The following is a 115,343-nucleotide window of genomic DNA, read 5'->3' as shown; positions in this document are numbered from 1 at the left end:
GATACCGTATTTATCAACCACGTTAGGGTCAATCTCGCAATAGTTATCGTAACGGGCAATAGCAGTACCGCGGCCGGCCATGCCAAACTGTGTACCATAAAAACGGCGGTAATCGTCTTTTAACGATGCACCGTAGCCACCGGCATCTTTCATTTTACCGTCGCGGCCTGGTACTGCGCCGTTCATATTCTGGATACCGCCGCCAAAGCCGTACGAAGGCATATGCATACCGCCACCGTATTCGATGTGATACCCACGCGGAAAATCAAGTTTTTTATTATCAAGCCACCATGGCGAGTAGATGTGCACGCTACCCACACCATCTTCATTGTAGCGCTTACGATCCATCAGTTCGGGAAGGAAACCGCCGGCGCTTGAGCCTGTTGAATCATGCAGGTAATGGCCAACAACACCACTGCTGTTTGCCAACCCACCCGGATGTTGGGCCGATTTGGAATTAAGCAGGATACGGGCCGATTCGCCCGCGCTTGCACCAAGGATAACAGTTTTGGCGTTTACCTGGTATTCCTGTAAATCTTCGCGGTTTACGTAGGATACGCCTGTAGCTAATCCTTCGCTATTAGTTATCACCTCGCGCACCATGGCGTTGGTTATCACTTTTAGGTTGCCCGTTTTTACAGCCGGGATAACCAAACATGACGATGCCGAAAAATCGCCATAAACTTTACAACTCCGGCCGCACTGACCGCAGAAAAAACATGCACCACGATCTTTATTACCAGGCAAAGCTTCCGTTAACACCGAGCCACGGCCAGGGATAATAGTAACACCTGCCTTTTTAGCACCTTTTACAATGTACAGCTCATTAAGCCTTGGTTTTGGTGGGGGCAGGTAAATACCATCCGGTTCGTTTTCCAGGCCTTCTTTGGTGCCATAAATACCTATCATGCGGTCAACCTTATCATAGTAAGGTTTTACATCGTCGTAGGTTATTGGCCAGTCATCCGTAAGGCCGTCTTTAGCCTGGAAATCTTTCGGGCCCATACGTAACGATATACGGCCCCAGTGATTGGTACGACCACCCAGCATACGCGAGCGGAACCAGAAAAATTCAGTTTTGTCTTTAGTAGTGTAAGGTTCGCCATCAATTTCCCAGCCGCCATAAGCGGCATCAAAATCGCCAAAAGGGCGTGTTGTTCCGGCGCCACGGCGCGGCGACTCCCAGGGCCATTTTAACTGGGCCGAGTCTTTTTGCGGATCGAAGTAAGCACCGGCTTCCAGCATCAGCACTTTAATGCCGGCATTGGCCAATACGTAACCGGCCATACCGCCACCTGCACCCGAACCAACAATTACTACATCATAAGTTTCAGATGATTTTTTAATTTGTAGATCGCTCATATTATCTCAAAAATATCCTTTGTTTTAAAACAGGAAAAATGCACGCTTAAGGCATGCATTAGTTTAAATTGGATTATCGGTATAAATATATTGAACGCCGTGCGTAAAATATACTTTGTAAATAAATTATAGTTGCTTAATTGATATTTTACGGAACGATACCACGTGCCCATGATCCTGCAACGCGATGTGGCCTTTTGGATATGCGGCAAAATCGGCCCAGGTTTTAAATTTGCTGTTGGCAAGCAATGTTTTCCATTCTTCACTTCCCATTTGTACATCAACTATTTTGGTACCATTGAGCCAAAAGGTAAGGTGGCCGTCTTTTTTACGCAATTTTACTTTGTTCCACTCACCGGCAGGTTTTGCAACATCGGCAGATGGCGCTTTCATATCATATAACGAACCTGCAAGGTGGTTGGCTTTTTTATTGTCTTCGGCATCTTTATTATCCAAAACCTGCATTTCGATACCGGTTTGATAGGTAGCGCCAAATTTAGGGTCTTCATGTACACCAAAAATAATTCCGCTGTTACCGCCTTTTTCAATATTCCATTCCAGTGTTAACTCGTAATTTTCGTACTCATCGTTGGTAACCAGGTCGCCCTGGTCTTCGGCTTTGGGGTCAAGCTGTAGGGCGCCGTCAACAACTTTCCACGCTTTGGTGTCGGTTTTTAAATAGGTGTGCCAGCCGGCTGTTGTTTTACCGTCAAATAACGATTTGGTTTGCGCCGTTGAGGCAAAATGCAGGGCAGAAACAGCCATCAGGCTTAGTAAGATCTTTTTCATCGATAGTATTTTATAATTTAACCGGAGATATAGTACCGTTTGGATGGCTAAATATATCTGCTTTTTGTTAATGCTAAAACGATTATCGTAAAAATAAATTACAAACAGCTGTGGAAGCTGTGTAAAAATGTGGATAGGTAAAGCGAAGGGCTTAAAGCATAAAGCCAAAAGCTGGAAAGGCTATCGGCTTTATGCTCAAAATTTATTTAACGTGTTATTTAAAGCGAAGGCCTTAAACAAAAAACCTTACATGCTTTCGGCCTTAAGCTTTTTGCTTTCAGCCTTACTCAGCGTGTTTGTGAAAGCCAAATGATAAGTTGGCGGCAATACCAATCATTCCGTAACCATAGCTATCCTGAAAACTTTGGTTGTAGTCGTCCTGGCCGCGGTAGCCGGCGCCAACCATAAAGGCTGTTCCCTGCATAAACGGAAACGAGTAGTAATATTTAAGGCTCACATTAAGGCGTTTTTTCACGTCAAAAGTCGAGTAGTTATTGTACTTATCGGCTATGTAGGTAAAATCAAACTGAATGCGCTGCCAGTTTTCGTAGGTTTTACGGCCTTGCTCCAACGGATCGTCGTAAGCCTTTACAAAGTTGTACATACGGCTGCCATTAATACGTACAAAGCCATAGTGATCTTTTAAACCCTGCGAAAGGCCCAGGTTGAATAATCCGGCGTGCACCTCCAATGCTATATTATCGTAACGGTTAATAGTAAGCCCCGGCTTATCAACCCGCTTGCCGGTATAATAGGTAAGGGTATAAAAGTTTGTGGTAAACTTGCCACTATCAACATTAAAGGTACCGTCCTTATTTAATGATGGCCCCCTAACGCCGTTGGAATGGTGCGAGTAGCCAAACGATAAAAATTTCGGCCTGTAAGTATCTTCATTTAGCCGGTAAAAAACGTTGCCATTGGGCATATAACTGGGCGACTTTACAGGTGCATCGCGGGTATTCAGCAACCGGATTTTCACCCTTGAGGTAAACTCAAAAAAGAAACGAGACTTTGGCGTACTGAACAGGATAAAGTTTGGCGAAAGATCGGCGACCAACTGTGTTTTATCCGGTTGAAAATATTCATTACCGGCCAGCGAAAGCCGCATATTTTCTTCAAATATATTATCAAATGCGTGGTTAATAATATGGTGCGATAAACGCACCGAATCGGCCCGGCTGGTATCGCCGTTTAATGTAACAGCGTTGACGGTTAAGCTTTGAAAAAGAACCAATACAAAGCCGAAAATGATTTTTGAAAAGGCCCGTTTTGATTTATGCTGAAAGGCCGAAGCAGCTTTGCTGGCTGATGCCTTAATAAATGTAAAATTGTTCAATGGAGTAGTGCTTTTTTACAGATCGATATAAAGTTTAAATAAATTAAAGGCCTAACTAATGTGATGCATCCTATAGTTAAATACCATGCCGCAATATTAATTATTAATCATTTTTGAGTAAACGGGCCTGTGTCAGGACAGGGTAAAGCTTGGCCAAAATGCCCTTTTGAGCGTAAATACGGCATATTACTACTCCCGGTTTTTACAGTAGCATTACAGTTGAGGGTTGCTTTGGGGTAATGACATTGGTAAAAAAGTCGTTTAAACATCTATATTTCGTTGCAATAGCTTATTTTATTTCCTCAGTTAGGTATATCTCATCGTAAATCATCACCCCTTTTAAATGGGATACCGATTTAACTACAACCTGTTCAACCTATCTGTAACCCCTTAAATTGTTGATAGATATAATTTAAAATCCATTTGCTTTTAATCGGGAATTGTTATATTTGGTTATAAGCCAATCCCTAATTTTAACCTGAGTATCATGATAAAAGTTTCGAACATACTGGCCCGTAAGGGTGGCGGTGCTATCAGCATTGATGCAGGTACATCTGTTTTGGAAGCATTGGAACTGATGGCCGCTAAAAACATCGGCTCGGTAGTGATAACCGAAGATGGCGAATACCTCGGTCTGCTCACCGAGCGCGATTACGCACGCAAAGTGATCCTGAAAGGCAAGTCATCCCACGAAACCCTGGTGCGCGAAATCATGAGCACCGGCCTGCCCCGTATTGTGCCCGAAAATTCCATAGAAACCTGTATGCACATCATGAGCGAAAGCAACATCCGCTACCTGCCTGTTTTTATGGCAGATAAGCTTTGCGGTATCATTTCTATTAACGATTTGGTAAAAGAAACCATTTTAAGTCAGCAGGAAACTATTGAGCAGCTGAGGGGATATATACATTCCTGATATCTGAATTGAGATTTTTGATTTTGGATATTTATTCAAATATGGCCACCATTGGTATTCTGTCCATTACAATTGTAGGGCAGGCGCTTGTCTTGTGTTAATCGATTTTCTGTAACCCTCTATATCCCATTAAATTTTCATACCTTGCATAATTTACTTATAAGATATAGTGACTTTTCAGGATTTTAATTTCAACGAGCAATTATTTGAAGGCATAGAGAGTATGGGTTTTACCACCCCTACCCCGATACAGGAAATGGCCATCCCGGCAATTATGCAGGGAAAAGACCTTATTGCCTGCGCCCAAACCGGCACCGGTAAAACCGGCGCCTACTTATTGCCAACCCTCAATCATATTACCGGTACGGCCAAACACCAAACCAGCGTGCTTATTTTGGCGCCAACCCGCGAGCTTGCCCAACAGATAGACCAGCAGGTAGAAGGCCTGGCCTATTTTACCGGTGTTAGCTCCATAGCTATATTTGGCGGCGGTGATGGTATGGCTTACGAGCAACAACGCCGCGGCATCCAGAATAATGTAAACATTATTATTGCCACACCGGGCCGGCTTATTGCGCACCTTACGTCGGGCGTATTAAAGCTTAACCACTTAACCCACCTGATATTGGATGAGGCCGACCGCATGCTCGACATGGGCTTCAGCGACGATATCATGAAGATCATCAGCTACCTGCCTAAAGAGCGGCAAACGCTGCTGTTTTCGGCCACCATGCCGGGGCGTATCCGTTCATTGGCCAAAGCTATTTTAAAAGATCCCGAGCAGATTAATATTGCCATTTCGCAGCCTGCCGTAGGTATCGATCAGCAGGTCTACCGGATGCATGATCAGCAAAAAACACCCTTACTGCAACTGATCCTGCGCGATGCAGCTTATACAAGCACCATCATCTTCGCATCCCGTAAGGAAATCGTAAAATCGTTATACAAAGAATTAAAAGCAGCCAAAATCAACGCCATGGCTTTCCACTCCGACCTGGAGCAAAAAGAACGTGAAGAGATCCTGCTGAAATTTAAAAACAGGCAGTTGCCGGTTATTATTGGTACCGACGCCCTTTCGCGTGGTATTGATGTAGAGGGTATCGACCTGGTGGTTAACTATGATGTCCCCGGCGATCCTGAGGATTATATTCACCGCATAGGTCGTACCGCACGGGCCGCTACAACCGGCACCGCCATCACATTTGTAAACCATCGCGACGAGCGTAAACTAAAAAACATTGAGCAACTGATGGACCGCGCCATTCGCGTAGTTGGCCTGCCCGATGAACTGGCTGCCATACAACCGGCGCCGCAATCGGCCCAGTCTGACGATAAACGAAATCCCAAAAGGCCCAACAGGCGTTTTAACAAAAACAAACCGAAGCCTAAGAATAACAATTAAGTCGAAAGTCTGAAGTCCCAAGTCAGTGTCTAACTTTCGACTTTGGACTTCGGACTTCAGACTTAGCCTTATGGATCCAGCGGTTCAAGCGGGTTTATTTGTAACGATGTGATAGTGGGGTAAAACTCCTGCTCGGTATTTGATAACCGCCTGCCAAGGGAATAGGGCATATAGCCAAGGTCTGCCATGCAGCGCTTATCCATGTACGAAATATAATAGCTTTGTATTTTATTGGTCGACGTTATAAAGGGTTTATTAAAAGGCATCCCGTACCTGAATATCAGGCGTGCGCAATTGCGCAGGTTGGTGGTGGTATGGCGTGCCTGGGGTTCAATAAAAATGGCGTTTTCGGGAATTTTCAGCTGGTTAACCAGGAATTTTTTCATTTCCTCCGCCTCGGCAAACCTGGTTTTAAAAGGGTGTACCCTGCCACCCGATACCATAATGAACGGCGTTAGGCCCTGCGCAAATTTTAAGGCTGCTATTTTACAGCGCTCAATACTACCCTTACTTATAGATACACCGGGCTTATCGGGCCCCTCGCCGGGCACCAGTATCAAGGTATATTGATATTTTTTCCAGTTGATGGTTTTTAGCCTATTGTAAGCTGCTTTGTTGGCCTTTTGCTCCAGGGGTTCGTCGTTGGCGGCATCGTTGCGACCGTTTATATCCAAACTATGCAAGGCATAATTTAATGATGGTAAGTAAAACAGCTTTGTTCCGCCACATTTCTTTATAATGGCTGTGGCTCCATCGGCAATTAATTTGGGGTAAGTATTGCGGTATACATTAAAGTTGATGGAATCCACATCCGGAAAGTTGGGCTTTTTACCTTCGGCATAAACTTCAATGGTATGGTTTATGGCCAGGGCATCCTGTTCCCAAGCCTTTACCAACAGCGCGGCCGGCGATAGCGAATCGTATTTAATATAACAGCCCGAAGGGATTAGATGATTTTTAACCAACAGCCCCAAGGCGTTATTAGGTTTGTATAATGCAGTAAGCCTGTCGCCTGCTGCTTTTATTTCCTGCTCCGATAATTTAAATGGCTGTATAATACTGCGAAAGCTCTTGTTCGCCTTTAATGAATCTTGTATGTTTTTAATCTTAGCCTGCACCATGCGCACCAAAACAGCATCGCTGCCAATAAGCTTAGTGGCCGGGGCGTAGTTTTGGAAAAGGTTTAACAGGTAATAATTTTTAATCTCGGTATGGTTTTTCCCAATCAGCCGGTATTGCTGACTGGCGGTTTGAGCGTCGGCAAATAGTGCAATAAGGCTGATAAAAAGTGCCAGAAAAAAGTTCTTCATAAATGGTTCAAAGAAACAATGTTTCGGATTAAATTTAAGTAAACAAAGTGTTAATCAATAAAATAGCCCCTTTGTTTTAATACAAATAAAAAATGCCTGCAATTTAGTTATCGCAGGCATTTGTGTTGGCTTAACCCTCTGCTATTTTATATTCAGTGTAAGCGTGGTATAATAAAAGCCGCCAATAGCCGGACCGCCTAAAAATGAGTAGTAATATTGGTTGGTGAGGTTACTGGCCCCAATTTTTACATTAAGGCCCGTTTTTACAAAATCATAGTTAACCTGGGCATCAATAGTGCCGTATGAGGCTACATTACCACTAACCAAAAACGATTGCCAGTAAAAGCCGCTTTGCCATTTATAGGTGGCGTTAAACCCAAAATTGCCAACAACATGATTACCGCCAAAAGAGTAATTAGTGATCCATTGCGGCGTATTAAAACCATCTTCCAACGCATCCTCATTGGCGGTGCGCTGCAATTTGGCGTATGATACATTGCCGGTAACAATATATTTTTGCCATAGGCGATAGGACAAGCCCAGGCTGCCGCCAATGTTGTAAACAACACTTTGCGAGTTTGTCCACACCCGGTAGCGGGCTTGTTTGGTTTTGTCGTTCAGGTAGTAAGGGATAGAATCGGGTTTGGTGGTTCCGGGTACGTTTAGTTCAATTTGCCCTATAAAATTATTGTAGCGGTTATAGTAAAAATCAGCATCAACACTCAAATCACCATTAAAAAACAACGACTTATAACCAGCCTCAAACGATTTGATATGCTCGGGCTGCAGATAGGTGTAGGTGTTCTTTTTAAGCAGGCCTTTTTCTTTTTCGATGGCGGCGCTGGTTGACATGCCCGCGTTAAAATCATTTTTAACCGCCGCCTGGAAAGCATCTATCGACGTACGCACGTAGGAGTTTTCAAAAACACCGCTCGATACTACCCTTAAGCCGCCAACCCGTTTTACGCCGCCGCTGTTCACATTACTAAATGCTTCAAAAATGCTGGGGAAACGATAACCGCTCTGGAACGACACCCTGAAATTCTGCTCGGGCATTGGCGAAAATACCGCCGTAAAACGAGGGTTCAGCTTCAGGCTAAAGTAGTCGTTTTTATCGGCACGTAATGTAGCCGACAGCTTTAACTCGTCATCAAAAAGTGATTTGGCAACCTGCACAAAGCCGCCGGTTTTACTGTAATCAAGGTTACTGTACTCTTGCCCCTTTACATAATTAATAAAATAGTTACCATCAGGGTGGATGATGTAGGTGCGATGATCAAAGCCTGCCATCAGTTCAAGGCCTGTTTGTTTTTTAAACGTTGATGAAATAGCGTTCGAGATATCTACCTGCCCTTCAGCATGCCACATATCATCCTTAACACGCAACGCCGAACCGATATCCCAATTATTTATATCGGCCAGTTTATCAAGCGTAGCTTTAAATGCAGCAGTGCCGGGCTGGTAGCGGCCGGCATCGGCCAACTGGCGTGCCTGTTGCAAAGCCTGTGGTACGGTAGCGCCTGCAGATGTGGCTGTATTAAAACCTTTGGTAAAATCGGCATACCAGGTATTATCGTCTTTGTAATTACGGTCGATATTTTCGCCGGCCGAGCGCAGGTTGTATGATTTGCCGGTATTTTCGCTGGTCCAGTAGGCTCGTACCTGGTAAATATTATTCTTCAGTTCAAGTGCGTGTTGCTGCAAAACATAGCCCGACAGCCTGAAACGATTGGCCCGCTGGTAAATATTATCCAGATCGGCAAAACGGTAGGAGTAGGTTAAGCGGGTATTATCGTTAATTTTATAAGCAAGGCCAACATCAACCTTTACGTTGTGCAGGTTGTAGCTGGTTACATCCTTTTCGGCATAACCGGTACGGGCAATGGAATATTGTTTACCGCCAAGCGTTACGGTTTTCCTGTCGGATGATTCGTTGCCGTATCCATTCACCGGATCGTAGCCGGGGTTATCGGGGCCGCCTGCTATACCTAATTTTGCGTTAGCGGCGGCATTTAAATCGGTGCGGTTATCGGCAATCCAATCGTAACCCGTAGTATAAGTTCCGTTTATTTTAAAGGCAAACCTTTTAGAGATAGCCCTGGCCAGCCTGAAACTGGTTTCAGAAAACAGCTTTGCAGATGTCTCCGAATCGCCAATATGATTAATACCTGTTTTTTGCTGAATGCTGATACCCTGGCTGGTAAAAGGATCTTTGGTGATAAAATTGGCCAGCCCGTTGATGGCATTCAGGCCATATAAGGCTGATGCCGTACCGGGGATAATCTCCACACTTTCAATATCCAGATCGCCCGGGCCCATGGCATCGCCAATTGGCGCGCCTATATGCGGCGCCTGGTTATCAATCCCGTCAACCAATTGCGTAAAGCGAACATTGGTGGTATTGGCAAAGCCACGGGTATTAATGATCCTGAAGCCAAGGCTGGGGGTTATCAGCTGTACCCCTTTCACATTTTCCAGTGCATCAAAAAATGACGGCGCGGCAGATCTCCTGAAATCGACGGCGGTTATTTTCTCGATGCTTACCGGCGACCGTAAAATATTTTCGCTGATGCGCGATGCGGATACCACTACCTCGCCAAGTTCCTGCTTTTTGATTTGTGTGGTATCATTTTTTGGGGCGATAGTATCTTTTGCCTTTTTTTTGCTTTGGGCAAATAGTGTACCTCCTGCAAGTAACATCATTGATAATAAGGCGTAGTATTTATTCATATTGTTTGGTTAAAATTTCGATATGCTTTTATTTATATAACGATAGTCAAAAATAAACCGGCTATCCAAAAACCGGCCTGATACGCTGTAATCTATACCTCTATAAGAGAACTATTTTCCTTCAAAAAATCCTTGAACTTAGCCTGGAACTGTTTAAACTGCTCAATGGCTTTAACCCCTTTTTCGGTAAGCTGCGCACTGCCGCCACCTTTACCGCCCCGGTGCGAAATGACAACAGGCGAACCAAAATGTTCGTTCATGTAATTAACAATGTCCCATGCCTGCCTGTATGACATTTTCATTTGCAAAGCCGCCTGCCTTAATGATCCCGACTGCTGGATGCGCTCCAGTAACTCAACCCGGCCATGGCCAAGCAGCTTTCCATCCGGGCTTTCAAACCAGATGCGCCCGTTTAAGTTCAATTTCACATTCATTTAACCAAAACACCAACGTATTTAATCATCAACACAAAAACAAAGAAACGATATTATCCTGCCTGTTTGTTAATATAATAAAAAAAAATGCGTTCTCCTTTTCCAGGGAACGCATCAGGATATTTTACTAACCGTACAAGGCACAAGCCTATGCAATTGAACAAACTTTATGTTCTCGGTCTTTTTGGATTAAAGGCCACCAGGTAATTCAAATCTTCAACCGGCGGGTTACGCTCGTCAATTTTTTGCGGCTCTTTGTTGAAAGTTTGATTAAGACGCGTTTTTACGGTATGAAATACCTGTAGCAAAATTTCGGGGCCAACTTTGGCGGCGATGGTTGGGTAATAATCTTTTTGAATCCTTACCCTGTCGGTATTGGTTACCATGCTCAGTTCCCAACTGTCTTCGGCCTTAAAGCCAAATTCTTTAGCGGTGTTCAGCAGGTCGTACATGTACATACGGGTTTCGGTTTCAATGGATCTTTCAGCAGCAACTGTCATATGATTGTTTTTTACGGTATTGCAGCCTCTTAGGGGCTGGTATTATGTTAAAGCTTAACTATTACCGTATCTGGATATGGCAATGCCCAAGGTAGTAGTATTTGAAGGAAGGAATTGTTGTAAGATAACTATAATTTACTAAAAATCAGCATTTATTAAATATTAATTAAAAAAAACAATTAAATCAAAGCCTTCTTGCGGGCAACAAAACGCATCTCCACCGCCAGGATTATACTTTCCTCTATTCCTAAATGACAAAAATGGATGCCGCGAAAACGCCGCCGGTGGTAAAAATAACTTTTGTGACTATCATGAAAAACGACAAAATACTGTTAGTACCTGTTAGAAAACACCCACCGCTTTTGCCCTGCTTTAAATATATTTGCCCAAACATACGCGCGGTGCAAACCGTTGTTATTTCAAACATACATCTGCCATGGCAAATAATTTTAAAGAAGCAAGCGTCGACGAAATAAACCAGGTAATGCAACAAGCACAAACAGCTTTTGAAGCTTACCAACAAACCAGCATCGAGCAAAAAAGCCTGTTTTTAGAGGCTATTGCTGCCGAAATTGAAGCATTAGGCGATGCCTTGCTGCAAAAAGCGTCCGAAGAAACCAACCTGCCTATCCCCCGCTTAACCGGCGAGCGCGCCCGTACCACAGGTCAGCTGCGCATGTTTGCCACCATGCTGCGCGAAGGCAGCTGGGTTGAGGCCAGTATTGATACAGCTAATCCCGACAGGGCACCATTGCCTAAACCCGATGTTCGTAAAATGCTTACCCCGCTTGGTCCGGTAGTTGTTTTTGGGGCAAGTAATTTCCCTTTCGCTTACTCAACCGCAGGCGGCGATACTGCGAGCGCTTTGGCAGCAGGCTGCCCCGTAGTAGTAAAAGCACACCCCGCCCATGCCGAAACATCGGAGATGGTGTACAGCGCTATCAAAAAAGCCATTGTACGTAGCAATATGCCCGAACATATTTTTCAGCATGTACATGGTACCTCGTTTGAAAGTGGCAAAGCATTGGTGCAGGCTGATGAAACAGCAGCAGTTGGCTTTACCGGATCAACCGTTGGCGGTTTGGCATTGCTGCAATATTCATCGCAACGCAAAAAGCCTATCCCAGTATTTTCTGAAATGGGCAGTATAAACCCTGTTGTATTTTTGCCCGATACTTTAAACAAAAACGCTGCCGACCTGGCCGCACAATATGCCGGCTCCATAACTTTGGGCATGGGCCAGTTTTGTACCAACCCCGGCCTGATGTTGGCTATTGAGGGAGACGGACTTTACAGTTTCCTGGATAGCCTTGGCAAAGGCATTGAAGCTATAAAGCCCGCCAAAATGCTGCATGCGGGTATCCATACTGCATATGAAAAAAAGAGTCATGAAGCGATAGCGCAGGATGGTGTTAAGGTGATCCAAAAATCGGCTACCGAAGCACACGATATTGAGGCGTTGCCAACAGTTGCCCTGGTAAGCGGCGAAACATTTTTAGCCAACCCACTGTTGCACGAAGAGGTTTTTGGACCATACTCACTGATGGTAAACTGTAAAGACGAGCAGGAACTGCTTAAAGTATTAAAATCGGTATCGGGACAGTTAACCACCACGGTAATGGGTACCGACGAGGATTTTGCAGGGCATAAAGCTTTACTACAATTACTGCCATCCATAGCCGGCCGCGTATTGTTTAACGGCGTACCAACCGGGGTTGAAGTTTGCCATAGCATGGTACATGGTGGCCCTTTCCCGGCCACTACGGATAGCCGCTTTACCGCAGTAGGCACCAACGCCGTAAAACGCTGGGTGCGCCCGGTATGTTACCAAAACTGCCCTGATGGTTTATTGCCTTTGGCGTTGCAAAATGCGAATCCTTTGGGGATTTGGAGGCTGGTAGATAATGAGTGGAAGAAATAGTTCAATTAAGCCATAGCGATTAGTTCGAAACAGATGGCTATGGCTTAATATCATTTAGGGTCATCGTATATGCTTCTTTTCAACTCCGTAACCGATGTTATCAATTATTGGAAAAGCAATTTTGCGCGCATATACTAAGGCGTTGTTACCACCGTATGCGAACCATCAGGATTTACCACGATAGTTGTGTTGCCGGCTGCTTTAACCGCAACTGAGTGCGTGCCATCAGGATTTACAATAACCAAAGTTTGCCCGTTATCTATCATGGTAGTGTGTGTACCATCGGGGTTAACGATTGTTGAGGATGATCCATTTTTTATTATTGTAGAATGTGTACCGTTTGGATTAACAACAGTGATGGTTGGACCATTATCTATCCACAACGAATGTGTACCATCTGAATTGGTAGCAGTAGTTGTTTGCCCGGTTTGCGATACTACCGTATTTGTACCATCGGGATTTACTATGGTAGCTGTTTTCCCGTTTTTAATTACGGCACCCCGCTTACCATCCGGGTAAACAAAAGTGAAGTTATACATGCTGTCTCTACTTGATTTTACAGCATTATAAACTGCAAGGTCGTTGGTGTTAAATATTGCTGCTTGCTGGGCAAATATATTACAGCTAAAAGCTATTGATAGCAGGAGGAGGGTAAGTTTTTTCATGATGCAGCAGGTTTTCGAATTTGACTATAACATCCGGAAAAGGTTTAATAACCATTTTCAAAAACTCAAGTTACTGCTTCAATATTGTTGGCCAATCGGCTACTTACTTCCCAAACCGTTTTACCACATCGGGCGCAGCACCTGCAAGTTTAATTTTATAGCGGTAGCCGCCGTTAAAAAAGTCCTCTTCCCGTAAAAACTCATGGCTGTTTTTACTTATCCAAAAGGTTTGGGTATAATGCTGGCCTTTATAATTGGCTTCGGTAAAAAGTTTCCAGCAATCAACTTTTTCGTTATCCAACGTGGCCAGCTCTTCGCTGCCGGTTACTTTGTACACCGCGTATTCGGGGGTGTTGCTCACCGCGTCGTAAAAATTAATGGCGAACGTTTTGCCAGCTGCAAGGGGCAGCATCTCAAAAGTTTCTATATCCAGGTTCCAGTTAAAATAGGGCTCTTTAACATTTAGCAAAAAATCCTTCGCCAGGTTATTTTTCACAGTATCGGATCCGGCAATTTTAGTAGCGCTCCAATTAAAGGCTTTGGTTTTTGTGCCTATGGTTTCTGAATGATAAACCGGCGTAAAATCGGAGGCCCTGTTTACCGAGCATGTTGACCGATACGATGCGCTGTCGGCAGCATACCAATGCTGGGTTACGGTAAAAAGCTCCTCGCCGTTACGATTGCCGGTCTCTACGTCGCGCAGCCAGATAGACATGCGCAACCTTCTATCATCTTTGAGATTTTGTAAATATACCAGGTATTGCCGCAGCCCTGGCTTTAGGTTAGCCGTAATAAGGCGCTTATCTTTTAAGCGGATAGTATCTGTTTGCGCCATTACCCTGGGGCAATGCGCAGCCAGCAATAGTAATGTAACGGTAATAACTATTATTTTTTCAACTATAAGTTCGGTTTTCATGGTAATTATTGTGCTGGTAAGGATGTTTTGTTCTATTTATTAATCAAAGCTGCTTTTTCGGCTCCGGCAAAAAAAATCATTTCAACCATTGCAGGTTTATTTTTAACGCGTCTGCTTTTTTGTTCAATATACTACCAAGCCTAATGTGTCATCGGGCAAACGCAGTGCTGCCCTATCAGCCATTTTCAAATCCTCAAACGGCGCAGCCCTCAAAGGAGTTAATTTTCAAATCCTCAAATCAATCCCATCCAACCAAAAACCTTACCTTTACACCCGATGTATCTGCAGCAGCTATCCGTTATCAATTTTAAAAATTACGAAGAGGCCGAACTTGTTTTCAGCAAGGGAGTGAATGCCTTTACGGGTAACAATGGCGCAGGCAAAACCAATTTGCTTGATGCTATACATTACCTGTCGCTTTGCAAAAGTTACTTTAACCCAATAGATAGTCAGCAGATAAAACAAGGCACCGATTTTTTTATTATAACCGGCGTTTTTAATAAAAACCAGCAAACCGAGGCCGTAGCATGCTCGGTAAAACGGAACCAAAAAAAACAGTTTAAGCGAAATAAAAAAGACTACCAGCGCCTGGCCGACCATATTGGCCTGCTGCCATTGGTGATGATATCGCCCTATGATACCAGCATTATAACCGAAGGCAGCGAGGAGCGCCGCAAGTTTATTGATAATGTAATATCGCAAACAGATAACCATTACCTTGATGAGCTGATAACCTACAACAAAGTATTAGCCAACCGCAACGCGCTGCTGAAACTGATAGCTGATACGGGCCGGTATGACCCAAGCTTATTAGAGGTGATGGATGAGCAGTTGGTGCAATCGGGCAATCGCATATTTGAGCGCCGCAAGGCTTTTATGGAAGGCTTTACCGAAATTTTCAACAAACACTACAGTTTTTTAAGCGACGATGCCGAACTGGTTGAACTGGCTTACGAGTCGCAGTTATTACAGGATGATTTTGCCGGCTTGCTGAAAAGAACGGTAGAGCGGGACAGGGCCCTTGAACGCACTACCGCCGGTATCCACAAAGACGATCTTCAATTTGGCATACACGGCATGGCCATGAAAAAATTCGGGTCGCAGGGGCAGCAAAAATCATTTTTGATAGCACTTAAACTGGCGCAGTATACTTTTTTATACCAGCAAAAAGGATTTAAGCCCTTGTTACTACTGGATGATATTTTTGATAAGCTGGATGACGAACGCGTTACCAAACTAATGAAAATGGTGAGCAACAATAATTTTGGACAAGTATTTATTACTGATACCAGCGTGAAGCGGGTGAGTGAAATATTTGAAAAAATTGCTGTGGAGGTTAAATTATTTAATGTGAGCAAAGGAGCTATCGATGCGTAAAACAAACGACAAATCATTAAAAGAGGCCATTGAGCAGATGCTTAATGTATACAAAATTAAGCGCCGCTATGATGAAACCGGGGTGGTTGCGGCATGGCCCGAGCTGGTTGGTAAATCGGTAGCAAATCGTACTAAAGAATTATTTATCCGCGACAAAAAATTGTTCCTGCGGATTGAGTCATCTGTGATAAAACACGAATTGATGCTAATGCGCAGCCAGATAATAGATAAAATTAATGCTGAGGCAAAAGGAATTTTGGTTGAGGAGATTGTATTTTTATAATGCTTACCTGCAAAAAAATACCCTGATTGGGGAAACCGGGTAACAAATGCATCAAACGTAAATGGTAAATTTATTGCTATCTTTCTCTTGATATGCGAAGCTGACGAGAGCGGATATGTTGCTTGATACCAAGATCATCGGTGATCATAGAATATACAAGAATAAACAGGCCAGGGATAACAAAAGCCAATTGAACCTCGGGATGGCTCTTATATAGCAAAATTGTTGATGTAGATAGGCATACAACAAGCAGTGTATATATGATAATCTTCAAAAACAATTTCATATCAAAATGAATTATATGGGTTTCTCCCGTTTTATAACAACTTAGATTTACAAAAATCTAACCGGTTTTGTAAATCTACAAATTTTATATTTAATAAGCCACACGACGCAGCAAAATTATTTAGGGATGTAACGTTTGTATTACATCCCTAAGTACCAGGTTCTTAAAATTTCTCAAATGCCGAGAAAAAGAAACTGCCTTCGATAGCGGCATTTTCGTCCGAATCGGATCCGTGAACGGCATTTGCATCAATTGATTTTGCAAAAAGATTACGGATGGTACCTTCATCGGCTTTAGCAGGATCGGTAGCGCCAATCAGTTTACGAAAATCCTCAATGGCATTATCTTTCTCCAAAATAGCAGCCACTATTGGTCCAGACGACATAAATGTTACCAGGGCATTATAAAACGGGCGCTCTTTATGCACTTCATAAAACTGGCCTGCCTTTTCGGCGCTTAAAGCAGTGTATTTAAGTGCAATTATTTTAAAGCCGCTTTTGGTTATCTTGTCAATTATAGCACCAATATGTCCGTTTGCAACGGCATCAGGCTTAATCATGGTAAAAGTTCTGTTTGTGGTCATTATACTTAATTGTTTTTTTGGGTTTCAATGTGAAATGCAATCAGGATCTGCCTGCTATTAGCTTGGCGGTCACCGGTTGCTTATTATTTAAATTTTGCCGCAAAAGTAGCTTTTTACATCTGTAAGATAAAGCTTTTTGTATTAAAATAGATGGTTTGTATTTAATTTATTTATTTAGCTTTGCAACTCTTTTTTAAAATTGATGTTAGATTTAGCCGCGCTTACAGAACTTTTAGCAAGCCCCAAAAAAATAGTGATCACTACCCATCATAAACCTGATGGTGATGCTATGGGTTCGTCATTGGGTTTGTACAATTATTTGATACAGCAAGGTCACCATGCCTCGGTTATTGCGCCTACAGATTATCCCGCATTTTTAAGCTGGCTGCCCCGCAATGGCGATGTTATCATCTACACTGAACAGGCCGAAAAGTCGGCAGCGTTAATTGCCGATGCCGATCTAATATTTTGCCTTGATTTTAACGCCTTAAGCCGCATTAATGAAATGGGTGTTTTGGTAGGCGAAAGCAAGGCCTATAAAATCATGATAGATCATCACTTGGAACCCCAGGATTTCGATGATTATCGTCACTGGAACATTAATGCCTGCGCAACGGCCCAGCTCATTTACGATTTTATTGTTAACGAACTGCACCATCGGGAACTTATTAACGCCGATGTAGCAACCTGCTTATACACCGGCATCATGACCGATTCGGCATCGTTCCGCCTGCCCAATACCACATCAACCGTACACCGAATAGTGGCCGATTTGATTGATATGGGGGCAGTTAACTGGCGCATTCATGAACTGGTGTACAATAGCGCAACCGAAAACCGGTTAAGGTTTTTAGGGCATTGCCTGGCAAATTGCCTGGAAGTACTGCCCGAATACCATACCGCCATTATTGCCGTTAATAATACCGACCTGCATAAATACGATGTTGATACCGGCGATACCGAAGGCATTGTAAACTATGCGCTATCAATGGCCGACATCAAGCTGGCTGCATTTATAGTTGAACGCAACGACAGGGTGAAACTTTCATTACGGTCAAAAGGCGAGTTTCCGGCAAACGAAATTTGTAAAAAGTACTTTGATGGCGGCGGTCACCGCAATGCAGCCGGCGGTCATTCAAGCAATACCCTTGAACAGGTTATACAACAATTTAAAACCATATTACCCGAATATAAAAAACTATTAAATCAATAAAATGAAACAAAAATTAATGTTCCTGGCCATTGCTGCAATTGGATTTACAAGTTGCAACGGAGGCTTTAAAAAAGGAGATGCCGGATTACTTTATAACATCCACACATCTAAAGGCGGTACGCATATTAAAGATGGCGATTTCGTAAGTGTAAATATGATTGTAAAAACCGATGGCGATTCGGTATTAAGCAATACTTATGATATGGGCCACCCTATCATTATTATGCCAATGCCTAAGCCACAGGCAAAAGGTGATATTTATGCCGGCCTTGAAATGCTTGGCGAAGGCGATAGCGCAACCTTTAAAGTACCTACCGACTCGATATTTAAAGGTGGCCAGCAGCGCCCGCCAAACCTGAAAGGCAAGTTCTTAATATTCCAGGTTAATATTAACAAAGTATTGGCAAAAGGCGCGCTTACCGAACAGGTTTTCCGTGGCAGGGTACAGGATTACTTAAAAACCCTTACCGAAGGCATGAAAGCGCAGGAGCCGGGCAAAATCAAAAAATACATTGCCGATCATAACCTTAAAGTTACAACTACATCATCTGGCTTAAATTATGTTATAACCACGCCGGGTACAGGCCCAACCCCTGCAGTTGGCGATACCGCCGTTGTTAACTACACCGGCAGGCTTCCAAATGGTAAAATATTTGAAACCAGTGTTAAAGAAGTAGCGATAAAAGAAAAACAACCAATTGAACCAGGCCGCCCGTATGCACCTATCCGCATTCCTGTTGGACAGGGTAAAGTTATACCAGGCTGGGACGAAGGCTTGCAATTGATGAACAAAGGATCAAAAATTACTTTGGTTATCCCTTCGGCTATTGCTTATAAAGATCAGGGCGTTGGCCCAATCGGCCCATACACACCAATTATTTTCGAAATGGAAATGGTTGAAATTGTGAAACCTAATCCAAATGCGCCAAAACCGGTTGAGCCGCAGATGCAAATGCAACAGGCGCCAAGCCAGTCACAACCTACTCAAAAATAAGTTATAACTCTTTTACAGCCTTCCCGACACATGTCAGGAAGGCTTTTTTTATTTTTATGAAAAACATATTTTATTTATTAACGGCCCTGTTTGGCGTAGCTACGTTAACCGCCCGTGCACAAAACGGTATGCAAACCACGCCGGCCGGCGCCCAATACCAGATTTTCACACATAACACCGGCGAAAAAATTAAACTGAACGATATTGTTTATTTTAATTATATCCAGATGACTGATAAAGATTCGGTTTTATATAGCTCATTTAAAACAGGCAAGCCTCAGCCTGCACAAATCCGCCCATCGCAAAACGTAGCCGATTTGATGGATATTTTCCCGCTGCTTACCCTGAACGATAGCGCAATGGTGAAAGTACCTACCGACTCTATTTTTAAAGGGCACGAAGAAGCGCGTCCGCCGTTTTTCCCTAAAGGCAGCAAACTGGTGTTTATCCTTAAAATTATCAAGGTTCAATCTTTACAGGAAGCTATGGCCGAACGTACAGCGGCTATCGAGAAGATGAAATCACAGGAAGCCACTGAAACCAACACCTACATAACAGCAAACAAACTAAGCCCGGTTACAACAGCATCCGGCTTAAAGTATATTGTAACCAAGGCATCGGCCTTACGCAAACCATTAAATGGCGATACAGTAATGGTTAATTATACCGGCTATTTATTAAACGGGCAGGTATTTGACACCAGTATACAGTCCAATGCCAAGGCAGCAGGTGTTGAGCAGCCTGGCCGCCCGTATGAACCTATACCTGTAGTATTGGGCTCTCACGGTGTAATACCTGGTTGGGAAGAAGGCCTGGCTTTGTTGAACGAAGGGGCAAAAGCAAAATTCATCATCCCGTCAAAATTGGGCTATGGCGAACAAGGTATGGGTAATGGCGCTATTCCGCCCTACGCAACCCTGGTGTTCGACCTTGAAGTTGTAAAGGTAAAACCCGGTAAACATGCACCTGTTGCCGCCAAGCCCGGTATTAAACACACGTTAAAGAAAAAAACAACTGTATCTAAAAAGAAAAATTAAGCTTAAAAGCCTTCCTGATAAACCGGGGAGGCTTTTTACTTTTGTACCATGGTATTAACAGACACACATACCCACTTATACTATGAAACCATTGCCGGTAAACGCGCCGCCCTTGTGCAGCGTTGTATCGACAATGATATCAACCGCCTGTTTTTGCCTAATGTAGATGCAGCATCAGTGCCACTGGTTTATGACCTGGTACAGGCTTATCCCGGTTTATGTTACCCTATGCTGGGCCTGCACCCATGCTCGGTAAAGGCAGATTGGAAGCAGGAACTGGCAACCATTAAAGCGGCGCAAGGGCAACATCCAATTTACGCTATCGGTGAAATTGGTATCGACCTGTATTGGGACAAAACTTTTTTAACCGACCAGGTTGAAGCCTTCAAACAGCAGATTAACTGGGCAAAAAGCCTCGATCTGCCTATCGTAATTCATTGCCGTGATGCTTATAACGAGGTTTATGAAGTGTTACAGCAGGAAAACGACGACAAACTGCGCGGTATATTCCATTGCTTTGGCGGCACGGCGGAGCAGGCTCAACAGGTTATTGACCTGGGTTTTTACTTAGGAATAGGCGGGGTGGTTACCTATAAAAATTCGGGGCTCGACAAAGTTGTGGCCGAAATTGATTTAAAGCATATAGTTTTAGAAACAGATTCTCCGTACCTTACACCCGTTCCGTTCCGGGGTAAACCTAATGAAAGCTCGTACTTGATTTACATTGCCCAAAAAGTGGCGGATCTGCACCAAACCAGTGTGGAGGAGGTTGCACGTGTTACAACCGAAAATTCCAGGCTGGTGTTTGGTGTTTAATAATTGAAATGATTTATACAGCATAAAACCTATTTAATGAGCCAGATACTGATCATTTACACCGGCGGTACCATAGGGATGATGAGCGATCCTGTGACTAAGGTGCTCAAGCCTATCAACTTTGAGCAAATAATGGATAACGTGCCGGAGTTGGAGAAACTGAACTGCCGGATTAAAGTACACTCTTTTGATGAGATCATCGATTCATCAAACATGAACCCTGCTATCTGGAGCGACCTGGCCGGCCTTATCGAGTCAAACTATCACGATAATGACGGCTTTGTAATCCTTCACGGCTCAGATACCATGGCCTATACCGCCTCGGCATTAAGCTTTATGCTCGAAAACCTGGGCAAGCCCATTATTTTTACAGGCTCGCAATTGCCCATCAGCGCCATCCGCACCGATGCGAAGGAAAATTTGATGACCGCCATCGAAATTGCCAAAGCCAAAAAGAATGACCGCGCCCGCGTACCCGAAGTTTGTATCTATTTTGATTACAAACTCTTCCGTGGTAACCGTGCCTTTAAATATAATTCGTCCAAATTCGAGGCCTTCCGGTCGCCAAATTATCCTATCCTGGCCGAGAGTGGCGTACACCTTAAGTTTAACGCCAATGATATCAGGCACCCGCAGGATGGGGACGAGCTTATCATCCACAACAACCTTATAAGCGATGTAGGTGTGTTAAAACTTTACCCTGGCATAGGCACAAAAGTGGTTGAGGCCATTTTAAATGCCGATGTACGGGGCGTGGTAATGGAAACATTTGGTGCCGGCAATACCACAACCGACACATGGTTTCTTAACCTGCTGGAAAAAGCTATTAAAGATGGTAAAGTGATTGTAGATATCTCGCAATGTAAAGTGGGCACCGTTGAGCTTGGCCGCTACGAAACCAGCAAACAACTTAAAGACATGGGCGTAGCCAACGGTTACGATATGACTTTTGAATCGGCAGTAACCAAAATGATGTACCTGCTGGGCAAGTTTGACGACCCGGCCCTGGTAAAACATTACATGGAAACGGATTTAAGGGGCGAGATAACGGTATCATAGACACAACGTATGCACAATTTCTTGTGCGGGTATCGGCAAATTTTGTCATTTCGATGAGCGAGGAGGGCCTGTGAGGTGGCGCGAAGAGAAATCTTATACGCCCTGCATTTTGGTATGTTCATCGTAAGCACAGTCGTAAAAGATTTCTCCTCGTTCCTCGTTCGAAATGACAAAAGTTTTATTTAGGCGTATGTTTTTGGTTCAACATCAGTTCTTATCTGCTCAAAACAGTTATTCCTCCCAGCCTTACCCTAAATACCGTTTCATCATCAAATCTGTCTGCAAATCATCGCCCAGCCAAAAGTCGTGCGAGCCAAACACTTCAAAACCATTCTTTTTATAAAAAGCCAGCGCCTTGGCATTATGCTCCCAAACGCCAAGCCATATATAGGTTTTCTTCATCTGTACGGCAATCTCAAATGCCTTATCAAAAAGTAACTGGCCCACCTTTTTGCCGTGAAAAGCTTTCAGCACGTAAATTCTTTCAACTTCTAAAGCATTATCATCCTTTACATCGGTTTGTGCCGGCCCGTGGTTGATTTTTACGTAACCAACTATATTGCCATCAACCTGCGCCATGTAAAATTCCGAGCATGGGTTGTTAACTTCGGCGGCCAGTTTTTCATCGGCAAAAGCAGTTGCCAGGTAGTCCTCCATATTTTCGGGCGTGTTCAAATGCGCGAAGGCTTCGTTAAAGGTTTCGATGCCAATTGCTTTTAAAACCCGGATGTTTTGCATATCCACTTTAATAAACCGGATGCCGGCGCTGTTTATGGTCATTGTATCGGTCATGATGATATTATTGAGATTCGAGTTTTAATACGTTGTTAAATAAATTCTCCTGTTCTGCCGGCACGTTATCAGCATGCCTGTTGGCCAGGTGCCGGAAACGTAAGTAAAGCAGTACCGATGCCATTAACAGGCCGCTGAAAAGCCCCAGCCATACACCTGTTAAGCCCATGGGGGTATGCAGGCCCAGTAAAAAAGCTACCGGCAAGGCAACGCCCCAGTAAGCGGCCAGGTTAATTAACACCGGGTATTTTAAATCGCCAAGGCCCCGTAATATACTCAGGCTTACCACCTGCAGGCCATCGAAAACCTCTAACCCGGCAGCTATAACAAACAGGTTGCCAACCATACTCACCACCAGCGGATCAACCGAGATAACTTTAGGCAAAATACCTTTTAAAACCAACAACAGCACCCCGGTAACCAGGTGAAATACAATAGTAAGGTGATAGCTCGCCAACGCCGATGCACGCAGTAAATAAAACTTTACCTGCCCCAAAAAATAGCCGGTTTGAATGGCCGCCGCCGTGCCTATACCGTTAACCGCGTAATAAATAAACGACAGATAGTTCATCGCTATCTGGTACGCTGCCAGTTGCCTGGCCCCTATTATCCCTACTATAAAAACCGCAGCGCTAAAGGCGCTTATCTCAAAAATGTTTTGCAATACAATGGGAACACTGGTAGCCAGAATTTTTCTGAACCGCACGGCATCAAACTGAAAAGGGCGGCAACCTTGCAGGAATTTATTAAACCGCTGCGTTTTAAGTACAAATGCAGCCATAACTACGGCCATCAGCCCCCTATCGATAATAGCGCTGTAGCCTATGCTTTTGGCACCCAGGGCCGGAATACCCAATAAACCTTTTACCAATATAATACCAACTACAATATTGATTACATTACCCCAAATGCTCACCTGCATAGCCAGCCTGGTAAAACCCAAACCTTCGGCAAACTGCTTAAACGATAAAAACAGCATCAAAGGGATAATAGACAATCCTAACAACACCAACAGCGGTTTGGCCTGTGCCACCACAGCCGCATCCAAACCAATATGCGCTATTAAGTATTGCCCGCCAAGCCAGGTAACTATTAAGAGCATTAAGCCCGTCAGGACATTCACCACTATACTGTGCGACAACAAACGACCGCATTCCTTGTAGTTACCTGCCCCGTTTTCGCGTGCAACCAGCGGGGTTATGCCGTAGGATATGCCGATGGCAATAATAAGCATAAGGTTAAAAAAACCGTTGGCAATAGCCAGCGCAGCAAGCGGTACCGTGCCGGCAAAGTGCCCCAATATAATGGATGCCGAAAACCCCACTAACGGATGCCCCACCTGCGATATCATTACCGGGTAAGCCAAACGCATAGTAGCGCTGTAATGGGTTTTATATTTTTTAAAAAAGGCCAAGCGGATTTTTATTTGCTGTAAAAGTAGCCCATCTATAAATGCTAAAAAATGCTTATTTTAGATTAATTAATGATTTTTATGCATTAACAATTATGGATTTACAGCAGATAAAAAACTTTTTGGCCCTTGCAGACGAGCTTCATTTTTGGAACACATCGGCCAAACAAAACATTACCCAGTCGGCATTAAGCAGGCAAATCAAATCGTTGGAGGATGAGTTGGATGTGCAGCTGTTTGAACGCACCAAGCGCAATGTTAAGCTAACCCCCGCCGGTGAATTCCTGAAAGCCAAATGGGCCGATATTGTAGATGAATTTAATTTTATCCACCAGTTTGCCAAAAAAATCGAACTCGGCGAAACCGGCTCCATCAGGATAGCGCATCCGGATTCGATTTCTTTTTCTACCCTGCCGCAGCTGATACTTGATATCTCCATCCGCTATCCCGAACTGAAGATTGAAATGATACAGCTGGCTTATGAAGATGAGCAGGAATTTTTAACCAAGTACAAGATCGACCTGAAATTCAGCCGCGATATAAACCGGCTGGATAATATCAGCACGATGAAAGTACAAACAGATCACCTTGCCTTGGTATTGCCCCAGGATCATGCGTTCAGGGAACTGGCCGACATTACTGCCGAATCATTACAAACGCAAAAGTTTATTATGCCCCGTTCCAACAGCAGCAGCAGCTATAGCCAGCTTACCCAACAGGTATTTGAACACTACGGCATATCGCCCGAATTTTCTTATACTTCGGATTTTGGCTCAACCATCATTTCGCTCATCATCAGGCAATTCGGCATCAGCATAATGCCTTATTCGTACGCCAACCAGGGTTACCAGGGCATCCGTTTTATTGAACTGCCCTTTGAAAGCAACCTGTTTGTACACTGGCGGACTGACGACCAAAGCCCCATCCTCAAAAACGTTTTGAAGATGATTGAAGCGATGGCATAGGAAGGAGAATGAGGTTCAAAATGAGAAGATTTTACAATTATCCATGACGTGTTGGACGCTACAGGAACATTCAGGTTGAACACTGGCCACGACTCACCCGGCCAAAGCTCCGCTGGTTCACCCTCTCTCCGGCTTACGCCGCAAAGAGGGTGAGCCCTTTTTTGCTCCTCTATGCGACGCAGTTGGAGAGAGGCAGACGAGCGTAGCCTCGTCGGGGTGAGTCGACTGGCAGCCATGCGATACACTTCATTCGCCTTCAGCGCTCCCGCATTTTATAACTGAATGTCGTGATTAAATCTGATAGTGAAAATATCTTGTAAGTAAATAAACATTTACTTATTATTGCATCAGATTTCATTTCAAAGGAAATTGAACACAACATGCGTCCAAAAAACTTAGATAAAGAGCAAGCCATCCGTACCATAGCCTTGCAAATAATTGCCGACGAAGGGCTGGAAAACCTCACCATGCAAAAGCTGGCTAAGGCAGCCAATATCTCGCCGCGCACCATCTATATCAAATACGAAAACAAAGAAGATCTGCTGGTGAAGCTTTTTATTGAAGAAGTTTTGGGCGCTTACGAAAAAGCACTTTTAGCCGGGTTCGACCCTGCAATGCCCTTTGCCGATGGGTTAAAAAAGATTTGGCTAAACGCGTTTGAATACCTTACCGGCAACAGGCATGCCTTCGCGCTTATCCGGCATGGCAAAAGCTCGCCTTTGTTGAACAGGGCTTACCAGCAGGCAAATATACAGGAAGGTTATTTTTTTGCCCCTATTCGCCAATTTTTTCAGCTAAATGTATCGGCGGGCATTATTAAAAGCTTGCCGCATGATGTGCTCCGGGCATTGCTGTTTTCGGCCATTTTTGATTTGGTTACCGAATACTTTGATTACCAGGAGCGTCCAACTCAAATTATTACCCAACAAACCCTTTTAGATTGCTGCGATGTGCTGATAAAAGGGATAATGATTAATCCATAATAAAACAATGAATACCATTAAAAGTAAAAAAATAGCCATTATAGGTGCTGGTCCGGGCGGGCTTACACTGGCAAGGTTACTGCAAATGAATGGCACCAACGTAAAAGTTTATGAACGTGATGCCCATGCCAATGCACGCCTCAAAGGTGCAACGCTTGACCTTCATGACGATTCCGGACTTAAGGCTATTCGCGAGGCCGGGCTTATAGATGCCTTTATGGCCAATTACCGTCCCGATGCCGGCAGGATGCGCGTAGCAGATAAAAATGCAAATATCGTACTGGAAGATAACGAAGAAAAAGAGGGCGCGCATTTCCGTCCGGAAATTGATCGTGGCCCATTGCAAAAAATCCTGCTGGAATCATTACAACCCGAAACGGTGATATGGGACAGCCAGTTTTCGGCACTACATCCCCAGGGCGCTGGCTGGCAAATTGACTTTAAAAATGGCAATTCCAATTATGCCGATGTGGTAATTGCTGCGGATGGCGCCAACTCCAAAATCCGCCCTTATATTACGCCCATTAAGCCTTTTTACTCGGGCGTTACGGTGGTAGAGGGGGCTGTTTATAATTCGGCCATAGCCAGCCCGCGCATTCATAAGCTTTTAAATGGCGGCAAGATATTTGCCATGGGCAATGAAAAATCCATCATTGTAAGCTCAAAAGGCGATGGCAGCCTGGTGTTTTATACCGGCTGTAACAAGCCCGAACATTGGGGCCGCGAAAGCGGGATTGATTTTACCAACAAAGCGCAGGTTATTGCCTGGTTTAAACGTGAATTTACAGGCTGGGACAACATTTGGCTGGAACTGTTTGAAAGTGCCGATGCTGCCTTTGTATTGCGCCCTCAATATTGTATGCCGCTTGATCAAACCTGGGATGCACTGCCCAACTTAACTATACTTGGCGATGCAGCCCACCTGATGCCCCCTTATGCAGGCGAAGGCGTAAACATGGCCATGCTGGATGCGCTTGTACTAAGCCAATGCCTTACCGGCGATAATTTTACAGATCTGCCATCAGCAATTGCAGCTTACGAAAACCAAATGCGCGTGCGGGCATCCCAGGTTGCTGCCACCACCATGGAATCAACAGCGGCGCTGCATTCAAAGGATGCTTTAGCTTATTTAATAGACGTGATTAGTTAAACCAATGCTACAATTAAGCAAATTCAGCGCCGAAGGTTATTACACCACAACCGGATCAATCTTCAATGCTTTGCCTTCGCGCAGCAACTCCTGGGTAATCGCGCGGGTATAGGTCTTGATTTCTTCCTGAAAATCGGCAACGGATGCACCGGTACGGATCTCTTCCAGGCGTTTTTCCCAGTTACCTGTCAGTTCGGCCTGGGCTATTTGCTGGTTTTTTACCACCTGGTATACTGCCAGCCCGGTTGGGGTAGGCACCAGGTTCTTTTTTTCACGCAGGATGTAATTACGTTTCAGCAATGTTTCGATAATGGATGCACGGGTAGCCGGGGTGCCCAACCCACTATCCTTCATGGCATAACGCAATTCCTCGTCGTCAATTTCTTTTCCGGCCGTTTCTAAAGCTTTAAGCAGGCTGGCTTCGTTATAAAGAGGCTTGGGCTTGGTTTGTTTCTCTAACAAAGCCTTATCTGTAATAGGCAGCATTTCGCCCTGTTGTACTTTGGGCAGGGTTGGATTTTCCTCGTCCTTTTTTTCCTCGTCGGTATCGTTAAATACGGCGCGCCAGCCGGGTGTTTGTATAACCGTACCGCTGGCCATAAACAACGAGCCCGATTCGATGGTAATCTTGGTAATCTCTTTGATACAATCCTGGTGAAATGCTTCCAGCATGCGGCCGGCAACCATATCGTAAACAGCCTGTTTATCGGGCGTTAGCTGGTAAGGAGGCTCGCCCGTGGTTAGTATGGCATGGTGATCGGTTACCTTTTTGGCGTTTACGCTGCGCTTGCTCAGCTTGGCGCCCGATAACAATGTAGCCTGTTTGCCAAAGTCGGGGTGTTCCTTTAACTTTTCAATCAAATCAGGTACGCCGGCAAATACATCATCACCAATATAACGACTGCCTGTACGCGGATAGGTTACCAGCTTACCCTCGTACAGGTTTTGGAGGATGTTAAGGGTTTGATCGGCCGTGAAGCCTTTGCGCTTGTTGGCTTCCTGCTGCAGGCTGCTCAGGTCGTGCAGTAAGGGTGGTGGTTCTTTTCGGGGTTTGGCCTCTACATTAATAATATGGGCACCCTGCGGAAAGCCCGATGCCACATCCTGTACCTTATCAAAAATAACCTGCGCTTCTTCTTTAGTTTTAAAGTTGCTTACCGAGATGGCTTTAAATGTCTGCCCGTCCTTATCGGGCTGGATGCTTACCTGGTAATACAGCTGGGGCACAAAATTCTTATTATCCAGGTAGCGCGAACAGATCATGGCCAGTGTAGGCGTTTGCACCCTACCTAACGACAGTACGCCTCTATTGCCCGACGACAGGCTTAAGGCCTGCGTGGCATTCATGCCCACCAACCAATCCGACTGCGAGCGGCAATGTGCAGAATTGAACAGCGTATCATAATCGCTGCCCGGTTTCAGGTTGCGGAAACCTTCTTTAATAGCCTCATCCGTTTGTGATGAGATCCAGAGCCTTTTAAAAGGCTTTTTGCATTTAAGATAATAATAAATATAGCGAAATATGAGTTCGCCCTCGCGCCCCGCATCCGTTGCTACAATAATTTCGGTAGCTTCGTCAAACAGGCTTTTGATAATATCCAGCTGTTTTTTCACCGATGGATCATCAATCATCCCATCCTTTGATTTTACCTTACGGATAGAGAGTTTGAATTTGGGCGGCAGCATAGGCAGGTTTTGAACGCTCCAGCCGTAATAGCCGTATTCTTGCGGGGCTGCCAGTTGTAGCAAATGACCAAATGCCCAGGTAAAAGTATAGCCCTTCCCCTCCATATAGCCGTCTTTTTTGGTGGTAGCACCAAATACTTTGGCAATTTCGCGGGCAACGGATGGCTTTTCGGCTATAATAACTTTCATTTTAGTTCATTGGTTCTCTTGTTCATTAGTTTATTGGTGAATAGTTTGATACTCATCGCTTCGATATTCGCGCTACTTACTTTGTTTGCAAACAGCACGATAAAGAGGGCGGCCAACAAATTAATTTAGAACCGGGGAACAAATATATAAACTAAAGGCGCCACAGAAGCAAACTAATTACCAACGGACCGGCGGACCAATCTACGACACAACAAATCGGGCCTCCGCCAGATCAGGCTAATAAACTAACCGCGGGAAAAGACCAATGAACTAATGAACCAGTGAACTATTTAAGCGCCTCGTATATCTCTGCAGCAAGTAAGCCGCTTCCGCCGCCGTAGTGCTGTACTATGCCGATATCGGGGTTACAATCACGAAAGTATTGGCTAAGCCGGGTTTCAGATTCGGGCGGGATGCCGCCGCCAAGGAGCACCAGCGTAAAATCCTTTGCATCAAATGCCCGGATAGCCTCATCGTCGGTTTGGCAGCCGGTGGCATTCCAGGCCGGGTTGTTGTTTACCAGACGCACTACGGTTGCCAATATTTCGGGGTGGCGGCCGATGACTAAAATTTGTATTGTTTCCATTTTGGGGTTCGTGTTGCGGGGTTCGGGTGTGTCTATCTTGGTTCATGTTTCGTCGTCCGGGTGTTGGGATGCAAGCTCAGATTAAAATTTATTTTTCACCCGAACCACGTCCCTCGCAACCCGATCCTCAGAACATCAAAAGCTCATCGGCACTTCCATCAGTAAAAATTCCGCGTTGGTACTTGCGGTGATAGTAAAACCTTCGGCATCCCAAATACCCAATGCATCACGGGTACCAACCGCTTGCCCATCAATCTGCACTTCGCCGCTTAATACAAATGCGTATACGCCGTTGCCGGGTTTGTGGATAGTATACTCGGTACTTACGCCTGCATCAAATTTACCCAGGTTAAACCATGCGTCCTGGTGAATCCATACACCGGCATCTTCCGGATTGGGCGATAGTACTTGTTGTAGTTTATTATGACGGTCATCAAGGTTCAGAGTAAGCTGGTCGTACCGGGGCTCAACGTTGCGTTGGTTGGGATAAATCCAGATTTGCAGGAATTTTACCCGTTTGTTTGGATCCTGGTTATACTCGCTATGGTAAATTCCGGTACCGGCGCTCATAGCCTGGATGTCGCCATTTTTAATAACGGCCACATTATTCATGCTGTCTTCATGCTCCAGGTTGCCTTCCAATGGTATGCTAATGATCTCCATGTTATCATGCGGATGTTTGCCAAAGCCCATCCCGGCGTCCACAGTATCGTCGTTTAAAACGCGCAGTGCGCCAAAGTTCATTCTTTCGGGATTGTAATAACTGCCAAAGCTGAAAGAATGGTAGCTGTTCAGCCAGCCGTGGTTGGCGCGCCCACGTGTTTCGGCTTTATGTAAAATGGTTTGTGCCATGATGTTGTTTCCTCTGTTTGTCGATATAAAGGTACAGCGGATTTGGCAAGGGGGAGTTGATGTAGATTAAGTTTTTCAGGTTCGGGTTGCGTGGTTCGAGGTGCGGGTGGCAGAGCCTGAGAAAAAACGGTTGAAACTGTATCCGCCTTGCCACCAGTACCCCGAACCTCGCAACCGGCAACTACCTTCTGCTCCTCATCCTGCTAAAAAACTCTGGCGTAACGCCAATGTATGATGCTATTTGCTTTTGGGGCAGGGTGTAGATCAGCGTGGGGTAGCGTTTGCAAAAGTTGTTGTAGCGGTCTTCGGCCGTAAGGCTGAGGCCGTCAATAAGGCGTTGCTGACTTGCAACCAGCGAATTCTCTACCAATACCCGGAAAAAGTGCTCAAACTTGGGTATCTGTTTATATAATGCCTCCTGGTTAGTTTTACTCAGCAATAACACCTCGGTATCTTCCAGCGCCTCTACGTTCAGCATGCCGGGTTTCTGGCTTATCAGGCTGTACATATCGGCCATCCACCAATCTACCGGGGCAAAGCTTAGCACATGTTCAATGCCATTTTTATCAACCGTAAACCCGCGCAGGCAGCCCGAAGTAACAAAGGCCGAGTGTTTGCATATATCGCCATCGCTCAACCAAAATTGTTTGCGCTTTATGGTTTGCGGCCGCAGCATACCGGTAAAAATACTCTGTTCATCGGCGGTTAAATGAATGTGTTTGGCAATGTTGTTTAGTATGAGGGTAAATGACATATACAAAGGTAATGAAGCCCCACCTAAATCCTCCCCTAAAGGGGAAGACTTTAAAAGAATGACATGCCAATTAAAAGTCTCCCCCTTCAGGGAGAGATTTAGAGCAGGGCTTCGGCTTCCCCATGCTAATATCCTTGAAGTTTATGCTAATAAAGCGGGTTGTAATAAAAAAAATTATCTTTATGATTGTGACCGGCTTTGGGCTCATTGTGCATAAAGCAAGCGTTACAGCAAATAAATAAGGTATTGCATTTTACCAATTGATGCATTATTGATTTTTTACTAACAGATAACCTATGTTTTTAAGATGAAAAATTATGTTTTATTATTGCTGAGCTGGATGTTTGTTTTACTGGCAATACCGGCCGCGTTTGCCCAAAAAAAGTTTAATGGTTTGGATGTCGGCCTGGGTAACCTGTACCGTACCAGCGATGCCAAAACCCGGTCGATAAGTCCCGAAAATTTTAATGGAGAAAAGGGTAAGGGCGGCATGGCCACTGCCGGTACGGGGGGTAACGCATCGCGCGATTTGGGCCAAACCTGGAAGGTGAGCCCAAGTGTCGTTATTAAAAAGCACACCACCTTTACCATTGCCGAAATTAACGAAAGCGGTGCCATTCAGCACATCTGGATGACACCTACAGGTAACTGGCGCTATAGTATACTTCGTTTTTATTGGGACGATGAAACTACCCCCGCTGTTGAAGTTCCCGTTGGCGACTTTTTTTGCATGGGCTGGGGCAAATATTCGCCGCTGGCCAGTTTAGCGGTAGCAGTAAACCCGGGCAGCGCCTTTAACTGCTACTGGCCAATGCCGTTCCGTAAAAAATGCCGTATCACCATGGAAAACATTGATGATAACGATATGGTGCTCTATTACCAGGTTGATTATACGCTAACGGATATCCCGGATGATGCGGGTTACTTTCATGCGCAGTTTCGCCGTACCAATCCCCTGCCGTATAAAAAAGATTATGTTTTGGTAGATAGTATTGTAGGCAAGGGACAGTATGTGGGCACTTATTTAGCTTATGGCAGTCACAAAAATGGCTGGTGGGGCGAGGGGGAGATTAAGTTTTTTATGGATGGCGATACCAAATTCCCTACCATAAACGGCACCGGTACCGAGGATTATTTCTGCGGGTCATATGACTTTGATACCCGCCATAAGGATGCCAACGGCAAAGAGAAGAACGAAACCGAATACACCGAATTTAACACGCCGTACAGCGGCCTTGCCCAGGTAATTGGCGGCGATGGCCATTATACCGTGGCCCAGCGCTTTGGCCTGTACCGCTGGCACATTGTTGACCCCATCAGGTTTGAAAAAAGCCTGAAAGTAACCATCCAGGCACTGGGCTGGCGACACGATGGGCGGTATATGCCTTTGCAGGATGATATTGCATCTACCGTATTTTGGTACCAAACCGGCCCAACTAACCCATTCCCCAAATTACCCTCGCGCGACGAACTGGAAGTAAACTGATGAAGCTATACAAAATTGCCAAAGGCATCCTCCTGGAGCATGAAGGTGCCGCTTACATTATTGATGACAGCTGGGATAAACTGGTAAACCGCGATAACCTGGCCGCCTACCTGCAATCCGTTATTGACGACACTACACCGTTGACCGCCGGTGTACACCAGGAATTTACCAACAGCCAGGCGCTGCCGCCCATTGGCACGCAGGAGGTTTGGGCGGCCGGTGTAACCTATTTAAAAAGCCGCGACGCCCGGATGGAAGAATCGGAAAGCTCGGGCGGGGCCAGTTTGTACGATAAGGTTTATGATGCCCCCCGGCCCGAACTGTTTTTTAAAGCCACGCACTACCGGGTAAGTGGCCATGGCGGCGAGGTGTACATCCGCAAAGATTCTGAATGGAACGTGCCGGAACCCGAACTGACGCTGTACATCAACAGCAAAGGCAATATCCAGGGCTATACCATTGGCAACGATATGAGTTCGCGCAGTATTGAGGGCGAAAATGCCCTGTACCTGCCGCAAGCCAAAATCTACGAAAAAAGTGCCGCGCTCGGCCCTTGCTTATATGTAAGTGCGGAGCCATTGCCTGCTGATTCGGCCATCAAACTGCTCATCAAAAGGGATGGCGCTGCGGTGTACCAGGATGAAACTACCATATCGCGCATTAAACGCTCCTTTACCGAACTGGCGGGCTATTTATATGCCGAGTGCGATTTTCCGCAGGGCTGTTACCTCATGACGGGTACCTGCCTCGTGCCACCGCCAACATTTACTTTGCAGGTGGGCGACGAGGTTTATATTACTATAGACCACGTCGGTACCATGATCAATACTATTGGTATTAATCCAAAACATAAACAATGATATCATGAAGGGAGGTAAAGTTTTAGTGTTTGTTTTAACAATAGTAGCGCTTACATCGTGCAAGGAGATGATGCCCAAGGCACCCAAAGGCAGCTTTATATTTGACCTTAATTTTTTATTGCATCATGATAGTATCGTTATTTTAAAAACCAACAATGGTTTGGGTATGGTAGCAGTATCTCCCAAATACCAAGCTAAAGTATTTACCTCCACCGCTGATGGTTTTGACGGCAAAAGCTTCGGCTGGATAAAATACGAAACCTTTGATCTTAAACAGCCCGACCCGCACATGAACGCTTTTGGCGGCGAAGACAGGCTTTGGCTCGGCCCCGAGGGCGGCAGGTTCTCGCTGTTCTTTAAACCAGGTACCAAAATGGAATTTGCCAACTGGCACACCCCGGCCGCAGTTGATAACGAAAGCTGGGAATTGGTTTCCTCATCGGATAAAAAGGTATCCATGAGTAAAAGTACCCGGCTGCAAAACTACGCGGGAACTCAGCTGGATATCAAACTCGACAGGGATATCGAGATCATGGAACCCGAAGTGATTAACCGGTTGCTGGGCATCAGCCCTGATTCTGCTATAAAACTGGTTGGCTTCAGCACCATAAACACCATTACCAACACAGGCAGCACAGCCTGGGACGAAACCACCGGCGCGCCCTGCCTATGGAACCTTGATATGTTTACCCCATCGCCCAAAACAGTTATAGTGGTGCCTTACGTAGATAACGCCACCGGTAAGGTTGCCACCACCAATTACTTTGGCGAGATTGCTAACGACCGCATCACCTACAACAAAGGCATCCTGTTGTTTAAAGCCGATGGCAAATCGCGCGGCAAGCTGGGCATCCCGCCAAACCGGGCCAAAAACATGGCCGGAAGCTATGATGGCAGTAACCGGGTGTTAACCATCACGGTTTTTGATATTGACAGCAGCGCCAAATACCTTAACCAGGAGTGGAAAACCGATGTCGCCCCCTTCAGCGGCGATGCCGTAAACGCCTATAACGATGGCCCGCTGGCAGATGGCAAACAGATGGGCCCTTTTTACGAAATTGAAAGTGTATCGCCCGCCGCGTTTTTAAAACCAGGTCAAAAATTAACACACAGGCACAGCGTGTTCCACTTTACCGGGGACGAAAAAGCGCTTAACACCATCGCCCTGAAAACGCTGGGTGTTTCAATAAAAGATATTACATCAGCATTAAAATAAAAGCAACCCAATAAACCAATTATAACAAAAAACAACTATGTCGAAAAATAAAAATACGCTTGCTGTGGTCTTAATAACATCCCTGTTCTTTATCTGGGGCTTTGCGTTAAATCTTAACCCGATACTGATACCGCACTTAAAAAAAGCCTGCCAGCTAAGTGATCTGCAATCATCACTGGTAGATTCCGCGGCGTATTTTGCTTACTTTTTGTTGCCGATACCAGCTGCCCAGTTTATGAAACGTTATGGTTATAAAGGGGGCATCCTGTTTGGTTTAATCCTTTTTTCGGTTGGTGCATTCCTGTTTTTCCCGGCATCAATTGTGCGTAACTACGCGTTTTTCCTGGGGGCGTTGTTCATCATATTTTCGGGTGCTGCCTTTTTAGAAACCGCGGCCAATCCATACATCAGCGTATTAGGAGATCCGGAGAGTGCTACGCAACGTATAAACTTTGCACAAACGTTTAACGGCCTTGCAGCGGTATTGGCATCTTATTTAGGAGGCAAGGCTATACTATCGGGCAAAGTGCTTACGCCCGACCAGGAGAAGGCCATGTCATCACTTCAACTGAATAACTATTTAAATAAAGAGGCTGCATCCGTACAATTGCCCTTCCTGATCATCGCAGTTACAGTGCTTATAGTGGCTATCTTGTTATGGCGTACGCATTTGCCCGAAATTGTTGAAGAAGGCGAAGGCCTGCCACAGCACGAAGACCGCACTTTTTTGGAGCGTATTGCCGACTTATTGAACGAAAAAGGTTTAAGGTTTGGGGTAGTAGCGCAATTTTTTTATGTAGGCGGGCAGGCCTGTGTAGGAAGTTTTCTAATCCGTTTTTCTGAAAGAGTAGCGGGCGTAGATGAGGCAGCGGCCAATAATTACCTTACTATGGCCCTTTTTGCATTTCTGGCAGGCCGGTTTATTGGCACTTTCCTGATGACATTTATCAACCCGGTAAAACTGCTGGCTATTTATGGTATCACCAATGTGGCACTTATTGTGCTTTCGGTGTTTTTACACGGTAAGTTCCCGGTTTACGCGTTAATTGGGGTAGAGTTTTTTATGTCCATCATGTTCCCTACTATATTCTCGTTAAGTATCCGCGGATTGGGGGCCAAAACCAAAGAGGGTTCATCACTGGTGATCATGGCTATAGTAGGCGGTGCTATTTTCCCGCCGATAATGGGCAAATTATCTGATATGACCAATATCCAGATTGCGTACCTGGTACCGGCGGCCTGCTTTTTGTTTGTTTTTTACTTTGCCATGCGCAATTTAAAAGTGAAAGAGGTGAAACTTACCGTATCCCACTAACAATAAAAATTTTACAACGAATACCCATATACCATGAATTTACAACTCACAGATAAAGTAATTATAGTAACAGGCGGCGCAAAAGGCATAGGCGAGGGCATTGTGAAAGTTTTGGCTGCCGAGGGCGCCATCCCGGTTATTATAGGCCGCAGCGAGGCGGATAACCTTAAAGTGGTTCGTGAAATTGAAGCCGCCGGTGGCAGGGCATTCCAGGTTGCCGCCGAACTTACCGATCCTAAGGCTAACCAAAATGCCATTGATGCAACCATAGATAAATATGGTCGTATAGATGGCCTGGTAAATAACGCCGGCGTAAATGATGGTGTAGGCCTGGAAGATGGCAACTACGAAGCCTTCATAGCATCGCTGCATAAAAATGTGGTACACTATTACCTGATGGCCCATTATGCCCTACCCGAACTCATCAAATCCAAAGGTGCTATCGTCAATATCACCTCCAAAACTGCCGACACCGGACAGGGTCATACCTCGGGATACGCCGCGGCAAACGGCGGGCGTAACGCTTTAACCCGCGAATGGGCTGTGGAGCTGTTGAAATATGGCATCCGTGTAAACGCCGTTGTGGTGGCCGAGTGCTGGACCCCACTGTACGAAACCTGGCTAAACAAAATGGCCGACCCGGAAGCCAAACTACAAGAAATTCAATCAAAAATCCCCCTGGGTAACCGTATGACCACCGCCGAAGAACTGGCCAACACCACTGCCTTCCTGCTCTCGCCCGTATCCAGCCACACCACCGGCCAACTGGTATACGTCGACGGCGGGTACACGCATTTGGATAGAGCGCTGGCTAACGCTTAGTGGGGAAGAATCAAGAGTTAAGAATCAAGACTTTTGAACGCCGGCTAATACTCACCCGGCGAGGCTGCGCCCGCCACCCTCTCTTCGGCTTCGCCGGAAAGAGGGGTATAAATGCTCAATATCAATACATTACAGAAAAAAAATAAAAAATAAAATTTCAAGCCCCTCTTTCCACGGAAGTTGAAGAGAGGGTGCCCCAGCGAAGCGTTGGGCGGGTGAGTCTTCGCCGCCGTTCCACTACTCTCCACTCACCACCTCCGCAAACAACCTGTACGATTTCAGCTTCGCTTCATGATCATAAATATGCGATGTTGCCATAATCTCATCCACCCCGTTTTCTGCCACAAAATCGGTTAGCATGGCGGTAATTTTTTGCTTGCTGCCTATGAACGAGTAGGCCAGCATCTGCATCACGGCTTCTTCTTCAAACACGTTCCAGATGTGGGCCATACTTTCAACCGGGGGTTGCAGCAGGCGGCGTTTGCCGGTAACAATGCCCATAAACATTTGCTTTACGCTGGTGGCCAGGTATTCGGCTTCCTCGTCGGTATCGGCGGCTACTACGTTTACGCAGGCCATTACGTAGGGCTGCTGCAATACTGCCGATGGTTTAAAATTATCGCGGTATATTTTAATGGCCTCCTTAAAGTAAGCAGGCGCAAAGTGACTGGCGAAGGCATAGGGCAAACCCTTGGCCGCGGCAAGCCTGGCGCTATCCGTGCTCGAACCTAATATCCATATTGGTATATCCAGCCCCTCGCCTGGGATAGCGCGGACTTTGGCGTCGGCATTATCGGCCGAAAAATATTTTTGCAGCACCTCCACATCCCGGGGGAAGTAAAACGACGCGTTCATATTCTCGCCCCTGATGGCCATAGCGGTTACCTGGTCGGTGCCGGGAGCGCGGCCAAGGCCAAGGTCAATCCGGTTGGGGTAAAGGGTAGCCAGGGTGCCAAACTGCTCGGCCACCACCAGCGGCGAATGATTCGGCAGCATAATGCCGCCCGAACCCACGCGGATGGCCTGCGTATTGCCCGCCACATAACCAATCAATAACGACGTGGCCGAACTGGCCACACTAATCATATTATGATGCTCGGCAAACCAGTAACGGGTATAGCCCAGCTGCTCGGCCTGCCGCGCGTTTTGCAGGCTGTTATGGTAAGTATCGGCAATGGGGTGCCCCTCAACTACAGTAGCCAAATCCAGTACCGAATAAGCCAGCTTATCCAATGTTTTTAAACTCATATCACAAATTTAAACCTAAACCAGGCAGGTATGCGAAACGGCGCGACAGATATGACTTTAGCTAAACAATAGCCTCCTCATGACCACCATGGAAGGGAGACATCCGGGAGCCCCGAAATTGAGATGGGCCTTGCATGATAAATTTTTGCGAAATTCTGGCTGGGCGGGGACGTATACCGCATGGCTACGATTCGACGCACCACGCCCACGGATATTATTGCGCTTAGTTATTATCCTGTACCAGCGTCAGCGCCACTTCGTAAGCTGTTTTTTTCTCCCGCCGTGCTATCAGCCAGGCTATAAAGCTTAAGGTGAAAATGTCGTTATTTTCCGGCTTATCAAGCAGGTTTAAAACCTGGTCGCGATAGGTGGTTTCAAAAACCACATCGGGTTTTTGAAGGTATTTTTCAACCAGCTTCAAAAATAACAGCACCCGCTCCTCCGACGTTTTCAGCAGGTACTTCTTATACCGCCGCCTAAAACTGGTTAGCCGCGACATGGCAACATCGATGTTGGAGAACTGCGCATGCACCAGAATTTCCATCAGGTTTTTGCGGATGGTCCATAACATGCCCATCTTTTTTTCGTACCAGGCATCGGTTCGGGTAAGTAACATGAGTTGCTTTAAGCTTTGCTGGTTGTTGCACAGCGCCAAAAACATGGCCAGGCATATGCGCACATCTTCTATGTCTTCCGGTTTGCTCCTGGCGTTGGTTTTGGCAAGCGATTCCTGCAATATCCCTATGGCATCGTGGGCAAAACCCGTAAAAAACAGGGTAAGGGCACGCAATAACTGGTAACGTAAATAAAACACCGCATAGTAACGGCTATCCGTTTCCATCAGATCCATCATTTCTTTTAACCAGGATACGCTCCTGGCAAAATCCTTTTGCCGCAGGTGAAAGTTGGCCAAAAAGTACAGGATAGAGATATGATAAAACAGGTACGACTGCTTTTTACCCGCCTGGCCCTGCATAAACTGATCCGTGCGTTTAACATAGCGCTCTATCAGCCCATAATTTTGCTGTATCGCCGCGTACTCATTGGCGATGAAAAGGATCTGGTAGATGGATTTATAGGTCATCAGGTCCTGGGCCGAGATTTTGTATTTCCTGATGGTGGTGATCACCAGGCTGGTTAAATTCACTATCTTCCCTTGCAGGTTTATCGCCTGTAGTTCCTGCCGCAAAAAGGCATAGGCCATGTTCAACTTAGCCTCGCGCTGCATGTGCAACTGGTTCTGCATAAAGCGCGCGGTGAGGGCATCCAGGTCTTCGGCCCCCTCCAAATGGGCATATTGCAGTTTCAACAATAAAAGCTCATTTAATAAATTAAACTGCTCCAAATGGCTGGCCAGCTTTTCGGCCTTGTCCAAACATTTAAAGGCTACCTTATGCACATCATTCTCTAACAAAAAACGCCCTACCACCACCAGGCGCAAGGCGTCGTAAGTTTCGGCGTGGCTGCTTTCGAAGGTTTTTTGCGATAAAAACAGCAGCAAATTATCCTGCAGCCTTTTGCGTAAAGCATGGTAAGCATCTTTATTTTTTTCGGGCTTGTATAGTTTATTTATGCCAGCTATATCGTCAGTTTCTATTAAATCAAGTAAGGCCAGGTTTTTTACGTCGTCCCTTTTGTTTTTGCGCTGCAAAAACTGCCGAAATAGTGTTTTATCGGTATTATTGAGCAGATTAACCAGTTCCGATAGTGAGTCCATATCAATGTGTTAATGCTGGTAAATGTACATTAATTAGCAAATTATATCGTCAGTAATTTACATAATATGATTTTTGCAGGCCGGTTTTACATCGCACATTTGCTTCCATATTAACAACCAAAACAACACAAACATGGAACCGCTACAAAACAAAACAGACGAAAATTCAGCCTTTGGAAAATATGGCGACAAGATTAAAAGAAACCCATTAAAACCCACCGCCGCCTTTATAGGGGCCTCGTGGTTTGCCTTATTGGTGGGCGTAATAGGTTACTGCGTAGGCTTATGGAACGCCACTATACAGCTGAACGAAAAAGGCTATTATTTCACCATCCTATTATTTGGTTTATTCGCCGTTATCTCGGTACAAAAAAGCGTAAGGGACAGGTCCGAAGGGTTGGCCGTTACCGACCTGTACTACGGCCTCAGCTGGTTTGCCACCATCGCAGCCATGGTTTTATTAACCATCGGCCTGTGGAATACCGACCTGGCCCGAAGCGAGAAAGGCTTCTACGCCATGGCCTTTTGCCTCAGCATGTTCTCGGCCATTGCCGTACAAAAAAACACCCGCGACGCCAAACTGATAGACGATAAAGAACTGTAACGTAGCGGTTACCACCCCGCAGCGCCCTTGTTTAACAAGGCCTGCGGGGCTTTTAAATGAATTCAATATCGAACGCCGAATATCCAATTTCGAATAACGAACCGAAAATCTCGGTGTTGGACATTCGATATTCAGTGTTCGATATTGTTTTTCACTTTTCCCCCCTTCAAAATCTTGCTACTTGATACTAAAAAGTGCTGAAGGAAAATATTTACGTATTAAAAATCCTGATTCCTGATTCTTGTCTCTTGATTCTTTTCCCGGGCAATACCTGCGGTCCGGGCTATGCGTTCATACGCCTGCAGGCATTACGCGCGGGGCCGGTACCCACTTCTATCCCTATTGCGGAAGAGGGGTTACTAAATCACAAGCGGTCCTTCCGCGTGCAGTCGCACAACACTGCGTCAAAGGGCGAATGGGTTTAATTGCGGGTGTGTGTACCGGTACACCCTGAAACACCCTGGTACGGGGTGGTACACTTTAATGTGTGTGAAATAAATTAATATAAAATATATCAAGAAAAAAGGCAAATTGCTTTGCGGCTTCGCACGAGATAAATTTTATCCCTTTTCCTCAAATTGATTGACACTACCGGTTGAATATACCATCTAACAGGAATTTCTTAAAAAGATTTAAACGCGATTGCCTGCCGGTCAATTATTTTTGCTCGCCAAAAATACGCCGGGTTAATTTTTTCAGGATACGGATGCTTGGCGTATGATACACCCTTGAATTTGGCGGCAGGCTTTTGGTTAGCCACACATTGCCTCCAACAATACTGTTGCTGCCTATCACGGTTTCGCCGCCTAATATAGTAGCGCCGGAGTATATAACCACATTGTCTTCTACCGTGGGGTGGCGTTTGGTAAAAGCCATACTTTTATCAACACTTAAAGCTCCAAGGGTAACCCCCTGGTATAATTTAACGTGAGCGCCGATGGTGCAGCTTTCGCCAATTACAATGCCGGTGCCATGATCAATGTAAAAATAATCGCCTATAACAGCTGCCGGGTGGATATCGATACCGGTTTTAGAATGGGCATATTCGGTGAGGATCCTCGGAATCAAGGGAACATCGCGGGTATATAAGGCATGAGCCAATCTGTAAAGCGAGATGGCAAAAAAACCGGGATAGGTACGTATCACCTCAAATTCGCTGCGCGCAGCTGGGTCGCCGTTAAATATAGCCTGTATATCGGTATTTAAAACCTGGTAAAGCAGGGGCAGGGATTCAAAAAAACCGGCAGCACGTTTTTTGTTGTCACAATCGGCGCATGCACTTGTGGCCTCCATAATATGGTAAAGCTCGGCTTCCAGCAGCACAAATTCAGACTTCAGCTCTTCAACCGTCGAAAAGGTTTTTGCTGTTTGTTCCGGGTATAGCAAATGAATAACGCGCAGCGCCCACCTGGTAATTTCCCTGTTAGACGGCACGTACTCAAGCTTTTGCTGCTTGATGAAAATTTGCCCGTAAAATTCTTCACTCATGTTTTATAATACGTTGTTGAGGGGCAACAATCGTTTTGTACTGCAAGTTTAGGGAAAAGAATGTTGTTTATATGTAAAAATGGCTACTTAATTGATGGATGTAATAATTTTTGTATTTAAAAAAAAGCTAATGGTGCAGCCTGAAAAACACGCCGATGAATAAGTAGCCCGAATTATATTTTAAAGGAGCATAATATTTTGACCGTAACCGGTTGATGCCTGCTCCGTAATTTGAACTATCATAACCCAGCTCCAGCCCAACACTGCCAAATTCGCCGGGGATGGAGAAAGTTATCATGGGCGAATAAGCAAACATATAGCCGGCGTTTGTTGATTTACCCTCCAGCTTTTCGGTATAATCATCACGTGGTTCGCTGTAACGATATACATCGCCGTAGCCAACATTGTAACCCCCTTTTATTGACAGCGCGACAGCAACCTGAAGGTCACTTTCGGGATTGATACAATAGTGTGGTGTTATAGCGATACCTGTATACAGGGTTTTGCCTTCAAAGCGCTTATAATCATCGTCAAAATAAAAATTATAATTCATTACATCGGCAAAACCGGTTACATCAAACCCGGAGTGGCCACCGGCGAAAACTTTTCCGTAACCGATATTAACCCGGAACGAGCCTTTGCTTAAATTACTGTCGGGCAAATTGGCTGTTGGCTGCATAGTGCCAATCCTTAATAGCAAACCACTTGATTGTGCTTGCGCCGTTAGGGTGTAGCATAACAAAAACACCAAAATCAAACCTGCAGGTAGTTTCATATTTTTATTGTGATAGGTAAAAGCAAATGGAGTAAGGTTGTTTGTAATATGACGGCCTTTTAATAGTTTGGTTTAATTAAACTATTCAAATAAAAACAAGTCTTTGCTTTTAGTATTGTTTATACAGTATATTTACATCACCAATCATAAACATCACCAATCTTCACTAATTATAAAATATAATTATGACTACCAGACGTTCATTTATCAAGACATCGGCTGTGCTTACCGCCGGACTTTTGGCGGCACCCCGTTTGTTTGCTTACAACAAAAAACAGATAGGCCTGCAATTATATACCATTCGCGACGCCATGGCAAAAGACCCGGCTACCGCATTAGCTAAAGTAGCTAAGCTGGGGTATACCACCGTTGAAGGCGCTACCTACACCGGCACCGAATTATTTTATGGCATGAATGCCAAAGGTTTTGCCAGTTTATTGGCGCAGCAAGGCCTTGCCATGCCAAGCGCGCATTACCGCCTTGGCCAGGAGCAGGTTAACGGCGCATCACAAATGGGAACTATACTTAATGACTGGAAAAAGGCCGTTGATGATGCAGCGGCGGTAGGTGCAAAATATATGGTTTGCGCTTACTTATCGCAAACTGAAAGAGGCGACCTGGAACAGTACAAAAAAATTGCAGGCTTGCTTGATATTGCAGGGCAAACCTGTAAAAATGCCGGAATCCAGTTATGCTACCACAACCATGATTTTGAATTTATACAGGATAACGGACAATATCCTTACGAAATACTGCTAACATCTACCGACCATGACAACGTAAAAATGGAAATGGATTTGTACTGGATGACCAAAGCCGGACAAGACCCGATAGCTTTCTTTAACAAATACCCGGGCCGTTTTCCGCTGTTACATATGAAAGATATGGATAACACACCTGAAAAGAAATTTACCGAAGTTGGTAACGGTGTTATCGACTTTAAAAAGATCCTGGCCCAATCAAAAAAGGCAGGCGTAAAATATTTCTTTGTTGAACAGGATATATGCCCCGGCGATCCGTTTGATAGCATTGGCAAGAGCATCAGCTATATCAAAAAGAACTTGGTATAAAATCTTTGTTACAAGCATAAAATACAGGCCGTCACCAACAAAGTGATGGCCTTTTTATTTTACGGTAATTAAATCGCTTGTGCTCAAAAATTTCGTAGGTTATGGAAATAAACACCACCATGCTAAAATATTTGCTTATTATATTAGGGGCTTCCTTCCTGTTTACCTGCGCGGCACAGGCCCAAACCGGTAAAGAATTATTAACCGGCGACGCCATGCCCTCATTTTCGCTGCTCGACCAAAATGGCAAAGAATTTAAAACTGCCGACTACGTGGGCAAAAAGGTTTTGGTTATTTATTTTTATCCGAAAGATGAAAGCATGGTTTGTACCAAAGAGGCCTGCGCCTTTAGGGATAGTTTTGACCAGTTTACCAAAGCCGGAGCCATGGTGATAGGGATAAACGGCGGCACGGTTGCCAGCCACAAAGGCTTTGCCGACCACTACAAACTGCCGTTTACTTTACTAAGCGACCCCGACAACAAGGTTTATAATAAGTTTGGCATCCACAAAAAGTTTTTTATGACCGGCCGCGAAACTTTTATTGTTGATTTGAAGGGCAAAATAGTTTACACCCACGAAGCCATGATGCAGGGTAAAGAACACTCGGACGATGCACTTGCATTTATCAAGGCCGCAAAAAACAAATAAGCACAGGCCATTATCAATGCCTTAAAAATTCTGTTTAGCATTGTTTTGGTGTGGATGTGTTATGTGGTAATAACAACCAGCCTGAACAGCAACCTGTTTACTACCTGGGTTCCATCCCCTGGATGCGGGCTACACTATGGGATTTTTACGCCAATGTTTTGGTTATATTTGTTTGGGTATGCTATAAAGAGAAGTACCTGCTTGTTAAAATCACCTGGCTCATTTTATCATTTGCGCTGGGCAGTATTGCCAGCTGCGCTTTTGTGCTCATCCAGCTTTTCCGGCTTAAACCGGGCGAGGGGGTAAAAGAATTATTCGGGAAGAAAAATGGATAACAGCTCGCTTTTGTGTTTGGTAATTTACAGCCTTTTGGCCTGTTGCGGCATTATGGTGCTGGTATGGCTTTGGGCACATAAAATTAAAAATGCTGGCGTGGTTGATATTTTTTGGTCGTACAACTTCCCGGTTATTGCCATTATCCTGTTTTTTTTAGCCCCCGGTTATCACGACCGCAAAGTATTGATATGTGCTATGGTAATAATAGCCGGTGTACGCTTAGGCACCCACTTGGCTACCCGCATAACCAGGCATTTGGATGAGGAGGAAGGGCGTTACCAGTAGTTACGCAAAGAGTGGGCACCCAATGCCGAAAAGAAGTTTTTCTTTTTCTTCCAGTTCCAGGCTATATCAAATGTGCTTTTGGCCATTCCCTTTTTTGTTTCCTGACTTAACACCAAAACTGTATTATCGCCGCTGGAGTATGCCGGTTTTATCCTTTGGTTTATCAGCGTAACCGGCGAAACCATTGCCGACAGGCAGTTGGCCACCTTTAAAAGCGATCCGGCCAATAAAGGTAAGATTTGCCAAATAGGCCTTTGGAACTACTCGCGCCACCCCAATTATTTTTTTGAGTGGCTCATGTGGGTTTCCTATTTTGTATTTGCTTTAGGATCGCCCTGGGGCATTTTGGCTATTATCAGCCCGGCGGTAATTCTATACTTATTGTTAAAAGTAACCGGCATCCCCGCCACAGAAGAACAGTCCCTCCGGTCTAAAGGCGAGGCCTTTAAAGAATACCAGGCGAGTACCAGCGTGTTTGTGCCCTGGTTTAAAAAGAAGTAGGGTTATAGTGAAAGGCCAATCAAAGATGAAAATTGCTTATAGTGACGTGACTGTAAATCAATGATTTTAATGCGTATTTAAATTTAAAGACAGTTCTCGTTGCGGGATGTGGAATGATTATTGGAAAATGGCTGTCATGGGTAGTGATAAGATTTGGCCAAATTCTGAAGGGGGGATGACATATATCGCATGGCGGCGAGTCGACTCACCCCGACGAGGCTCCGCCCGTCACCCCTCTCTCCGACTGCGGTGAGTGTTGCACAACTAACGCTCAAAAAAAAGTGCATGTTTTATGGCATTTTGACGCCCTGAGATTTGAATATCGACTAACTTGCTTTTGGCATTAGCTGGATATTAAAATCTCAGGAGGTTGATCGACAAGATTTGAACCTCCGTGCCTTATACGCTTAGTTGCGCAACACTCACCTGCGTCGCATAGAGGGGTTAATAAAATAGAAAAATGAGCGACCACCCTCTTTGCGGCGCAAGCCGGAGGGGCGGCCAGCGTAGCGTAGCCGGGGTGAGTCGTAGCCAGCGTTCAAAGCCAATGTTCATGTAAAACCAAACATGTCATGCTAAGTAGTAAAATTTCGCGAAGTTCTGAAGGGGGAATGACATCGTAAAAAGGGCTGTCATGGTGAGCTTGTCGAACCATAGTGGGCAAAAGGCCTCTCCGCGCGACCCTTCGACAGGCTGCCATTGACACATTAGGCAGCATTTTGATTTTCAATCAGTTGTAAATTGTGTTTTTTAGCTAATCTTTTCAATGATGCCATTTCTCTGCCATTGACACATTAGGCAGCATTTTGATTTTCAATCAGTTGTAAATTGTGTTTTTTAGCTAATCTTTTCAATGATGCCATTTCTCTCTTCTTTAGTTGCTCTTCATAACGCCTAGTTCCCTCTTCTACGTACGCGGTTCCTTTGGTTAATGTATTGTAGTAGGCTATAGCCAGCTTTCTGGCACCTGCTTTTATGGCTATTCCCGAGTCTTTCCGGCCGCGAAGCTTTCTCATAAAACTTCCGATGGCACTATCTTTACTTTTCAATAGTGATTGAGCACACTGTTTAAAGATTTGTCCGGCAACATTGCAAGGCATACCTCTCACGTTTTTTTTCATTTTTCCGCTCCGGTGACTTTTTGGCGATAGGCTCGCCCAGTTTACAAAGTTTTTAGCGGTAGCAAAACGACTCATATCCGTTCCTGTTTCGCCAATTAAACGCAATGCTGTGTAGTCATTTATTCCCGGAATACTGGTAAGATCTACGCCGTATAAACGGGCCATGGTAGCATGAAGCCCTTTTATTTTGGGTGCATGGTGACGTATTGGTTTAGCTTTGCCTGCTGCCACTTCTTCTTTGTCTTCACTTAGTTCATCCAGCAAGTGAGCTATTTCCTTATCGATCATTTTTATTTGTTGCTGATGAATTTCCCAAAGCTTTAGGTTCTGCTCAAGCATAAACAAGTAAGTATCATTATATCGCCCCTCCAAAGCTTTTATTACTTTTTCGCCTTTATACTTTTGGATACGGTCATCACAAAGACTAAGCAAATAAGCAGCATCACGGCTACCCGATAATATGGCCTTGATCATATTGATCCCGCTGGTGCCATGGATCTGGCTAAGGACTTCCGGAAGCTTGATGTTCATCAGTTCCAGGCATTTTTGCATTTTATTAACATAGGTACTGCCCATGCTTATGATATCCAGCCGCTCACGGACTAAGTGACGAAGTTCCATGAATTTGCCTTGTGGAATGAAACTATGACGCAGGATGCCGGCTGCAAATAGCTTTTGGATCCACTGACAGTCCCTTACGTCTGTTTTTCTCCCTTTTGCTTGTTTTGTTTCTTTAGGGTTGACCAGGCATACCAGCATGCCAAGTTCTTCTAATAGAAAGTACAAAGCGATCCAGTATACCCCTGTCGCTTCCATCGCAACCTTTTTTATCCCCTTTTCCCGCAGATATATTGCACAGGCATAATAGCTCGATGTAAAGGTTTCAAAGGTGACCACTTCTTGTCCGTCCGGGGATACAAAAATTTGTTCCGCGCCGATATCAATACCCGCAACGTTTTCATGAACTGTTTCAAAAGTTGTTTCTTTTGCCATAACTTTGCTTTTAAGATCTAATAATTAAGCAACTTATGGCTCAGGAGAGCGATAGATAAAAAAGGCACGCTGCCATACGGGAATGCTGCTGCTAACAGTATCACCAAAATGCTTACGCTATTTCCTGAAGCAAAACTCAGGGGCGGGTAAAAAACACCAGGAGCTAAACTGCTACACTGCCATAAGTTGCTTTTTTACAAAATTCGGGAATAGCTTGTCATCTGCAATGACATTATTTGTGCGCAAATAAAACTTACTCAGGGTGACAGGCCCACGCACCTCGAAAAGAAAACATGTCATGGGTAGTAATGAATATATAAATTCCGGATGTTTGTTTCATCCGGAATTTGCATATTTTTAAACGGAATCTCAATTTGCAAAGAGAAAGAATTGAGGTTGACGAGAAACATAGTTGATTGTCCTAAAGGCACGGCGCATACTTAGCATGCGGGCCACAAGTGAGGACACTTGCGGCAGCGGAGGGGGAGTGTAGGTGGTTAGTCTTCAATAAGAGGATTACAAGGAGAAATCAACTTGTCATTCTCATAGGAAACCTGCCCTTTAGCGATTCTCAATATTTTAAACATATTAAAATCAAATTCATTTTCGTCATCCCGCAAATATATTATCCCGTAACTCGCCTTTGCCAATTTGCAAATATCATTTATTAAATCATTTACCATTTCTACATAACCCAAATTATGGTTGTGATTTAAAGCTATCTGCACTACATAATTACCATTTATAGATAAAATTCTAAAATATTGATTAAACGAATTATGCGATTCTATAATTTCATTTATGATTAAAATAACTTCTTCTGTCAATTTATCTTCTCCGTCTGTGGAACTTTCAAGTGAAATCCAACCGTTAATTTCTATCATCTCAATATTTTATTGTACTTCAACGCCAATTTTGGGGGAATAACTTTGCAAGTTATCAATAACTTTTTGATCGGACTTTGCATCAAAACGATAATATACGCATAGTTAGCATGCGGGCCGCAAGTGAGGACACTTAGGGCAACGCGATCTGATCTTTTAGCGTCTTAGCTCGACAAATACCGATAAACATTTGCACCCGCAGCTAACTTGTTAACAAAAGCCTCTGGTTTTAATTGCCTGAACAGCAGGATGAATAACTGCTTAAAAATTAGTGCAAAACTATTTGTTAATAACATAATAAGCTGTATCTTTGCAGTCCCGAAAATGCGGGGTATAATAAACGTTTAAACAATTTAATTTAAAGCAAGTGAATACGTTAAGTTACAAAACTGTCTCAGCCAACAAAAAAACCGTTAACAAACAATGGGTTGTTGTTGACGCACAAGGCGAGATTTTGGGGCGCTTGTCCACTAAGATCGCAATGATCATCCGTGGTAAAACCAAGCCAGATTTCACCCCGAACGTAGACTGCGGTGATAATGTAATAGTTATCAATGCAGACAAGGTAAAGTTGACCGGAAACAAATTCAGCGCAAAGCAGTATGTTTCTTACACTGGTTATCCAGGTGGTCAGCGTTTCATTTCTCCTAAGGAGTTAATGGCAAAACATCCTGAACGCGTAATTGAAAAAGCCGTTCGTGGTATGTTACCTAAAAGTCGTTTGGGTAAAGCATTATTTGGTAACCTGTATGTATATGCAGGTGGCGAGCATCCACATGCAGCACAAAACCCAACAACCATTTAACTTTTTAATTTCAAAGGAGAAAAAAAATGCCAACAACTAACACTTCAGGCAGAAGAAAAACAGCCGTTGCCCGCATCTACCTTTCAGAAGGAAATGGTGCGATCATCGTTAACGGTAAAGATTACAAAGAGTACTTCCCAACATTGCCATTACAGTACATCGTAACTCAGAGCACTGAGGTTTCTGGTAGCACCGGAAAATTTGATGTTAAAGTAAATGTTGCAGGTGGTGGTGTAAAAGGACAGGCAGAAGCCGTTCGTTTAGCTATCGCTAAAGCCATTGTTGAACTGGATCCTGAAAAGAAACCAGCATTACGCGCTAAAGGTATTATGACCCGCGATGACCGTATGGTTGAGCGTAAGAAACCAGGTCGTAAGAAAGCACGTAAGAGATTCCAATTCAGTAAACGTTAATCACAGGAGGACAACACAATGGCAAGAACAACATATCAGGATTTACTGGATGCAGGTGTACACTTTGGTCACCTTACCCGCAAATGGGATCCGAAAATGTCACAGTACATTTTCATGGAGCGTAACGGTATCCACATTATCGATTTAAATAAAACCTTAACTAAGGTTGAAGAAGCTGCTGCAGCTATCAAACAAATAGTAAAATCAGGCCGTAAGGTATTATTCGTAGCTACAAAGAAACAAGCGAAAGATATTGTTGCTGATTATGCAAAAAGTGTAAACATGCCCTACATCACCGAGCGTTGGTTGGGTGGTATGTTAACTAACTTTGCTACCGTACGTAAGTCGATCAAAAAGATGTCAAACATCGATAAATTGACTAAAGATGGTACTTACAGCAACCTTTCTAAAAAAGAAAGACTGATGATACAACGTGAGCGTATCAAATTAGAAACCCTTTTAGGTGGTATTGCTGATTTGAACCGTTTACCTGCAGCATTATTCCTTATCGACGTTAAGAAAGAGCATATTGCAGTATCTGAGGCTTTGAAGTTGAATATCCCTACATTTGCTATGGTTGATACCAACTCCGATCCTTCAAACATCGATTTCCCTATCCCTGCGAATGACGATGCTACCAAATCAATTTCATTGATTACCAGCATTATCATCAAAGCGATTGAAGAAGGTTTGGAAGAACGCAAACGCGATAAAGAAGACGAAGCAGAAAAAGAAGCAGTTGCTGCTAAAGCAAAAGCTGATGCTCCTGAAGTTAAAGATCGTAGCGAAGACGGTAAAAGAGCAAGAAAAACTGCCGAAGTTGCAGACGTTGTAGCCGACGCTGACACCGAAGCACCTGCCGAAACAGAAGAGTAATTATATTTTAGTCGTAAGTACTAAGTACTAAGTCTGGAATTATACTCTGAGGCTTTGAGCTTAATACTTACGACTTTTTCATATAGGTTGTAGAATTAAGGTAGATATACCGATACTTTACAACCTGTATTTTTTAATACTAAATACAGTTGCAGGTTACAGGGGCATATTAAATTTGCCGGTAGCCTATAACTCATAACATACCACTTAAAACAAAAAAAGATGTCTACAGTACAAATATCTGCAGCCGACGTAAATAAACTGCGCCAACAAACAGGCGCCGGTATGATGGATTGCAAAAAAGCATTAACTGAAACTAACGGTGATTTTGAAGCAGCTATCGATTTTTTAAGAAAAAAAGGTGCTAAAGTTGCAGCAAGCCGTCAGGACAGGGAATCAAACGAAGGTGTTGTTATATCGCGCACCAGCGCCGATGGCAAAACAGGTGTTATCATCGAACTTAACTGCGAAACTGATTTCGTAGCTAAAAATGCTGAGTTCATCGCTTTCGCTAACGAAATTGCTAACAAAGCAGTTGAAAACCAGCCAAAAAGCATCGAAGAACTTTACGCGCTTTCTATCGATACAGAAAACACCACTACTACTATTGGTGAAGCTGTTATTGACAAGACCGGTAAAATCGGCGAAAAAATTGGTGTTTCTAAATTAGAGATCATCACCGGCGAAAAAGTTATCGCTTATGTACACGGTAACTTCCGTTTAGGTGTATTGGTAGCTTTAAACTCAAACCCTGAAGGTGCCGACGAAGCTGGCAAAGACGTTGCTATGCAAATTGCAGCTATGAACCCAATTGCGGTTGATAAAGATGGCGTTGATGCCACTGTTATTGAGCGTGAACTGGAAATTGCTAAAGACGTGATCCGTGCTGAAGGTAAACCAGAAGAAATGGTTGAAAAAATCAGCTTAGGTAAACTGAACAAGTTTTACAAAGACTCAACCCTGTTAAACCAGGAGTTTGTAAAAGATTCATCTAAAAACGTTGCCCAGTTCCTGGCCACCGTTGAAAAAGGCCTCACAGTAACCGCATTTAAGCGGGTAGCTTTAGGAGCTTAATTATATTATCCCCCTCGTTTTAAAACGAGGGGGATTTTTTTTGCAATATTGTTTGGTGAGTCGGCGATGACTCACCCGGTCGAGGCTACGCCCGACCACCCTCTCTCCGCTTCGCGCAAAGAGGGTTTAGTAAGAAAAAACTTTTCCGCCCCTCTATGCGGCACAGCCGGAGAGAGGGGCAGACGAGCGAAGCGATGTCGGGGTGAGTCGTCTCCGTAGTTCATCGCAATGACATGTAGGTAAAACTTCAGGTATCATGATAACAGCACTCCACAATCTCCAACTAATCTCCAATGGGCAAATAACCCATGGCAAAGCCGTTTTAATTTCAGGCAACACCATTATCGATGTTATTGATGATACCGCCATTCCCGTTGATGCCGATAAGCATGATTTAAAAGGCTCATACCTTGCTCCCGGCTTTATTGATTTACAGATTTATGGCAGCGGCGGCTTATTATTCGCCGGCACGCCAACGGTAGCTGCTTTGGAGCGGCTGGAAAGCGATTTGCTTAACCAGGGCACCACCGGCGTTTTTGCTACTATAGGTACCAATACCAATGAAATTGTTGAAGCGGGAATTGATGCAGCTAAAGCCTATCGCAAACAAGCGAAGGGTGCTTTCTGGGGTCTGCATTTGGAAGGGCCGTATTTAAACCCGGCCAAAAAAGGCGCGCATCCCGAAAAATATATAAAAAAAGCTACCCTTGCCGAGGTAAAAGGATGGGTGGAACGCGCCGAAGGCGAAATAAAAATGATTACCATAGCGCCCGAACTGCAGGACCAGGAGGTGATTGATTACCTGCACACTGCGGGTGTTATCATATCATCGGGGCATAGCAATGCTACTTACGCCGAGGGGAAAGCATTTTTAAATAAGCCCATCCCTGCGGTAACCCACCTTTTTAACGCCATGCCGCAAATGCACCACCGCGAACCAGGCTACATTCCCGCTATTTTTGAAGAACGGCCGTATACCAGCATTGTAGCCGATGGTAACCATGTTGATTGGGCCATGATACGCCTGGCCAAGCGTGAGCTGGGTGATAAACTGTTTTTGATTACGGATGCCGTTACCTCAACTAACGAGGGCGCTTACCAGCACCGGCTGGCTGGCAATAAATATGTAATGCCCGACGGCACGCTGTCTGGCTCGTCGCTTACCATGCTAAAAGCGGTAGAAAACTGTGTGAAACAAGTAGGCATTGAGTTGGCCGAAGCTGTTAACATGGCTTCATTATACCCGGCCGAATTGGCAAAACAGGGTAAAAAAGGCAAAATTGAGAAAAACTTTATTGCCGATATGGTTGTTTTTAATGCTGATTTTGAGGTAGAAGCAACTTACCTTAACGGTCATTTATTAACAAAGACAACATAAAATTTTAACACTAATTTTTATTCGCTATTTTTGCGGAACGACACCTCATATGAACAACGCTTTATCAATTCATGATATCTACAAAAGCAAGTTCCCACTATTTCTGTTAATAACAAATCACACCAAATGAAGTACAAAAGAATTTTACTGAAGCTTTCGGGCGAATCGCTTATGGGTACCCGGCAATATGGCATTGATAATGCGCAGGTTTTGCAATATGCCCAGGATATTAAAAGTGTTTACGACACTGGAATGGAAATTGCGATAGTTGTTGGCGGCGGTAATATTTTTAGGGGCCTGAGTGCCGAAAAATCGGGCATGGAACGTGCACAGGCCGATTATATGGGCATGCTTGCCACCGTTATTAACTGTATGGCACTGCAAAATGCTTTAGAAAGTATTGGTGTGGAAACCCGCCTGCAATCGGCTATTAAAATGGAGCAAATTTGCGAACCATACATTCGCCGCCGCGCTATGCACCATTTAGAGGTTGGTAAAATAGTGATCTTCGGTGCCGGTACCGGTAACCCATACTTCACTACCGACACTGCTGCATCATTGCGCGCTATTGAAATTAAAGCCGATGTTGTATTAAAAGGCACCCGCGTTGATGGTATTTACACCGCCGACCCGGAGAAAGACCCAACAGCAACCCGTTACGACGAGATCAGCTTCCAGGAAGTATATGATAAAGGCTTAAACGTGATGGACATGACAGCTATTACCCTTTGCCAGGAAAACAAGCTGCCTATCATTGTATTTGATATGAACAAAGAAGGCAACTTCATGAAAATAGCCAAAGGCGAAGCCATTGGTACATTGGTGAAATAAGAGCCTTTCTTTTTCCCTGTCATCCTAAGGAACGAAGGATCTATCAGCGGTGCATGACCGATCGAAAAGTTCGTGAACAGATGCTTCGTTCCTCAGCATGACAGTCTTTTATTGTTGAATGCCATTTCCCCTTTAGGGCCTCGCGACATTATACCACTCAGCATGATAGTAGTATAAAAGAGCTCCAGAACCTCCAGCTGTACCCTAATAAAACCTTAAAGCCCCATTATTCTGAAATTGGAATAAACGGGGCTTTACTTTTGAACGGACACGAATAACATTATCTTAAAAAAAGACTTCCGAAGTTTTAAAAACTTCGGAAGTCTGCTTATCATTCGTGAAATTCGATCCAATTCGCGAATATTCGTGTGTATTAAATCCGTGGTATTATTTATCGCTCAGCATTATCGGGTTTCCCTTGCCGCCACCCATGATGATCACTTTGGCATTTGGCGAAGTGGCTATAGCAATCTGGGCTTTGATGGCCTCATATTGTAGTTGCTTATCCGACAAACCGGTTGAAAGGATTTTTTGATAGTCGGCAATCCCCTGGGCCTCTACACGTTTACGTTCGGCTTCCTGCTTTTCTTTTTGCAATACAAATTGCATTTTTTGGGCGTCCTGCTCTGCGTTTATTTTTGACTCTATACTGGCCCTTACCGAAGCCGGCAAGGTGATATTACGCACAAGGATCTGTTGCAGTTCCAGGCCCCGTTTGGCAAAGTTGGCCGTAATAAACCTGTTTATCCTATCCTGGAATTCCTGCCGTTTGGTTGAATAAAGGTCAACCGCCGCATAATTCACGGCGTTATCACGGATGGCAGTCCTGGAGACCGGACGCACTACTTTTTCCAGGTAGTCTTCGCCTATATTTTGCATAATAAAGGGCGCTTTATCGGCATTTACTTTGTACTGGACAGAAAGATCAATAGCCACCTCAAGACCATCTGACGACAGTACACGGATTGCATCGTCACCTTCCTTTGAGCCTTCGTCATGAACGGCGCTCATCGTGTATGTTTGCAGCCGCACATCAAAGGTCGTGATCTCGACAACGGGGTTTACTATATGCAGGCCGCTTTCTAATATATGGTCCTGCACTTTGCCAAAAAGTACTTGTACACCAACTTTTCCCGGCTCAATAACCTTGAAGCTGGATAACAGGAGGCCAATTACCACCATTGCCCCGCCAACTATACTTATGGTACTACTAAAATGGCTGGCCGGTTCGGGCGAGCGTTTGAGTACGATGCCCACCACGAGCACGATAACTCCTAATATTGCTATAAACATGCAATGAAGTTACACCTTTTTTTGCGAGTTCCTTACGTCTTTTAACAGTCTTATTTTCAGGAAAGCTACCACCAGCCCCACAGCTATCGCAGCAGCCATAACCGGGTAGCTTTTGGCCATAAAATACTGGTAAGCCACAAACGCGCACAATACCAAACCAATGGTATATAGCACGTTAAGTATTAATTTAAAAGCCATGATTAATAAACGCTTAAGTCAGGATCAATCTCGGCCGCCCATGCTAAAATTCCGCCCCGCAGGTTATACAGGTTGGTAAAACCCCTTTGTTCCAGTTGCATAATAGCTGCCGCGCTGCGTTTGCCGCTGCGGCACATTACCACTACCGGTTTATCTTTAGATACTTTTTCGCTCTCAATTAAAATGCCGCCAAGGGGGATAGATAATCCACCAAGGTTTGATGTTTCATATTCAAAATCTTCCCTAACGTCAATCAGTTGAAAATCTTCGCCTTTTTCTTTTTTTTCTTTTAATTCCTGTACGGTTATCTCGTTCATGATCAATAAAATTATAATCCAAAGGTAGCTTTTTTTCCAATGCAAATAATTACACGCAATTTTTGTAACAATCAATGCCTAAGAGCGTTTATTATATGATTTGCTGCACAATATGCTTTTTTAACCATCTTTGCCCGGCAAATAGCGGATAGCCTGATTGATAATTTGACATAAATATTAACCGGCATCTATTTTAAAAAACTACATACATGAAAAAAATTACCCGCTTTTTCTGGTTTTGTTCAGGAGCGCATATAGATACACTAAAAAAATACCCCATCGAGCATAATAAGTATGTGGGCATCGGGGCTACCATATTTTTCACGGCGCTGTTTGCCTCGCTATCAGGTGGATATGCTATGTACTTTGTTTTTAACGGCGATGCTTTTGCCGTTGGCTTTGCAATACTGTTTGGTTTGCTATGGGGAACGGCCATTTTTAATATGGACCGTTATATCGTATCCAGCATTAATAAAGAAGGAACAACCAACCAGCAGATACTGCAGGCATCACCCCGGATATTATTGGCGATAATGATTGGTATAGTAATATCCCGCCCGCTGGAACTGAAGATATTTGATAAAGAGATCCGCCAGAAATTAAAACTCTCCTACCTAAAAGGCCAGCACCGCAAAATTGACACCCTCGAAAAAACGTACAATCAAAAGTATGCCATGGAGATGGGGAAAACCAGCGATCTGAAAAAGGAAAAAGATTCACTCGAAAAAGATATTAACCGGAGCCGTTTCCTGCTTAACCAGGAGGTTTTTGGCGATAAAACCAACCAAACATCGGGCATAACCGGCTACGGCACCTACGCCAAGCAAAAGCAAGCCGTACTGGAAGAAAAAGAAGCCCGCCTGAAAACTGTAACTGACAACCTGGGTCAGCTTGACGAATACCTGGGCCACCGCAAAGATTATGAGGGGCTAAACAGCACCCGGCTGTTTACCGATCATCAGCTGGATAGCCTGGCCAATGTGGCCGGTTTTTCTGACCGGAACTGGGCGTTGGGCCAGCTATCATACAATGAAAATGGCACGCGCGATCTGGACACCTATATGGCCATCTCATTTATTGGCTACCTGTTCATCTTATTTGAATGTTTACCGGTATTTGTTAAACTAATGTCGCCCAAGGGACCATATGATGTGGCCGTAGCCAAAATAGCCGAGGCTAATATGTATATGGCCGACAGGGACAAGGATTTGAATATTACCGTTACTGATAACACGTACGATCATAGCCTGGAAACCGATGTAGAGCGGCGAAAGCGGGTGATCTCTTCAGAGTCTAAATACGAGTTTTAGCAATTGAGCCGGCATTTCACCGGATTGACAGCTTATACCGGACTTTTATATCCAAGGAAATTATTTCGGGTGATAGATGGCCTGTGAAAAAATACTTCTAAAAAAAGCGGGCTTGTAACACATTTATAGCTAAACTATAAGTTAAAGAACGCTTATGTTCCCGGCAGTTCATCCACCCACATTATACCGTTATAATCATGGTTTTTAAGCGAAAAGTTTTCAAGCAAACGATTAAAGCAGGTATATAAAGCAATAATATTTTTAACAAAAACTAAAAAGCGAATTAAACTATCGGTTTATATGGGTTGGATTTACAGCTTTTTTCATAGTGTCAAAAACCTCATTTCGCCCTCTATTTGAGTGCGTTAGATAAATTTTTTAAAACAAAAAATCCAAAGATCTATTAATATCGTTAGATAATAATAGATTAATAGAGATGAAAGAGACGCTGAATAATAAAGTTAAAGCGATTGCGGCAAATATCAGGCGAACAAGGGAACAGTTAAATTATACCCAGGAATACCTGGCTGCGAAGCTAAAAATATCGCAAAATGCATATAGTAAAATCGAACTTGGTTATACCAAAATAACGGTTGAAAGACTTTTCCAGATAGCCACCATATTGGAGGTTGATGTACATGAGCTAATAGCTACCGAAAAAACGGCCGCCGCGTAATATGCATTAATTAGCCTCCTTTTTCGCCGGGTAATGTATATTTGCAGCCGGATGGAAACAGGACAGCTCATTGATAATACCGTACAATTTGCACGTGAAACATTAAAAAATGCCGAAGGTGGCCATGACTGGTGGCACATACACCGCGTTTGGACCAACGCCAAACTGATAGCCCAAACCGAAAAAGCCGATCCTCTCATTGTTGAACTTGCCGCGTTGCTTCATGATATTGCCGATAGTAAATTTCATAACGGCGATGAAGAAATAGGGCCGCGTACTGCCGGCAACTACTTGCTGAGCCAGGATGTTGATGTAGCTGTCATTGAACATGTGCAGCAAATTATACGGCATATGTCGTTCAAATCAAGCTTTGATAAACCAACCTTCCACTCGCCCGAGCTGGCTATTGTACAGGATGCCGACAGGCTTGATGCCATTGGCGCCATAGGCATAGCGCGGGCCTTTAACTATGGCGGTTTTAAAGGACGTGAGATTTACAATCCCGAAATTGAGCCTAATTTAAACATGAGTAAAGACGAGTATAAAAATTCGCCAGCCCCTTCAATCAATCACTTTTACGAAAAATTATTATTACTGAAAGATAAGATGAACACCCCAACCGGCCGCCAACTGGCCGAACAACGTCATCAGTTTATGGTAGCTTACTTACATCAATTTTACCTGGAGTGCAAACCATAAGCCCCGATAATCGTTTCAGGATCAACTTTTACGCATGAAAAAATCTTTACTTTTTATAACGCCCCTGTTGGGCGTCACACTTATTGCCAGCGCTCAGGATACGCTTAAGCAGCAACGGTTTAACTTCCATTTCCAGCAAACGGTTATTACCCAGTATAAACCATCGTTCGGGGCCAATTATACCGGCGATAATAGTTTGCTTACCAAATCAGAAACGCAAACTTCCATCACCACCACGTTATTTGGCGGGGCCAGGCTTTGGAAAGGCGCGTCGGCTTTTTTTAACCCCGAACTATCCGGCGGATCGGGCTTAAGTAAAACACTGGGTGTTGCAGGTTTCCCCAATGGCGAAACTTTTCGCGTTGGCGGCTCGGAGCCTAAAATTTATATCGCACGCCTATACTTTACCCAAAACTTTGAATGGGGAAAAGAGAAAGATACCCTGCAGGACGATAATAACCAGCTTGCCGGCTTAAAAAGCAAACGCTATTTTTCGGTAACTGCAGGCAAATTTGGCATGGCCGATTTTTATGACGGTAACGAATTTAGCCACGACCCACGATCCCAGTTCATGAACTGGTCGCTGATGGATAACGGTGCCTGGGATTACCCCGCCAACACCCGGGGCTATGCCATGGGTATCCATACCGAGTTAGGCATGCCCAACTGGACGCTGAGATTTGCCTTCACCATGTCGACAACTACGGCCAACGGAGCCATCTGGGATGCCAAAGTTGGCAAGGCCAATACCCAGACAATGGAGTATGAAAGGCGCTATACTATTAACGGCAATAAAGGAACCCTGCGCATTTTAGGGTTCCGTAATAACGGCAAAATGGGCAAATACCGCGATGCCCTTGCCATAAGCGCTGTTAACCCCGTAGTTGATACCAATTTGGTTTATGGCAAACACAAATACGGCTTCGGCATTAGCGCCGACCAATACCTGAGCAAAGATTTTGGCGTATTTGCCAAACTGAGCTATAATGACGGGCACACTGAAACCTGGTATTTTACCGAGATAGACCGCTCGTTAAGCTTCGGCGGCGTATTAAAAGGCAACTCCTGGAAACGCAGCGACGACGAACTTGGGCTGGCATTTGTGGCAAACGGCCTATCAGGCCCGCACCGCGATTACCTGGCCGCAGGCGGTTACGGTTTTATTATAGGCGATGGCAAATTAAATTACAGCAACGAACTGATTGCCGAATTATATTACAAGATTAACGCCTATCAAAAAAAGTTCTGGCTTTCGCCCGATTACCAGTTTATTGTAAACCCGGCGTATAATAAAGACCGGGGGCCGGTGAATGTATTTTCGTTAAGGGTGCATGTGGAGTTTTAGAAGAGGATGACCTCTATCTACATTTATTGAATTCACATCAGCAGTTCAAAAACTTTTCACTAGCGTGGTGCTTACGAAAAGGAGAGTTGAGAAATATATAGCAAGAAACTACTATTTTGTTAAAAACGCATATATAAAACCTGCGATTATACTAGCTATTATACTTCCGAGATATGACATTATAAATGCTGATGTTTGTTTTCTTTGCTTTAATAAAACATCTTCTCTGTTCTTTTTTGATTCTCGTGTCAATACAATAAATGAATAATTTTTGAAATCTATCATTTCAAGAATCGTGACACCAAAGATGATGGAGAATAGTATAATTAAAAAGCAGCAAAAGAGAAATTGAGCAGAAGCGAAATCTGTATGGTCTGTAGTGCTAAAATTTATTAGGTAATTGACTTTATCACTGATGCTATTGTTCTTAATAAAAGGGGCAACAATTTTTTGGGCCTGCTTTAAATAAGCCTCGTTGCGTAAATTTAAACTATAAATGCTTGCAAATGATATTATGGCAGCGATTAATGTAACAATTGAAAATCTGTGGTTTGCAATAAATAACTTAAAACTATCATCTTTCAATAGTATAGAATTAATTTGGTTGGTTAAGAGGGTTTCGATATCGTTTCCCCAACTCCGCGCGGTATGTCTGATGTTTATTTCAAAATGGCCTATTTCATCCACTTTTAAAACCGATTCTGTTAATATCAGATTCACCTTTATTAGATCAGCTATACCTCGATCGCGTTTAGTTGAAATAGTCAATTCTATTTCTTGTTTTTCTGGAATGGTTTTATCTGCAAATTGTATTAAATAGCCCCAAGTCATAATTACTTTTTCAGAAATTATAGGTTTTACTTCGTTGTATGTAAGTAACTCATTTAAAGAACTTAATAAGACAGAAGAACTATCTGAGAAGAATATTTGTGTTTTTAATTGTATTAATGCCCCATTATTCTGTTGCGTAATTCTCTGATCTATCAAATCATTAAAGTTTTGTAAATCTTTTAAATGAATTTCAAATTGCCCGGGGATAATTTTGTTAATCGTTTGAGGTTGTCCTAGTAGTGAAGATACAAATTCTTTAAACTGCCCCTTTTCAAAAGGCAAGGTTAAATATCCTGCTTGGAAATCCTGCACTACAATCTTTGGTTTATTGTCGCTCATATTTATTAAGTTTATACCGATAAAAATAAGTATTTATTTATAGCTACATTAAAGGCTAAATGAATATAAATAACAGACATGAATATTTGTAGAAGCCAAGCACATTGGGAAAAGCTAATTTATGGATTGATATATCCCGGGTTTGTCGGGTCTATGATTTACGAATTAATTCCACAAAGCGCCGACCAAGTAAAATCTTTAGCTCTTTATTTTACATTACCGATGGTCATAAAAATTCTAATTACTCTTTTTTATACAGTAGATTACCTTCATTTGTACGGTGATTTAGAAGATTTAAGCAAGGATAAGGTGGCTAGGGATTGGATTTATGTTCTATGTGATTTCCTTTCGGCGCTATTTTTCTTTTTGGCATTTGTTATGGTAAAACTTCAACACTTCGGCTTTGCATGTTTGCTAATTGGAATGATTCCTTTGATCTTTGTTTCGTATAAACGGCGGAATTGTAACGACTTAAAATTTCAAATCCCATATGCAATATTTAGCATTGGCTATGTTATATGCTACCTGATAAAGTTTGGTGGTTGGTGGTTTGGTGGTTCTGATTGGTCATTGTTTTGGATAGTATCATTTTCGTTGATAATTGATGTCATATATGTAATCTTTTACTATGATCGATTTTCAAAAGATGAGGATAATAAAATTTATATGGAAAAAAAAGAATAAATCTCAGAACCTCGCGGTCACTTAACTGCATCCATTTTTGAGGTTAGTCGAGATAATTGTTCCCCCTCTCCGCTTACGTTAAAGAACGGATACTGGCTCACAACTAAGGCTGTGCACTATGAATAGCTTGGCTCCAATAAAATTGAGACCGCCAGTATTATTGGCCAACTTCGCCGACAACACGCTAATCATACCTATACTTAAAATAATAATCCCTTATCGTAATACTCATTTGTTCGGTATCGCCGGCAATTAAAATACCTGGTATCGAAATTCCGCTGGCCATATACCCATAGTAAATCCTGACTATGGGATTTTTTATTTGGGGCCAATTGCGCCAGGTTGTTCTAAGCGACATTCTTAGCCCCTGTACCTTATCTATACTTTCAATATCCCGCCAGGCAATCGTATAACCATTTTTCTCGATAAAAATAAATTCGCGGGTAATTATAATAGCCGGGGTGCCCCGTAGCACATAATAAATGTGCCGGGTAAAAAACAACAGGAAATAATCGATAACCAGCACCAATATGATAGCGCTGGAATAATCTTTATAAATCAAAAGCTTATTAAAAATCGAATACACTGGTTGGCCCAGTAAAAGCACGGATAGTATCATGGGCAAAATAAAGTACGGATTGTATTTATAAATTCGCATGCCATCCATATTTCAACCTTTTAACTCATCAGTGCCAGGGTGCCAAAGTAAACCAGCATACAGCCCGAACTTAAAAAGTTCATGCGCATGGCATTTTTAAAATCGGCGTTAGCTGTCGATTTGCCTACTTTGTAAAACCAGTAATTAAAAAATAAAAATATGGGCAGCGCGCATACCAGGAAAAAATAGAAGTTGACCATTTTGCCCTCCAAATGCCAATAGTAAAAAGAGCATGCTATCCCCAGCGCAAACATAGCGCCCGAAAAAATGAAAGATCCCTTGTAGCCCAATAATAAGCTAATCGTTCTGTCGCCACGACGGCTGTCTTCATCGTGCTGGTAAACCTGGGTGAGCGGGTACGAAGCACCAATAAGACACGAGCAAATTGCCCCGGCAACAATAAACCCAGTATCCCAATGCCTGAACAGGCTGAGCCCGCTTAACGCCGAATAGGTGACATAATAAATAAAGAAGCCCTGGAAAATAAATACCGTTAAAAAACTGATGATGGCGTACTTTTTTAACCGTGTAGCCGGATGGCTATACAATTTAGACATAACCCCATAAACAAGCACTGCCACAGCAAACTCCCAGCTAATTAAAAAACCCAGGCCAAAGGCCAGCGCTTCCAGCAGGATAGAAAAATAGTACAGGCTGATATCAACCTCGGGCGGTTTTTCCAGCAGACCGATGCTATCCTCGTCTTTATCAAAATAACTGTTATACCCGTTGCTGGCCGGGAACGCCAAAAAATGCCAAATAAAAAATATAAGTACAGCCTGCCCCGGCTGCACAAATGTAGCCTGGCTAAAAGCAAACAGGTAAACAGGCAACAAAAAAACAGAGAAAACAAAACGCATGTGGGCCCAGGCCGATGGTGTGGGGATTAATTGTTTCAATTTCATGCGGGCAGATTTATATCCATAGGTAAAAGCAACCAATACTATTTGTTGAAACGTATTAAACCTGCAGCAGGTTGCTTAATCTTACTAATGTAAAAATTAGTTACAGATAAATTATTATGTTTGAAAATCACCTTAGCAAGAGTATGACCAGGAAACTATTTAGCATTGCAATTATATTTTTTTTAGCAGCAAACACGTTTGCGCAAAGTAAAGTAACCCGATCGGCAGTTACATTTAAAATTAAAAATCTTGGGTTTAACGTCGAGGGCTCTTTTGGCAGCCTCAACGCCGATATTAATTTTAAGCCCGCCAGTCTCGCAACAAGTTCAATCGAGGCTTCTGTGGCCTCAAATACGGTTAATACCGATAATGAAAGCCGCGATAACCACCTGAAGAGCGAAGACTACTTTGATGTGGCAAAATACCCAAAGATCATTTTAAAATCAGTTTCATTTAAACATAAAAGCGGAAACAACTATACGGGCAGTTTTAACGTAACTATAAGAGACAAAACAAAACTGATAGAAATACCTTTTACGTATGTTGAAGCGGGTAGCAATGCGACGTTTAAAGGTGATTTCCAGGTTTTAAGGACAGATTTTGGCATCGGTGGTAAAAACGTGATTTTATCCAATGAGGCCAATGTTTCGATAGAAACGGAGATCACTAAATAAAGTCGCTAAGTCTTTAGTCTGAAGCCGAAAGAGACTTACGACTTCAGACTAAAGACTATCGACTTAAATAAAGCTAATATTAATGGAGAGTTGCATCAGTGCCATCGGGATAGCAAATCCCCATAACCGGATAGCCCAGCAGGATATTTACCATTTTATGGTGAATGCTTTTGGGTTGGATGCAACTAACGCCGCACGGTTAAAAAGCATTTACGATAACTCAGGCATTGATTATCGTTACTCGGTGATCCCGGATTTTGGCGAAAGCGACCCTTCCAATTATACTTTTTTTGATCCATCCGGAAGTTTTAATCCTTTTCCGGATACCCGCAAACGCTTAAAACTTTACCAGGACGAGGCTATAGCTATTGCCATAAATGCGGTTAAAAATTGCCTTGCCGGTTTCGGGGCCGATGCTTTAAAACAAATTACCCATTTGGTTACCATCAGCTGCACGGGCATGCACGCCCCCGGCATTGATATTGAACTGGTAGAGAAACTGGAGCTTAACCGCGATACCGAACGTACCTGTATTAATTTTATGGGTTGCTATGGCGCCATTAACGGCCTTAAAGTGGCCGATTATATTTGCCGTGCCAATCCAGAGGCCAAAGTTTTGGTAGTAAGTGTGGAGTTGTGCACGCTCCATTTTCAAAAAGATAATACATTAGACAACTGGGTGGCCAACTCCCTGTTTTCAGACGGGGCCGCTGCAGTGTTGGTCGAGAACTCTTTGCAACGCATGAGGGCTGGCACCAACCTCATCTTAAAAAACTTTTACTCGGAATTTGTGACCGAAGCCCGCGACGATATGGGCTGGTATGTAGGCAATACCGGGTTCGAGATGAAGTTAACCTCGCGGGTATCCAAACAAATCAAAAAAAACATTAAGGCTTTAACAGGCCGCTTTTTGCAAAAGGTAAAACTTAATGCAGATGAAATAACCGCTTATGCTGTACACCCCGGTGGCCGTAAGATACTGGAAGCGGTAGAGGAAGCGCTGGAGCTACCCGAGGAAAGCAACGCTTTTGCCTATGAAACCCTGCAGCAGTATGGCAATATGTCATCAGCCACCATCCTGTTTGTACTGCAAAAAATGCTTAAGGCCGAAAGTTTGATCGATCAAAAGGTCATGAGTTTTGCTTTTGGGCCCGGGCTAACGGTTGAGGGTATGATATTGAAAATGTCTTGCTAAAGCATATGAACGATGTAATTATAGTTGGCGGTGGCCTTGCGGGATTATTTAACGCGATACTATTAAACCGCGCCGGCTTAAACGTTACCCTCGTCGAAAAAAAAACATACCCCATGCACCGTGTATGTGGCGAGTATATCTCCAACGAAGTAATCCCGTTTTTAAATACTTTAGATATCAACCTCGATCAGCTGAATGTTGCCCGCATTAACCGGGTGGAAGTTACCGCCGCCTCGGGCGTTAAATTTACCCAAAAGCTCGATCTGGGCGGCTTTGGTTTAAGCAGGTACACCTTTGACAATTTTTTATACCACAAAGCGGCAACAGAAGGCGTAAATTTCTTGATAGGTACAAGGGTTGAAGATGTGCGCTTCACCGGCAATCAGTTTGAGGTGGTTACGCCCGGCGAAGTGTTAACGGCGCCGCTGGTAATCGGCTCATTCGGCAAGCGGTCAAACCTCGATCAAAAATTGAAGCGGCCCTTTTTCTATAAACGCAGCCCCTACCTGGCTGTAAAATTTCATATAAAAATGGATTTGCCGCAGGATCTTATCCAGCTCAATAACTATAAAGATGGCTATTGCGGCGTGAGCAAAACCGACGGCGACAGGTATTGCATGTGCTACATGGCGCACCGCGATGACCTGCGCAAATACGGCAGTTTGCAGGGATTGGAAGAAAACGTTATCCGCAAAAACCCATATCTCGACAATATTTTTACCAATGCCGAATTTTTACTGGATAAGCCCGAGGTAATTAACGAGATATCGTTTGAAAAAAAAGCACCGGTTGATAACCATATTTTAATGAGCGGCGATACGGCCGGGATGATAGCGCCGCTATGCGGTAACGGCATGACCATGGCTATTCACTCGGCCAAAATCCTGTCAGAAAAAATTATCAGTCATTATAAAACCGGCAAATTTTATGAAGATAACCGTGTAGCTTTAGAGGCCGATTATACCGATGCCTGGAACCGGCAATTTGCGCAGCGACTTTGGGTAGGCCGGCAATTGCAGCGCCTGTTTGGCAATAACAACACAACCGCACTTACGCTTCGCCTGTTAAACGGCTTACCGCCATTATCCAGGTACCTGATCAGTAAAACTCACGGAAAACCATTTTCATAAGGTTATTGTATTGATACCATGCCCAATTTAAAACACCGCGCTTTTGATGCCGAGATAATGGACGATTTAACCTTGCCCGATACCGAGATTGCACCGGTATTGGAGGGGCTTGGCAAAATAAATTCATGGTTTGGCGGGCATAAGGAAGCCATAGGAGCCTTAAAAAACTTCCCGGTAAAGCAAGGATACTCTATAAGCGATTGGGGCTGTGGTGGTGGCGATACACTGATTGCCATTACCAAATGGGCAACGCAACAACAGATAACCCTAAAACTTACCGGCATTGATGCAGCCCCGGCAGCAATAAATTATGCGCGCAATGCATCAAAAACGTTTGCCGGCATTGGCTATGTGCAGGCCGATGTGATAAACGATACCCACCTTTTAGGCATGCACGATATCATTATCAGCAATTTGTTTACGCACCACTTTGACGACGAACAATGGATCAAGATGATTAAAAACATGTATGCATCGGCCCAAAAAGGAATAATCATTACCGATTTGCACCGCCATTGGGCGCTGTATTATGCCGTTATTTTTATTACAAATGTTTTCACCCGTAATAAAATGGTACGCTACGATGGGCCACTATCGGTAAAGCGGGGTTTTAAAAAGCGGGAATTATTAACATTGCTAAAAAAAGCACAAATTGATAACTTTAAATTAACATGGAAGTGGCCATTCCGCTGGGCTTTAGTAATCTATAAATCGTAGCTTTACGCTATGAATTTGCGTGTACTGGTTTTAATTACAGCTACCGGGGTTGCCATTACCCTATCGGCGGTTAACTTTTATTTTCAGCATAAATGGTATGATGTAATGGTTACTTTCACCATTACCATAGCGGTAAGTTACTTTGTATTTTACTACCTGATAGAAAAGTACATTTACTCGCGCATTAAACTAATTTATAAACTCATTCACAATTTAAAGCTTGGCCGCGATTTGCGCGATGCCCTGGGCGAACATGTAACCGCCAACCCTATTGATGATGTGGAGCAGGAAGTAAAAGAATGGGCAAAACAAAAAAAATCAGAGATTGACGACCTGCGCAAGCAGGAAAAATTCCGCCGCGATTTTTTATCCAATATCTCGCATGAGTTTAAAACCCCGCTTTTTGCCATACAGGGATACATTGAAGCTTTGCAGGATGATGATATGGAAGACCGCGAGATGGCGCGTCAATTCCTGGAAAAAGCCTCTAAGAATGTGGATAGGCTAAGCTACCTGATTAAGGACCTGGACGAGATTTCGAAGCTGGAATCGGGCGAGATACCAATTAATTACAGCAAGTTTAAAATTAACGACCTGATTAAAGAAGTTTTTGAATCGCTCGAGATAAAAGGCAAGCAGTACAAAATTAAGTTGATTTTTAAGCAGAAATATGATGAAGGTATCATTGTATATGCCGACAGGGAAAAAATAAGGCAGGTATTGGTTAACCTGATTGATAACTCATTTAAGTACGGTAAAGAAGAAGGAAGCACATCATTAAGCCTTTTTGTACTTGACGACCAGGTTTTGGTAGAGGTTACCGATGATGGCATCGGCATCGAAGAAAAGTTTTTGCCACGCCTGTTTGAACGCTTTTACCGCACGGATACCAGCCGGTCGCGCCAAATTGGGGGCTCTGGATTGGGGCTGGCCATTGTAAAACACATTATTGAGGCACACCAGCAAACCATTAATGTGCGCAGTACCGAGGGTTTGGGATCAACTTTTGGCTTTACTTTGCAAAGAGCAAAACAAACTTTACCTTTCCCCAATATACCAGTGTTAAAAAGTTAACATTAATTTAACATAGCAACCGTACCTTTACACCAATTTTAAGCATCATGTCATTAAACAGCATTTTCCAATACTTTGTACCTAAGGACAAAAAGATATTTTTTCCTTTATTTGAGCAGGCAGCAAACAATGTAGTAGCCATGGCTACTATTTTGGTCGAGGCCGTTAACTCCAATAACGCTACCACCCGCGAAGAGCTGTTTAAACAAATTGACAAGCTTGAAAATAAAGGCGATGAATTTACCCACCAGATATACCTGGAACTGGGCAAAAACTTTATTACTCCTTTTGATAGGGAGGACATCCATGCGTTAGCTACAGCTATTGATGATGTTGCCGATTACATCCAGGGCGCTGCCAACCGCATGAGCCTTTACCGGATAGATGACTTTAACGAACACATCCGCAAACTATCTGACCTGATACTCCAGGCAAGCATCGACCTGGAAAAAGCAGTACGCGAGTTGAAAGACCTACGCAACGTACGTAACATTGCCGATTCATGCATCAGGATAAATAGCGTAGAAAACCAGGCCGATTATGTTTTTGACCGCGCCGTGGCCGATTTGTTTCTTTATGAAAAAGACGCTATCCGCCTGATAAAATATAAAGAAATCCTTGCTGCCCTGGAAACCGCTACCGATATGTGCGAAGACGCAGCCAACGTTATGGAATCTATTTTAGTTAAAAACGCTTAAGCATACCTAATCATCACTAAATGGTTACCTCACTACTTGTTGTTATAGTTTTACTTGCACTCGTTTTTGATTACACTAACGGTTTTCATGATGCTGCCAACTCAATTGCCACCATTGTATCAACCAAAGTGCTTACCCCCTTTCAGGCTGTACTATTAGCTGCTGTATTTAACTTTGCCGCCTACTTTTTTATAAAAGACCATAAGGTAGCCAATACAGTATCAAAAATTGTATTGGAACATTATGTTACCCTGCATGTAATATTGGCCGGACTGGTGGCTGCTATATCCTGGAATTTAATTACCTGGTGGTTTGGTATCCCCTCAAGTTCATCGCATACGCTAATTGGCGGTTTTGCGGGTGCCGGGATGACCAATGCTATTTATATGGGCGCAAATGCACTACACGCTATTGAAATGCAGTATGTGCTTAAAATCATCGCTTATATTGTTTTGGCTCCGTTTATAGGTTTACTTATAGCCTACGTGGTAACCATCCTGATATTAAACATTTGTAAACGCGCAAAGCCTGCTACTGCCGAACGTTGGTTTAAGAGGCTGCAGCTGATATCGGCAGCGGCATTAAGCTTTGCACACGGTGGTAACGACGCCCAAAAGGTAATGGGTATATTATATGTAACCTTAATTGCAGGCAAGGTAATTCACGCCGGCGCGCCTATGCCCGAATGGATCCCGTTGGCCTGTTATACAGCTATCGCGGCGGGTACTATGAGCGGCGGTTGGAAAATTGTTAAAACCATGGGCTCAAAAATAACCAAGGTAACCCCGCTGGAAGGTGTAAGTGCCGAAACCGCAGGTGCCATCACCCTGTTTATTACAGAAAGGTTTGGTATCCCGGTTTCTACTACACACACCATCACAGGCTCTATCATTGGGGTTGGTTTAACCAAGCGTGTATCTGCTGTGCGCTGGGGTGTAACCATTAACCTTATCTGGGCCTGGATTATCACCATTCCAATTTCTGCTTTAATTGCGGCAGGCGTATTTGCCCTGTTAAAAGTGTGGGGATAATTTACACATAAGTTGGCTTCATTTTTGCTAATTTTAGGCACTATGAAAAAACGAATATTTTCTATAACAGCTTTACTGTTTTTTATAACCTTAAGCAGCTGCGATACACTAAACCAGGTTGCACAAGCTGCAACCACCAGTACACAAGGAACACCTACCACGTTTGAGATAGGTAACGGCCTTAAGCAAGCCCTTGAAATAGGTACCGGTAAAAGCACTGATAAGTTATCGGTTGTTGATGGCTTTTTAAAGAACGCCGAGGTTAAAATACTTTTTCCGCCCGAAGCGCAAAAAGCCGAGAAAACGCTTCGCAGCATAGGCCTTGGCAGCCTTTGCGACAACGTTATAACTTCCATTAACCATGCCGCCGAAGATGCCGCTGTAAAAGCCAAACCCATATTTATTGGTGCCATAAAGCAAATGACCCTGCAGGATGTTACCAACATTTTGCTTGGCAGCCAGGATGCGGCCACTCAATACTTCAAAAAAACCACTACTTTACAATTGGCCGACCAGTTTAAACCCGTGATACAGGCAAGCTTAAACAAAGTTGGTGCTACAAAATATTATACCGATGCCGCGCAGGCTTATAACAAGGTGCCTTTTGTATCAAAAATAAATCCGGACATTACCGATTATGTAACCCAGAAAGCTATTGCTGGCTTATTTGTTGAAATTGCCAAAGAGGAACTGAATATTCGACAGAATTTAGGCGCGCGTACTACGCCGTTGCTTCAAAAAGTATTCTCTTTTGCTGATAAGCAACAAAAGAAATAGAGAAGCTTCCCCTTGAAGGCAGGGACGCGTTTTGATTTTGCTTACCTTGCCGGGGTTTACGGATATTGCAGTAGCATAAAAACAATTTGTAATCAACGGGTTAATCATCTATTTTTGTTATCTGCTAAAAAAAGCTGGGATATGAAAACGCTTAAAATATTTATTATCGTGTTCTCTCTTTCTGCTACGGTCGCAAAAGCTCAGTTTACCAAAGCCGAGTTGCAGGTTAGCGGACTTACCTGCGCCCTTTGCGCAAAATCAACCGAAAAAGCTTTACGTGCATTGCCTTTTGTTGGCGATATTAAAACCGACTTGATCCGTAACACCTATCTCATCACCTTTAAAGAAGAGGTGCTGGTAAATTTCGAACAGATCGGCAAAAAGGTGCAGGCATCCGGCTTTTCAGTAAGCAGCCTCAAAGCCACTTATAATTTTGATAATACCAAGGTGACTGATAACAATTTTAGCTATGGGGGCGATACCTACAGGTTGCTCAACCCTGCTAATAAACCAACAAGCGGCGCGGTAAATGTTACCGTTGTTGATCAGGGCTTTGCTCCAAAATCGGTATCAAAAAAATACCTTGGGCAAGTTACCGATACAGCGCCTGCATCTGGTCGTATTTATCATTTGGCAATATAGCTATCCAAAAAGTTTTCCTATTAAACAAAAAGCGCGGCTGTATTGGGCCGCGCTTTTTGTTTATATCCAGGTTCTTAAACACGGATATAAATTTTCTTTTTATCCAGCAGGTAACCTACCAACCAGCAAATAAGCATATAGCTGATGGCAAACAGCAATGAGCCAATTGCCCCGGGTATTATAGCCTGGTAAATGTTTGTATTTATCCAATTATATAAACTAACCCCTTTTACGCTAAACATGTAAAAGAAGATGACCAGGGTTTCTGATAATACATAAAGCGGCAGCGGGTTTTTACCCATAATGGTAAAAAACCTTGTCCAGTTGCCTTTGTTCCAATCGTTAATCTCCAGCGCATATACCAGGAATGACAGGATCACCAGATCGAGGCCGGTGGTTATCAGCACGAACGGGCTGCTCCACAGCTTTTTGTTAATGGGGAATACCATATTCCAGCACAAGGCGATAAAAATGAACAGGCAGCCCATGAGCAGCATTTTTGATACCACATCGTACCCTTTACCTTTCTGCTGAATGAATTTACCGGCGTAGTAACCAACAACCACGTTTACAATAGCCGGTAAGGTGCTCAGGATACCTTCCGGATCAAATGCTTTTCCTTCGCCATGGTACATATGATCGGCACCAAGTACAAGCTTATCCAGGAAATACCCTGCATTCCCGGTCATGCTTAACGGGTTTAACGGATCGCCGAAAGCAAGCAGGATAACCCAATAACTTATCAGGAACAGGATTGATAAAATAATAACCGATTGCTTTGATAAAAAATGAATCATGAGCGATGCGAAACAGTAACATAAAGCAATACGCTGCAAAACCCCCATAATACGGGTATGGCTTATCGGCGAAAATTCAAAATGCCCTTTATCAAAATTGAAGAAAGGAAACCAATACATCAGGTATCCTATTAAAAATATCAGCAGCGTACGTTTAAATATCTTGGTAAGTACGGCAGCATTACCCATCTCGATATAGCGCTTCATCGAAAAACTCATGGCATTGCCCACCGCGAATAAAAACGACGGAAATACCAGGTCGGTTGGGGTAAAACCATGCCAGGCCGCATGCCGGAGGGGCGCAAAGGCATCCGCTCCGCTCCCGGGTGTATTCACGATGATCATAAAACATAATGTCATCCCTCTAAATACATCCAGCGATAAAAATCGTGTCGATGTTGTGTTCATATTTTGGTTTATAGTTGTTGGTCGGTTTACAGCAGGTGGTAATACGCAGCAATTTGAGAAAATCTGCCGGGATTTGAAAACCCCGGCAGATATAAATATACTTTATTAATGATAGCCCGGATTTTGTTTAAGCACAGGGGTGCCACCCTTGGCGCTCAAATCAATTTCGGTAAGTGGGATAGGGTAGTATTCGTTTTTACCTTTTAAAAACTTGCCTCCTTTAACATCATTGGTGAGGGTACTTTGATAAGCCACATAGGCATTAAGCTCGGTATCGGCAATACCCCATCTAACCAAATCAAAAAAGCGATGGCCTTCCATAGCCAATTCAATTTTGCGTTCAAAATAAATGGCTTTAAGTGCAAAATCTTTGCTGGCGAAGGCTCCTGCGGGATAAGTGCCAACTTTGTAATTGGCAGCGGGTGTATTGGTAAAGCCGGCGGTGGGATTATCATCATTTTTATACTTATGCACCCACCCCGATGTATTGGCTGCCCTGCTGCGCACCATGTTCACATAACTTTCGGCTTTATCAAAATTACCCAGTTGCGCTTCGGCTTCGGCAGCCATCAGCAACACATCGGCATACCTGATAAGGTTAACGTTAATGCCCGATCCCGGTGCCCAGGAAGTATTATCGCCATTGGTGCTTTGCTCGGCCTGGCCATAAACATTTTTAATTGGCGAGTATGGGCCTCCATATTGCTGATCGCGTATCCAATCCACTCCAGGATGCAAACCCCAATCAAGGTATGGAATACCGCGGCGGCCAACCGTCCAATCCAATCGCGGATCGATAGTGCCGGCATCAGGCGCAAAATTGGCCCCGGCTGCTACTCCCATATCTGTTTTTAAAGCATGGCTGTTATAATCATCCAAATAGGGCAGGCCGGTAGCCGGGTTGGTACGGTAATGATTGGCCAGTTCAATTGATGGCTGATAGAAGCCACAGCAACTAAACGGGCTGCTATTGCCATACGGAAAGTTCAGCATATCGCCATCGTTGGCGTTTGACGGTCCGTTAGGGTCGGTGTTGGCGGCTGCCTGCACGGCAAATACCGATTCGGCACTGTTATTTGTAGCTGTTCTGAAATTGTCGTTGAATTTTCCATTCAATTCATACTTCAACCCTAATGCCGTTACCCCCTGTGCAATAACGGCATCAAAAACCGATTTTGCCTCGGTGTACTTATGCTCATACAAATATGTTTTTGCTAAGTAAGCACCGGCAGCCCATTTGTTGGCCCTGCCCACATTCGCCTGGGTATTGGGCAGGTTGTTATAGGCATACAAAAAGTCGGCTTCAATTTTTGGCCATATATCCGTTGTATTTGGCTGATTGATATCGGTTGTAGTTTCATCAATGTAAGGCACATTATTAAACATTTTTTTAAGGTCGAAATAATAATGAGCACGTAAAAACCGGGCCTGTGCAATGATATTGGTTTTGGCGGAAACTGTAATACCAGGCACCTTATTTGTAATTGCAATGGTATTATTTGTGCGGGAAACACCTTCATAGTCGGCCCTCCATTTGCTATCAAAAAAGCCGTTGCTGGCATCGGGGTTATACTTCATGATAGGCTCGATGGGTTGCTGATCGCCGGCTATACTGCCTTTTGAAGCATCACCGCCCGCAACGCCGCCATAAATCCAGTTATCTGGCGACGCCTCCCATGAACTGCCACCACCAAAAGCGGCATCGCCACCCTGCTGACCATCTAATGCCGCATAGGCGCCCACAAGCAATTCGTTTGCACCTGCTTCGGTTTGTAAAAACTTAGGCTCCAGCGCTCCGTTGATTGATTTATCAAGAAACGTTTTTTTACACGCACCAAGCGCAAAAACGCTTAGCAACATAATACTGAAATATTTTTTTGCTTTCATTGTAATACTTTTAATGCTGTTGTTATAATGAAAAATTAACTCCGAATAAGAATGTGCGCGGGCTGGCATAGCTACCTTCGTCAATGCCAAAATCTTTGGTGTTACCGCTCAGCTCCGGATCGACACCGCTATAGCCTGTTAAAGTGAACAGGTTAGTTGCGGATACATATACGCGCAGTTTCTGAATGCCTGCCTTTTTTAAGCCGGCGACTTTAAAGGTGTAACCAATTTGGGCATTGCGCATACGTACATATGTTCCGTTTTCAACAAAGTATGAGTTTGGTGTTGCGCCGCTGCTGGTAGATGCATCCAACTCCTGGATAGGGGCTTTTGCATTTTGATGCGTTGGCGTCCATGAATCATTAAGCGCGGTATAACTTTTGGCCGTTCCGAATGACGCGTAAAAGTCTCGCCAGTATTTAACGCTATTCCATAATTTGTTGCCAAATGAGCCGTAAAAGAACACGCTGGCATCAAAGTTTTTATAGTTTACAGCCAGGTTTAATCCGGTAGTAAATTTCGGATTAGGGTTACCGATAAAAGTACGATCGGCATCAGTTATTACACCATCTCCGTTTACATCTTTATACCTGAAACGCCCTACTTTGGTATCTGATTGATAAACAGCACTTGGGTCGTTTGTTACTTTTTGGGCGCTGGCATCTGCGGCGTCAATCTGTGCCTGGTTGTTCCAAAAACCGGCTATTTGATAGCCATAAAATTCGCCCAGCGAATGACCAACAGCACTCCTGGTTATAGGGCTATCAAAGCGGCTTGTGGCATCGCCAACAAAATAGTCCCTGTCGTCAGATACTTTTAGTATTTTGTTATTATAGGTTGTTAAGGTTCCTGTGGCATTAAAACTCAGGTCTTTATTTACAGTTATATTGCTTGTTACAGATATATCAAGTCCATCCGTTTTCATTTTGCCCACATTTTGTGCAGGCACGTTACCATTACCGGCAGTACCTAACTGCCTTGCGGCATACAAAAGGTCCTTAATATCTTTACGATAATAATCGGCCGTTATGGCCACTTTGCCGTTAAGGAGGGTTGCATCAAAACCAAAGTTGGAGTTGATATCTTTTTCCCACAAAGCGTTGGGGTTAGCTATCTGATCCTGATAAAAGCCAGGCAACAACGCGGAGTTACCATCCAAAGGATAATATGATTGACCAATATTGGTACCAAAAGTAGTGTAGGCATCTTTTGCCCCCATATTAATCTGGTTACCCATAATACCCCAACCGCCCCGTACTTTAAGGTCTGTAAGCCATTTTACTTCTTTCAGAAAACCCTCCTGTGATACGCGCCAGCCGGCGCTAAAAGCCGGGAAGTAGCCATAACGCTGGGTTACCGGAAATTTTGAGGAACCATCGCGGCGGATTGTGGCATTAAACAGGTACTTATTATCAAAAACATAATCCAGGCGTGCAAATTCAGATAACAGCGACGTTGAGCTTTTACTGCTGTAAGTGTTTTTGTTTGTTGTACCTGTTGAAAGGCTAACATAATCAGGATCAAAATTATAAAAGCCCTGTATACTACCACCCAGGCTTTTATCGTAAGTTTCAACAGCTTCGGTGCCTATAACCACGTTCAAATTATGCTTGCCAAAGGTTTTTAGATAAGTAAGTGTATTTGTCCAGTTGTAGCTATAGCTATTGGCCGAATTTTCGTTATAGCTGTTTGTTTGGGAGTTTTCTACGTTTTCATATGTCGGGTAGGTAAACGCGTGGTCGTTACTGTTTGTGATGTCTCCGCCAAAACTGGTGCGCAAGGTAAGGCCCTTAAACAAATCAGCTTCGGCATACATGTTTCCAAGTAAGCGATAGGCTGTGGCTCCATTTACTTTAGTGCGCTGCTGTATAGCTACAGGGTTATTAGAATCGCCTAATCCTGTACCATAAGTGCCGGCATAATTGCCCATTATATCATAAACAGGTATAATTGTCTGCTCTCTTAAACCCATAGCTATTACACCATCGGGATTATTGGCGCTTATTTGCGCATGGTTAGCGGCGGCCACCTGCGGTGTTTTGGTGATAGAATAAGCCAGGTTTTCGCCTACACGGATATGTTTGGTAATATTAAAAGTGGTATTTGAGCGCAGGGTGTACCGTTTTAGGTAAGTATCAATCAATGTTCCCTGCTGGTTAAAATAATTAAGCGAGAACAGGTAGCTTGCCTGATCGCTGCTGCCGCTTAAGGTTAAATTATGGCTGGTTATAGGAGCCGATTTGAATAGTTCATGATACCAATCGGTACCTGCTTTATTTGCCCTTGTTATCCGATAAAAGCTATTAAAATCATCGGGCGAGGTATAGTTAGGATTAACGTAGTATTTTGAGGGATTTACCGAAGAATCGCCTGCTTTCGCACCGGCAGGTGTAATATAATCGGGCAACGTAAAAGTGGAGTTTGCCCCTGTTGGGTTATATAACGGGTCTGTAAAATCAGTAATCCCGGAATTTTTTTCGGCCATTAGCTGTAAGTTGGCCGCTTGCTGCGGGTTTAATGTATGCCAAACATTGCCTCCTTTAGGCACCTGCGAACCATAATACGCATCGTACTGAATGCTCACTTTGCCCTTGCCCCTTTTTGTGGTAATAATGATAACCCCGTTTGCAGCCCTGGCCCCATATATTGACGCGGAGCTTGCATCCTTTAACACCTGTAACGATTCGACATCATTTGGGTTAATAGTGCTCACGTCATAGGTTTCCATACCATCTACCACATACAATGGGGTGTTATCGCCAAACGTGTTAAAACCCCTGATGTGTACCTGGGGCTCTTCACCCGGCTGGCCCGATCCGGTTACTGTAACGCCAGATGCCTGCCCCTGTAACTGGCTGTTTACCGATGATGATGCTTGTTTATTCAAATCCTTAACATTAACTACGGCTACGGCGCCGGTAAGGTCCTTCTTTTTTTGAGTGGTATAACCAACCACTACCACCTCGTTCAGCGCTTTTGATTCTTCAACAAGCTTTACGTTTACTACGGTTTGGCCGGCAATGGGTACTTCCTGTGGTGTAAAGCCCAAAAAGTTAAAAAGGAGCGTGCCTGTGCCATCGGGCAATGTAAGACTGTATTTTCCGTCGATATTGGTTACTGTTCCTAATGTGCTTCCTTTAAGTTTTATGCTTACACCGGGTAGCGGCAGCCCCGCGGCATCTGTAACAGTACCGGTTACTGTAACGGTTGCTATAGTTTTACCATCGGCCGGTTTAATAATAATGATGTTATCAACCACCTGGAAGGTGAGTTGCTGATTTTTAAGTACATCTTTCATTACCGTTTCAATACTGGCGTTTTGCAGTTCAACATTAATCTTTTTATCAATGTTAACCTGGTCCAGCCGGTAAAAAACCGTGTATTTGCTGTTTTTTTCAATCTGCTTAAACATCTGTTTAACAGATATATTGTTTACATTAAAGTTGTAAACGTTTTGCGAAAAAGCAGCTGCGTGTATTTGCATTATTCCCGTTAAGAGTAAAACAGTTACAAGCTTCATAATTTTAATCGTTTTTTGCCACGCGCGCGCAGCCATTACAGATTTTCTGTCAAAATTTATCATAAATTTGTTTGTTAATCAGTTAATACGATGCTTCCCCAAGCGTAGGGTATTAGCTATTGATTTTATTGAAGCCCGGAGTGTTAGCGCACACCGGGTTTTTTATTTTGAAAGAGAGAGCGTTAGTTTTTCGCCATAAGTTATTTTGTTTTTAAAGGGTTAACAGATTAGTTTTTATTGTTTTTTGTGATGTTTATTGTGTTGCCCGTAATAGAATAGTTGATTGCTGTATTGCCCTTTATCAGATCCAAAACTTTATCTATACTGGATATGCTTTTGAAACTGCCCGAATAGCGGATGTTTTGCAGCCCGGCATCGTCCATAATAATTTTTACATTATACCTGCGCTCCAATACTTTGGCAATCTCGCCGAGGGTGTTACCATCAAATACCAGCAAATCGTCCTTCCAGCCATCGTAGCGGTCCATTTTTGCCGAATCAACCTCCGATACTTGTATCTCGTTAAGGTTTTTCAATTCTTTATCATCCTGCTTTACAGCGTATTTTTCGGCACTGGGATAATATATTCTGAGCACCTGGTGCGGTTTAACGTAGATGCGGTTCATCTCGCGGGTGTTGTTATCTATGTTACCCTCAACCGCTACCTCGCCTTTTACAACCGTGGTTTCAAAAAAAGAGTCGTTGGCGTAAGCTTTCAGGTTAAATTTTGTGCCGATATCCCTGATGGTATAATTTTTAGTGTTAACCAAAAACGGAATAGTTTTGCCGCCGGGGGCAATGTCGAAAAATGCCTCACCCTCCAGGTAAACAGTCCGGTTTGTTTTATTAAAATCAGTATTGTATTTAAGCTTGCTGCCTGCATTTAGCCAAACAAGTGTGCCATCGCTTAAAACTATTTTTTTTATGCCCCCATTATTAACAGATACGAGCCTCGTGTTCTGCACATTTTTTGAATAATAGTTTACAAGCAAAGCTGTTAGCAAACCAAACAAGGCCACGGTTGCAGCTACTTTACTCCATATAGCAAGCACGCGGTATTTTGGCTCATGCGGGATAGTTGCCGCCGAAAATTTGGCGAATGCTTTCTCCTCATTAATAACATCGGGCTCCAGGTACAGCATGTTTTGCCAGGTTTCATATAGCTGGGCAAAGTACTGCTCATTCTCGGGGTGCGCATTAACCCATTCTTTTACCTGCTCTACTTCTTTTTCATCGGCTTCGCGGGTTATGTATTTTACCAGTAACAGTTTTATTTCTTCGTTGTCCATTCGTGTTCTTATTAGCAAGACAACTGGAAAACCCCATACCCTCAAACGGGGCTAAAATATTTCTTTATTAAATTCGGACAAAGACAAAATTTAACCCTGCTAATTGCGAATTACACCCACAATGCAAAATATTCGCGAGTGCATTTGTCAATATTTCCATATTAAATTTGATGCTTTCAAAATTTAATCGTTAACTTGTTAAAGTTTTTTAAAAAGTAATTCTTTTTTACCTATCCTATGAATAAATGATTACCTCAAAAACCGACACATCAATAACAAAACTCACGCAGGGGGATGCCGGCGCGTTTGAAGTTTTATTTAAACTTCATTATACCCGCCTTACGCTTTTCGCCAATCGTTTTGTGAATGATTTGCCGGTGGCCGAAGAGATTGTTGCCGAAATATTTACCGATTTATGGGAAAAGGGGCATGAAGTTACATTTTCAACATCGGTAAGTTCATACCTGTATAAAATGGCGCAAAACCGTAGCCTCAATTATTTGAAGCACCAAAAAATAGAAAACCTTTACGTTGATTACTTGCAAAAAAACAACCTGCTTGATGAAGTACGCAGCGCTGTTGAAAACGGGTACGAAGAAAAAGAGCTGGCCCACCAGATAAAAGCAGCCATAAACACCCTCCCCGAAAAATGCCGCGAAATTTTTGTATTGAGCCGCTTTAGCGATATGAAGTATAAGGAAATTGCCAGTAAGCTCAACATTTCGCCTAAAACGGTTGAACGCCAGGTGAGCATTGCGTTAGAGAAGTTAAGGCAAACGCTGAAACATGTGAGTTATTTGTTGATGTTTTGAGATGATCCGCTCACACTTTTAAACTGAAGGAAAGTTTCCTGCATATTATCATACTCCGTTTTAGAAATAACGACAATATCTCCTTCTTCCACGCAATCTACAACCAAGGGCTTATGATTTTTCCGGACTTTATCTAATGATGATTTTAACTGCTTTTGAAATATTAATAATGCAATTGGTTTCATTCTATTTTATCCCCTTTTATAAAATTCAAGACCATTTTAGTTATCTCGTTAACAATATTGTTGATTTCACCACTATCTATTAACTGATCATAACGATAATCGCCAAAATAATCCTCCTGATCATTGTTTTGAATCATGTAGCTAATGGAATAAGTGTATTCTTCAAAAGAAAATCGCATGAATACTGGTAAATCGTACGGTTGCGCAAATTTGTATCCTTTAAATAAATACTCCATTCCGAAACTTATAATATGGCCGTTAAGTTCCATAGGGTTGCTCAACCAATTTCTTAACGATTCGGGAAATAACGCGGTAGATACCATGTAGCCCCCATGTCGCTGAAGCAAATCGTAGGAAGGCGATTTATCTGTATTAAATATAATTCTGTTTTCGTTTAGATGAAAAAGTTCATCAAACTGCGACAGTTTCGTTTTTAACTTTTGAAATAATGGAATTCCCGACTCTGTAATAATTTTGGACACACTGTCCCAATTGTAGATTTCTGTCCTTTCCTTGTCCTTATCAAGACTACGCTTAAATAAAGCTATCTCCTTGTCGATGTCGTCCTCTTCTTCAACGTCCCTTCCATCCAAAGTATCAATCGTAATTTGTAGGGATCTTAAAAGCAGGCCGGCCATAAACTCATAAAACAAATCCGGTTCTCCTCCTCCGCTTTGAATATCAGTTAGATACCTGTAATAACTTTGCTTCTCATCTTCCTTAATATAAAGCGGGGGAAATCCATAAGAAATCAATATCAGGTTAGATAAAATCCTAGCTGTACGGCCATTGCCATCATAAAATGGATGAATAGTGAGATAATCTATTTGAAATTTAAACGCCAATAGTGCCGGGTGAGCAGCATCTTTTTTTGACCTTTCAATTTTTTCCTTTTCGCTATTTATCCAATTAACTAATTCATGCATCCGTTCAGGGACTTCGGCATGCGGTGTAAAATCATAGCGTTCACCATCAAAATTAAGCATGTAATTATCAGTGCTTTTCCACTGACCAACATATTTTAATTTTTCCGCGTCTTCTTCGTACATGATGCCTTTATGGATCTCTTTTATCCTGCTTTCAGATATATTGAGTTCGCCCTTGCCCATTTTCATAATCGTAGTGATTACTTTGTCATGACTCCGGATTTCCATTACATCCTTTATCGGTTTGCCATTAACTTCTAAGTTATTGACCATCACCGTACGCGTTTCGCGCTTAGTTAGTGAATTTCCTTCCATGCTGTTAGAAGTGTAGTTCCACTCCAACCGCAGCTTATAGTTAATCTTATTGAGTAAACTCACAGGAATAGGCCCACGCTCCTGTATAGCAGCCTGAAGACTATCAATTTCCTGTAATTTCTCTATAAAACTCATTCGTTGTTATTTTAGTAAAGGTAATATCGGATTTTATTACTTGATCCCCATTTCCTTTTTTAAAAACTGACCTGTAAAACTTTCCTTCACCTTACACAACCCTTCGGGTGTGCCGCTAAAAAGAATTTTACCGCCGCCAGAACCGCCTTCGGGGCCAAGATCGATAACATGATCAACAACTTTGATTACATCCAGGTTATGCTCAATTACCAAAACCGTATTGCCTTTATCAACCAGTTGATAAAGCACGCCTAACAACACGTTAATATCCTCAAAATGCAAACCCGTTGTAGGCTCATCTAAAATGTAGAAGGTATTGCCGGTATCTTTTTTAGATAGCTCCGTCGCCAGCTTAACACGTTGTGCCTCGCCACCCGATAGGGTAGTTGATGCCTGGCCCAAAGTAATGTAACCTAAACCAACATCATTCAGGGTTTTTACCTTACGGTATATGGATGGGATATGCTCAAAAAATGGCGTAGCATCTTCAATGCTCATATCCAGCACATCGCTGATGGATTTACCGCGATAGCGTACTTCCAGCGTTTCGCGGTTGTACCGGCGGCCGCCACATTCTTCGCAAGGTACCTGCACATCAGGTAAAAAGTTCATCTCGATAACTTTCATGCCGGCGCCCTGGCAGGTTTCGCAGCGGCCGCCTTTTACGTTGAATGAGAAACGGCCGGGCTTGTATCCCCTGATCCTTGACTCGGGCAATGCAACATACAGGTTCCGGATATCCGAAAATACACCGGTATAGGTAGCAGGGTTTGACCGCGGTGTACGACCGATTGGTGTTTGATCTATCTCGATCACTTTATCGATGTTCTCCAACCCCTCAATTTTTTCATATGGCAGCGGATGCTTTTTGGCCCTGAAAAAATGATGGTTTAATATCGGATATAACGTTTCGGTAATTAAGCTTGATTTACCGCTACCGGACACCCCTGTAACACCAATTAATTTACCTAACGGAAAATCAACAGAAACCTTTTTTAAATTATGGCCGGTTGCCTTTTTAAGGCTTAGTGTTTTTCCGTTACCCTCTCTCCTTTTTTCGGGAATGGCGATAGAACGTTCGCCATTGATATAGGATGTTGTAAGCGTATGTTCTTTCATTAATTGTGCGGGTGTTCCCTGCGCAACAATCTGCCCCCCGTGTACGCCTGCTGCGGGGCCCATGTCAATAACATGGTCGGCTTCCAGTATCATATCTTTATCGTGCTCAACTACCAAAACTGTATTGCCCAGGTCGCGCAGGTTTTTGAGGGCGTTAATCAGGCGCTCGTTATCGCGTTGGTGCAGGCCGATGCTCGGCTCATCTAAAATGTACATTACATTCATCAACTGCGAGCCTATCTGCGTAGCCAAACGGATTCGCTGCGCTTCGCCGCCTGATAAGGTTTTGGCCGTACGATCAAGCGTTAAATAACTCAAGCCAACATCCAGCAGGAACACGATACGTGCGCGGATCTCTTTCAGTATCTCTTTGGCAATAACATTCTGGCGTTCGCTCAGCCTGTCTTCCAAACCGTTAAACCATTCCTGCAGGTGATTGATATCCATGCAGGCCAGCTCAAATATATTTTTGTTATCTACCTTAAAATGCAGCGATTCTTTTTTCAGCCTTGCGCCCTCACAAACCGGGCAGGTTTTAAGTACACGATAATTTTCCATATCGTCCATACCCTCATCGTTTCGGCGCTCCTGCTGCTCTTCCAGCATACGTACAATACCATCAAAAGTAATGGTATAGCTTTGAACATTCCATTTATTGTACTCTACAGAAACGCTGATGGTATCGGGTGCTCCGTTAAGGATAATATCTAAATGATCGCGGCTTAACTTTTCTATCGGGGTAGTTAATGAAAACTCATACTTTTTAGCCAGCGCCTTCAGCACCTGGAAAATCCAGGTTTCGCGGTATTCTCCTATCGGTGCCAGCCCGCCATTCATGATGGTTAGCTTAGGATTGGGGATCACCGATGCTTCATCAACCTCAAAAATATACCCCAAACCATTACATTTTTCGCAGGCGCCATAAGGAGAATTGAACGAGAATGTATTGGGTTGCGGTTCATCGTACGAGATACCCGAAACCGGGTCCATCAAATACTTACTATAATAGGCCACATTGCCGTCCTTATCACCCACGCGGATAATCCCTTTGGCAATTTTAAGCGCCGTTTGTACCGAGGTGTATAAACGTTTGCTGTCTTTTTCGGTCACCACCAGTCTGTCAACCACAATATCAATATCATGGATCTTGTACCTGTCTACCTGCATTTTTGGCTCTACGTCGGCCATGGCGCCATCAATCCATACTTTAAGGTAGCCCTGCTTACGGATAGATTCAAAAAGCTCGCGGTAATGCCCCTTGCGGGCTTTTACAACTGGTGCCAGGATGTTCACGGGCTGACCGTCGAATTTTTCGGTAATGGTTTTCAGAATCTGATCTTCGCTCATCCGTTCCATTTTCTCGCCGGTTGTGTAGGAATAGGCATCCCCGGTACGGGCGAAAAGCAAACGCATAAAATCGTAAATCTCGGTAATTGTCCCCACTGTTGATCGTGGATTTTTGCTGGTTGTTTTTTGCTCAATAGCAATAACCGGGCTTAAGCCCGATACTTTATCTACATCCGGCCGCTCCATACCACCCATAAACTGGCGCGAGTAAGCCGAAAATGTTTCCATATAACGGCGCTGCCCTTCGGCATAAATGGTGTCAAATGCTAATGACGACTTACCGCTGCCACTTAAGCCGGTAATTACCACCAGCTGGTTGCGCGGAAAAGAAACATCAATATTTTTTAAATTATGTACCCTGGCCCCGTAAACTTCAACTTCACTTTGTTCGCCTAGGTCGATGGTTTTTTCAATCATATGTATTTTTAAAAACAATACCGTTTAGCCGATTTAAAAATGCCAGCCAACTATACTAATATTTTTCGCAAATATATGTAAAAAGCTGATGCTTTATAAGATATGCAACAACCCAAAACGTTATTTGACCTAAAAATAACAGCCCTATTGTAACCGCTGTTTTTTAATCTTGTTTTAATAGAGAGCTTAAGGCAGAAAGCCTAAAGCAGCAGACTCAACGATCAATTTACTATGATATTGAGCAAGTATATTATTGAATAGCAAAACATAAAAAAGCCGATCCTCCATCCAGGAAGATCGGCTTTCAAGTGCTCCGTAAAATTTTAATTATTGAATTATTGAGTGTTTGAATTATTGATTTAGAAAAGATTACTTCAATCGCCAATTCACTAACCCACCAATTCACTAATTAAATGCTAACAGTTGTGTTGTGGGTGGGATAACAATGTAATCCTTGTACCCAAACTTTTTTGGCTGTTCGATAATTGCTTTCATGGCAATAAGCTTGTAGATGTATGAACCGGTTTCGCGGTTGAGGCTTAAGCGAAAGTAATTATCCTCGTTTTGCTTATTAATGGCGCGTTCCATTTTAATGGAGCCATTGTTGTAAGCGGCGGCAGCCAGCGTCCAGCTGTTAAATTCACCATACAGTTCTTTGATGTACTTGCAGGCTGCTATTGTTGATTTGCGCACATTTTGGCGCTCATCAACACCATGACCAACCTTTAGGCCATAAGTACGCGCGGTACCCGCCATAAACTGCCATAAGCCAGATGCCCCTTTTGATGAAGTGCCGCTTTTGAGGCCCGATTCAACCAACGGGATGTATTTAAAATCATCAGGTATGCCATAAAACTTTAAAATGGGCTCAATAATAGGGAACAGCGCTTCGGCCTTGCGGTGCAGCAAGGTTGACTGAACACTTTTAAAAGAATGTTGGCTAAGCGATTTGTTGAGTTTTTTGGTAACCCTGGCATCGTTAACAGGTAAAGCTTCGTCGGCAAAACTATAGGTAGCCGCAGTGCTTTTAATAAAAATAAATTTCGAGGTCCGATGGCTTAATTTGGCCGGTTTTGCAACCGTTTCAGCAATTGTTGTGCTGTAGATATTAAGCTTTGAAATGAGGGCCAGCACCAGGATTACGGAGCACGTAAGTAAGTGTTTTTTAATCATTTCTTTTTTTATCATTAACTATACATTAGGTAAAATGTGCTGCAAAGGTATGTCATACAAATCACATAATCAAATACTTAGGATTTTGCCAACTTTTTTAGCATGGGTTTTCGGTTCAAAAACTGTGTTTAAAACCGTTTAAACCGTGATTTTGTTTGCTGACATTTTTTTGATTTTTTTAATTAAAGTGTGCCAAAAAAGCATAACTTTGACCCTCACGCTGCGAAAGCGCTAAACAAAAAAATATGGTATTTAAGAGACCAACAGGTAGTCGCGATGACAGGCCAGGAAAATCAACTGGCAGAAGTTCAAGAGGCGACGATAAGCCAAAAAGACCGGCAACCGCAAAAGGTAAAGCCACTCCGGACGGAGAAAAGAAAAAACTATCCAGACCGGATAAACCATTCCAAAGCAACAGGTTCAGCGACGATAAGCCCAAAAGCAATTTTAGGGACAACGCATCATCTGGCGACAAAAAATCGTCGGGCAGATCAAAGCCATATTCAGGCAGACCTGCGGCAGGTGACGACAGACCTAAAAGTAACTTTAGAGACGGTGCTTCATCCGGCGATAAAAAAAGCTTTTCGCCACGCAGCAAGCCATACTCTGGCAGGCCAACAGGCGGCGATTTTGAAGACAGGCCAAAAAGAAGCTTCGGTGCAGGCTCATCCGCCAGCGGCGAAAGAAAGCCCTACTCTGGCCGTCCAACCTCTGGCGAAGGTGAAGAAAGACCCAAAAGAAACTTTGGCGGCAGCAGTGCCGGCGAAAAGAAACCATACTCGTCACCACGCACCCGTACATCCAATACCGATTTTGGCGATAAGCCCAAAAGAAGTTTTGGCGCAGGCGCAGAAAGATCGACAGATAAAAAATTTGGCGAAAGGCCCGAAGGCGGATTTAAGAAACGCGAAGGCAGTTTTTCAAAAGATAAACCGGCTTATAATGCCGACAAGCCACAGCGTAAGCCCACTTACGATAAAATAACTAAAGATACCAGCGCACCCGAAAGGACCATGCGTGGCCGTAAAAAACCAGCCGAAACCAAAACTAAGGACGATGGCCTTATCCGCCTTAACCGTTATATATCAAATGCGGGCATCTGCTCTCGCCGTAAGGCCGATGAACTGATCATTGCAGGTGTGGTATCGGTAAATGGTGTGGTTGTTGATGAATTGGGTGCCAAAATTGATCCCCGTAAGGACGAGATCAAATATAACGGCGAAACCCTGCGTCGTGAAAAAATGGTTTATGTATTGTTAAATAAACCAAAGGATTACATTACCACTACCGAAGACCCGCAGGAACGCCGTACTGTAATGCACCTGGTTGAAAAAGCAACCAAAGAGCGCATTTACCCAATTGGCCGTTTAGACAGGAATACCACCGGGTTATTATTAATGACCAACGATGGCGACCTTGCCGACAAATTATCGCACCCACGTAGCAACATCAGCAAACTATACCAGGTTGAATTAAATAAAGCCTTATCTCAAGGTGATTTGAATAAGATCACCTATGGTATCGAGCTGGAAGATGGTTTAATTAAACCCGATTCGGTATCGTACGTTGCAGGTGCATCAAAGCGCGAAGTAGGCATCCAAATCCACAGTGGTAAAAACCGCGTGGTACGCCGCATTTTTGAAAGCCTTGGTTATGAAGTTGTAAAGTTGGATAGGGTGGTTTACGCCAACCTCACCAAAAAAGATCTTCCTCGCGGCCGTTACCGCCATTTGGAAGAAAGCGAGATCATCCAGCTCAAACACCTGATAAAATAATATAAAACGCCCCGCTAAACATCGGGGCGTTTTTGTTAACTTGCTTTTGCAATGATCGTTTTTAATACCCGAGGTTTACTCATACCAGAAACTATTATACCATCAACGCTAAGCGAATTTGAAGTGGAATTTGCAGTGAAGCTATCTGATGGAAAAAGAAAAGAGTTATTTGATCAGTTTAAGTTGTATTGTAATAACTTAAAGGCTGTTTGCGACAACAAAGCAATCGTTCAATGGATTGATGGTTCTTATTTTACCAAAAGTAAAAATCCATCTGATATTGACCTGGTTTCTTTTTTGATTACGAAACAGCTAAAGCGAAGGAGAATGAGCTTAAACAATTCATTTATCCTCAAAGTATTGCAAAGTATGGAATAGATGGCTATATAATTAGGTACGCTATCGGCATTACTGGTAACTACAAATACCGCTGCCGTTACCTGCCGGCAAAGCAATATAAGCAATACAATAAACAGGTACCTGTAAAATATTGGTCTTCAATTTTTTGAATCGGCCATCAGCACACTTGGTATCATCCTACCTGACAATAGTTAAACTGCCCGAGAGCAGGCTGCATGGGGTATTTAAATTGATAATATAATAATACACGCCCGGCGGCAATAGCTGATTGTTGAATTTCCCGGCAAAAACGGTTGCATACTCTTTGGATTCGAATACCTTTTGGCCATAGCGGTTAAACACCTGTACCAGCGAGCCTGGAAATTTCTCAAGACCTTCTATGTTCCAGTAGTCATTTATACCATCGCCATTGGGGCTAAATGAGTTTGGTTTTTTAACATCTACGTGCACTACCTCAATATGGGTTTGTGTCCGGTTGCTTTCGCAGCTGCCAATGCTATAGTTGATGTAAAAATCACTGGTTTCAGTAATAGATAAAGTGAATTTACCCGTTGTGTTAGTTGAAAGCGGCAGAGTAGATGTAGCATCTGCATACAATTTATAAGTACCCGCAACCGGGTTTTGTACGCTGATGGTAACTGTTTCCGGATCGCAGATCCGTTGATTATTAACAACGGGCGGATCGGGTGTAAACTTATTATTACTAACTGCACGATCTACGGTAAGCGGGATGGCGCATGCCGTATTATCCGTAACAACCAGCGAGTAATTTCCCTCTCCTACACTTTTCAGGTCTTTATCCGTGCCAACAACGGCATTGTTAACAGTATTGGTCCAGGTATATTTGTAAGGAGGCACGCCGCCTGTTACATCAACACCGGTAATGCTCCCAAATAGCTGATCGCACTGATCAGGATTGGAAATGGGATTGTTTAGCGACGAAAACTGTAAAAGCGGCGTTACTTTTACTTCTAAATTGTTTACCAGTACACTTGGGCAACCATATTTATCGGTTACATTAAGTGTATAAAAACCCGCCGCTAAACCACTTATACTTGGCGAATTACTAATCAAAGTACCATCCTGCTTTATCCACTGGTATGATACCGGGATTACTTTTCCTTCAATCTCCAGGTTAATTGCCCCGTTATCTAATCCGCAGGTGGTGGCAACACTCGCCAGGCTCTTAATGGTAAATACTTCCGGCGTTAGCCTGTTAACGGTAAAATATCCATCATTGCTACATTTGGTTACCGTGTTAACCGCGTTGAGACGATAAGTACCATCGGCGAGGTTAAAAATATCTAAATTGCTTTGATTGGTGGTAATTGGGTTTCCTTGTGGATCGTACCATTGATACAGGTCGGCATTTTGAACATATACACTTGTTATTGCACCATTATTGGCGCCACATTTGGCCGGAGTAATAGAACCTCCGCTAATATTTACAGAATTGGTTTCCTGGATAAAAATAGGAGGCGTTGAATACGGGCTGCATTCGCTTTGGTCATACAGCGTGAGGGTGTAGTAGCCCCCTTTAACTTTTACCAGGTTTTTGGTAGTAGCCACCACTACCCCGGCATCATTTGTCCATTTATAGGTTAATGTGCCTATGCCTACTGTTGTTGTTATATTGCTGATACCGCCATCGGCAATGCCGCACCGCGCGGGGGCAACCTGCATAGTCGAAAGATCATAATCCGGACCCGGTTTGGCTTTAATAGTGACAGCCGGCGATGAGGTAACCGCACAACCGGCCTCGTCATAAATAGTAACGGTATAAGTGCCCTCGGGTAAATTGGCGGCCTTATCTGTCGATTTTATCAGGCCCGCCTTGTCTTTCCAGGCAAAGGTTACGTTACCTGTACCACCCGTAAAATTGACATCAAACGGAAACGACTTTTGCCGACACTGGGGTGTAGGCACAATTACATTTTGTATTTTTATCCGTAGGTCTTTTATTTCAAACAGTTGTGTTGTTTTTTGACAGCCACCCGGATATTGAACGGTTAACTGGTAAGTACCGGGCAACAGGTTTTTTATATTCTGAGCGTCGCCTATTGGCGTTAATGATCCATTGGTTTCTTTTTTATCCCAGTGGAATAATAGTCCGGTACGGGGTTGCTGTATGGTTACACTCCCCTGGTAAGCACAGGTATAATTTTTTACAACCACATCATTATCCTGTATCACCAATGACGAAAATGGCGAAGTATTATTATTGGCATCCGTAGCTGTGGCAATAACAGCCTTGCTAAAAGCACCCGAATAACTCCATGCCCCGCTTGCGCTTGATGTCACCGTGGTTATGTAGGTTTTACCCTGGCATATATTGCCGCAATCGTCCGACAAAAACAATTCGATTTTGCAATTTGGCGTTGCAGTACCCGATACAGCAGTGCCGCTAAAATTAAGTACCTGCACAAACGGAACCTGATAATTATTGGTTAAAACGCTTATGCCATAATCGCTGTTGCAAAAAATGCTGTTGTGCGTAATTAGTGTATGCGTGCTGTTTAAAGCTTCGATGCCATAAAAGTTATAGCCTATATAATTAATATCGGCGGCAGTGCCGCCGATGGTACCAGACGAACTTGTACCGGCATGAATGCCCTCACCATTGCCAAGGTCTTTGGTTCCGGTAATATCTGTTCCTATTTTGTTGCCCGTTATTTTAAACGTGGCGTTCTCGATATAAATGCCGCAATAGCGCTGGCCCGATATTAAATTGGAAGTAACGTTTAGCGTTGTATTTGACGAGTTAACGTTAATGCCATAAGCTTTAATAAACGCGCTTTGCTGCAAAAGCGGGATGTTTTTAAAATCGGCTTTGCCTGTATAATCGGTGCCTATTTTGTTGCTTTGTATGGTTATGGTATTGGCTACCCCGTAATAATAAGCCCGCGCTATATTAATACCGGTAACATTGGCCGCTATCACATTACCCATACCGGCATCCGTACCACCTATCAAACCATCTTTATCTAAAGTAAGGTTAATACCGGTGTAGTTACTGGCGGCGGTGAAGCCATCATCAAGCAAACCTATAATATTACTTTGAATTTGAATATCCGAAGCGCCTGCAGCATAGTAATAGGAGGTGTTATAAATTCCGTTAATGTTGCCGCAAAAAACATTTCCTTTGCCAGGCGCCCCTATAATAATCCCGCTTACATCCCCTTCCATCATTAAGCCCGAGCCCTGGCTAAGGTCGGCAGTGGCCAAACTGTTAATTTTAGCAAAGTTGCGGATGTACAATCCGTATATGGCAATTTTTGTGGCTGGTGCGCCACCTGCATTTACCTCGCCATTAATATTTAAAGCATTAAAATAAACAGGAGAGGTTTCGGGCTCAATAATCACCTTGGCGTTTGATACCCCGAATGCAATACCCGGTTGGGTAGTACCGTCGATAGTAACGTTGGAGGTAATAAACGGCAACTGGCTTTTTAACCTAATGGTACGATCGGATACCAAACTACCGGGTAAATTAAACCGGATGATATCGGGAGTAATGATGCCGTTGCCTGCTGCTACCGAGAGTGCTTCGCGAAGCGTACCGGGCCCTGTATCGGCATTACTGGTTACCACGATGGTGGCTGCAAAATTAAAATTGCTTAATAAAAACAGAAAGACTATTAACAGTAAAAATTTCTTAGCAAACATGATAAGTATAAGTCTGTTAAAGATATAAAATTTCTCTGTAAATGCTTTGTCAATATCATATTACGCAATTGTTACTGATATTGTAAAATCGTACCTTTGCGGTAAATTTAAGGGGACGACTATTTCATGAAGCTTAACGCAGATTACCAGGAACAATTCCAGTCAAGGCATATTGCTCCAAATGAGGCCGACACGGCAAAAATGTTAAAAACCATCGGTGTTAGCTCACTGGATGAACTGATAGCGCAAACCATTCCGGACCAGATCAGGCTTAAAAAACCGCTTGATTTGCCACCTGCGAAAAGCGAGTTTGACTACCTCACTACACTTAAACAAACATCGTTAAAAAACAAGGTATTTAAGTCGTTCATCGGCAAAGGTTATTATGATGTAATTGTGCCTGGTGTTATTCAGCGTAACATCCTCGAAAATCCCGGATGGTATACCCAATACACGCCGTACCAGGCCGAGATTGCGCAGGGCCGTTTACAGGCTTTGTTAAATTTCCAAACCATGGTTATTGACCTTACCGGGATGGAAATTGCCAATGCTTCCCTATTGGATGAGGGCACAGCCGCTGCCGAGGCTATGTTTATGCAGTACAGCCTGCGTAAAAACAATGCTGCCAATGTGTTCTTTGTATCCGAAGAACTGTTCCCGCAAACTATTGATATTTTAAAAACCCGCTCGGAGCCTTACGGCATCGAACTGCAAATAGGCGACCACCGCACGGTTGAATTAACCGACAATATGTTTGGCGCCATTGTACAATACCCTGCCGGTAAAGGTGCAGTATATAACTACCAAGATTTTGCTGTCGCCGGTCACGAAAAAGGCATTAAACTAACCGTTGTTGCCGATATCATGAGCCTGGTATTGCTAACCCCTCCGGGTGAATGGGGTGCCGATATTGTTGTTGGCAGTACACAACGCTTTGGTGTACCAATGGGTTTTGGCGGCCCCCATGCCGCTTTTTTTGCTACTAAAGAAGAATACAAGCGCTCTATCCCTGGTCGTATCATCGGTGTAACCATCGATAGCGCCGGCAACTATGCTTTGCGCATGGCCTTGCAAACCCGCGAACAGCACATCCGCAGGGATAAAGCCACTTCAAACATTTGTACCGCGCAGGCATTATTGGCTATTATGGCCGGTATGTATGCCGTATACCATGGTCCTAAAGGTGTTAAATTAATAGCCGAAAGAATTCATGGCCTAACCATCCTGTTGGCTAAAGCCCTTGGCGAATTAGGTTACAAACAACTGAACGAAAGCTACTTTGATACCCTGAAGTTCGACGTAGCCCATTTAGCAGGTCCTATCCACTCTGAAGCGCTAAACAACGAGATGAACCTGAACTATGAAGGTTCGGTTGTTACTATTTCTGTTGATGAAACTACATCGCCCGAGGATATTAAAACCATAGTTAGATTCTTTGCCAAAGTATTGGGTAAAACTATTAACGATGTTGATTTTGACGGATTAAAGGCTGATTTGGAAACTGTAATTCCAACTGAATTACAGCGTACATCTGCTTACTTGACCCATGCGTTGTTTAACTCGCACCATTCCGAACATGAAATGCTGCGTTATATTAAATCATTAGAGGCAAAGGATCTTTCGCTTTGCCATTCCATGATCGCTTTAGGCTCATGTACAATGAAGCTGAACGCCACCACTGAAATGATCCCGGTTACCTGGAACCATTTCAGCAAAATTCACCCTTTTGCACCAACCGACCAGGTTGGCGGCTATATGCAACTGTTTGACGAGATTAACAACTGGCTGAGTGAGATCACCGGCTTCGCGGCCATGAGCCTACAGCCAAACGCAGGAGCACAAGGCGAATACGCCGGCCTGATGGTTATCCGCGCCTATCATCATGACAGGGGCGATACCCACCGTAATATCGCTTTAATTCCATCATCGGCACACGGTACCAACCCTGCATCTGCAGCTATGGCCGGTATGAAGATAGTGGTTGTTAAATGTGATGATAATGGTAACATCGACGTTGCCGATATGCGTGCCAAAGCCGAGCAATATAAAAACGAGCTATCGTGCTTAATGGTTACCTACCCATCTACCCATGGAGTATTTGAGGAATCGATCATCGAGATCTGCCAGATCATCCATGAAAATGGAGGCCAGGTTTATATGGATGGCGCCAACATGAACGCACAGGTAGGCTTAACCAGCCCGGCCAATATTGGTGCGGATGTTTGCCATTTAAACCTGCATAAAACTTTCTGTATCCCTCACGGTGGCGGTGGCCCCGGTATGGGCCCTATCGGCGTAGCTAAACACCTGGTGCCTTATTTACCAGGTCACGCTGTAGTTGATATCGACAGGGGTAAATCTATCCACGCGGTATCTGCAGCACCATGGGGTTCGGCATCTATACTGATCATCTCTCATGCTTATATAGCCATGATGGGCAGCGAAGGGTTAACCAATGCAACCCGCTACGCTATCCTGAATGCCAACTATATTAAAACCCGTTTAGAAAGTCATTTCCCGGTATTATACACTGGTGCCAATGGCCGTTGCGCGCACGAAATGATATTGGATTGCCGCTCGTTTAAACCGTTCGGTATCGAGGTTACAGATATTGCCAAACGCTTAATGGATTACGGTTTCCACGCGCCAACTGTATCGTTCCCGGTTGCGGGTACGGTGATGGTTGAGCCAACCGAATCGGAACCTAAACATGAGCTTGACCGTTTCTGCGATGCTATGATCGCCATCCGTCATGAAATTGCCGATGTAGCCAGCGGCGTGTTGGATAAAACAGACAACCCGTTAAAAAACGCGCCACACACTGTAGCCGTAATTACCGGCAATGAGTGGGAACATCCGTACACCCGCCAAAAAGCAGCATTCCCGCTGCCTTACGTTGCGGCCTTTAAATTCTGGCCATCAGTAGGCAGGGTTAATGATACTTATGGCGATAGAACGCTAATTTGCTCATGCCCGCCGTTAACAGATTACGAGTTTGAAGAAAGCGAAGTAACCACTCCCGAATACGGAACCTGAGACCGGAAATACCAGAGGATTATATAAAAAGAAAAAGACCGTCATCATAAGTGGCGGTCTTTTCATTTACTTTAACTGTTAAAATCCATGCTGTCATGGCTGCGGGAAGAGATTACCTGTTTGTGGTTTGTTTATTGCGACGCAGCATGCTCAAAAAAACGGGTGTAATGCCCAGGTACGATGCTATTTGCTTTTGCGCTATCCGCTGTTCCAATTTGGGGTATTGCTTTTGAAACTGCAGGTAGCGCTCTTCGGCGGTTTTAGAAAGGTTTGAGGTAATGCGGCGTTGGTATAAATTGAACCCGTTTTGGGTAAGTATGCGAAAAAAACGCTCGAACTTAGGCAACTCGATAAATAGTTTTTCAATAGCCGCGTGGCTAAGGTAAAACACCTCGGTATCTTCCAGCGCGCCTATCGAATAGAATGCAGGGCTTTGTCCAAAAAAGCTGGAAATATCTACCGACCACCAGTTTTCCGGGCAAAAAGACATATTGTGTTCGTCGCCCTCACGGTCTACGTTAAAAATGCGCAGGCAGCCTTTGTTCACAAAATATATTGCCCGGCAAATCTCGCCGGCGCTCAGCAAAACAGTATTCTTTTTTACAACCTTATGCTGCAATACCGATTGAACATAAGCCGCCTCTGCTGGAGTTAACGAAACGTGCATAGCAAAGTTTGCCATTATGAGGTCGAACATAGGGTAGTTTTAAAGTAAAGATAGGGTTTGAATTTATAGTTCAAAATCACCGTAATTGAAAATATCTGTTAAAAGCAAAAGAGGCTAACCTGTAAAGGCAGCCTCTTTTGCTTTTTCAATGGCAGCAGATAGCTGCATGTACTACTTCCAAATTGATTTTAACCCGTTAATGGTAAGTGTGTTTAATTTCAGCTTTCCATCTACATTTATTGCCATGCTGGTGTAATCCTCGTTGGGGAAATAAACGGCGGTCATGGTAGTTAAGCCTCCATCGGCAAAAAGCTCAACGGATGCTTTATCAACTACAATGATCAGGTCGGAGCTTTTTGTTGTACTCAATCTTGGGGCAGTAAACCGGCCCGAGAAGTCTTTTTGAAAATCCACCTTACCTGATTTTGTCCTGTCGATAAAATATTGATCCTTGGCATCATCGTAACCGATTAATACTTCTTCTCCTTTTTTGTTGGATAGTTTAATGGTATAGCCCTTTAACTGAGCGAGGCTTAACTTTAAAATGTATTGGCTTTTTAAATTACTTACTTTGTCGGTTAACTCAAGTGTTTTATTAATTGCCACTTTTTTTGATACCGATGTACTGGTACTGATGTTAACTAACTCAGGAACCGGGGCCGATGCGATGACGATGCCTTGTTTACTTTGTTTTAAACGCAAATCTCGCGGAATGGTCATGGCGTTGCGCCATTTTTGGGTGGGCACCTGGTTAGCATATTCCCAGTTACTCATCCAGCCCAGGAAAATTTTGCGGCTGCCGGTATTGCTCCAGGTAATGCCTGCATACTCATCGGGGCCATAATCCAGCCAGCGCGTTTGGGTATCCATCGGTGTAAACTGATGCCCGTTAAAGCTCCCCACAAAATATTGCGTAGCCGAGCCTCCGTTGGGCCCTCCCGGGTTAAGGTTTACCACAAGTATCCAGTATGTTTTGCCGTTCAGCTTTAAAGGGAACAGGTCGGGGCACTCCCATACCCCGCCGTGCGCTCCCTCTCTTAAACCAAACTCACTCTCCTTTTTCCAGGTTTTTAAATCAGGTGCCGAGTAAAAGGTAATATGATCTTTGGTAGCCAGGGTCATTACCCATTTTTTTTGTTTGGGGTACCACATCACTTTAGGATCTCTGAAATCTTTAATCCCCGGATTTTTAAGTACCGGGTTCCCTGCGTACTTAGTCCAGGTAAGGCCGTTATCTAAACTGTAGGCAATACTTTGGTTTTGAAAAACATCGGTACCTGCCTTTTCTCCCTTTGGATCATGGTGCGTAAATATGGCTACCAACGGAACCTTTCCATTTTTACCAAAGCCCGAAGTATTGTTGGAATCAACCACAGCACTGCCCGAGAATATATAGCCCAGGCTATCGGGATATAAAGCTATAGGCATTTGTTTCCAGTGCACCAGGTCTTTACTTACCGCATGCCCCCAATGCATTGGCCCCCACACAATACCATCAGGATAGTATTGAAAAAACAAATGGTAGGTGTGGTTAAAATAAACCATCCCATTGGGGTCATTTACCCAATGCTGCTCCGGCGAAAAATGCACCTGCGGCCTGTGCGGCTCCTGGTAGCTTACTCCTGATTTATCCTGCGCTTTACTAACCATGGTAATCATTATAAAGGCCATCAGTAACGCGATGCCGGTTTTTGTTTTCATAATTGAAGTTCTTTTAATTTAGGCAGATGAACTTAAGCGTGTATTTACAAAGGCGCCCCGGCATAATTATAAAACCGGGGCCCTATTTATGTTTTAACAAGTTTAATACCCCGGGTTTTGTTTGTACAAACCGTTGGTAAATGTAATTTCTGATTGTGGTATAGGCAGGTACTCGTCCCGGCCTGCTGTAAATTTAGCAGTTGCCAGGAATGTTCTCCTGCCTTTTTCAACGTTAATATAGTCATTGAGTGTCTTCTCGGCAATTCCCCATCTTACTAAATCAAAGAAACGGGCTCCTTCTGTGGCAAACTCCAGTCGCCTTTCCCATTGCAGTGCTTTGCGGGCATAATCCTGCGTCCAGTTGGCAATGCTGTAGGGTTTAACGTTATAGTTAGATGGAAAGGTGCCATCTATTTTTTTAAGCCGTCCGGTGCTTGCCGCCGCACGGTTTCTTATTTGATTAATGAGCGGTAATGCACTTGCCTGCTGCCCCAGTTCAATATAAGCTTCTGCCTGCATGAGCAGTACATCATCGTACCTGATAATATCATAATTTTTTGCCGAACCCATAAACGGACCAAGCTTAAAGTATGATGAGCTGGTAGCCAATTGCTGGTTGCGCATGGTGTGGAAATTTCCGTAAACACCAGGATCGCGCACCCAACTGTTGCTGAATGGCTTCGTGTTGTCATATTTGTACGGGTGGCCGTCGATACCAACGGTATGGTCTAACCTGGGGTCAACCGTCACTTTTGTTAAATCGGCAATGCTGTTGTTAAACGTATCAAAGTTGGGCAAGCCATTAACATCAGTAGTATGCGCATTCACCAGGTTCTGGCTTGCAGCATGAAAGCCGCAACAACCGTATTGTGGTGCGCCATGCGGATAATTTAACCCATCCTCAAAATTCATACGCCCGGCAGTGGTTCCGTCATTAATGGTAAACTGTATCGCGAATACAGATTCAGGTCCGTTTTCAGTTTCCGGTAAAAAATCATCAGCTATATCGCTGCTTAATGCATATTTGCCAGATGCAATTACAGCCTGTGTAAGATCAACCACCTGCTGCAACCTTGTTTTATTGATATTGGTTACATGATGCTTATCATCCTGCTCGTAAGCCTGGTACAATCTCAGTTTTGCTAAATAAGCCTGGGCGTTTAACTTGTTGGCCCTTGCCAGCTCTGGCTGGGTAACAGGTAAATTATCAATAGCGTATTGAAAATCGGCTGCAATTTTATTCCATGAATCCTCATTTGATAACGTGTTCGAAACTTTCAGGATATCATCCGCCGTCGCGTTTTCATCAAAAATTGGAATGTTTTTATACAGCAGTTTCATGGTAAAATAGCTGTGGGCACGTAAAAATCTCAACTCGGCCAAACGTGTTTTCTTATTAGGGTAATCTGCATCAGAGAGCGAATTAACTGCCCTTAGCGCCACATTTGCCCTTGAAATAGATTTGAACAAATTTTTCCAGGTACGTGAAACAAAGGCATCCATTGATGGGGTTACCAGGTTGTAATGCTCCAGCGCGTCAACTTCGCCAACATCACCGGTACCGCCGCCGCCTTTATAGGCGTCATCTGAGCGAACGCTGCCGTAAGCCCAATCGCTGTATATGGGGCCTATCATGTCGCCGTTGCCAATAGCGGCATAGGCTGCGGTTACCAAACCTTCAATAGCGGTTGGTGTTTTTAAATCTGATGAAGACAACACACCCTTTGGTGTATAGTCTAACGCCTTTTTACATGAACTGAAGATGATCAGTCCGGATAAAACAGCTGTGAAAAATATTTTTGCTTTCATACTGAATAGTTTATATCGTTAAAATGATGCGTTGATACCAAAACTGAAAACTTTAGGAATTGGAACCGGACCAAGGTCAATCCTTTCAGGATCTGGGCTTAAATAGCTTTTGCTTTTCAACGTAAACACGTTTTCGGCCATCGCAAACACTCTTAGCCTGGTAAATACCGCTTTAGGCACAATAGTGTACCCAATTTGAATGTTGCGGAGTTTGAAATAAGAGGTGTTTACAATAAAGTAATCAGAAGTGCGGCCTTCGTTGTTATTATCTTTGAGTGTTAATGCAGGTACATTGGTATTGGTATGCTGTGGTGTCCATCCGCCAAATACACCGGGGCCAACATTTTCGCGGCTATGCATCAGGTTATTGTACAGGGTATATACATCAAACCCTTTGCGGCCGGCAACACCCGAACCAAATATAGACAGATCGAATTTTTTGTAGGTTAAATCAATCCGTGCACCATACTCCAAAGCGGGTAGCGTAGTTCCTATCCAGGTTTGATCGTTGGCATCAATTTTTCCGTCGTGGTTTACATCAACATACTTTATTCTGCCCGGCCCTGCGCCAATTTGTGTTGGGGCAGCATCCACTTCGGCCTGCGATTGGAAAAGACCGGCAGTTTTATACCCAAATATGTCAAACTGCGAATGTCCTATAATGGTATTAGCTATGTTACCCGGATAGGCCGGCCTAACATTCTCAGGCAAATCAGTGATTTTGTCTCTGAAGTGCGAAAAGTTTAAAGTTACATTGTAATTAAAATCGCCTGATTGCTGGCCATGATAGGTTACTAAAAACTCCCAGCCTTTATTGCTTTTAGAGGCGCCATTAACTGTTTTTGATTGCCCTTCGCCCAATGCCGATGCAATTGGAGGTGTAATTAGTATCCCCGTCGTTCTGCGGGTAAAATAGTCAAATGATCCCGAGATCTTATCGTTCAGAATGGCAAAGTCAAGCCCGGCATTTAGCTCTTCGGTAGATTCCCATTTTAGGCCTGGATTGGCAGCCTGGGTTTGCACAAAGCCCGAGGGTAACGATCCTGTATTGGCACCAGAAAGTGAGTAAGCAGTACCAACATTCATGTACTGCTCCCAAAAGCCCGGGGTTAACTGATTTTGAGTGGTACCATAGCGGGTATCATAAAGCGCGAAGCGCGATTGATCGCCAATTTCCTGGTTACCTACACGGCCCACACCTGCCCTTAGTTTTAATTCCGAAAAGATGGTGTTGTTTTTCATGAAGCTTTCCTGGTCAATTTTCCAACCGAAGGAAGCTGACGGGAAAATACCATATTGGTTGTTTGAACCAAACCTTGATGAACCGTCGCGGCGTATGGTTACCGAGGCTAAGTATTTACCGGCATAATTATAATCTAACCGCGAAAACTGCGAAAACAAGCTATTCCCGGTAGAGCGGCCGGTAACTATAGTATTGCCTGTGCCGGCATCTAAGGTAAAATAATCTTCGGTTTGTATGGCGTAGCCTTGTTTAAGGGTGGTCTGAAAATCGGTAAAGGTTTTAATATACTCGGTACCAACCAATAATTTAAAATGGTTGTTGGTGGTTAAATCGTAGTTATACCTTAACGTGTTTGAAAAAGTAGTGCTAAGGTAATGGTTCTGGTCAAAAAACAAGCTATTGGTTGTACGCGCCAGGGCACCTTCCTGGAAAGTTGGTGTTATCACCTTATTCAGGTAATTTGAATTATCGGCACCAAAATTCGATTTGAAATACAGGTTTTTAATGGGTTGTATTTCTAAAAAAACATTACCAAATGTATTTACCCGGTTAGCATTGTTCCACTTGGCTAAATCCTGCATGTGCAGCGGGTTATTCCTGTCAGAGTATCCCGCGCCAGATTCGCCTGCATAAGTAACACCATCTTTTTGGTATACTGGTATAGTAGGTGCCAGTGTTACTGCCAAAAAGGTGGTTGCCGCACCGCCCAAATCTGTGGTAGTAAGCGTCTCGTTTGAGTTGGTTATTTTTAAGTTTACGCCAAAAGTAGCTTTGTTGTCAAAGGCGCGTACCACACCGTTAATGCTACCTGTAGTACGGTTGTATTTTGTAAACCTAACAAGGCCGGTGTTTTTGATGTTGCCAAAGTTAATTTCAAGTGATGCGTTTTTGTTGCCTACCGATGCTGTGAAATCATTGTTATAAACCATGGCTGTTTTATACAATACACTTTGCCAATCGGTATTGCCGGCAGGGGTATTAGGGTCGCCACCTACAAATTGTTTGGGGGTAACACTGTTTAAAACCGGGTTGTTATAATTACCGTTCCAGTTAAAAGTGTATATATCGCCATAACCGGCAGCCGGGTCCTGGCCATCGTTTACAGATGCCTGCCATAGCGCCTTACCTCTGTCTGTCGAATTCAGCATTTTAAACCGCAACGATTTTTCTGACTGGACAGATGTACTGTTATTAAACTGGAACAGGACTTTGCCCTGGGTATTGCCGCCGTTTTTTGTGGTAACAATGATAACGCCATTGGATGCTCTTGACCCGTAAATCGACTCAGACGAAGCATCCTTAAGTACCTGTACCGATGCGATGTTTGAAGGTGATAAATTTTGAAAAACTTCGGGCCTGGTGGTGGGTATACCATCAATAACATATAAAGGGTTGTTATTGCCCAAAGTATTTGCCCCCCTGATCAGGATCCTGCTGGTTGAACCGTTGGCCGATCCATCTTTTTCGATGTACAAACCGGCAACCCTGCCCTGTAAAGCCTGCATGGTATTACCCGAGCTGTTGTTTTTTACCGGTGCTAAATCAACAACGGCCACGGCGCCCGTCAGATCTTTCTTCCTTTCGGATGTGTAACCGGTTACTACTACCTCATTCAAGGTGGTTGCGGCATCTTTAAATACCACATCAAGTACTTTGGTATCGGCGGCAACTGTTACAAGTATCGGTTTGGTGCCCACATATGAAAACCTTATAGATTGCCCGGTTGCTGCCGTGATGCTGAATTTTCCGCTGGCATCTGATAGTGTTGATTTTTGGGTTTCAACAACCACAATGGTAACGCCATCCATTGGTTTTGATGCGTTATCCAGCACAGTCCCGGTAATGACGCGGGATTGCGCGTATCCCTTACTTATGAGCAGTATAAGCAGGGAACAAATAAGTAATAATTTTCTCATTGGTTTTTAATTAAGTTTATTAGGTATGGTTTATTTAAAATAATTGGCTTTTAAAGTCTTGATAATCTGTTATTTTATAATCGGGACAACCTCCTTTCTTTGTTGCAATAAAGCCACCCATCGCTATTGCGTTTTTTAATAAGGTTTCCGGCGGTACGCCGTTATAATGGTTGGCAATAAACGCGGCCAAAAAAGAATCGCCGCTGCCAATGGTGTCTGTAACTTTTACTTCGCGGCCGGCAACATGGTATGCCTTATCCTGCTTGTAGTACGATGCCCCAAACTCCCCCTTGGTAACTACAATCTCGGGGATGTTAAAATGGTCTTGTATAAACCTGATCTGTTCCGATTCTTTGCCGAACGATCCCCTGAAAAGGCCCTGCACCATTTCCAGTTCGGCCTGGTTAAATTTTACAATATCTGCTTTGCGCAAAAGCTCTTCCAGCAAATCGCGGCTGAAAAAAGGCGGGCGCAGGTTAATATCAAATACTTTAATAGCATCGCTGGCCAACAATTCAAACAGGGTATTGCGCGATACGCTGTTACGCGATGCCAGGCTGCCGTATACCAAGTAGGTTGATGGCTGCAACTGGCTGATGACATGCGCGCTATCGCTTATAAAATCCCAGGCCACGGGGAAAACAATCTCGTATGATACCTCGTTGCCATTGTTCATTTTGGCAATTACCTGGCTGGTTGGGTGCTCCATATCGGTTTGCAGTAAATGTTTTGGTATTCCCCAGCCGTCCATCAAGTTTTCCAGCTTGTGGCCGTTGGCATCGTTGCCTATTTTGCTTACCAGGCTGGTGGGTACACCCAGTTTATTTAAGTGATAAGCCACGTTAAGCAATGCGCCGCCGGGCTGCGGGCCATCGGGCAATACATCCCAAAGGATTTCGCCATAGCAAATGGCCGGGGTTGTTATGTTGGTTTGCGGGGTCATCGTCATTTCAATTATTAATGCATTACCATGTTAGTTTCTATCTGCTCCAATGAGCGGCCTTTGGTTTCGGGCATAAACTTCCAGACGAAGATGAGCTGGCATACCATCATCACGCAGAAAAAAGAGAATGTAACCGCGCCGCCTAACGACTCGGCCAGGTAGGGGAAACAAAAAGCTATTATAGCGGCCATAACCCAGTGTGTTGAGCTGCCCAATGTTTGCCCTTTGGCACGTACCTGGTTGGGAAAAATTTCGGATATAAAAACCCAGATAACCGCCCCCTGCGAAAAAGCGAAGAAAGCGATGAACATCATCATATAAACCGGGATTGCAAACCCGCTCATGTGGCCCGAGTAAAACGTGAACGCCACCATGAACAGCGACGCGATTAACCCGATTGAGCCAACCAGCATTAACGTACGGCGCCCTACCTTATCAATAATATTAATACCCAACAAGGTGAATATGAAATTGATTAGCCCTATACCAACTGTGGATAGCAGCGAAGAGTGCGCGCCAAGCCCGGCCATTTCAAATATGCGGGGCGCGTAGTATATAATAGCATTGATGCCCGATACCTGATTAAAAAAAGCGAAGAGCACCGCTAATATTACCGGTGTTTTATATTGGCCCGAGAAAAGGTTGCCGCTTGAAACGGTATCATGAAGGGTAGAGTTTTTGATAGCAGCCAGCTCCTGTTCGCAATTGAGCGGATTGATTACACGCAATATTTCAAGCGCCCTGCCTGTTTCGCCTTTTTTGAGGATGAGCCAGCGGGGGCTTTCGGGTATAAAATAAATGAGCGCTAAAAACAAAGCAGAAGGGAAGGCCTGCACGCCCAGCATCCAACGCCATGAAGCCTCGCCGCCCTGGCTAATGAGGTAGTTGGACAGATACGAGATGAGGATGCCCAGTACCACATTGAACTGGAACAAACCAACCAAACGACCCCGTCTGTCGGCAGGCGAAACTTCTGAAATATAAATAGGGGCCGTTACGGATGATATGCCTACACCCAGGCCGCCTAATAGCCTGAACACTAAAAACAGGTACCAGTTATCGGCCATCGCTGTACCTATTGATGATAGCAGGTAAGCTGCAGCTACAAAGTATAAAGTATTTTTTCTTCCGAAGATATCTGATGGTCTTGCACCGAACAATGAACCAATGACAGTGCCGATAAGCGCGATAGATATAGTAAGCCCATGCTCCATGACAGACAGGTGCCAGAATTGCTGGATAGATTTTTCGGCGCCCGATATCACAGCGGTATCAAACCCGAAAAGGAAGCCACCAAGGGCCACGACCATGGACCAGGCCAGGACGGAATGTTTTCTCATAATAATTATAAAAGGTGTTAATTGGATTTACGGTTGCAAAGTAGGGCGATATGCAAAGCGGCAGTTATCGATTTTATTCCAAAACAGTACAAAAATTAAAAACGGGTTAATTATTTGATTATCAGTACAATAAAATTTATCTTTAATCCTATACCATCCGGATGTTTGATTTTGATACACGGTATTTCCAGTTTTGATACATTATGATACAACGAGCGGCCTGCGGGCGGAGGTTGTTATTTGTATTGTAAAAACATTTATCGATACTTTTGTATACATCCTCCCCAAAAAGAATTGTATTAACCAATAAAACCGTGCTTAAACGTTTACTTAATATTTTTTAATGGCTTTGCTTCATCAATTGCGCAACCTGTTGTTGCCACCCATATGTATACTAATGGTGCTTACCGGCTGTAAAAAAGCCGACAAGACATCACAGTATACAATAGGCTTTTCGCAATGTGTAGGCTCTGACTTGTGGCGGCGCAATATGCTGGACGAAATGAAAATGGAGCTCTCATTACATCCCGATGCCCGTTTTATTTATGCCGATGCCGATAACAGCAGCAAAAAACAAATTGAACAGGTGAAGCAAATGCTGAATGAAGGCATCGATTTGCTCATCATATCGCCAAACGAAGCACAACCTTTAACCGGTATAGTTGAGCAAACCTATAATAAAGGCATCCCGGTAATTGTAATTGACCGCAAAACATCATCAGACCTTTACACAGCCTATGTGGGTGCCGATAATTACCAGATTGGTAAAATGGCGGGCGAATACGTTGGCAGTAATTTAAAGGGCACCGGCAACATTGTAGAGGTGATGGGCCTCCCCGGTTCTTCGCCCGCAATTGAAAGGCACAGGGGCTTTAGCGATGCGTTGGCTAAATTTAATAACATACATATTAAAGCCCAGGTATATGGCGATTGGCTAAAGGACCATGCTCAAAAACAACTTTACCAGGTGCAGCCTGATTTAAAAAATGCCGATGCCCTGTTTGCCCATAACGATGTAATGGCAGGCGCATCCAGGGAGGTGCTAAACAACCTGCATTTAAACCATCACGTTAAAGTATTAGGGGTCGACGCTATGCCCGGCGCCGGCGGAGGCCTGCAAATGGTGGCATCAAGAACTATTGATGCCAGTTTGGTATACCCCACCGGCGGCAAAGAGGCCATTACCACCGCATTCAGGATCCTGAATAAAGAAGCTTTTGCCAAAGAAACCATCCTGCAATCGCTGGTTATCGATTCAACCAATGTGCAGCTTATGAAAATGCAGTGGAACAAAATTAACAGCCAGCAAAAGGATATTGAACGGCAACAATCGTTACTGAAAGAGCAGCGACAGGTTTACAATAGCCAGGAGTTAGTTTTAAATATTATAGTAATAACCCTGGTGCTGGCTATTATTTTTGGAGGGCTTGCGTTTTACTGGCTGATGGAGAACCGAAAGATTAATAAAAGCCTTGAAGTAAAAAACAACGAAATTTTGCTGCAGCGCAACCAGCTGATGGAAATGTCGGCCCGGGCCGAGGTTGCTACCGAAGCCAAACTTAACTTTTTTACCAATATCTCGCACGAGTTTCGCACCCCATTAACCCTCATCCTGTCGCCGGTTGAGGATATGATGAAAAACGGGAAACTCAATATTATAGCAGGCAAAAACTTAAAACTAATCCATAAAAATACGTTCAGGCTGCTAAGGTTGGTTAACCAGCTCATAGATTATCGCAAAATTGAATACGACAAACAACAAATTAATGCTGCGCCCGGTAACCTGGTAACTTTTGTTACCGATATTATGGATAGCTTTCAGCACAATGCCCGCAAACGGAACATCAGCCTGAGCTTAACTTCGGCAGAAAAAAAAATAACGGCATGGTTTGATGCCAACATGCTGGATAAAGTTTTCTTTAACCTGCTATCTAATGCCCTTAAGTTTACTAAAGACAATGGCCGCATCCAGGTAACATTGACACAAAATATCGAAAATGTTGAAATAGCCATCCAAGACAACGGCATAGGCATGGAGCCTGGAGAAGCCGAGCACGTTTTTGACCAATTTTACCAGGCAGATAACGGCAATGCCAAAGGTTCGGGCCTGGGGCTTTCCTTATCTAAAGAGATTGTTTTGCTACATCATGGCAATATTAAAGTAAGTAGCAAAAAATGGCAGGGAACTATTTTTACCATTACACTGCCACTGGGCAACCCTTACAATTACAGTACCGACCAGCCGGGCAAGGTTGTTAATACCGCTGCTATTGATGAGCGCTCGCGCATTTATACCACCGATCTTGAACAAGGTGAAATAAAAACCGATACCCCCCCTCTTAGCAGCCCTAAGGAGCAATCCATTCTTATAATTGAGGATAATGCCGATTTGCTGACCTACCTTTCCGATAAACTGGGCATCGATTATGAGGTTTTTACAGCAGATAACGGCGTACAGGGTTTGACTGAAGCATTTGAAAAAGTGCCCGACCTTATTATATCAGATGTAGTACTGCCGGGTATGTCGGGCAAAGCAATTACCGAAAATCTTAAAACAGATATCCGCACATCGCACATCCCGGTTATTTTACTTACCGCGCAGGCCAGTATTGAGCATCAAATTGATGGCATTGGCAGCATGGCCGATGTTTATATGGTGAAGCCTTTTAATTATGACCAGTTGCTGGCAACGGTAAAAAACCTCATCAAAAACAGGGTAATACTTAAAGAACATTTTACAAGCGACGTAAGCCACGGCAAAATACCTGCATCAAAATCGCTCGATAAAAAATTCCTTAACGATTTTGCAGGTATTGTTGAGCAAAACCTGGCCAACGAAAACTTTAATGTAGATGATATCTGCAAAACAATCGGCATATCGCGGGTACAGTTATACCGTAAAGTAAAAGCGCTGTTAGGCTGCAGCATTACCGACTATATTTTAACCCGAAGGCTGAAAAAGGCCAGGTACCTGCTCACCCACGAAGGCTATTCCATCTCCGAGATTACCTACATGGTAGGCTTTGCCAGCCCCAATTATTTTTCAACCGTATTTAAGGCGCAGTACAATTGTACCCCGAGCGAGTTTAAAAGGAAACAGGCATTGTAAGTTGAAAATGGATTTGGATTTCGGGTAAAAGGTTGATATTGATATATTTGTTTATATGGAAAGCATTCTTATACATCCTGAAAGTCCAGAGCAACTGAAAACAGTTAAAGCTGTATTGAAAGCGTTGAAGGTACAGTTTGAATCAAGCACTGTTACATTCCCTCCCCATGTTTCAGAAAGTATCCACCGCGGAATGCAACAATACGAGGCTGGAAAAAGCATTACGCTGGAAGAATTTAGTCAAAAACACTTATCGGAACGATGAGCTTTTCTCCTCCGATAGCAGGCAATCGTTTTTAAAGAGGAGGCACCTACGGAGCCTACTTTTAGGTTTCCTTGTGCTATAAACACGTGACTCCTACGGAGTCAATAATATACCAACCATTTCTAACTCCAGCGGAGTTACGTGTTTATAGTGAAAATCTATCTTGTTTTTGGCTCCGTAGGTGCCTCCTGTTTGTTCATAATTTTAAAAGCGATTCTGTGTCTCCGACAGCAACAAAACAAGAAATCCCGGCAAGTTTACCTACCGGGATTTCTTGTTTTTCAGCCGCTGTCAAAGGCTGGCAGCGTAGCTGTTATTTCGCGCTAAATATTAAGCCCGTAACACCGGCCGTTAATGAGCCCGGTTTTACCGGTTTATAAATAAAGAACAGCTTATGCATTTTACCATCAGTAACCGGGGTAACCGCTACATGCGCCATGCCTCCTTTTTGGTCTTTTGCCGGCGTTGGCATGCCGCCTTTGCCAATAAGTTTACCATCCGGCGCATCGGCATGAAGTTCAAAATTGAAACCGTATGTTGGTGCAGCCTGCCAGAATGTAGTGAGGTTTACTGATTTTACACCGGTAAGATCAATATCGTCAACCTCAAACCAACCTTCACCTGGCGGAATGATCATCAAATTCATGCCGTTGTACTTAAACCCGGTGAAGCCGTTTGTCTTTTCGGCACCCGTGAACAGGTAGTTACTGCTATTTAATGTAGCTATGCCCGTACCTGTTAAGGCTTTAATAGCATCGGTGCCATCGTCGGTATACTTAGCTGTTAATACCAAAGTGGCCGATGGCGTTTTGCCCGGATCTGGCATGATAGTGCCCGTTGGCGGCAAGGATTTCTTTTGACTATCTTTTCCTAACGACATTACCCAACCAATAATCTGCTCCAGATCGCCCTTTTTGATGCTTGGGTGGGCCGACATGGCCGTTTCGCCCCATACGCCCGCGCCGCCTTTAATAACCTTCTGGCTTAGCTTATTCATGGCATCAGGATCTTTCTGGTACTTGTTGCTTACATCAATAAACGCAGGGCCTATTGATTTGCCAACCTCTTTATGACAGCTTTTACAATCCATGCTCAGCATAAGCGTTTTGCCGGCATTTTCGGGCGCTGTTTGCTCCAATTGGGATGCTTCAACAGGCTTTTTATAGCCATCAATATAATCAACGTTAACTATAATACGTTTTGCATCAACCTTACTGGTTGCCGCGCCATCGGTAACGGTAACCGCATAGCTAAGCGGAACACCCGGCAAATAGAATGATTTATTGCCACTGGTGAGCTTCACCGAAACAACGGGCTGCTCGTTACCTGCATAAACATTAACCGGGCTACCTTTACTTGCCGCGCCTTCTGCATCTTTGGCTTCAACACTTATTTTATAATCCCCGGCCTTGGTATAAGTATAGCTTAGTTGCGGGGCATCGGTTTCTTTGGTGGTACCGTCGCCCATTTTCCAGGTATAAGTTATTTTATCTCCTTCGGGATCCTTGGCCTGGGCTGTTAGCTTTACAGTGAAAGGCAACAAACCTGTTGTTTTATCAACCTTTACACTGCTTATTACCGGTGGCCTGTTCCCTTTAATATAATCTATCCGGAATAAACCCGCATCGGGGTTATGCGTAAACCAACCGCTGCCATATTCCAGGCCATACAGCCTGCCATCGGGGCCAACTTCCATATCAATCATCGAGTTTGATTTAAGGCCCGGGAAAAATGGCTCCATTTTATCAAAATCACCTTCAGGAGTAAGGCTTACGGCTTTTATCCAGCCGCGCATCCATTCATAAGCCAAAAACTTTCCGTTATAATAATCGGGCAAACGGGTTTCTGCCGGGAACATATCGGTATAATAAACCGGGCCTGCCATGGCGTTACGGCCACCCGTGCCGACCTGCGGAAAATCGGCCGATGCACCATAAGGGTACCATATAAATGCCGGCTGAGCCGGTGGCAAATCGGTTAACCCTGTATTGTTACGTGAATTATTTACCGGGTGCTTAGGGTCAAATAGCGGACCCGATTTGCCTGTGGCGTAATCATAAATATGATATGGTTTGTTATCGCCCACAAAGTATGGCCAGCCAAAATTACCCGCGTGGCGTGCCTGGTTTATTTCGTCATATCCCATTGGACCGCGGGTGTCCAAGCTATCGTTATGCGCATCCGGGCCAACTTCGCCCCAATATAAATTACCGTTTTTTTGATCGACAGAGATCCTGTAGGGGTTCCTGTCGCCCATTACATAAATTTCGGGGCGGGTTTTTGGCGTACCTTTAGGGAAAAGGTTGCCTTCGGGGATATCGTAAGTACCATCGTCCTTAATTTTGATACGCATAATTTTACCGCGTAAATCGTTGGTATTCCCTGCCGACCGGCGGGCATCAAATTGCAGGTGACCAGGCCTGTCATCCAAAGGCGCATATCCGCTGGTCACATATTTTTGTCCTTTTTCATCAAAAGGGGTTGAGTTATCACCTGCCGAGAAGAACAGGATTTTATCAGGCCCCGGCCCAAAGGCTATTGAACCACCGGTATGACAGCAAATTTCGCGCTGGGCTTTTACTTCCAATATCACTTTCTCCGTCTTTTTATCCAGCGTATCGTTCTTAAACGTAAAACGCGACAAGCGGTTAACCGAACTATCGGCCGGGCTGTAGTAAATGTACACCCAGTTGTTATTGGCAAAATCGGGGTCTTTGGCCAGGCCAAGCATGCCTTCTTCGGCATTGGTACCTGGGGTATGCAAGGTTTTCCAGTATACATCAAAAAAGCCTACCTGTTTTACTTTTTGGGTAGCGTGATCATACCGCATGATCTCGCCCCGGCGCTGTATCACCAGGATATCCAGGTTGGGTAGTACGGTCATTTCGGTTGGCTCAAAAAATTCACCGGTCGAAAGCTGAGTTTTCATAAACCTGTCCTCTTCGGGCGGTGTTTGGGTTTTAGCTTTGGAATAGTCCAGTTCTTTATTTCCGCCAATGGCATATTCAATGCCGGCTGTCAGCATTTTAAGGTAATTATCGTCCTTATAGGTTTCTTCGGTATGGCCCATGGCGGTATAAAAAGCGCGGCCTCCGTCAAAATCATGATACCAGGTAGCAGGGTGCAGCCCCATGCGTTTACCACCTTTGTAGGTGCTTTCGTCAAGGGTAATTAAAACATGCACATCAGCTGCCAATGCCTTTTTGAAGCTGTAAAACTCATCTGTACGTTTCCAAACTTTGGGCAGGTGCCTGGTGGCGTCGTTATCGGCATCAACCACGTTGTAGGTACCGGGCTGTACGTTAGGGTTTTTATCGTGAATACCGGGGTGGTCATAAAACCAATCCCCCATGAGGCGGCCATACCATCCCCAATCATACTCTGTATCGGCCGCGGCATGTATGCCTACGTAGCCGCCGCCTGCCTGGATATAGCGTTCAAAAGCAGCTTCCTGGCGATAATCGAGCACATCGCCGGTGGTGCTCAGAAATATAACTGTAGCGTATTTTTGAAGGGTTGTGTCATTAAACATCGCGGAGTTTTTGGTGGTATCTACGTCAAACCCGTTTTGCTCTCCCAGTTTTTGAATTGCGGCTATCCCAGCATCTATAGATGCATGATGAAAGCCCATGGTTTTTGAAAATACAAGCACGCGCGGCTTTCCGGGCCTGGCTTTGTTACATGATAAGTAGGTGCAGCTAAGCGCTACAAGAACCAACAGGGCGATTTTTTTCATATCGACTATTATGAATTTGGGTTAAACAGGTGTATAGAGCTTGGTTTCAGGAGCTATTGCAACAAAATGATACAATCTATAGCTACTTATCAAATTTATAATTAAATATCGAAGTGTCAATACCTATTGTGTAACAATGACACAATATTTAACATGAATGGCGGGTAATAAAATCCTGGGTTGTTTGTTTGTAAATGCGTACAACGTCGGATCGGTTGGGAATTTGTAAAACAAAAAAAGAGAGCCTTTTTGGAAGCTCCCTTTCCCCTAATTAATTTAAACTATTGATTAAACCCAAAACAAAGAACAAAAAATCTCAACTTGGGCGTCTGAGAATTCAAAAAAAGTTTTTCACAGGTAGGTGATTTAATTTTTTTTCACAGATTATATGCAGGGCGAGTTGTTCAAAACAAATTTATTGCCAGTATTTATTATTTCTATAATTATTGGCAATAAATAATAGTTGCGTTACAATTATTTAATCCAATATTTTTTACGAACTTTAATAATCAAACGCCAATTTATTTTTTGAGCCCCCTGCAAAAAATCAATTTTTAAATTAATTTCACTTTTATGTTACTTACTGATTTTGAATACCTTACCAATTCTGACGAAGCTTTTAAAAAGAAAATAGCCCTTCAGATTAAGAATTTGAGGCGACAAAATCAGGTTACACAGGAAAAATTCTTTACCGAAACCAATATTAATATTGCCCGGCTCGAGTCGGGAAAAATTGATATCAGGTTGGATACGCTCCGAAAAGTTTGTTATTATTTTGATGTTTCGCTGGCTGGTTTTTTTCAGGGTATATATTAAAAGCTGTCTTTTTTAATAAAACCGTTGTCCTAAATTCTATTATTCAATACAATTGCTGTATTTTTTTACATACACCGCAACAAATTCATGATCAAAAAAGTCACCTCCGCCGTGCTCTTAAGTGGGCTTACCACAATTACCCTGCTTCAGGCCTGTAAAGACAACACAAAAACCTATGCCGATAATGACCCGGTGATCAAAAACGTGGATACCAGTGTGAAACCCGGCGACGACTTTTTTAAATACGCCAACGGAACCTGGCTTAAAAAGAATCCGATACCCGGCGCGTACGCAGCCTGGGGCATAGGCAACGTGGTTCAGGAAGAACTGCGTAACCGGATGAAAAAGATTAATGAAGATGCCCTTAAGGCCAATGCACCAAAAGGCAGCAGTACACAAAAAATAGGTGATTTTTACTTTAGCGGGATGGATACCGCTGATATTGAAAAGCGGGGCATTGAACCGCTTAACGATGAACTGAAAAAGATTGATAACATTAAAGATATTAAAGGCCTTATTGAGGAATTTGCCCACCTGGATGGCATAGGGGTAACTACGCCATTAGGCACTTATGCCGGGCAGGATAGCAAAAACAGCGATAAAATAATGCTGCAATTAGGCCAATCTGGTATTGGGTTGCCAAACCGCGATTATTACTTTAATACTGATGCACATAGTGTTGCTATCCGTACTGATTATAAGCTGAAGCATTTGCCAGCCATCTTTAGATTGAGTGGCTTGCCTATAGATGCGGCAAGCGTTGCCACCAAACAAACTTACGCTTTAGAAACTGCCCTGGCCGGTAGCAGCCGTAAACTGGAAGACCTGCGCGACCCCTACCATAACTATAACAAAATGACCTTGGCGGGCTTAAGCGAACTGGCGCCTGATATCGATTGGAAAACCACTTTCAAAAAAATGGATTATAAAGATGTAGATACCGTGATTGTTGGCCAACCCGAATATTACCGCGCCCTTAACAAAGCTTTGCATGATTATAGCATTGCCGATTGGAAAAACTACCTGCGCAAAAACCTGATTGTTGCGTTTGGATCATACCTGAGTAAACCGTTTGATCAGGAACTGTTTCGTTTTTATGAAATGGTGCTTTATGGCAGCAAGGAACAATTACCACGCTGGAAAAGAATTCTCGACCTGGAAAACGGGGTAATGGGCGAAGTGTTAGGGCAGATATTTGTAAAAGAGTACTTTCCCGAAAAAACAAAAGAACGCTATGTAAAACTGGTAGAAACTATGCGTGAAACTTTTAAGGAGCATATTGAAAAGCTGGACTGGATGAGTGCGCAAACCAAAGCAAAGGCCTACTATAAGCTAAGTAAAGTAATGCCAAAGGTTGGTTACCCGGATAAATGGAAAGATTTTTCGGCCCTGGAGATTGATCGCGGGCCGCTTGCGTTGAACATGATGCGCGCGAACAACTGGCAGCATAAGTTCAACGCATCTAAACTGGGCAAGCCTGTTGACCGTACCGAATGGGGAATGACACCACAAACCTATAACGCTTATTACAACCCTTCCAATAACGAGATTGTGCTGCCTGCGGGTATTTTTGCTATTCCGGGTTTTAAAGATGAGAATATTGACGATGCCGTCATTTACGGCTACGCCGCTGCGTCCACCATCGGCCACGAAATGACCCACGGCTTCGATGACGAAGGCAGGCAGTTTGATGCCAGGGGAAACTTAAAAGCCTGGTGGCTACCGCAAGATTCGGTTAAGTTTACCCAACGTGCGCAAATGCTGATAAACCAGTTTAACGGTTATACTATTTACGGGCTGCACGTAAACGGCAAAGCTACCCAGGGCGAAAACATTGCCGATTTGGGCGGCATAGTAATTGGCCTGGATGCCTTTAAAAAAACCGACCAATATAAAGAAGGCAAACCCATCAACGGTTTCACCCCGCTGCAACGCTACTTTTTAGGTTATGCCCTTGGCTGGTTGGGGCAAGACAGGCAGGAAGCCCTATCGAGCCAGATATTAACCAACGAACATGCCCCTGGCTTTATGCGCGTAAATGGCCCCTTTACAGATGTGCCAGAGTTTTATGAAGCTTTTGGCATAAAAAAGGGCGATAAGATGTGGCTGGATCCCGATAAAAGGGTTAAGATTTGGTAGATTACCCGAAAAGGAAACCCGATTCATACTACGAGCGTAAGGTTTTGTGAAACTCAGGAAAGCCTATGACGTATATCGCATGATGGCAAGCGTTCACCCGTCGAGGCTGTGCCTACACTTCTGCTGCGCAGGAAGGTGTGGTTGAAAAGCGCCGGCGACGGCTATACTTTCTAACGAAGTTGCAGAGCGGTTTCCCAAAACCTCGCCGGGCGGGATGGATATTAACCGCAGTGCAAAGCTGATGCTTATATAAACCGAGATCCTTATTTCAGGACACCATACAAATGATAGCCCACATGGCATTCGGTTCACACAACGGCGTCCCTCATTTTTTATATTCGTCGACAGATATCGATAATTGGACGATACATTTCAGCCAGAGCCCAGGGTTATAAATACTTTCAGCTAATAATCACGCTCAAAGAATCAATTAACACCATGGAAAGAAAAACTTTTTTAACCAGCGGGCTTGCAGCATTAGGCTTTGCCGCTATCGCACCACTTGCCAATTCCTGCAAAAAGGAAAGCACAACAACTACTACCGACACAACAACTACCACTACAACCACGGGCGGAACCAGCAGTAGTACCTGTACCACCGGGGCTTCTGAAACAGCCGGCCCTTACCCAACTATTACGCCATCAAGTTACGTGAGAAGTAATATTGTTGATGGCCAATCAGGCGTACCTTTAACCATTAAGCTTACATTCACCAATACCAACAGTAGCTGCGCGGCGCTAACCGGCGCCCTGGTAGATATTTGGCATTGTACCTCACTGGGTTACTATTCTGAATATACCGATACTCCTGGCGGTGGTTATGCCACCATTGATTATACTTCGTCTCATTTTTTACGTGGAAGGCAAACTACCGACAGTAATGGCCTGGTAACGTTTACCAGTATTTTCCCGGGTTGGTATTCTCCAAGGGCTCCGCATATCCATGTGCATGTATATAATTCGTCGGGCACTTCGTTATTAATTACGCAGATTGCATTTCCTACAGATGTTTGCAATACCGTTTATACCACAGCAACTGACTATAAGGCTCGCGGGGTTCAGGATACCGCAAATACCGCGGATATGGTGTTCAGCGACTCTCTTGCCACCGAGCTATCAACCGTTACAGGAAGTGTTTCGGCCGGATATGTGCTTACGATAAGCATTGGCGTTGCGGCCTAACTTTAAAACAGGCTATCCTGTTACACTCCCAGAAAACGATTGTGTGATGTTAGTAGGTTGAGGAACTAAACC

95 protein-coding genes and 1 pseudogene (1 of these 96 only partly in view) are annotated in these 115,343 nt (G+C 43.8%); 52 read left to right on the top strand and 44 right to left on the bottom strand.

Annotation, left to right across the window (positions count from 1 at the left end; translation table 11 throughout):
• The 3 genes from PQ469_RS00775 to PQ469_RS00765 all read right to left on the bottom strand — a co-directional run.
• On the bottom strand, positions 1-1,362 hold the 5' portion of the coding sequence (locus PQ469_RS00775; protein WP_274211279.1) for a GMC oxidoreductase. 375 nt of this gene lie to the left of the window's left edge; 1,362 of the gene's 1,737 nt are visible here — the first part of the coding sequence; it begins with the start codon at positions 1,360-1,362; its stop codon lies beyond the left edge, outside the window.
• A gap of 126 nt (positions 1,363-1,488) precedes the next feature.
• A complete protein-coding gene (locus PQ469_RS00770) occupies positions 1,489-2,151 on the bottom strand; it encodes a 3-keto-disaccharide hydrolase (protein ID WP_274211278.1) in 663 nt (220 codons plus the stop codon).
• 283 nt (positions 2,152-2,434) lie between these two features.
• Complete coding sequence (locus tag PQ469_RS00765; protein ID WP_274211277.1) at positions 2,435-3,487, bottom strand: hypothetical protein; 1,053 nt, start codon at positions 3,485-3,487, stop codon at positions 2,435-2,437.
• A 487-nt stretch (positions 3,488-3,974) separates the two neighbouring features.
• Between PQ469_RS00765 and PQ469_RS00760 the strand changes: the two genes are divergently transcribed.
• Both PQ469_RS00760 and PQ469_RS00755 read left to right on the top strand, forming a co-directional pair.
• The gene (locus PQ469_RS00760; protein WP_090640676.1) at positions 3,975-4,403 is read left to right on the top strand and encodes a CBS domain-containing protein; all 429 of its coding nucleotides are present in this window, start codon (positions 3,975-3,977) and stop codon (positions 4,401-4,403) included.
• A 169-nt stretch (positions 4,404-4,572) separates the two neighbouring features.
• Positions 4,573-5,805, top strand: a complete 1,233-nt coding sequence (locus PQ469_RS00755) for a DEAD/DEAH box helicase (RefSeq protein WP_274211276.1) — start codon at positions 4,573-4,575, stop codon at positions 5,803-5,805.
• Between the two features lie 68 nt (positions 5,806-5,873).
• Here the strand turns inward: PQ469_RS00755 and PQ469_RS00750 are convergent, their stop codons facing one another.
• The 4 genes from PQ469_RS00750 to PQ469_RS00735 form a co-directional block, all read right to left on the bottom strand.
• Entirely contained in the window at positions 5,874-7,115 is a 1,242-nt protein-coding gene (locus PQ469_RS00750) for a YdcF family protein (RefSeq protein ID WP_274211275.1), read from the bottom strand.
• Positions 7,116-7,256: 141 nt separating this feature from the next.
• Positions 7,257-9,845, bottom strand: a complete 2,589-nt coding sequence (locus PQ469_RS00745) for a TonB-dependent receptor (protein WP_274211274.1) — start codon at positions 9,843-9,845, stop codon at positions 7,257-7,259.
• Between the two features lie 92 nt (positions 9,846-9,937).
• Complete coding sequence (locus PQ469_RS00740; RefSeq protein ID WP_255369757.1) at positions 9,938-10,273, bottom strand: winged helix-turn-helix domain-containing protein; 336 nt, start codon at positions 10,271-10,273, stop codon at positions 9,938-9,940.
• A gap of 173 nt (positions 10,274-10,446) precedes the next feature.
• Positions 10,447-10,779, bottom strand: coding sequence for a hypothetical protein (locus PQ469_RS00735; protein ID WP_090640688.1), 333 nt, complete (start codon positions 10,777-10,779; stop codon positions 10,447-10,449).
• Positions 10,780-11,215: 436 nt separating this feature from the next.
• Between PQ469_RS00735 and PQ469_RS00730 the strand changes: the two genes are divergently transcribed.
• Positions 11,216-12,700: an aldehyde dehydrogenase (NADP(+)) gene (locus PQ469_RS00730; RefSeq protein WP_274211273.1), complete on the top strand. Its 1,485-nt coding sequence runs from the start codon at positions 11,216-11,218 to the stop codon at positions 12,698-12,700.
• Between the two features lie 134 nt (positions 12,701-12,834).
• Here PQ469_RS00730 and PQ469_RS00725 read toward each other — a convergent pair whose 3' ends face one another.
• Together PQ469_RS00725 and PQ469_RS00720 are read right to left on the bottom strand one after the other, a co-directional pair.
• The gene (locus PQ469_RS00725) at positions 12,835-13,365 is read right to left on the bottom strand and encodes a hypothetical protein (protein WP_274211272.1); all 531 of its coding nucleotides are present in this window, start codon (positions 13,363-13,365) and stop codon (positions 12,835-12,837) included.
• 103 nt (positions 13,366-13,468) lie between these two features.
• Complete coding sequence (locus PQ469_RS00720; protein ID WP_274211271.1) at positions 13,469-14,281, bottom strand: DUF3108 domain-containing protein; 813 nt, start codon at positions 14,279-14,281, stop codon at positions 13,469-13,471.
• Positions 14,282-14,557: 276 nt separating this feature from the next.
• Here PQ469_RS00720 and recF point away from each other — a divergent pair, with 276 nt between their 5' ends.
• Positions 14,558-15,658 carry a DNA replication/repair protein RecF gene (recF, locus tag PQ469_RS00715; RefSeq protein WP_274211270.1) on the top strand — a complete coding sequence of 367 codons (1,101 nt, stop codon included), beginning with the start codon at positions 14,558-14,560 and terminating at the stop codon, positions 15,656-15,658.
• Entirely contained in the window at positions 15,651-15,941 is a 291-nt protein-coding gene (locus PQ469_RS00710; protein ID WP_090640696.1) for a DciA family protein, read from the top strand. The genes recF and PQ469_RS00710 overlap by 8 nt, the downstream gene beginning before the upstream one ends.
• A gap of 449 nt (positions 15,942-16,390) precedes the next feature.
• On the opposite strand, the gene PQ469_RS00705 is transcribed toward PQ469_RS00710, so the two are convergent.
• Entirely contained in the window at positions 16,391-16,810 is a 420-nt protein-coding gene (locus PQ469_RS00705; RefSeq protein ID WP_090640699.1) for a nucleoside-diphosphate kinase, read from the bottom strand.
• A 202-nt stretch (positions 16,811-17,012) separates the two neighbouring features.
• On the opposite strand from PQ469_RS00705, the gene PQ469_RS00700 reads away from it, so the two are divergent.
• From PQ469_RS00700 to PQ469_RS00680, 5 genes are read left to right on the top strand one after another with little or no spacing between them, the layout of a single operon-like run.
• Positions 17,013-18,023, top strand: a complete 1,011-nt coding sequence (locus PQ469_RS00700) for a DHH family phosphoesterase (RefSeq protein ID WP_274211269.1) — start codon at positions 17,013-17,015, stop codon at positions 18,021-18,023.
• A gap of 1 nt (position 18,024) precedes the next feature.
• Positions 18,025-19,017 carry an FKBP-type peptidyl-prolyl cis-trans isomerase gene (locus PQ469_RS00695; protein ID WP_274211268.1) on the top strand — a complete coding sequence of 331 codons (993 nt, stop codon included), beginning with the start codon at positions 18,025-18,027 and terminating at the stop codon, positions 19,015-19,017.
• 56 nt (positions 19,018-19,073) lie between these two features.
• Positions 19,074-20,054, top strand: coding sequence for an FKBP-type peptidyl-prolyl cis-trans isomerase (locus PQ469_RS00690; protein WP_274211267.1), 981 nt, complete (start codon positions 19,074-19,076; stop codon positions 20,052-20,054).
• Positions 20,055-20,102: 48 nt separating this feature from the next.
• Entirely contained in the window at positions 20,103-20,870 is a 768-nt protein-coding gene (locus tag PQ469_RS00685) for a TatD family hydrolase (RefSeq protein WP_274211266.1), read from the top strand.
• A gap of 36 nt (positions 20,871-20,906) precedes the next feature.
• A complete protein-coding gene (locus PQ469_RS00680; RefSeq protein ID WP_090640713.1) occupies positions 20,907-21,929 on the top strand; it encodes an asparaginase in 1,023 nt (340 codons plus the stop codon).
• A gap of 246 nt (positions 21,930-22,175) precedes the next feature.
• On the opposite strand, the gene PQ469_RS00675 is transcribed toward PQ469_RS00680, so the two are convergent.
• Positions 22,176-22,721 carry a GNAT family N-acetyltransferase gene (locus PQ469_RS00675; RefSeq protein WP_274211265.1) on the bottom strand — a complete coding sequence of 182 codons (546 nt, stop codon included), beginning with the start codon at positions 22,719-22,721 and terminating at the stop codon, positions 22,176-22,178.
• Positions 22,722-22,728: 7 nt separating this feature from the next.
• On the bottom strand, positions 22,729-24,135 hold the full coding sequence (locus PQ469_RS00670) for an MATE family efflux transporter (protein WP_274211264.1): 1,407 nt from the start codon (positions 24,133-24,135) through the stop codon (positions 22,729-22,731).
• A 92-nt stretch (positions 24,136-24,227) separates the two neighbouring features.
• On the opposite strand from PQ469_RS00670, the gene PQ469_RS00665 reads away from it, so the two are divergent.
• From PQ469_RS00665 to PQ469_RS00655, 3 genes are all read left to right on the top strand, one after another.
• Entirely contained in the window at positions 24,228-25,097 is an 870-nt protein-coding gene (locus PQ469_RS00665; protein WP_274211263.1) for a LysR family transcriptional regulator, read from the top strand.
• A 380-nt stretch (positions 25,098-25,477) separates the two neighbouring features.
• Positions 25,478-26,080 carry a TetR/AcrR family transcriptional regulator gene (locus PQ469_RS00660; RefSeq protein WP_274211262.1) on the top strand — a complete coding sequence of 201 codons (603 nt, stop codon included), beginning with the start codon at positions 25,478-25,480 and terminating at the stop codon, positions 26,078-26,080.
• 7 nt (positions 26,081-26,087) lie between these two features.
• The gene (locus PQ469_RS00655; RefSeq protein WP_274211261.1) at positions 26,088-27,230 is read left to right on the top strand and encodes an FAD-dependent oxidoreductase; all 1,143 of its coding nucleotides are present in this window, start codon (positions 26,088-26,090) and stop codon (positions 27,228-27,230) included.
• 39 nt (positions 27,231-27,269) lie between these two features.
• Here the strand turns inward: PQ469_RS00655 and PQ469_RS00650 are convergent, their stop codons facing one another.
• The 4 genes from PQ469_RS00650 to PQ469_RS00635 all read right to left on the bottom strand — a co-directional run bounded on the left by PQ469_RS00650 (position 27,270) and on the right by PQ469_RS00635 (position 31,297).
• The gene (locus PQ469_RS00650) at positions 27,270-29,105 is read right to left on the bottom strand and encodes a DNA topoisomerase 3 (RefSeq protein ID WP_274211260.1); all 1,836 of its coding nucleotides are present in this window, start codon (positions 29,103-29,105) and stop codon (positions 27,270-27,272) included.
• A 286-nt stretch (positions 29,106-29,391) separates the two neighbouring features.
• On the bottom strand, positions 29,392-29,691 hold the full coding sequence (locus tag PQ469_RS00645; protein WP_274211259.1) for a hypothetical protein: 300 nt from the start codon (positions 29,689-29,691) through the stop codon (positions 29,392-29,394).
• A gap of 135 nt (positions 29,692-29,826) precedes the next feature.
• Complete coding sequence (locus PQ469_RS00640) at positions 29,827-30,543, bottom strand: pirin family protein (RefSeq protein ID WP_274211258.1); 717 nt, start codon at positions 30,541-30,543, stop codon at positions 29,827-29,829.
• A gap of 181 nt (positions 30,544-30,724) precedes the next feature.
• A complete protein-coding gene (locus tag PQ469_RS00635) occupies positions 30,725-31,297 on the bottom strand; it encodes a Crp/Fnr family transcriptional regulator (protein ID WP_274211257.1) in 573 nt (190 codons plus the stop codon).
• 307 nt (positions 31,298-31,604) lie between these two features.
• Here PQ469_RS00635 and PQ469_RS00630 point away from each other — a divergent pair, with 307 nt between their 5' ends.
• The 5 genes from PQ469_RS00630 to PQ469_RS00610 are packed head-to-tail and all read left to right on the top strand — an operon-like array spanning position 31,605 to position 36,996.
• Positions 31,605-32,783 (top strand): glycoside hydrolase family 172 protein, encoded by a 1,179-nt coding sequence (locus PQ469_RS00630; protein WP_274211256.1) that lies wholly within the window; start codon positions 31,605-31,607, stop codon positions 32,781-32,783.
• A complete protein-coding gene (locus PQ469_RS00625; protein ID WP_274211255.1) occupies positions 32,783-33,643 on the top strand; it encodes a fumarylacetoacetate hydrolase family protein in 861 nt (286 codons plus the stop codon). Before PQ469_RS00630 ends, PQ469_RS00625 begins: the two co-directional genes overlap by 1 nt.
• 4 nt (positions 33,644-33,647) lie before the next feature.
• Complete coding sequence (locus PQ469_RS00620) at positions 33,648-34,859, top strand: DUF6786 family protein (RefSeq protein ID WP_274211254.1); 1,212 nt, start codon at positions 33,648-33,650, stop codon at positions 34,857-34,859.
• Positions 34,860-34,896: 37 nt separating this feature from the next.
• On the top strand, positions 34,897-36,174 hold the full coding sequence (fucP, locus tag PQ469_RS00615) for an L-fucose:H+ symporter permease (RefSeq protein WP_274211253.1): 1,278 nt from the start codon (positions 34,897-34,899) through the stop codon (positions 36,172-36,174).
• Between the two features lie 33 nt (positions 36,175-36,207).
• Positions 36,208-36,996 (top strand): SDR family oxidoreductase, encoded by a 789-nt coding sequence (locus tag PQ469_RS00610; RefSeq protein WP_274211252.1) that lies wholly within the window; start codon positions 36,208-36,210, stop codon positions 36,994-36,996.
• Positions 36,997-37,233: 237 nt separating this feature from the next.
• On the opposite strand, the gene PQ469_RS00605 is transcribed toward PQ469_RS00610, so the two are convergent.
• Together PQ469_RS00605 and PQ469_RS00600 are read right to left on the bottom strand one after the other, a co-directional pair.
• Entirely contained in the window at positions 37,234-38,244 is a 1,011-nt protein-coding gene (locus PQ469_RS00605; RefSeq protein ID WP_274211251.1) for an LLM class flavin-dependent oxidoreductase, read from the bottom strand.
• Between the two features lie 223 nt (positions 38,245-38,467).
• The gene (locus tag PQ469_RS00600; protein WP_274211250.1) at positions 38,468-39,961 is read right to left on the bottom strand and encodes a hypothetical protein; all 1,494 of its coding nucleotides are present in this window, start codon (positions 39,959-39,961) and stop codon (positions 38,468-38,470) included.
• A 133-nt stretch (positions 39,962-40,094) separates the two neighbouring features.
• On the opposite strand from PQ469_RS00600, the gene yiaA reads away from it, so the two are divergent.
• Positions 40,095-40,565: an inner membrane protein YiaA gene (yiaA, locus tag PQ469_RS00595; RefSeq protein WP_274211249.1), complete on the top strand. Its 471-nt coding sequence runs from the start codon at positions 40,095-40,097 to the stop codon at positions 40,563-40,565.
• Between the two features lie 657 nt (positions 40,566-41,222).
• On the opposite strand, the gene epsC is transcribed toward yiaA, so the two are convergent.
• Both epsC and PQ469_RS00585 read right to left on the bottom strand, forming a co-directional pair.
• Positions 41,223-42,053, bottom strand: a complete 831-nt coding sequence (epsC, locus tag PQ469_RS00590; protein WP_274211248.1) for a serine O-acetyltransferase EpsC — start codon at positions 42,051-42,053, stop codon at positions 41,223-41,225.
• Positions 42,054-42,180: 127 nt separating this feature from the next.
• Entirely contained in the window at positions 42,181-42,828 is a 648-nt protein-coding gene (locus tag PQ469_RS00585; RefSeq protein ID WP_274211247.1) for a hypothetical protein, read from the bottom strand.
• A gap of 185 nt (positions 42,829-43,013) precedes the next feature.
• Between PQ469_RS00585 and PQ469_RS00580 the strand changes: the two genes are divergently transcribed.
• The 4 genes and pseudogenes from PQ469_RS00580 to PQ469_RS00565 all read left to right on the top strand — a co-directional run bounded on the left by PQ469_RS00580 (position 43,014) and on the right by PQ469_RS00565 (position 45,670).
• Positions 43,014-43,898 carry a sugar phosphate isomerase/epimerase family protein gene (locus PQ469_RS00580; RefSeq protein ID WP_274211246.1) on the top strand — a complete coding sequence of 295 codons (885 nt, stop codon included), beginning with the start codon at positions 43,014-43,016 and terminating at the stop codon, positions 43,896-43,898.
• 101 nt (positions 43,899-43,999) lie between these two features.
• A complete protein-coding gene (locus tag PQ469_RS00575; protein WP_274211245.1) occupies positions 44,000-44,548 on the top strand; it encodes a peroxiredoxin in 549 nt (182 codons plus the stop codon).
• 50 nt (positions 44,549-44,598) lie between these two features.
• The gene (locus PQ469_RS00570; RefSeq protein WP_274211244.1) at positions 44,599-44,883 is read left to right on the top strand and encodes a DUF1475 family protein; all 285 of its coding nucleotides are present in this window, start codon (positions 44,599-44,601) and stop codon (positions 44,881-44,883) included.
• Positions 44,876-45,670 (top strand): annotated as a pseudogene (locus tag PQ469_RS00565) (DUF1295 domain-containing protein). Before PQ469_RS00570 ends, PQ469_RS00565 begins: the two are co-directional and overlap by 8 nt.
• A 794-nt stretch (positions 45,671-46,464) precedes the next feature.
• Here PQ469_RS00565 and PQ469_RS00560 read toward each other — a convergent pair.
• Together PQ469_RS00560 and PQ469_RS00555 are read right to left on the bottom strand one after the other, a co-directional pair.
• Positions 46,465-47,784, bottom strand: coding sequence for an IS110 family RNA-guided transposase (locus PQ469_RS00560; protein WP_274211002.1), 1,320 nt, complete (start codon positions 47,782-47,784; stop codon positions 46,465-46,467).
• Between the two features lie 497 nt (positions 47,785-48,281).
• Positions 48,282-48,668 (bottom strand): Imm7 family immunity protein, encoded by a 387-nt coding sequence (locus PQ469_RS00555; protein ID WP_274211243.1) that lies wholly within the window; start codon positions 48,666-48,668, stop codon positions 48,282-48,284.
• Between the two features lie 367 nt (positions 48,669-49,035).
• Here PQ469_RS00555 and rplM point away from each other — a divergent pair, with 367 nt between their 5' ends.
• The 6 genes from rplM (at position 49,036) to pyrH (ending at position 54,045) form a co-directional block, all read left to right on the top strand.
• Positions 49,036-49,473 (top strand): 50S ribosomal protein L13, encoded by a 438-nt coding sequence (rplM, locus tag PQ469_RS00550; RefSeq protein WP_090638869.1) that lies wholly within the window; start codon positions 49,036-49,038, stop codon positions 49,471-49,473.
• 26 nt (positions 49,474-49,499) lie between these two features.
• Entirely contained in the window at positions 49,500-49,886 is a 387-nt protein-coding gene (rpsI, locus tag PQ469_RS00545; protein WP_090638861.1) for a 30S ribosomal protein S9, read from the top strand.
• 18 nt (positions 49,887-49,904) lie between these two features.
• Positions 49,905-50,762, top strand: coding sequence for a 30S ribosomal protein S2 (gene rpsB, locus PQ469_RS00540; protein WP_274211242.1), 858 nt, complete (start codon positions 49,905-49,907; stop codon positions 50,760-50,762).
• Positions 50,763-50,984: 222 nt separating this feature from the next.
• Positions 50,985-51,836 carry a translation elongation factor Ts gene (gene tsf / locus PQ469_RS00535; protein WP_274211241.1) on the top strand — a complete coding sequence of 284 codons (852 nt, stop codon included), beginning with the start codon at positions 50,985-50,987 and terminating at the stop codon, positions 51,834-51,836.
• A gap of 256 nt (positions 51,837-52,092) precedes the next feature.
• Positions 52,093-53,214 carry an N-acetylglucosamine-6-phosphate deacetylase gene (nagA, locus tag PQ469_RS00530; protein WP_274211240.1) on the top strand — a complete coding sequence of 374 codons (1,122 nt, stop codon included), beginning with the start codon at positions 52,093-52,095 and terminating at the stop codon, positions 53,212-53,214.
• A gap of 126 nt (positions 53,215-53,340) precedes the next feature.
• The gene (pyrH, locus tag PQ469_RS00525; RefSeq protein WP_090638821.1) at positions 53,341-54,045 is read left to right on the top strand and encodes a UMP kinase; all 705 of its coding nucleotides are present in this window, start codon (positions 53,341-53,343) and stop codon (positions 54,043-54,045) included.
• Positions 54,046-54,432: 387 nt separating this feature from the next.
• Here pyrH and PQ469_RS00520 read toward each other — a convergent pair whose 3' ends face one another.
• The 3 genes from PQ469_RS00520 to PQ469_RS00510 are packed head-to-tail and all read right to left on the bottom strand — an operon-like array spanning position 54,433 to position 55,853.
• The gene (locus PQ469_RS00520) at positions 54,433-55,338 is read right to left on the bottom strand and encodes a prohibitin family protein (protein ID WP_090638802.1); all 906 of its coding nucleotides are present in this window, start codon (positions 55,336-55,338) and stop codon (positions 54,433-54,435) included.
• Between the two features lie 9 nt (positions 55,339-55,347).
• Positions 55,348-55,536, bottom strand: coding sequence for a DUF6358 family protein (locus PQ469_RS00515; RefSeq protein ID WP_274211239.1), 189 nt, complete (start codon positions 55,534-55,536; stop codon positions 55,348-55,350).
• A 2-nt stretch (positions 55,537-55,538) separates the two neighbouring features.
• Positions 55,539-55,853, bottom strand: coding sequence for a rhodanese-like domain-containing protein (locus PQ469_RS00510; protein ID WP_090641589.1), 315 nt, complete (start codon positions 55,851-55,853; stop codon positions 55,539-55,541).
• A 209-nt stretch (positions 55,854-56,062) separates the two neighbouring features.
• On the opposite strand from PQ469_RS00510, the gene PQ469_RS00505 reads away from it, so the two are divergent.
• The 4 genes from PQ469_RS00505 (at position 56,063) to PQ469_RS00490 (ending at position 59,883) form a co-directional block, all read left to right on the top strand.
• Positions 56,063-57,163: a DUF4407 domain-containing protein gene (locus tag PQ469_RS00505; protein ID WP_090638780.1), complete on the top strand. Its 1,101-nt coding sequence runs from the start codon at positions 56,063-56,065 to the stop codon at positions 57,161-57,163.
• 436 nt (positions 57,164-57,599) lie between these two features.
• Positions 57,600-57,839, top strand: a complete 240-nt coding sequence (locus PQ469_RS00500; protein WP_090638771.1) for a helix-turn-helix domain-containing protein — start codon at positions 57,600-57,602, stop codon at positions 57,837-57,839.
• 51 nt (positions 57,840-57,890) lie between these two features.
• Entirely contained in the window at positions 57,891-58,538 is a 648-nt protein-coding gene (locus tag PQ469_RS00495; protein ID WP_274211238.1) for an HD domain-containing protein, read from the top strand.
• Positions 58,539-58,572: 34 nt separating this feature from the next.
• Complete coding sequence (locus tag PQ469_RS00490; protein WP_274211237.1) at positions 58,573-59,883, top strand: carbohydrate porin; 1,311 nt, start codon at positions 58,573-58,575, stop codon at positions 59,881-59,883.
• 111 nt (positions 59,884-59,994) lie between these two features.
• Here the strand turns inward: PQ469_RS00490 and PQ469_RS00485 are convergent, their stop codons facing one another.
• Entirely contained in the window at positions 59,995-61,053 is a 1,059-nt protein-coding gene (locus PQ469_RS00485; protein ID WP_274211236.1) for a hypothetical protein, read from the bottom strand.
• Between the two features lie 78 nt (positions 61,054-61,131).
• Between PQ469_RS00485 and PQ469_RS00480 the strand changes: the two genes are divergently transcribed.
• The gene (locus PQ469_RS00480) at positions 61,132-61,737 is read left to right on the top strand and encodes a hypothetical protein (RefSeq protein ID WP_274211235.1); all 606 of its coding nucleotides are present in this window, start codon (positions 61,132-61,134) and stop codon (positions 61,735-61,737) included.
• A 184-nt stretch (positions 61,738-61,921) separates the two neighbouring features.
• Here PQ469_RS00480 and PQ469_RS00475 read toward each other — a convergent pair whose 3' ends face one another.
• Both PQ469_RS00475 and PQ469_RS00470 read right to left on the bottom strand, forming a co-directional pair.
• Complete coding sequence (locus tag PQ469_RS00475) at positions 61,922-62,404, bottom strand: hypothetical protein (protein ID WP_090638740.1); 483 nt, start codon at positions 62,402-62,404, stop codon at positions 61,922-61,924.
• Between the two features lie 11 nt (positions 62,405-62,415).
• Positions 62,416-63,300, bottom strand: a complete 885-nt coding sequence (locus tag PQ469_RS00470; protein WP_274211234.1) for a UbiA family prenyltransferase — start codon at positions 63,298-63,300, stop codon at positions 62,416-62,418.
• Positions 63,301-63,443: 143 nt separating this feature from the next.
• Between PQ469_RS00470 and PQ469_RS00465 the strand changes: the two genes are divergently transcribed.
• The 9 genes from PQ469_RS00465 (at position 63,444) to PQ469_RS00425 (ending at position 71,238) form a co-directional block, all read left to right on the top strand.
• Positions 63,444-63,974, top strand: a complete 531-nt coding sequence (locus PQ469_RS00465; protein WP_274211233.1) for a YceI family protein — start codon at positions 63,444-63,446, stop codon at positions 63,972-63,974.
• Positions 63,975-64,056: 82 nt separating this feature from the next.
• Positions 64,057-65,169 (top strand): type III polyketide synthase, encoded by a 1,113-nt coding sequence (locus PQ469_RS00460; protein ID WP_274211232.1) that lies wholly within the window; start codon positions 64,057-64,059, stop codon positions 65,167-65,169.
• Between the two features lie 5 nt (positions 65,170-65,174).
• Positions 65,175-66,299 (top strand): NAD(P)/FAD-dependent oxidoreductase, encoded by a 1,125-nt coding sequence (locus tag PQ469_RS00455; protein WP_274211231.1) that lies wholly within the window; start codon positions 65,175-65,177, stop codon positions 66,297-66,299.
• 18 nt (positions 66,300-66,317) lie between these two features.
• Entirely contained in the window at positions 66,318-67,016 is a 699-nt protein-coding gene (locus PQ469_RS00450) for a methyltransferase domain-containing protein (protein WP_274211230.1), read from the top strand.
• Between the two features lie 9 nt (positions 67,017-67,025).
• Positions 67,026-68,090 (top strand): sensor histidine kinase, encoded by a 1,065-nt coding sequence (locus PQ469_RS00445; protein ID WP_090638707.1) that lies wholly within the window; start codon positions 67,026-67,028, stop codon positions 68,088-68,090.
• A 47-nt stretch (positions 68,091-68,137) separates the two neighbouring features.
• Complete coding sequence (locus tag PQ469_RS00440) at positions 68,138-68,788, top strand: DUF47 domain-containing protein (RefSeq protein WP_090638703.1); 651 nt, start codon at positions 68,138-68,140, stop codon at positions 68,786-68,788.
• A gap of 20 nt (positions 68,789-68,808) precedes the next feature.
• Complete coding sequence (locus tag PQ469_RS00435; protein ID WP_090638699.1) at positions 68,809-69,819, top strand: inorganic phosphate transporter; 1,011 nt, start codon at positions 68,809-68,811, stop codon at positions 69,817-69,819.
• 42 nt (positions 69,820-69,861) lie between these two features.
• Positions 69,862-70,596, top strand: coding sequence for a DUF4197 domain-containing protein (locus PQ469_RS00430; protein WP_274211229.1), 735 nt, complete (start codon positions 69,862-69,864; stop codon positions 70,594-70,596).
• A 141-nt stretch (positions 70,597-70,737) separates the two neighbouring features.
• The gene (locus tag PQ469_RS00425; protein ID WP_274211228.1) at positions 70,738-71,238 is read left to right on the top strand and encodes a heavy-metal-associated domain-containing protein; all 501 of its coding nucleotides are present in this window, start codon (positions 70,738-70,740) and stop codon (positions 71,236-71,238) included.
• 74 nt (positions 71,239-71,312) lie between these two features.
• Here PQ469_RS00425 and PQ469_RS00420 read toward each other — a convergent pair whose 3' ends face one another.
• From PQ469_RS00420 to PQ469_RS00405, 4 genes are all read right to left on the bottom strand, one after another.
• The gene (locus PQ469_RS00420; protein ID WP_274211227.1) at positions 71,313-72,443 is read right to left on the bottom strand and encodes an acyltransferase family protein; all 1,131 of its coding nucleotides are present in this window, start codon (positions 72,441-72,443) and stop codon (positions 71,313-71,315) included.
• A 105-nt stretch (positions 72,444-72,548) separates the two neighbouring features.
• Positions 72,549-74,330 (bottom strand): RagB/SusD family nutrient uptake outer membrane protein, encoded by a 1,782-nt coding sequence (locus PQ469_RS00415; RefSeq protein WP_274211226.1) that lies wholly within the window; start codon positions 74,328-74,330, stop codon positions 72,549-72,551.
• Positions 74,331-74,352: 22 nt separating this feature from the next.
• Entirely contained in the window at positions 74,353-77,814 is a 3,462-nt protein-coding gene (locus PQ469_RS00410) for a TonB-dependent receptor (RefSeq protein ID WP_274211225.1), read from the bottom strand.
• 263 nt (positions 77,815-78,077) lie between these two features.
• Positions 78,078-79,139 carry a FecR family protein gene (locus PQ469_RS00405; protein WP_274211224.1) on the bottom strand — a complete coding sequence of 354 codons (1,062 nt, stop codon included), beginning with the start codon at positions 79,137-79,139 and terminating at the stop codon, positions 78,078-78,080.
• Between the two features lie 245 nt (positions 79,140-79,384).
• Between PQ469_RS00405 and PQ469_RS00400 the strand changes: the two genes are divergently transcribed.
• Positions 79,385-79,951 carry an RNA polymerase sigma-70 factor gene (locus PQ469_RS00400; RefSeq protein WP_274211223.1) on the top strand — a complete coding sequence of 189 codons (567 nt, stop codon included), beginning with the start codon at positions 79,385-79,387 and terminating at the stop codon, positions 79,949-79,951.
• Here PQ469_RS00400 and PQ469_RS00395 read toward each other — a convergent pair.
• The 4 genes from PQ469_RS00395 to PQ469_RS00380 all read right to left on the bottom strand — a co-directional run bounded on the left by PQ469_RS00395 (position 79,933) and on the right by PQ469_RS00380 (position 85,583).
• Positions 79,933-80,136, bottom strand: a complete 204-nt coding sequence (locus PQ469_RS00395) for a type II toxin-antitoxin system Phd/YefM family antitoxin (RefSeq protein WP_274211222.1) — start codon at positions 80,134-80,136, stop codon at positions 79,933-79,935. The two genes, PQ469_RS00400 and PQ469_RS00395, sit on opposite strands and share 19 nt — an antisense overlap.
• The gene (locus PQ469_RS00390; RefSeq protein WP_274211221.1) at positions 80,133-81,512 is read right to left on the bottom strand and encodes a Fic family protein; all 1,380 of its coding nucleotides are present in this window, start codon (positions 81,510-81,512) and stop codon (positions 80,133-80,135) included. The genes PQ469_RS00395 and PQ469_RS00390 overlap by 4 nt, the downstream gene beginning before the upstream one ends.
• 36 nt (positions 81,513-81,548) lie before the next feature.
• On the bottom strand, positions 81,549-84,395 hold the full coding sequence (gene uvrA, locus PQ469_RS00385; RefSeq protein ID WP_274211220.1) for an excinuclease ABC subunit UvrA: 2,847 nt from the start codon (positions 84,393-84,395) through the stop codon (positions 81,549-81,551).
• A gap of 405 nt (positions 84,396-84,800) precedes the next feature.
• Positions 84,801-85,583 carry a lytic transglycosylase domain-containing protein gene (locus PQ469_RS00380; RefSeq protein ID WP_255369742.1) on the bottom strand — a complete coding sequence of 261 codons (783 nt, stop codon included), beginning with the start codon at positions 85,581-85,583 and terminating at the stop codon, positions 84,801-84,803.
• Positions 85,584-85,813: 230 nt separating this feature from the next.
• Here PQ469_RS00380 and PQ469_RS00375 point away from each other — a divergent pair, with 230 nt between their 5' ends.
• On the top strand, positions 85,814-87,343 hold the full coding sequence (locus tag PQ469_RS00375) for a pseudouridine synthase (RefSeq protein ID WP_274211219.1): 1,530 nt from the start codon (positions 85,814-85,816) through the stop codon (positions 87,341-87,343).
• Between the two features lie 51 nt (positions 87,344-87,394).
• Positions 87,395-87,721 (top strand): DUF6932 family protein, encoded by a 327-nt coding sequence (locus PQ469_RS00370; protein ID WP_274211218.1) that lies wholly within the window; start codon positions 87,395-87,397, stop codon positions 87,719-87,721.
• 159 nt (positions 87,722-87,880) lie between these two features.
• Here the strand turns inward: PQ469_RS00370 and PQ469_RS00365 are convergent, their stop codons facing one another.
• On the bottom strand, positions 87,881-91,369 hold the full coding sequence (locus PQ469_RS00365) for a T9SS type B sorting domain-containing protein (RefSeq protein ID WP_274211217.1): 3,489 nt from the start codon (positions 91,367-91,369) through the stop codon (positions 87,881-87,883).
• Between the two features lie 126 nt (positions 91,370-91,495).
• Between PQ469_RS00365 and gcvP the strand changes: the two genes are divergently transcribed.
• Positions 91,496-94,405 carry an aminomethyl-transferring glycine dehydrogenase gene (gcvP, locus tag PQ469_RS00360; RefSeq protein WP_274211216.1) on the top strand — a complete coding sequence of 970 codons (2,910 nt, stop codon included), beginning with the start codon at positions 91,496-91,498 and terminating at the stop codon, positions 94,403-94,405.
• Between the two features lie 112 nt (positions 94,406-94,517).
• Here gcvP and PQ469_RS00355 read toward each other — a convergent pair whose 3' ends face one another.
• From PQ469_RS00355 to PQ469_RS00330, 6 genes are all read right to left on the bottom strand, one after another.
• Positions 94,518-95,102, bottom strand: coding sequence for a Crp/Fnr family transcriptional regulator (locus PQ469_RS00355; protein ID WP_274211215.1), 585 nt, complete (start codon positions 95,100-95,102; stop codon positions 94,518-94,520).
• Positions 95,103-95,243: 141 nt separating this feature from the next.
• Entirely contained in the window at positions 95,244-96,773 is a 1,530-nt protein-coding gene (locus PQ469_RS00350; RefSeq protein ID WP_274211214.1) for a glycoside hydrolase family 32 protein, read from the bottom strand.
• A gap of 102 nt (positions 96,774-96,875) precedes the next feature.
• A complete protein-coding gene (locus PQ469_RS00345; protein ID WP_274211213.1) occupies positions 96,876-98,582 on the bottom strand; it encodes a RagB/SusD family nutrient uptake outer membrane protein in 1,707 nt (568 codons plus the stop codon).
• 18 nt (positions 98,583-98,600) lie between these two features.
• On the bottom strand, positions 98,601-101,741 hold the full coding sequence (locus PQ469_RS00340; RefSeq protein WP_274211212.1) for a SusC/RagA family TonB-linked outer membrane protein: 3,141 nt from the start codon (positions 101,739-101,741) through the stop codon (positions 98,601-98,603).
• 34 nt (positions 101,742-101,775) lie between these two features.
• A complete protein-coding gene (locus PQ469_RS00335) occupies positions 101,776-102,690 on the bottom strand; it encodes a carbohydrate kinase family protein (protein WP_274211211.1) in 915 nt (304 codons plus the stop codon).
• A gap of 8 nt (positions 102,691-102,698) precedes the next feature.
• A complete protein-coding gene (locus PQ469_RS00330) occupies positions 102,699-104,024 on the bottom strand; it encodes a sugar porter family MFS transporter (protein ID WP_274211210.1) in 1,326 nt (441 codons plus the stop codon).
• Positions 104,025-104,367: 343 nt separating this feature from the next.
• On the opposite strand from PQ469_RS00330, the gene PQ469_RS00325 reads away from it, so the two are divergent.
• A complete protein-coding gene (locus PQ469_RS00325) occupies positions 104,368-107,133 on the top strand; it encodes a hybrid sensor histidine kinase/response regulator transcription factor (protein ID WP_274211209.1) in 2,766 nt (921 codons plus the stop codon).
• A gap of 55 nt (positions 107,134-107,188) precedes the next feature.
• Entirely contained in the window at positions 107,189-107,398 is a 210-nt protein-coding gene (locus PQ469_RS00320) for a DUF2683 family protein (RefSeq protein ID WP_090652128.1), read from the top strand.
• 313 nt (positions 107,399-107,711) lie between these two features.
• Here the strand turns inward: PQ469_RS00320 and PQ469_RS00315 are convergent, their stop codons facing one another.
• Complete coding sequence (locus PQ469_RS00315) at positions 107,712-111,134, bottom strand: ThuA domain-containing protein (protein ID WP_274211208.1); 3,423 nt, start codon at positions 111,132-111,134, stop codon at positions 107,712-107,714.
• 573 nt (positions 111,135-111,707) lie between these two features.
• Between PQ469_RS00315 and PQ469_RS00310 the strand changes: the two genes are divergently transcribed.
• From PQ469_RS00310 to PQ469_RS00300, 3 genes are all read left to right on the top strand, one after another.
• Entirely contained in the window at positions 111,708-111,950 is a 243-nt protein-coding gene (locus PQ469_RS00310) for a helix-turn-helix domain-containing protein (protein ID WP_090652130.1), read from the top strand.
• A gap of 87 nt (positions 111,951-112,037) precedes the next feature.
• Positions 112,038-114,089: a M13 family metallopeptidase gene (locus PQ469_RS00305; protein WP_274211207.1), complete on the top strand. Its 2,052-nt coding sequence runs from the start codon at positions 112,038-112,040 to the stop codon at positions 114,087-114,089.
• A 438-nt stretch (positions 114,090-114,527) separates the two neighbouring features.
• Complete coding sequence (locus tag PQ469_RS00300; RefSeq protein ID WP_274211206.1) at positions 114,528-115,271, top strand: dioxygenase family protein; 744 nt, start codon at positions 114,528-114,530, stop codon at positions 115,269-115,271.
• The last annotated feature ends 72 nt before the right edge of the window (positions 115,272-115,343 follow it).

Source organism: Mucilaginibacter sp. KACC 22773, from assembly GCF_028736215.1.
GTDB lineage: Bacteria > Bacteroidota > Bacteroidia > Sphingobacteriales > Sphingobacteriaceae > Mucilaginibacter.
Note: the sequence above shows the minus strand (reverse complement) of the source record. Positions and strands in the feature narration are given on the sequence as shown.

What these genes read in the sequence shown, in the direction of transcription:
- PQ469_RS00470 (WP_274211234.1), bottom strand. Translation starts at nt 63,300, where the DNA reads ATGAAATTGAAACAATTAATCCCCACACCATCGGCCTGGGCCCACATG.
- PQ469_RS00655 (WP_274211261.1), top strand. Translation starts at nt 26,088, where the DNA reads ATGAATACCATTAAAAGTAAAAAAATAGCCATTATAGGTGCTGGTCCG.
- PQ469_RS00420 (WP_274211227.1), bottom strand. Translation starts at nt 72,443, where the DNA reads ATGAACACAACATCGACACGATTTTTATCGCTGGATGTATTTAGAGGG.
- PQ469_RS00510 (WP_090641589.1), bottom strand. Translation starts at nt 55,853, where the DNA reads ATGAACGAGATAACCGTACAGGAATTAAAAGAAAAAAAAGAAAAAGGC.
- PQ469_RS00645 (WP_274211259.1), bottom strand. Translation starts at nt 29,691, where the DNA reads ATGGAAACAATACAAATTTTAGTCATCGGCCGCCACCCCGAAATATTG.
- fucP (WP_274211253.1), top strand. Translation starts at nt 34,897, where the DNA reads ATGTCGAAAAATAAAAATACGCTTGCTGTGGTCTTAATAACATCCCTG.
- PQ469_RS00560 (WP_274211002.1), bottom strand. Translation starts at nt 47,784, where the DNA reads ATGGCAAAAGAAACAACTTTTGAAACAGTTCATGAAAACGTTGCGGGT.
- PQ469_RS00460 (WP_274211232.1), top strand. Translation starts at nt 64,057, where the DNA reads ATGGAGAGTTGCATCAGTGCCATCGGGATAGCAAATCCCCATAACCGG.
- PQ469_RS00410 (WP_274211225.1), bottom strand. Translation starts at nt 77,814, where the DNA reads ATGCAAATACACGCAGCTGCTTTTTCGCAAAACGTTTACAACTTTAAT.
- epsC (WP_274211248.1), bottom strand. Translation starts at nt 42,053, where the DNA reads ATGAGTGAAGAATTTTACGGGCAAATTTTCATCAAGCAGCAAAAGCTT.
- PQ469_RS00350 (WP_274211214.1), bottom strand. Translation starts at nt 96,773, where the DNA reads ATGAAAACAAAAACCGGCATCGCGTTACTGATGGCCTTTATAATGATT.
- PQ469_RS00425 (WP_274211228.1), top strand. Translation starts at nt 70,738, where the DNA reads ATGAAAACGCTTAAAATATTTATTATCGTGTTCTCTCTTTCTGCTACG.
- PQ469_RS00680 (WP_090640713.1), top strand. Translation starts at nt 20,907, where the DNA reads ATGAGCCAGATACTGATCATTTACACCGGCGGTACCATAGGGATGATG.
- PQ469_RS00435 (WP_090638699.1), top strand. Translation starts at nt 68,809, where the DNA reads ATGGTTACCTCACTACTTGTTGTTATAGTTTTACTTGCACTCGTTTTT.
- PQ469_RS00555 (WP_274211243.1), bottom strand. Translation starts at nt 48,668, where the DNA reads ATGATAGAAATTAACGGTTGGATTTCACTTGAAAGTTCCACAGACGGA.
- PQ469_RS00725 (WP_274211272.1), bottom strand. Translation starts at nt 13,365, where the DNA reads ATGAAAAAACTTACCCTCCTCCTGCTATCAATAGCTTTTAGCTGTAAT.
- PQ469_RS00415 (WP_274211226.1), bottom strand. Translation starts at nt 74,330, where the DNA reads ATGAAAGCAAAAAAATATTTCAGTATTATGTTGCTAAGCGTTTTTGCG.
- recF (WP_274211270.1), top strand. Translation starts at nt 14,558, where the DNA reads ATGTATCTGCAGCAGCTATCCGTTATCAATTTTAAAAATTACGAAGAG.
- PQ469_RS00485 (WP_274211236.1), bottom strand. Translation starts at nt 61,053, where the DNA reads ATGAGCGACAATAAACCAAAGATTGTAGTGCAGGATTTCCAAGCAGGA.
- PQ469_RS00305 (WP_274211207.1), top strand. Translation starts at nt 112,038, where the DNA reads ATGATCAAAAAAGTCACCTCCGCCGTGCTCTTAAGTGGGCTTACCACA.
- PQ469_RS00445 (WP_090638707.1), top strand. Translation starts at nt 67,026, where the DNA reads ATGAATTTGCGTGTACTGGTTTTAATTACAGCTACCGGGGTTGCCATT.
- PQ469_RS00610 (WP_274211252.1), top strand. Translation starts at nt 36,208, where the DNA reads ATGAATTTACAACTCACAGATAAAGTAATTATAGTAACAGGCGGCGCA.
- PQ469_RS00605 (WP_274211251.1), bottom strand. Translation starts at nt 38,244, where the DNA reads ATGAGTTTAAAAACATTGGATAAGCTGGCTTATTCGGTACTGGATTTG.
- PQ469_RS00395 (WP_274211222.1), bottom strand. Translation starts at nt 80,136, where the DNA reads ATGAAACCAATTGCATTATTAATATTTCAAAAGCAGTTAAAATCATCA.
- PQ469_RS00340 (WP_274211212.1), bottom strand. Translation starts at nt 101,741, where the DNA reads ATGAGAAAATTATTACTTATTTGTTCCCTGCTTATACTGCTCATAAGT.
- PQ469_RS00695 (WP_274211268.1), top strand. Translation starts at nt 18,025, where the DNA reads ATGAAACAAAAATTAATGTTCCTGGCCATTGCTGCAATTGGATTTACA.
- uvrA (WP_274211220.1), bottom strand. Translation starts at nt 84,395, where the DNA reads ATGATTGAAAAAACCATCGACCTAGGCGAACAAAGTGAAGTTGAAGTT.
- PQ469_RS00455 (WP_274211231.1), top strand. Translation starts at nt 65,175, where the DNA reads ATGAACGATGTAATTATAGTTGGCGGTGGCCTTGCGGGATTATTTAAC.
- PQ469_RS00330 (WP_274211210.1), bottom strand. Translation starts at nt 104,024, where the DNA reads ATGAGAAAACATTCCGTCCTGGCCTGGTCCATGGTCGTGGCCCTTGGT.
- nagA (WP_274211240.1), top strand. Translation starts at nt 52,093, where the DNA reads ATGATAACAGCACTCCACAATCTCCAACTAATCTCCAATGGGCAAATA.
- PQ469_RS00620 (WP_274211254.1), top strand. Translation starts at nt 33,648, where the DNA reads ATGAAGGGAGGTAAAGTTTTAGTGTTTGTTTTAACAATAGTAGCGCTT.
- PQ469_RS00700 (WP_274211269.1), top strand. Translation starts at nt 17,013, where the DNA reads ATGTTAGATTTAGCCGCGCTTACAGAACTTTTAGCAAGCCCCAAAAAA.
- pyrH (WP_090638821.1), top strand. Translation starts at nt 53,341, where the DNA reads ATGAAGTACAAAAGAATTTTACTGAAGCTTTCGGGCGAATCGCTTATG.
- PQ469_RS00325 (WP_274211209.1), top strand. Translation starts at nt 104,368, where the DNA reads ATGGCTTTGCTTCATCAATTGCGCAACCTGTTGTTGCCACCCATATGT.
- PQ469_RS00405 (WP_274211224.1), bottom strand. Translation starts at nt 79,139, where the DNA reads ATGGACAACGAAGAAATAAAACTGTTACTGGTAAAATACATAACCCGC.
- rpsI (WP_090638861.1), top strand. Translation starts at nt 49,500, where the DNA reads ATGCCAACAACTAACACTTCAGGCAGAAGAAAAACAGCCGTTGCCCGC.
- PQ469_RS00315 (WP_274211208.1), bottom strand. Translation starts at nt 111,134, where the DNA reads ATGAAAAAAATCGCCCTGTTGGTTCTTGTAGCGCTTAGCTGCACCTAC.
- PQ469_RS00355 (WP_274211215.1), bottom strand. Translation starts at nt 95,102, where the DNA reads ATGTTCGACCTCATAATGGCAAACTTTGCTATGCACGTTTCGTTAACT.
- PQ469_RS00365 (WP_274211217.1), bottom strand. Translation starts at nt 91,369, where the DNA reads ATGTTTGCTAAGAAATTTTTACTGTTAATAGTCTTTCTGTTTTTATTA.
- PQ469_RS00745 (WP_274211274.1), bottom strand. Translation starts at nt 9,845, where the DNA reads ATGAATAAATACTACGCCTTATTATCAATGATGTTACTTGCAGGAGGT.
- PQ469_RS00770 (WP_274211278.1), bottom strand. Translation starts at nt 2,151, where the DNA reads ATGAAAAAGATCTTACTAAGCCTGATGGCTGTTTCTGCCCTGCATTTT.
- PQ469_RS00490 (WP_274211237.1), top strand. Translation starts at nt 58,573, where the DNA reads ATGAAAAAATCTTTACTTTTTATAACGCCCCTGTTGGGCGTCACACTT.
- PQ469_RS00730 (WP_274211273.1), top strand. Translation starts at nt 11,216, where the DNA reads ATGGCAAATAATTTTAAAGAAGCAAGCGTCGACGAAATAAACCAGGTA.
- PQ469_RS00480 (WP_274211235.1), top strand. Translation starts at nt 61,132, where the DNA reads ATGAATATTTGTAGAAGCCAAGCACATTGGGAAAAGCTAATTTATGGA.
- PQ469_RS00370 (WP_274211218.1), top strand. Translation starts at nt 87,395, where the DNA reads ATGATCGTTTTTAATACCCGAGGTTTACTCATACCAGAAACTATTATA.
- PQ469_RS00630 (WP_274211256.1), top strand. Translation starts at nt 31,605, where the DNA reads ATGAAAAATTATGTTTTATTATTGCTGAGCTGGATGTTTGTTTTACTG.
- PQ469_RS00495 (WP_274211238.1), top strand. Translation starts at nt 57,891, where the DNA reads ATGGAAACAGGACAGCTCATTGATAATACCGTACAATTTGCACGTGAA.
- PQ469_RS00685 (WP_274211266.1), top strand. Translation starts at nt 20,103, where the DNA reads ATGGTATTAACAGACACACATACCCACTTATACTATGAAACCATTGCC.
- PQ469_RS00300 (WP_274211206.1), top strand. Translation starts at nt 114,528, where the DNA reads ATGGAAAGAAAAACTTTTTTAACCAGCGGGCTTGCAGCATTAGGCTTT.
- PQ469_RS00690 (WP_274211267.1), top strand. Translation starts at nt 19,074, where the DNA reads ATGAAAAACATATTTTATTTATTAACGGCCCTGTTTGGCGTAGCTACG.
- PQ469_RS00390 (WP_274211221.1), bottom strand. Translation starts at nt 81,512, where the DNA reads ATGAGTTTTATAGAGAAATTACAGGAAATTGATAGTCTTCAGGCTGCT.
- yiaA (WP_274211249.1), top strand. Translation starts at nt 40,095, where the DNA reads ATGGAACCGCTACAAAACAAAACAGACGAAAATTCAGCCTTTGGAAAA.
- gcvP (WP_274211216.1), top strand. Translation starts at nt 91,496, where the DNA reads ATGAAGCTTAACGCAGATTACCAGGAACAATTCCAGTCAAGGCATATT.
- PQ469_RS00430 (WP_274211229.1), top strand. Translation starts at nt 69,862, where the DNA reads ATGAAAAAACGAATATTTTCTATAACAGCTTTACTGTTTTTTATAACC.
- PQ469_RS00520 (WP_090638802.1), bottom strand. Translation starts at nt 55,338, where the DNA reads ATGTTTATAGCAATATTAGGAGTTATCGTGCTCGTGGTGGGCATCGTA.
- PQ469_RS00475 (WP_090638740.1), bottom strand. Translation starts at nt 62,404, where the DNA reads ATGGATGGCATGCGAATTTATAAATACAATCCGTACTTTATTTTGCCC.
- rpsB (WP_274211242.1), top strand. Translation starts at nt 49,905, where the DNA reads ATGGCAAGAACAACATATCAGGATTTACTGGATGCAGGTGTACACTTT.
- PQ469_RS00625 (WP_274211255.1), top strand. Translation starts at nt 32,783, where the DNA reads ATGAAGCTATACAAAATTGCCAAAGGCATCCTCCTGGAGCATGAAGGT.
- PQ469_RS00710 (WP_090640696.1), top strand. Translation starts at nt 15,651, where the DNA reads ATGCGTAAAACAAACGACAAATCATTAAAAGAGGCCATTGAGCAGATG.
- PQ469_RS00400 (WP_274211223.1), top strand. Translation starts at nt 79,385, where the DNA reads ATGATTACCTCAAAAACCGACACATCAATAACAAAACTCACGCAGGGG.
- PQ469_RS00665 (WP_274211263.1), top strand. Translation starts at nt 24,228, where the DNA reads ATGGATTTACAGCAGATAAAAAACTTTTTGGCCCTTGCAGACGAGCTT.
- PQ469_RS00440 (WP_090638703.1), top strand. Translation starts at nt 68,138, where the DNA reads ATGTCATTAAACAGCATTTTCCAATACTTTGTACCTAAGGACAAAAAG.
- PQ469_RS00675 (WP_274211265.1), bottom strand. Translation starts at nt 22,721, where the DNA reads ATGACCGATACAATGACCATAAACAGCGCCGGCATCCGGTTTATTAAA.
- PQ469_RS00575 (WP_274211245.1), top strand. Translation starts at nt 44,000, where the DNA reads ATGGAAATAAACACCACCATGCTAAAATATTTGCTTATTATATTAGGG.
- PQ469_RS00650 (WP_274211260.1), bottom strand. Translation starts at nt 29,105, where the DNA reads ATGAAAGTTATTATAGCCGAAAAGCCATCCGTTGCCCGCGAAATTGCC.
- PQ469_RS00450 (WP_274211230.1), top strand. Translation starts at nt 66,318, where the DNA reads ATGCCCAATTTAAAACACCGCGCTTTTGATGCCGAGATAATGGACGAT.
- PQ469_RS00505 (WP_090638780.1), top strand. Translation starts at nt 56,063, where the DNA reads ATGAAAAAAATTACCCGCTTTTTCTGGTTTTGTTCAGGAGCGCATATA.
- PQ469_RS00635 (WP_274211257.1), bottom strand. Translation starts at nt 31,297, where the DNA reads ATGTCATTTACCCTCATACTAAACAACATTGCCAAACACATTCATTTA.
- PQ469_RS00500 (WP_090638771.1), top strand. Translation starts at nt 57,600, where the DNA reads ATGAAAGAGACGCTGAATAATAAAGTTAAAGCGATTGCGGCAAATATC.
- PQ469_RS00585 (WP_274211247.1), bottom strand. Translation starts at nt 42,828, where the DNA reads ATGAAACTACCTGCAGGTTTGATTTTGGTGTTTTTGTTATGCTACACC.
- PQ469_RS00310 (WP_090652130.1), top strand. Translation starts at nt 111,708, where the DNA reads ATGTTACTTACTGATTTTGAATACCTTACCAATTCTGACGAAGCTTTT.
- tsf (WP_274211241.1), top strand. Translation starts at nt 50,985, where the DNA reads ATGTCTACAGTACAAATATCTGCAGCCGACGTAAATAAACTGCGCCAA.
- PQ469_RS00705 (WP_090640699.1), bottom strand. Translation starts at nt 16,810, where the DNA reads ATGACCACAAACAGAACTTTTACCATGATTAAGCCTGATGCCGTTGCA.
- PQ469_RS00515 (WP_274211239.1), bottom strand. Translation starts at nt 55,536, where the DNA reads ATGGCTTTTAAATTAATACTTAACGTGCTATATACCATTGGTTTGGTA.
- PQ469_RS00720 (WP_274211271.1), bottom strand. Translation starts at nt 14,281, where the DNA reads ATGAAAACCGAACTTATAGTTGAAAAAATAATAGTTATTACCGTTACA.
- PQ469_RS00750 (WP_274211275.1), bottom strand. Translation starts at nt 7,115, where the DNA reads ATGAAGAACTTTTTTCTGGCACTTTTTATCAGCCTTATTGCACTATTT.
- PQ469_RS00580 (WP_274211246.1), top strand. Translation starts at nt 43,014, where the DNA reads ATGACTACCAGACGTTCATTTATCAAGACATCGGCTGTGCTTACCGCC.
- PQ469_RS00375 (WP_274211219.1), top strand. Translation starts at nt 85,814, where the DNA reads ATGGTATTTAAGAGACCAACAGGTAGTCGCGATGACAGGCCAGGAAAA.
- PQ469_RS00345 (WP_274211213.1), bottom strand. Translation starts at nt 98,582, where the DNA reads ATGAAAGCAAAAATATTTTTCACAGCTGTTTTATCCGGACTGATCATC.
- PQ469_RS00600 (WP_274211250.1), bottom strand. Translation starts at nt 39,961, where the DNA reads ATGGACTCACTATCGGAACTGGTTAATCTGCTCAATAATACCGATAAA.
- PQ469_RS00465 (WP_274211233.1), top strand. Translation starts at nt 63,444, where the DNA reads ATGACCAGGAAACTATTTAGCATTGCAATTATATTTTTTTTAGCAGCA.
- PQ469_RS00380 (WP_255369742.1), bottom strand. Translation starts at nt 85,583, where the DNA reads ATGATAAAAAAAGAAATGATTAAAAAACACTTACTTACGTGCTCCGTA.
- PQ469_RS00320 (WP_090652128.1), top strand. Translation starts at nt 107,189, where the DNA reads ATGGAAAGCATTCTTATACATCCTGAAAGTCCAGAGCAACTGAAAACA.
- PQ469_RS00760 (WP_090640676.1), top strand. Translation starts at nt 3,975, where the DNA reads ATGATAAAAGTTTCGAACATACTGGCCCGTAAGGGTGGCGGTGCTATC.
- PQ469_RS00660 (WP_274211262.1), top strand. Translation starts at nt 25,478, where the DNA reads ATGCGTCCAAAAAACTTAGATAAAGAGCAAGCCATCCGTACCATAGCC.
- PQ469_RS00735 (WP_090640688.1), bottom strand. Translation starts at nt 10,779, where the DNA reads ATGACAGTTGCTGCTGAAAGATCCATTGAAACCGAAACCCGTATGTAC.
- PQ469_RS00335 (WP_274211211.1), bottom strand. Translation starts at nt 102,690, where the DNA reads ATGACGATGACCCCGCAAACCAACATAACAACCCCGGCCATTTGCTAT.
- PQ469_RS00640 (WP_274211258.1), bottom strand. Translation starts at nt 30,543, where the DNA reads ATGGCACAAACCATTTTACATAAAGCCGAAACACGTGGGCGCGCCAAC.